Here is a 114,119-nt window from a genome sequence, read left to right on the forward strand (position 1 = left end):
TCACCATAAAGAGCACGATAGACCACCAGCAGCTCTTCGGTCTCGCTGTGGCGACTGGTGCCGATCACTTCGTACTGCGCGCCCTTGTAGTGGCGGTAGAGCCCCGGCACGGGACGATTTTCCGGCAGCGGCGGCATGGCAGGCAGGTCAGTCATGGCGTTTTCCTTGAGGGTGAAGCAAGAAGCGAAAAGCAGGCGTATCAGTCGGCAGCGTTCGGCGCATCAGCCACAGACGTGTCATCAGTGACAGGCGTGGCCTTGGCACCGCGGCGTGCGATGCGCGCCAGCGCGCGGGCAGCGGCGGTGAAGCCGAAGCTGCCAGTGACGAAGGTGGCCGCGCCGAAGCCGCCAGCGCAATCCAGGCGCGTGGCGCTGTCGCCGGGCTTGGTGGCACATACCTCGCCGTCGGCGCCGGGGTAGGTCAGTTGCTCGTCGGAATAGACGCACTCGACATCGAACCGGCGCTTCAGGTTGCGACTGAAATTGTAGTCGCGACGCAGTAGTGAGCGAACGCGCGCCAGCAGAGGGTCCTGCTCGGTGCGGGCGAGATCACCGATCTGGATGCGCGTCGGGTCGAGCTGGCCACCGGCGCCGCCCGTCACGGTCAGGCCCAGCTTGCGACGCTTGCACCAGGCGATCAGCGCCGTCTTGGCGGGCACGCTGTCGATGGCGTCGATGACGTGATCGAGGTCGTCGTGGATCAGCTCGGCGAGATTGTCCGGCGTGACGAAGGCCGAGATGGCGTGGATCTTCATCTGCGGCGCGATCAGCTGGCAGCGCTCGGCCAGCACCTCGACCTTGGGACGACCGATCTGGCCATCCAGCGCATGCAGCTGACGATTGACGTTGGAGACGCAGACATCATCGAGATCGATCAGCGTCATCTCGCCGATGCCGGAGCGAGCCAGTGCCTCGGCGCTCCAGCTGCCGACGCCGCCGACCCCGATCACCGCGATATGCGCGTGGCGGAAGTGGGCGAAGGCGCTGGCACCGTAAAGGCGGCGGATGCCACCGAAGCGGAAGTCGTAGTCGTCTTCTGCGGGGGCCTGACTGGCAGCGCCGGCCGCAAAGAAGCTCTCCAGCATCCGTTCGCTGGCGGAGGGCGTGCTGTCGTGAGTCGACGGCTCGCCTGAGGGCTTGCGGTCAGGGCTCTGTTTTTCAGGGCTCTGTTTTTCAGGGCTTTTGTTTCCAGAGCTTTTGTTTTCAGAGCTTTTATTGTCAGAGCTCTGCTGTTCTGGGCTCATGTCGGTCGAGTCCGGGGTGTCGGAAGAGGTGGTCATGCGCAGCTCGCGAATCTCGGGGGAACGGGTGGCAGTCGGCTGGGGCGCGCTCAGTCAGCCGGGTCGTCGGCGGATGCATCGAGCCAGTGTCTGGTCGGGCGCTCTGCCAGATGTTCAGCGTAGCGTTCGGGCAGATGGCCCAGCCAGCCGAAGCGCTCCATCAGTGCCGCGTAGGCGCCTTCTGGCGGACACGACAGGCTCAGCCAGCCGCCCTCGGGATGGGGGAGCTCGAGCCCGACAGCCGCCAGCAGCAGGCGGGGGCATTCCAGTGTCGTGGCGAAGTAGCGATTGTAGTTGCCCTTGCCATGCTTGGCGTCGCCGATGATCGGGTAGCCACGGCGTGACAGGTGACGGCGAATCTGATGGCGGCGGCCGGTCAGCGGACGGGCCTCGACCAGCGAGAAGCGTGACTGCGGATAGCGATCGATGGCAATGGGCAGCTCGACCTGTGCCAGGCGGCGCGTGTCGGTGATGGCTTCCTGCTCCGGCATCTCGGCCTTGGGCAGCTTGCCATCTTCCTTGCGCAGGCCGTAATCGAGGCGTTGCTGCTCGGGCGCGACGCCGCGCACTATCGCCAGATAGCGCTTGCTGACCTGCTGCTCCTCGAAGGCGGTGCTCAGCTTGCGCGCCGCCTGGGGCGAGAGCCCGAACACCATCAGCCCTGATGTGGGGCGATCGAGGCGATGCACGGGGAAGACATGCTGGCCGATCTGGTCGCGCAGACGCTGAAGCAGAAACTCGGTCTCGTGCTTGTCGATGGGGCTGCGGTGCACCAGCAGGCCCGATGGCTTGTGGACCACCACCAGCACCTCATCCTGGAACAGGATGTCGAGTGGCTCGGCGGGTTCAGTCAGCTCAGCAGGCTCAGCCGGCTCAGTCACCTCAGCAGACTTGGCCTCGAGAGGCGTGGGCGTGGCGTCCGCCATCGGCGCAGGTGTCTGAGGCGCCGTCGGCGCGTCGGAGTGCGGAGCATCAGGAGAAGAGGGCATGGGCATCACGGCAGCAGGAAGACGAAAGCCGACCATCGCAATGAGGGTCGGCGTGTATTGTCCGGCTTTCGCCGCTGGCTGTCATGTCCGGTGTGGCGTCGGGCGCGCGGATGCCTATGTCAGGGCCTGATCAGCAGGCCGGCGGCGAGCCACTGCACCAGCAGGTTGATCGCGACGCCCGGGGCTTGCTCTGCCCCCACCTGTGGCGTCAGCAGTTCACCGAGCCGGCCGAAGCTCAGGCCCTCTTCTCCGGCCGCGAGGATGGCGCCGAGAGCCAGGTCTTCCAGCGGCTCGAGAGAGCGATAGTGCACCTCGGGCGCGCCAGCGGTGGGCTGGCGCCAGACGATCCAGGGCGTGGGCGCGTCCGACTCGACCGGTGCGCGTGGTGGCTCATCGTTGTCGATGGCCTTCCAGATGGCCGGCGTATCGAAGTGGAACAAGAAGCGCTTGAGGGACGGGTGCGCTGCCAGGGGCAGCTCGGGCCACTCCTCGGGGGCCAGCGTCTGCAGGGTCTCGACACTCAGCGGGGTGCTGTCCACCACATCCAGCGCCAGCCCCAAAGCCCACTCGAAGGCGGCCATCTCGGTGACCAGGGAGCGCTCGGGTTCGCGCGCCGCGACGAAGGCCGGGAAATGCTGGCCTGCCCAGCGAATCGAATAATGACTCGGCGGGTGGGCCGCGAGGTAGTCACGACACAGCAGCCCGAAGGCGTCATCGCCGATCAGGGTGTGCACGGCCTCGAAATCCCCGCCGAAGACCTCGAAAAGCCGCAGCCGATAGGCCATCACGTAGATGTCGAGGCGCTCCTCGGCGCTGGCAAGCTGATCACTGATGACGGCCTCGGCCGCCGCGCTGCGGGTGTCAGGGCTCGGTGTCGCGAGGTAGGCGCCCGTGGTCTCCTGCAGTTGCATCATGGCGCTGCGGTCAGCATCGCCTGCGGGGCTCGCTTGCGTCATGAGCGCAGCCCTCCGTGGTCTGGCGTCTGATTCGCGCGCGTGGCATCCGCCAGCGGACGACCACTGCGGCGACGCAGCTCGGCGTACTCCTGCATCAACTCCGACCAGGGCGGGAAGTTGTCGTCACGCTCGATCATGGTGGCGACATCGCCGAAGCGCTCCCGCGCGGCGTCATACAGCGTCCACACGGCGCCCGGGACGGGCTGGTCGTGGGTGTCGATGCACAGCTCGCCGCCGGAGACTTCCTGCCGGATATGCCCGGCCAGATGGTGCTGCCAGACGCGTTCTGCCGGCATGGCGTCCAGATAGGTCAGCGGGTCGAAGCCATGATTGTGGCTTGAGACGATGACGTTATTCAGGTCGAGCAGGATCAGGCAGTCGGCACGGCGGCTGACCTCGGCCAGAAACTCCCATTCGCTCATCTCGTCAGGGCGCCAGGTCAGATAGCTGGAGACATTTTCCAGCAATAACTGACGGCCGAGCGCGTTCTGGACCTGATCGATGCGTTCGGCCAGATGGTCGATGGTGGCATCGGTATAGGGCAGCGGCAGCAGGTCGTGGAACTGATGCGCGCCGGTACGCGTCCAGCACAGGTGGTCGGAGACCCACAGCGGCTCGATGCGCTCGCACAAGGCGCGCAGCTCGCGCAGGTAACGGCTGTCGATGGGATGGCTGCCACCGATGGACAGCGAGACCCCATGCAAGGCGATGGGGTAGTGCTCGCGGACTCGCTCGAGGTGATGCAGTGGCTTGCCGCCGGCACTCAGACCACCGGTACTCAGGCCACCAGTTCTCAGGCCACCGGATTCGCTGGCGCCGTGGCCCATGTAGTTCTCGCTGATGGCCTCGAACCAGTCGATATCCGGCAGCGTCGTCAGAATCTCGTGATAGTACTCGGGGCGCAGGCCCAGCCCCTGACCAATGCCGGCGCTGGCGGGCGTGGGCAGGCGAGCGGTGACAGCTGTCGTCATGCGTGAGTCCTCTTCTGAACTAAGGCAGAGGGTGTGGAAAAGGGCGAGGCAGAGGGCGAGTCAGGAGAGCTGAAAGACACCCGCCAGGGTTCCCGGACAGAAAGAGAGCCAGAGCTAGACCCAGAATCAGGAACGGGAGGACGGTGTGCCGTCCTCCCGTCGGGAATTCGCCAGAGGCGCCTGCCAGGGCAGACGCCTCTGCGTGCCTGAGGATCAGCCCTCGACGACAGTACCACCTTCGCCGACACAGGATTCAGCGCTGGCAGTGTACGACCAACCCTGGCCCTTGCAGGCGTTGTGGCCCTTGCAGGCGCTGTTGGCGGTCGCGCATTCGGAGGTGCCCTTGCAGGAGTTGATGCCGGAGCACTTCACCGCATTGTCACCGGCGTGCACCGGCAGCGAGGTCAGGGCGGCAGTGGAGAACAGTGCGGCGGCAGCGGCGGCGAAGGTGGCAGCAGTAACGGTCTTCTTCATGGTCATGATGGCTTCCTATCGGGCAGGGCCCGTATTTTTTGAATTATGGATCAGGAACATCGTGGCACCCGCTTGCGTCAGACAGCTCGTTCAGGCGGGTCATGAAGTCATACGCCGTCAAAATAAAGTTGGATGCGGAAACGCCAAAAAAATCTGACATCATTGTTCACTATGCTTGGAAAGGCAGTCTTGCCGAATTAGTGAGCCTGCTTATGGTACGCTTTCGCCATCATCTGCCCGATTGCCGATATCCCTTCCTCTTGCTGGAGTTCCCCATGCCGGACCTACTTCGACGCCTGTGGCGCATACCGCGCTGGCGCTGGAGCATCGTGCTCGTTCTACTGTTGGGGGGCTGCAGTGCCGTCGCGATTCATCAGCTCGATGAGCGTTTCGGCCCCGCGTCACCGCGTGAGCGGGTGGTGTCACACGACAGTCTTGCCGGGCGTCAGTGGGAGGATGAGGTCAAGCCGGTGATCGAGACGCGCTGCGTGGTCTGTCATGGCTGCTACGACGCTCCCTGTCAGCTCAAGATGTCATCGGCCGCCGGGATCGATCGCGGCATGAATCCGGCGCCGGTCTACGATGGCACGCGCCTGCTGGCGGCCAATCTGACGCGCATGTTCGAGGACGCGGACACCACCGAGCAGTGGCGCAGCATGGACTTCTCGCCGGTGCTCAATGAGCGCTTCGACTCTCCGGCTGCCAATCTGGAGGGCAGTGTGCTGTTCCGTGCGCTCAGCCAGAAGCGCAAGGCGCCGCTGCCGGTGACGGAAGATGGCCTGCTGCCGGAAGACCGCTTCGACCTGTCGCTCAATCGCAGTCAGGTGTGTGCCCCCGTCGAGGGCTACGACAAGTTCGCCGAAGACCATCCTGACTGGGGCATGCCCTACGCCCTGCCACAGGTCAGCGATGAAGAGCACCGCACACTGGTGAACTGGCTGGCCAAGGGTGGCGCGATGACGGGCCCGGCACCGCTGCCCCAGGCGCTGATGCCGCACATCGAGCAGGCCGAGCGCTTCTTCAATGGCGATAGCCTCAAGCAGCGTCTGATGAATCGCTATATCTACGAGCACCTCTTCCTGAGTCATGTGTATTTCCCGGGCATCAAGGGCGCGGACGGACGGCCGGTCTTCTTCAAGCTGGTGCGTTCCAGCACCCCGCCGGGCGAGCCGATCAAGCGCATCTCCACGCGTCGCCCCTACGATGCCCCCTATGCCTCCTACACCGCCGATGAGCGCGCGAGCATGCCTCATGATGAGGCCGGGCGCCCGCGGGTCTATTACCGTCTGTGGCAGGAGCGCGCGACGATCCTGGCCAAGAATCATCTGCCCTATGCGCTCGATGATGCTCGCTTCAAGCGCTGGCAGGCGCTGTTCCTGACACCGGATTACCCGGTGGATGACCTGCCGGATTACGACCTCAAGACGGCCTCGAATCCTTTCCTGACCTTCGAGGCCATCCCGGCCGAGTCACGCTATCGCTTCATGCTGGATGAGTCGCAGAACACCATCATGGGCTTCATCAAGGGGCCGGTCTGTCGCGGGCAGGTCGCGGTGGATGTGATCAATGATCACTTCTGGGTCGGCTTCACTGACCCGAAGATGTTCAGTCACCCGGAAGTGGAACGCACCCTGGCCGAGGAAGGGAAGAATCTCAGCCTGCCCGCCGAGCAGAGCAGCAATGCGTTGCCGATCAGCTCCTGGGTCAAGTTCGAGAGCAAACAGACCGCCTATCTCAAGGCCAAGCAGCGCCTGATGTCCCAGGCCTATCTCGATGGCGATCTGCGCCTGGATGAGCGAGTGCTGTGGGACGGCAGCGGCTGGGCCGAGGGCCCCGGCCAGGGTCGCAACCCCAACGCGGCCCTGACCATCTATCGTCACTTCGACAATGCGGCGGTGATGAAGGGGCTGGTCGGTGGCGTGCCCAAGACGGGCTGGATCATCGATTACCCGATGCTGGAGCGCATCCACTATCTGCTGGTCGCCGGCTTCGATGTCTACGGCAATCTCGGCCATCAGCTGGTCACCCGTCTGTACATGGACTTCCTGCGCATGGAAGGCGAGAACAACCTGCTGGTGCTGTTGCCGGCAGGTGAGCGCCAGGCGGTGCATGACAGCTGGTATCGCGACGTCAGCCCCGGGCTTGTCGAGCTGCTGTTCAAGAAGCCGCCGCAGTTCGATGCGCCCAGTGGCATCGTCTGGACACCGCAGGAGCTGTCATCCCCGAACCAGGCGCGCCTTGGGCTGATGCGGCGCATGCAGGAGCGCCTCGCACCGGAGCTCGGTCATGAGCGCAGCCTGAGCAATGTCGAGGACGAGCACGTGCGACATGAGCTGCAGGCCCTAGCTGCGGTGCAGGGAGTCTCGGCCAGCCTGATGCCGGAGGTGACGATCGTCGCGCTGGAGGATGGCACTGATGACTCGCCGCGCCTTTACAGCGTGCTGCGCAATTCCGCCCACGCCAACATCACCAGCCTGTTCGATGAGGAGAAAAATCGCCGTCCTGAGGAAGACACTCTCGATGTCTTGCGTGGCGTGGCGGGCGATTACCCGAATGCCTTCTGGCGTCTGACGCCTGACACCCTGACGGGACTGGCAGAGCGGGTGGCGGCACTCGAGACCGAAGAGGACTATCGCGCCCTGCAGGCCGATATCGGGGTGCGCCGGACTGACCCGCGCTTCTGGGAGTTCTCCGACAGCGTGCTGCGCACCAACTATGCTGATCGCCCTGTCGAAGCGGGCCTGCTGGACTATAACCGCCTCGAGAACCGCTGATCGCCAGCGAAGGCCGAGACAAGGCCTATTGTCATGACTGTCTGGGCTGCCAGGACTGTCAGGGTTGTCAGGACGACTGACGACTGGCCTGACAGAAAGAAGAAGCCCGCCACGCAAATTGCGTGGCGGGCTTCTGTCTTGTGTGGTGCCGACATGGCGCCCTGGCGGTGGATCAGCGCAGTGTCGCTCAGCGTGATGTGCTGTCAGCAGGCGTCATCAGCGACCACCCTGACACTCGCCTTCGGCCAGTTCGATCAGGCCATCCAGATGCAGGATATGCACCTCGCGGGCACGAATGTCGACCAGCCCCTGGGTCTGGAAGCGGGTCAGGATACGGCTGATGGTTTCGACGGCCAGCCCCAGATAGTTGCCGATATCGGCGCGTGCCATCGAGAGGCGGAAGCTGTACGGCGAATAGCCACGGCGACGGAAGCGCTGTGACAGGTTGACCAGGAAGCTCGCCAGCCGCTCATCGGCTGTCTTGCGCGACAGCAGCATCATCATGCGGCGATCTTCGTGCAACTCCTTGCTCAGGCTCTTGAACAACTGGGTTCTCAGCTCCGGCATCTGCTCCGAGAGCGCATTGAGGCGATCGAAGGGAATCTCGCAGACGGTGGTGGTCTCCAGCGCCACCGCGGTGCCGGGATAGCAATTGCTGTCGATGGCATCGAGTCCGGCCAGCTCGCTGGGCAGGTAGAAGCCGGTCAGCTGCTCCATGCCGCTGTTTTCATTGGTGATCTGCTTGAGACTTCCGGAGCGCACCGTGAAGACGCAATCGAAGGCATCGCCCTGGGTGAAGAGCACTTCCCCTTTTCTGAGTGGCGCGCGACGGCGGATGATGGCGTCAAACTGGTCGATATCTTCCATGTTCAGTGCCAGTGGCAGGCACAGTGAACTCAGCGAACAGGTCTGGCAGCGGGCTTCATGGGCGCGCAAGCGGTGTGATGCCTGTGCATTGGCCGTCATGGTGACTCTCCTGAGGAATGTCACCGCTACCCCTGGGGCAGGGCAGCGGAGGGGTCTTTCGGGCGCAACGAATGGTGGGGCGGGGCCTTGTCGCCCGCCGCTACCCTGCTCAGCCGATGTGATTCGAGCGGCCAGAGTCTGAGCGCTCATCGGCTAATGCAGTGCAATTTCGTGACGCCATAATATTAGATTTTATTAATTCATTATCCTGCCCAACCCATGGGCGTTGCAAGGTGTGTGAACTTTAGGCCTGGTTGGCCCCGCGTGACCATACCGCGACGACCTGCCTCAGCCAGCTGCGCCGAGCAGCAGGATCAGTGCGGCGGCCAGCGTCGCCAGTGCCAGTATGCCCCAGGCACGTGGCGCTGGTGTATCAGGCTGACGTACGCCGTTGATGCGATGTTCCTGCATGGGGCCATCGCCTTCGCGCTCGTCGCTGTCAGCGCTTGCAGCGCGCGAAAGGCTGCCCAGTGCCAGCATGGCGAACAGCACCAGGCTGCCCAGCGTGAGGGCCAGCATCCAGAGATTCCAGAACAGGGGGAGTCCAGTTGTCTCCAGCAGATTCATGTCGTGTCTCCTGAGCGGTGTCCTGTCATGGGCCACGGCTGGCGATGTCGTTCGCGGGGGCGGCCTGCTGCAGGTAGGCGAGCAGCGCCGTGATTTCGGCAGTGCCACGCACGTCATTGGGGGCGGCGAGAATCTCGTCTTCCGCGTAGGGCACGCCCAGGCCCTGCAGGGCTCGCATGCGGGCCGCGATGCCTTCGCCGCTCAACGCCCGCTCGAACAGCCACGGGTAGGCGGGCATCGCTGAGCCCGGCACCTGACTGCGCGGGTCATTCAGATGCAGGCGCTGCCAGGCGTCGTCATGCTGCGCAGGCAGCTGGCTCAAATCCGTCCCCCAGCGCTCGACGCCCCACAGCGAAGGACGGTCGTAGTAGCGCGCCTGGGAGGTCGTCGCATAGCCGTGGCGCGCCGTGTCGCCCGGTAGATCGCGCACCATGCGCGTGTGGCACTGCTGACAGCCCTCGCGTTGGTAGATGCGCTGGCCCTCCAGCGCCAGGGCGCTCAGCGGTTTGAGGTCTTCGGGTGCGCTGGCGAGGCTGGGGTGAGCCCCGAGCGGCACCAGCTGGGCAAGGGCGCCGAGGCTCATGGTGAGCAGGCATAGTGCCGTCATCAGCCCGGCGTGACGTTCGAGCAGGACATGTCTCATGCGCAGTGCCCTCCCGAGGATGTGGCAGGGGGCATGGTAGAGGGGGACGCAGAGTGCATGGCAGGTTCTGATGATGCCTTGTGCGAGCCGGAGCTCAGGCGCTGGCGTTCGCTCTTTTGATCAGCCAGGGTGCGCGTCACGTTGAGGAGCATCAGCAGCAAGCCGAGCGCCCAGCAGGCGAGCCCGCCCAGCGAGATCATCATCGGCATGCGGGCCGCTTCCAGCACCTCGCTCAAGGTGTATAGCGGCCTGCCGTCATCTGCCAGCACATGCCACATGCTGCCTTGAAGCAGCGTGGTCGCCCAGCTGGCGGCAACGCACAGCAGGGTGCCGATGATGGCCAGCAGGGCGTGCGTCTTGAGCAGCGCGAGGGAGCGCATCGGGGGCAGCAGGTGATAGGCCATCACGATGGCGACTGTCGCGACCACCCCCAGGCTTGCTGCCGGCGATAGACTGTTGGTGGCACTGAAGGTCAGGGCGTTGAGTGTCGGCAATGACAGCAGGCTGTACTCAAGTACCGCCAGGGCGAAGCTGACCAGAGCTGCCGCCAGCAGGCAGTTAAGCGGATCACGACGCAATGAGTGCCAATCCTCCTTGAGTGTCATCAGGCCATTGAGGCTGAGTGCCAGCCCCGGCGCCAGCAGCAGGAGGCCCATCGCCATGCCCAGCGTCTGGCTCCAGGCCGGCAGGGCGCTCGCGAACAGCAGCGGAGCACCTCCCCATGTCACCAGCAGTACCAGCATCCAGAAGCTGGTGGCGGCCAGCCGATGCGAGTAGAGCGGCAGCCGCGAGCGGCTCGTCACCATGTGATGGAGCAAGGCAATGACGCCGAATGCGAACATGCCGCCGGGGAGTGGCCCTGCCTGCCAGAGCTGAATCAGTGCCTCGAGGCTGCCCGTGAAGAGCGGTATCGATTCCAGCAGGCCGATCGGCACGCTGAGCGAGATCAGCACATGCTGTATCAACACCAGCATCAGGCCGGCGATGAAGTACCAGCAGGCCACCGGCAGGCGGCGCAGCGTGCGCTGTTCCAGCATTGTGAAGAAGACCCACGCCACGGCCAGCCAGACGAGGGTCATCAGGAGATCGACGAGCCAGGGCGCTTCGGCCATGTATTGGCCCGAGGAGTAGCCTGCGACAATCGCCAGTGCGCCGAGCGCGACCACGGCCTGCCAGCCGAGGAAGGAGAAATGCATCAGCTTGAGCGTGAAGGGAGTCAGTGCGATATCCGGTATCGCCGTCTCGGCGTCCGTGCGTGATTCGCGTTGCAGGACGCTGTGCATGGCGATGGAGTAGCCGCCGGCGATCACTGCCGAGCCGCCCAGACCGAAGAGCAGCAGGTGGTGCTGCAAGGGAGCGAGGCGGCCGTAACTCAGCCAGGCCACTTCCGGCCCCAGCGATGGCCATAGCCAGATGAGGTTGAGCCCCACCGCCAGACAGAAGCTGAGCAGGCCCCAGATGACGGCTATGCGAGCGAAATCATGGCTTGCGTGATGATGGTGGTTCACGCGGGGATGGCAGGCCGAAGCCTCAAGAGCTGTACGCATATCACGACCTCGTCGGCAGTGGGCGAAAGCGCAGTGCTGGTGGTGGCGGTGCTGGAAGCGGCGCTGCGGGAGCGGCCAGGTCATCGACGCCCCTGTCAGGGCGGCAGGGCTGGCGCTGACCGATATCACGCGCGACCATGACCGACTGACAGGCCATCCCTCGCGCTGGAATGCAGCGTTTACCCCTCATCGGTTCCAGCGTTGTCTGGCGCGAGCCGTACGAGATCAACAGGAGAATTTCGCTTGCCCGCCGTCACTTCATCATCGGACGAAGATGCCAATGCGTCCAATACGGCTGAGGTTCCCAGCCCTTACGCCGAGGAAGGCTTTCGTGTCGCCAGCCTGGCCGATGTCGCCTCGGAGCTTGCTGCCCGCCAGACCATGTCCCACGACGCGCTGGCCGCGCGAGGGCCGTGGCGAGGCTGGTTGGCGGAACTGGGCCCGCTTGAGATCCATGGGCGACCGGGGCGTGCCCTGCTGTTGCATGCGCATGGTGCCGGCGCCGGGCGTGAGACCGACTTCCATCAACAGTTCGGCGCTGCCTGCCTGATGCAGGACATGGCGTGGCTGGCATTCGATTTCGGCTATCTCGTCAGGATGCGCTGTGAAGGCCGTCGCCGACCCCCGCCCCGGCTGCCCGGGCTGATCGAGGAGATGGCGTGCTGGTGTCAGGCGCTGATGGCGTGTGTGGCGGCCGTCGACTCCTTGCGATCACTGCCCTGGCTGGTCGGCGGCAAGTCGATGGGCAGTCGTGTGGCCTCCCATCTGCTGGTGGAGTTGACCCGGGTGGCGCATGCGCCGTTGCCGGTCGGGTGGTACGCGCTGGGCTATCCGTTTCATCCCACGGGCAAGCCCGACAAGTTGCGCATCGACCATCTGCCGGATATCCCGATGGCCGGTGTAATCTGTCAGGGCAGCCGCGATCCCTTCGGAACTCGCGAGGAAGTGACGGCATATCCGTTGCCGGAAAGCCTTACATTGCATTGGCTGACTGATGGCGAACATGATTTCAAGCCACGAAAAGCGAGTGGCGAGACGCGTGAAGGACTGATTTCGCGTGCGGCGCAGGCCTTGGCCAATCACCCGGCGCTGGGCGGAAAACGGCAGTGAATCGCCACCATGCGAGGGGCATTACCCTGGCCTTCGATGGCGACAGCGGCATGTCAGAATGATGACGCAACGCTGATGTTTACTGGCCTGCGGGCGATATGCAGTGGGAAAGTCCTGTCTTATCAATACTCTGTTGCGGACGATTGCTGAAATTGCGCGCAAAAAAAGTATTGACTCATGGGCCGGATTCCGTAGAATGCAGCGCCAACGAGACAGGGGTGGTTAGCTCAGTTGGTAGAGCACCAGCCTTACAAGCTGGGGGTCACTGGTTCGAACCCAGTACCACCCACCATTTGAAAAAAGTCATTGCTTTTCAAAGCGTTACTTGATTAAATGGCCTGGTTCGTTAGCAGAAGCAAGCGATTGTCGTGGACCGGTAGTTCAGTTGGTTAGAATGCCGGCCTGTCACGCCGGAGGTCGCGGGTTCGAGTCCCGTCCGGTCCGCCATTCTCGTTTGTCATGCGCCCGATGTTGAGTTGTTCTGAAGTGGACCGGTAGTTCAGTTGGTTAGAATGCCGGCCTGTCACGCCGGAGGTCGCGGGTTCGAGTCCCGTCCGGTCCGCCATCAGAATCGCGAGATATCACCGCTGCTTGCAGCAAAGATCGTTTGTGTTGGGTGATTAGCTCAGTTGGTTAGAGCACAAGCTTCACATGCTTGGGGTCACTGGTTCGAATCCAGTATCACCCACCAATGCGGACCGGTAGTTCAGTTGGTTAGAATGCCGGCCTGTCACGCCGGAGGTCGCGGGTTCGAGTCCCGTCCGGTCCGCCATTCGATCTCATAGAATTCGTGAAACCCGAGCTTTCGAGCTCGGGTTTTTACGTTTCTGGCTGTCGGAAAGTCTTCAGTACTGCTCCAGCCCCACTTGTCTCCCTGTCCTTGCCTCTTTCCTCTCTCTTATCTCTTCTCGACCTTGCCATGTTCCAAGCTTGTCGGCCTTCCCGGTGCATATCGCGGCACTTCGCTCTTTCCCGTTGATGGGTGTCCTGCGCGGTTGCTCACCTTTCTGATGTCATCACTGATGTCATTCGCAATGTGGCCTTTGGGAGTATTGAGCCCATGGCGCGATGCTCTACACTGGGATCACTCGTTTCATACGACCGTTTGCCATCTTTCATCAGCCGTTGATGTCCTGACAACCTGTTACTGATGACCATGGCTGAGTGAGTGTTGCTGATGAGAGTGGCGGCGGCGCGATATAACAATGATTGTCCGAGGTGCTCGAGACAGCCAAGGAGAGACCGCAATGACTGCCTATCCGAATATCTTCCGTCCGCTGACGTTGGGCCACATCACGCTCAAGAATCGTGTGCTGATGGGATCTATGCACACGGGGCTTGAGGAGACTCCCAATGGCTTCGCGCGCCTGGCGGCGTTCTACCGTGAGCGCGCGCGCCATGGGGTGGCGCTGATCGTCACGGGCGGTATCGCGCCGAACGCGGAAGGGGCTGTCATGCAGGGGGCCGCGAAGCTGACCACCCCGGAAGAGGCGGAGCACCATCGTGAGGTCACCGAGGCGGTGCACGCCGAGGATGGACGCATCTGTCTGCAGATTCTGCATGCGGGGCGTTATGCCTACTCGCCGGATCAGGTCGCGCCCTCGGCGATTCAGGCGCCGATCAACCCCTTCACGCCACGCGCGCTGAGCACCTCAGAGGTCAAGGAGCAGATCGCCGACTACGTGCGCTGCGCCAGCCTGGCCCGCGAGGCCGGCTATGACGGCGTCGAGGTGATGGGCTCGGAAGGCTATTTCATCAACCAGTTCATCTGTCGGCGCACCAATCAGCGCGAGGATGAGTATGGTGGCAGCTTCGAGAATCGCATCCGCCTGGCGGTGGAGATCGTCGCCGGTATCCGTGCCGCGCTGGGTGAGGACTTCCTGATCATCTATCGCCTCTCGATGCTGGATCTGGTCGATGAGGGCAGCACCTGGGAGGAAGTGGTCGCGCTCGGCAAGGCCATCGAGGCGGCAGGGGCGAGCCTGATCAATACCGGCATCGGCTGGCATGAGGCGCGTGTGCCGACCATCGTCACCAGCGTGCCGCGCGCTGTCTTCACGGGGCTGACCCAGCGCATGAAGCAGGAGCTCAGCCTGCCGCTGATCACCACCAATCGCATCAACATGCCCGAGGTTGCCGAGTCGGTGCTGGCCGAGGGCCATGCCGACATGGTGTCGATGGCGCGGCCGTTCCTGGCGGACCCGCAATGGGTCAGCAAGGCCCTGGCGGACGATGCTGCCATCATCAATACCTGCATCGCCTGCAATCAGGCGTGTCTCGATCACACCTTCCAGATGAAGCTGACCTCGTGCCTGGTCAATCCGCGCGCCTGTCATGAAACCGAGATGGTGATCGAGCCTGCGCGACATGAGCGCCGCGTGGCAGTGGTGGGTGCAGGGCCGGCGGGACTGTCTGCCGCCGTGACGGCGGCCGAGCGTGGTCACGAGGTGGTGCTGTTCGAGGCGCAGTCCGAGGTGGGTGGCCAGTTCAATTTCGCGCGTCGCATTCCCGGCAAGGAAGAGTTCGACGAGACACTGCGCTACTTCAAAGAGAAGCTGGTGCGTTGTGGGGTCGAGGTGCGTCTCAATACCCGCGCCACCGCCGAGATGCTGGCGGAATTCGATGCCGTGATTCTGGCCTCGGGGGTGAAGGCGCGGACGCCGGATATCGAGGGTGTCGAAGCCGGTATCGAGCGGGGGCAGGTGCTCAGCTATGCCGAGGCGATCAGTGCGCCGGAGCGGGTCGGGCGGCGCGTGGCGTTGATCGGAGCTGGCGGGATCGGCTTCGATGTCGCGGAGCTGATGACTCACGTCGAGCCGTCGCCCTCGCTGGATGGTGAGCTGTGGTGCGAAGAGTGGGGGGTGGATCTCTCGGTCAGCACGCCTGGCGGCCTCAAGGCACCCGTGGTGCCGCAGGCGCCTCGTGAGGTGTGGCTGCTGCAGCGCAAGACCTCCAAGCCCGGCAAGGGGCTGGGCAAGACCACTGGCTGGGTGCATCGCGCGACCCTCAAGCAGCGTGGCGTCAAGATGGTCGCCGGCTGTGAGTATCGCTCGATCGACAGCGAAGGCCTGACCGTCAGCCTCAATGGCGAAGAGCAGCATCTGGCGCTGGACAGCATCGTGCTGTGCGCCGGGCAGGATTCGGTGCTGGAACTCAAGGCGCCTCTGGAGGCGGCGGGGGTGGAGCTGCACATCATCGGTGGCGCCGACAAGGCGGCAGAGCTGGATGCCAAGCGCGCGATCGCGCAGGGCACCATGGCGGCCGCTGCCCTTTGAGTTGACCGCGATCACGCATGGGGATATTCAGCGTTGAGCTGAGCCTGACCACTGCCTAGACTGATGGAAGCCACCGCGGACGCCGTGCCTTTGCTGCATGTGCCTCCGTGGTGGCTTTGTCGTCTTCAGAGTTTGCCTCGGGCGCCGCGCCAGCGGCTCGATGCGCTCTGATCTCTGCCTTGCCGCCACGATGGGATCTGCTCATGTCACCGCACGCTGCCGCCTCACGCCATGCCACCGCTGAGGCTCTGATGCCGGACACCGAGGACAGTCCTTTGCCGCCACACAGGGAGGATGCTCGGGCTTCATCATCGCTGGCCGCCTCCCCGCCGGTAGCCGAGACACTGGACAGCCTGCTGGATCTCTTCACGCCCCCAGCGGTCGAGCGCCTGGCGTGGCCGCTGGCCGATGAGGCCGGTGTGATCGTCGAGTGCCTGCGCGCCGACACGCTGGACAGCGAGATTTCCGGCAACAAGGCCTGGAAGTTGCGCCTGCCGCTGGCCAGGGCGTTGAGCGAGAAGCGGGGCATCATCAGCTGTGGGGGTGGTTGGTCGAACCATCTGCATGCGCTGGCGGCGGCGGGGGCCAGATTGGGCATCGAGACACATGGCCTGGTGCGCGGGCATCCCGAAGCGCCGCTGACGCCCACGCTCGCCGATGCGCGCGACAATGGCATGCGCTTGAGTTTCGTCTCGCGAGCCGAGTACCGGCAGCGCGACCAGCCTGATTTTGCCAGGCGCCATGGCGAGGGGGTATGGATTCCCGAGGGTGGCGGTTGCGTGGAAGGCGTCGCCGGGCTGGCGCCGTTGGCCCAGGCGCTGGCCGAGCCGGTGCCGGGCGAATCTGCGCCGCAGCTGGTGCTGCTGGCCTGTGGCAGCGGCACGACGCTTGCCGGGGTGCTGAGTGCGCTGGGCGAGCGCGATGGGCTGCGGGTCATCGGGGTGCCGACCATGAATCATGGCGATCAGCTCTACCATCGGGTGCGTCGCCTGCTGGCGGAAAGTGGCGGCAGCCAGCAGAAGACGCCGGAGTGGGGCCTGTGGCTGGGGGCGCAGGCCGGCGGCTTTGCCAAGGCGCCTGACTGGTTGATCCAATTCATTCAGCGCTTCGAGGCCGAGACCGGCGTTGCGGTGGAGCCGGTCTACACCGCCAAGCTGTTCGCGGCGCTGGCGCACCATCTGGCCAATGGTCTGATCGCACGCGGTACGCGCATTCGCGTGCTGCACAGCGGGGGCTTGCAGGGGCGGCGAGGGTATCCGGCGTTGCAGGCCATCTGAGGGTGCTGGCGAGGCGAGTGTCATCTGGCTCGTCCCCTCCTGCGAGGCGCCATCCGGTGGCTTGCGTGCAGCCTTCACCTGCCACTGGCGGCGGCGTGCAGCGCTGTTATGATGGAGTTTCTGCAGCGGCTCCTGCCATCCGGGAGCCGTGTCTGTTTCACCGGACAGGGTGACCCCCTGTCCCGCTCTGGAAATTCCCATGACGACTGACGCCATTGCCCCGACCCCCGCTGCGACCTCTGCTGCCGATGAAGCGTGCACTTCACGCTTTCTGGCCAGTGACAACACGTCCGGTATCTGTCCCGAGGCGATGGCGTACATGATGCAGGCCAATCGTGATGACGATCTCGCCTACGGCAATGACCGCTGGACACAGCAGGTCACCGACAGCTTCCGTCAGCTGTTCGAGACCGAGTGCGAGGTGTTCTTCGTCTTCAATGGCACCGCCGCCAACTCCCTGTCGCTGGCCCACCTGTGCCAGTCCTACCACAGTGTCATCTGTCACGAACTGGCCCATATCGAGACCGATGAATGCGGTGGGCCGGAGTTCTTCTCCAACGGGTCCAAGTTGCTCAACGCGCCGGGCCCCGACGGCAAGCTGACGCCGGAAGGCATCGAGCAGCTGGTCACCAAGCGCAGCGATATCCACTATCCGCGTCCGCGCGTGATCTCCCTGACCCAGTGCACCGAGGTCGGCACCGTCTACAGCCTGGAAGAGCTGCAGGCGATTCGTGAAGTGGCGGACCGTCATGATCTGCAGATCCATATGGATGGCGCCCGTTTCGCCAATGCCTGCGCCGCGCTGAATGTCTCGCCGGCCGAGCTGACCTGGAAGGCGGGCGTGGACGTGCTGTGCTTCTCCGGCACCAAGAATGGTCTGGCCATGGGGGAGGCGGTGATCTTCTTCGATCGCAAGCTGGCACGCGATTTCGATTACCGCTGCAAGCAGGCCGGTCAGCTGGCCTCCAAGATGCGCTTCATCGCGGCGCCCTGGATGGGGTTGCTGGAAAATGATGTCTGGCTGAACAATGCCCGCCATGCTAACGGCATGGCGCAGTATCTGGCCGAGCGTCTCGAGGCGCTGGAGGGCATCGAGCTGCTGTTCCCCAGCGAGGCCAACAGCGTGTTTGCCAGCTTCCCCGAGCATGTGCTGGCGGCACTGCGTGAGCGTGGCTGGACCTTCTATACCTTCATCGGTGCGGGTGGCGCGCGCTTCGTCTGCTCCTGGAACACCACCACCGAGTTGCTCGACGCCCTGCTCAAGGATATTCGCGACGTGCTGTGAGTCTCTTGATTCAGGCAGTCCCGAAGGCGTGAGCGCCTCCCTCGAGATCCCCATCGCCCCGGCGGTGGGGATTTTTTTGTGGCCGGTTGTCCGGTCTTGTCAACGTCATGCGTGATTGAGGCAAGAGTCTGATCAGGTTGGTAGCCACTTCGTCGCCAGTCGTTGTTTTCATGGTCTTTATGGCGAATCAGGAGGCTTTATGAAGCGTGGCGGGGGTGGTCGGGAGTGAAGTGTGGGCGCGGCCATTCTTGCTCGACTGGCTGGCATGCAGTGTCGTCTGGGCGTGAGAGTGACTGGCGTCAACCGTCAGTCTGTTCCTATGCTCAAGGTGTGCTGCGGTGCAACATGGCATGAGTGAATCACCCGCGACAGCAGAAGCATTGGTCGAGTTTTCGCGTCTTTCGAAGCTTTCTTCAACGCGTTGTCAGGGACGTTCAGGCGCCATCGTAGTGTCTGCTGACCCACTGGCTGCCGTAGATCCTGCGGTGCTTGGCAGAACTGGCTCCGCCGGCGGAAAGTTCGTTGAATGCATTCATTCACTGTATTGGACACCAGCACCCTATATCGACCTATGCTGATAAACACGCCGAGGCAGTCGTCCTGCGTACGCTATCCAGGCTGAGCGGACGAACGAATCTTGCGGTCTTACCTGAGTGGGCCCGGCGATGGTCCCAGCGACTGATGTCGCGACAAGGAGGCTTCCATGAGCATCTTCGATCACGTGCAGAGCCGCTACGAGCGGATTCAGCAAGAAGAGATGAGTCTCCAGGAGTACCTGGAGTTGTGCCGGCAGGACACTACTGCCTACGCCAGCGCTGCCGAGCGCATGCTGGCGGCCATCGGTGAACCGGAGGTCATCGATACCGCCAAGGACCCCAGTCTTTCCCGTATCTTTTCCAACAAGCTGATCCGCCGTTATCCAAGCTTTGCCGAGTTCTATGGCATGGAAGAGGCTATCGAGCAGATCGTTTCCTACTTCCGGCATGCGGCGCAGGGACTGGAGGAGCGCAAGCAGATCCTGTATCTGCTCGGCCCGGTGGGCGGCGGCAAGTCGTCTCTGGCGGAGCGTCTCAAGCTGCTGATGGAGCAGATTCCCTTCTATGCCATCAAGGGCTCGCCGGTCTTCGAGTCTCCGCTGGGGCTGTTCTCGCCGGAGGAAGATGGCGAGCTGATCGAGAAGGAGTACGGCATTCCCCAGCGCTGCATGCGCAGTGCCATGTCGCCGTGGGCCGCCAAGCGCCTCAAGGAATATGGCGGCGATATCAGCAAGTTCCGCGTGGTCAAACTCTACCCCTCGCGCCTCAATCAGATCGGTATCTCCAAGACCGAGCCGGGCGATGACAACAACCAGGACATTTCCGCGCTGGTCGGCAAGGTCGATATCCGTCAGCTGGAGCTCTATGCCCAGGACGACCCGGATGCCTACAGCTTCTCCGGCGGGCTGTGCAAGGCCAACCAGGGGCTGATGGAATTCGTCGAGATGTTCAAGGCGCCGATCAAGGTGCTGCATCCGCTGCTGACCGCGACCCAGGAGGGCAATTACAACCCGACGGAAGGCATGGGTGCGATTCCCTTCGATGGCGTGGTGCTGGCGCACTCCAACGAGAGCGAGTGGCAGGCATTTCGCAACAACCGCAACAACGAGGCCTTCCTCGATCGCGTCTATATCGTCAAGGTCCCTTACTGCCTGCGTGCCTCCGAGGAGGTCAAGATCTACGCCAAGCTGCTGGAGCATTCGTCGCTGAACCAGGCGCCCTGTGCTCCGGATACGCTGCGCATGCTGTCCCAGTTCATCGTGCTGTCGCGTCTGCGTGAGCCGGAGAATTCCAGCGTCTACTCGAAGATGCGCATCTATGACGGCGAGAACCTCAAGGATACCGATCCGCGCGCCAAGTCGATCCAGGAATACCGCGACAGTGCCGGTGTCGACGAGGGGATGGATGGGCTCTCGACACGCTTTGCCTTCAAGATTCTCTCCAAGGTCTTCAACTTCGATGCCAGTGAGGTCGCGGCCAATCCGGTCCATCTGCTCTACGTGCTGGAGCAGCGCCTCGATCAGGAGCAGCTGCCCAAGGAAACCCACGAGCGCTACCTGCGCTATATCAAGGAATACCTGGCGCCCCGCTATGTCGATTTCATCGGCAAGGAGATCCAGACCGCCTATCTCGAGTCCTATTCCGAGTATGGGCAGAACATCTTCGATCGCTATGTGACCTATGCCGACTTCTGGATCCAGGAGCAGGAGTATCGCGATCCCGAGACCGGCGAACTGCTGGACCGTCAGTCACTCAACGAGGAGCTGGAGAAGATCGAGAAGCCCGCGGGCATCTCCAACCCGAAGGATTTCCGTCACGAGGTGGTCAACTTCGTGCTGCGCGCACGGGCGCAGAACAACGGTACCAACCCGAGCTGGCAGTCCTACGAGAAGCTGCGTGCGGTGATCGAGAAGAAGATGTTCGCCAATACCGAAGAGCTGCTGCCGGTCATCTCCTTCAATGCCAAGGCCTCGGCATCCGACCAGCGCAAGCACGAGGACTTCGTGGCGCGCATGGTGGATCGCGGCTACACCGAGAAGCAGGTGCGCCTGTTGTCCGAATGGTATCTGCGCGTACGCAAGTCGCAGTAAGCCCTGCCGACTGACGACAGGCCTGCCGGCGGGCACGATTGCCGCCGGCACTTGCCATCCGGCCATCCGCTGAGGGCGGGGCCGGCAAGGAGGGCGAATGAGTTATTTCATTGATCGACGCAGCAATGCACGCAACAAGAGTGCAGTGAATCGACAGCGCTTCATTCGGCGCTATCGCAGTCATATCAAGCGGGCGGTGGAGGATGCCGTCAATCGGCGCTCCATCACCGACATGGAGCGCGGCGAGGAAGTCTCCATTCCGACGCGTGACATTTCCGAGCCGGTCTTCCAGCACGGACAGGGCGGCAAGCGGCGTGTGATCAATCCCGGCAACAAGGAATTTGTCGAAGGGGACCGCATGCGCCGTCCCAGCGGCGGTGGTGGGGGAGGCGGCAGTGGCGAGGGCCAGGCCTCCAATCAGGGCGAGGGGGAAGACGACTTTGCCTTCACCCTGTCGCGTGAGGAATTTCTCGAGTTCGTCTTCGACGGGCTGGAACTGCCGCATCTGGAGCGCAAGCAGATCGCGGACATGGAAGAGGTGCGCCCGGTGCGCGCGGGGATCGCGCGTGACGGCACACCGGCACGTATCAACATCGTGCGCTCGATGCGTTCAGCACAGGCGCGGCGCATCGCGATGCGTTCCCCGATCAAGCGGGCGCTGAAGGAGGCTGTCGAAGCGCTGGAGCAGGAGGAGCGCAAGGACCCGGTGCTGCGCAACAAGGTGCGCATCAGTGAGCTCAAGGCGGAAATCGAGCGGCTCGAGGCGCGCCTCAAGGCGGTGCCGTTCCTCGATACCTATGATCTGCGCTACAACCACCTCATCAATCAGCCGATGCCGTCCAACAAGGCGGTGATGTTCTGCGTGATGGATGTCTCGGGGTCGATGACCCAGGCGCACAAGGACATCGGCAAGCGTTTCTTCCTGTTGCTGTATCTGTTCCTGGAGCGCAACTACGAGAAGGTCGAGCTGGTCTTCATCCGTCACCACACCGCTGCCAAGGAAGTCGACGAGGAGGAGTTCTTCTACTCCCGCGAGACCGGCGGCACCATCGTGTCCAGTGCCCTCACGCTGCTCGATGAGGTGATCGAATCGCGCTATCCGGCCGGTGAGTGGAATCTCTACGTGGCGCAGGCCTCGGATGGCGACAACTGGGACGACGATTCCACCAACTGTCGTGAACTGATGATCAAGAAGCTGATGCCGCGCCTGCAGTACTACGCCTATGTGGAGATCACGCCGCATGCCCATCAGGCGCTATGGGAGGAGTACGAGCGGGTCGAGGCGGAATTTCCGGAACGCTTTGCCATGCAGCAGATCGTCGAGGCAGGCGATATATATCCGGTATTCCGCGAGCTGTTCAAGCGCCGCATCAGCGCCTGATCACATCATGCGACGTGCCCGGCAGTCGCGCCGGGCCAGGAGGCCTCATGAGTCATGGTCTTGATGGCGGTCTTGATGACCGAATGAGCAAGCGCATCGATAGCCGGTTGGAAGACACCCAGCCGGCCAGCGGGTCGGATTGGACCTTCGAATTGCTCGAGCATTTCGAAAGCGAGATCGCGCGCATCGCCGCGCAGTACAAGCTGGATATCTACCCCAACCAGATCGAGGTGATCACGTCCGAGCAGATGATGGATGCCTACGCCAGCATCGGCATGCCGGTCGGCTACCATCACTGGTCGTTCGGCAAGCAGTTCCTGTCGGTGGAGCAGGCGTATCGGCGAGGGCAGATGGGGCTGGCCTATGAGCTGGTGATCAACTCCGACCCGTGCATCGCCTATCTGATGGAAGAGAACACCCTGATGATGCAGATTCTGGTCATGGCGCATGCCTGCTATGGCCACAACAGCTTCTTCAAGGGCAATTATCTGTTCCGCACCTGGACGGACGCCTCGGCGATCATCGACTACCTCGTCTTCGCGCGGAAATACGTGTCTGAGTGCGAGGAGCGTCACGGCGTGGACGCTGTCGAGCAGCTGCTCGACGCCTGCCATGCGCTGCAGAACTATGGCGTGGATCGCTACAAGCGTCCTTCAGCCATCTCGCCGGAGGAGGAGGTCCAGCGTCAGCAGGAGCGTGAGGCCTATCTGCAGGCCCAGGTGAATGCGCTGTGGACCACGATTCCCCAGGCGGGCGAAGAGGATGAGGTGGTCGATGAGGTCAATGACCCCCTCGGTCTGCATCGCCGCGGACGCTATCCGCCGGAGCCGCAGGAGAACCTGCTCTATTTCATCGAGAAGAATGCCCCGTTGCTGGAGCCCTGGCAGCGCGAGCTGGTGCGTATCGTGCGCAAGCTGGCGCAGTACTTCTACCCGCAGCGCCAGACGCAGGTGATGAACGAGGGCTGGGCATGTTTCTGGCACTACACCATCATGAATCAGCTCTACGATGAGGGGGTGATCGGCGAGGGCGTGATTCTCGAGTTCCTGCAGTCGCATACCTCGGTGGTGCAGCAGCCCGGCTTCGATCACCCGCACTACAACGGCATCAACCCCTATGCGCTGGGCTTCGCGATGTTCACCGATATCAAGCGTATCTGTGAGCACCCCGACGATGAGGATCGTGAGTGGTTCCCGGATATCGCCGGCAGCGATTGGTTGGAAACGGTGCACTTCGCGATGCGCAACTTCAAGGATGAGTCCTTCATCCAGCAATTCCTGTCGCCCAAGGTGATCCGGGATCTCAAGCTGTTCTCGCTGGTCGATGACGACAGCGATGAGCATCTCGTCATCGACGCCATTCACGACAGTCGTGGTTACAAGCGCATTCGTGAGGCGCTGTGCGTACAGTACGCACTGAGCCACCGTGAGCCGAATATCCAGGTGTGGGCCGCCAACATTCGCGGTGATCGCTCGCTGACCCTGCGCCATGTGCAGGATGATCGGCGCCCGCTGGCGCGCAGCGTCTACCCCGTGATGCGCTATCTGCATCAGCTGTGGGGCTTCCCTGTCCATCTGGAGTCGATGGAGAACGATGAGGTGGCAAGGCGCTACCAGTGGCCACTGCCGGAGGACGCCAATCCCGGCTGACAGGGCGTCAGGTGACGCTCATGGCGGATCGAGGGGGGCCGAGGGATGCCAGCCCTGACCGGCGCGCAATCGGCATAAGGCAGGCATGAAAAAACCGCCGTGAGGACACCCTCGCGGCGGTTTTCTTGTCTCAATCGGCTCTCGTGTTCATGCTCGTGTTCTCAGTCAGAGGGTTCCGGTTGCGCACCTCAGGCCGGGCGCTTGGTCCAGGACTGACACCAGCCCTTCGGCTCGACGCTATGGCTTGGGAAAAGCTGGCAGCCTTCGTTCTCGGGCTTGTAGAACATGCAGTTGGCGCAGTCCGAACCCGGCTTGAAGGCGGGGTGGTCCTTGGCTTCACTGGCGACTTCCACGTAGTTGAGCGCCTTGGCTTGCGGATTGGAGGTATCCAGTCGCGGCAGGTCGGCGGCAAGGGCGCGGGGTGAGAGTATGGCGGCGCCCAGCGGCAGGGCAGCGAGCCCCAGCAGGCTGTTGCGCATGAAGTTACGGCGGCTCTGATTGGCCATGGTCGGATTCCTTCTCATCAATGGAGCACAACCGTCGGGATGTGCTGCGGTCACGGCTCGCCTGTCAGGAGGCGCTTGCATGTCAGTCCTTGCAATGTCGCGGGTGCCACCGGTGCCTTGATGGGCACTCTGTGTGGCATTGCTGACCGCTTGCTGGCATTCATGGATGCAGGTGGCATGCCAGATGCTGAGCATGTGGTCAGGTTCTGCGCCATCGGTGTGCGGGCAGATTTGTCAGGAGGTCTCTGCTCGCCGATGGTGCATCAGCGGGTGCTACCTGCTTATTGTGGCTTGAGTTGGGGCAACCGTCAGCCTCGCTGGCAGAACTCTGCCATGATGGAATCGACGCAGGAACGTGAATGGTGTCGCTGTCGCCCGCGAGCCATGGCGAAATGATGGATGCATGCCTTGCCGAGGTAACTGCAACGACAAGAAGGAAATGGCGGGATGCTGGATGTGATGGACGATATTCGCTCGGCCGGCCGCAAGCTGTGGCGGGGCTTCGGGGTCAGCGTGGTGTTTGCACTGGTAGGGGGTGGGCTCTGGTGGTGGCAGGAGCGCGACTACCAGCAGTTCTACGTCTGGCAGGGCGTGCCGCAGGCGCGTGCACTGGATTGGAAGACGCTGGCGCGCGGCTTGCGCAGCGATGCTTATCTGGTGGGTTGGTCTGATCTGCGCGCCAACCCGTTGTGGGTGACATGGCGACTCGAGAATACTCAAGGGTCGCGGCTGGGGGAGCGTCCTGACGAGTTCGAGCGCGACTGGCGCTCTCTATGGCCCGTCACGCCGGATAGCTATCGCAACAGTGGCTACGACCGTGGGCACCTGGCGCCCAACTACGCCATCGGCAAGATCTACGGCGTCAAGGCGCAGCATCAGACCTTCCGCATGACGAATATCTCGCCACAGACACCCGCGCTCAACCGCAAGCTCTGGCAACGGCTGGAAGCCGCCATCATGGACAGCATCCTGCCGCGCGAAGGCGCGCTGTGGATCACGGCAGGACCGGTCTTCAGCGGCAGTATCGAGCGGCTGCCCAATCTGATCGAGATTCCCGATGCCTTCTACAAGATCATCATCTCGCCCGGCTCGGGTCGGCAGGCACCACGTGCGCTGGCATTTCTCTTTCCGCAGCAGGTGAGGGGCGATGAGCCGCTGGATCGTTTTCTGGTCAGCATCGATCGCATCGAGTCTCTGACAGGGCTGGATTTCTTCCATGAGCTCCCCGATGACTTCGAGCAGCGCCTCGAGGCGCAGGTCGCGCGCGATGGCTGGCAGGTCGACAGTTTCAGTCGAACGCCATCACGTTATTGAGCGCACAGCCAAGGCCCGACTGACAGGAACGTACTGAAGCAGTTCGGCGGACAGGTGCCGACTGAAGGGGTGCAGCTGAAAAGAGTTATCCACAATGCCAGGCGTAGTAATGGGTGTGGACAAGTTGCGCATGAGGAGGGCGGTATTTTCTTCGCGACATGCGAAAGACAACGCAGGGCGCTGTGGGTCTGAGCAAAACAAGAGGGTGAGTCAGTCAGGATATTGCGAGGGGGTATCGCGATGTGAGCAGCAGGCGCTGCGAGGATGCATCGGATATCAACTTGATGGTGCCCAGAAGAGGACTTGAACCTCCACGTCCATACGGACACTAGCACCTGAAGCTAGCGCGTCTACCAATTCCGCCATCTGGGCATCAAGTTGTGTGCTGAAGTCTCAAGAGCTGAGTCTTGCAGCTGAACGAGCATGAAATCCTTGGTAGTGGATGCCATGTTCCCTGTTCGAGTGCGCATCGTGGTGCCCAGAAGAGGACTTGAACCTCCACATCCTTACGGATACTAGCACCTGAAGCTAGCGCGTCTACCAATTCCGCCATCTGGGCGAAGCGCGATACAGGGGTCGTTCGTTGTGAGTCTGACGTCCGTGGTGCCCAGGAGAGGACTTGAACCTCCACATCCTTACGGATACTAGCACCTGAAGCTAGCGCGTCTACCAATTCCGCCACCTGGGCAGACATCAGAACTCGTTTCGGTCCGCAGACCCGGATCAGCAGTCAAGTTGTTGAAACTTAGATGCTTTACCCGTTTTCTGGTATCCATCTTAACGTGTGTCACGCCAACATGAAACCTGAAATTGGTGCCCAGAAGAGGACTTGAACCTCCACGTCCATACGGACACTAGCACCTGAAGCTAGCGCGTCTACCAATTCCGCCATCTGGGCAAGTGGTGCCGAATAATACGGATGTACTGTGGGAATGCAAGCTTTTTCTTTCATGCCCTGTTGAGCGAGCCGCAGAAAGTCTCTCTCGCTTGATGAGGACAGACAGAGGACAGAGAGAGAACAGACAGATGAAGCTCATCAATTGGCGAGCTTTCAGACTTGAGAGTCTGGCCTCGGGCCGCCATTGAGAGCACTGAATGGCCCCTCCGCCGTGATGAGTGGCGGGGAATGGTTGGGTCGGCCCAAGGGTAGAGGCTATAATGCGCGGATGAGAGACAACCTGTCATTCCGTGCCGCGATCGCTGCCCGTCTCGAATTCATCGTCAAGGAATCCTGATTAATGACCCAATGGACGCTCAGCGACGACCCGCACGCGGAACGCGAAGCCCATAAGTACGACAAGCCCATCCCCAGCCGAGAGTTCTTGCTCGACAAGCTGGAAGAGTATGGCAAGCCCATTACCCACGAGAACATGAGCCGCATGCTCGGTTTCGAGGACGAGGAGCAGCAGGAAGCTGTGCGCCGTCGCCTCAATGCCATGGAGCGTGATGGTCAGGTGCTGCGTAATCGTCGCGGTGCCTATGCCCTGATCGACAAGCTGGACCTGATCCGTGGCCGCGTCGTCGGTCACCGCGACGGCTTCGGCTTCCTGGCGCGCGAAGATGGCGTCAAGCCGGACCTCGCCGTGCCGCCGCGCCAGATGCGTCGCGTCTTCCATGGCGATCAGGTGCTGGCTCGCGTCAGCGGCCGTGATCGTCGTGGCCGTGACGAGATCACCATCGTCGAGGTGCTGGCGCGCAATACCCAGACCCTGGTCGGCATCTATCGTCAGTCCGAGCCGGACTTCGGTGTGCTGATTCCCGAGAACTCGCGCATCGCGCAGGAAGTCATCATCCCCAACCGCGTGGCCAATGGTGCCAAGGACGGTCAGGTGGTGTCCGTGCGCATCACTCAGCAGCCCGCCACCCGCGTGCAGCCGGTGGGTGAAGTGGTCGAGGTGCTCGGTGAGCGCATGGACCCGGGCATGGAAATCGATATTGCGATCCGTTCCCACGATATCCCCAGTGAATTCCCGCCGGAAGTCGAAGACCAGATCTCGACCATCTCCGCCGAGGTGCTGGAAGAAGACAAGAAGGGCCGTATCGACCTGCGCGAGACGCCGCTGGTCACCATCGATGGCGAAGACGCGAAGGACTTCGATGACGCCGTCTGTGCCTGGCAGGACGACAATGGCAACTGGAAGCTGCTGGTCGCCATCGCCGACGTCTCCCACTACGTGCGTGGCGGCAGCCCGCTGGATCAGGAAGGCTATGTGCGCGGCAACTCGGTGTATTTCCCGGGTCAGGTCGTGCCGATGCTGCCGGAACTGCTCTCCAACGGTCTGTGCTCGCTCAACCCGCATGTCGATCGTCTGACGCTGGTCTGTGAGCTGACCATCTCTGCCAGCAGTGGCGAGATGCTCGACTATCGCTTCTTCGAGGCCGTGATTCGCTCGCATGCTCGCCTGACCTACGAGAAGGTCGGCACCATGCTGACCGACCCGGAAAGTGAGGAAGGTCAGGCACTGTGCCAGCAGTACAACGAGCTGCTGCCGTCGCTGCACAACCTGCACGCGCTGTACGGCGTGCTGCGCAAGGCGCGTGACAAGCGTGGTGCCATTGATTTCGAGACCACCGAAACGCAGATCCTGTTCAACGATGAGCGCAAGATCGAGCAGATCGTGCCGCGTACCCGCAACGACGCGCACAAGCTGATCGAGGAATGCATGCTGGCGGCCAACGTCGCGACGGCACGCTTCCTGGATGAGCACGATCTCCCGGCCCTCTATCGTGTCCACAAGCAGCCGGCACCGGAGCGTCTGAACAACCTGCGCGCCTTCCTGGGTGAGCTGGGTCTGACGCTGGAAGGTGGCGACGAGCCGGCACCCAAGGACTTCCAGGCACTGCGTGCCTCGATCGCCGAGCGCCCGGACCTCGACATCATCCAGACCGTGATGCTGCGCAGCATGACCCAGGCGGTCTACTCGCCGCAGAACGAAGGTCACTTCGGTCTGGCCTACGATGCCTACGCGCACTTCACCTCGCCGATCCGTCGCTATCCGGATCTGCTGGTGCATCGTGCGATTCGTTCCGTCATCCGTGGCCCGCGCAAGACCGACACCGTGCTGCGCGCCGAAGATGCCGTGACCGAGCGCCCGACCAAGTGGTGCCCGTACACCTTCGAGCAGATGCTCGAGCTGGGTGAGCACTGCTCGATGACCGAGCGCCGCGCCGATGAGGCGACGCGTGACGTCAACGACTGGCTCAAGTGCGAGTTCATGAAGGACAAGGTCGGGGAAGTGCTGGAAGGCACCGTTGCGGCAGTCACCCAGTTCGGCCTGTTCGTGCGTCTGGATGCCTACTACGTCGAAGGCCTGCTGCACATCTCCTCGCTGCCGTCCGACTACTATCACTACGAGGCCGAGAAGCATCGCCTCAAGGGTGAGCGTGCCGGCGTCAGCTATGGTCTCGGCGATGGCGTCACCGTCCAGGTGGCCCGTGTCGACATGGATGAGCGCAAGATCGACTTCATGCTCAGCGACCCGACGCCGCGTCCCAAGCGCAAGCCGCGCAAGGCGCGTAGCAGCGAGGGCGACAAGCCGGCAGCCGGCAAGAGCGGTACCGCTGCCAGCAAGGAAGCCGCCGCCAAGGGGCGTCCCGGCAAGCGTGAGCGCGAACGCCTCAAGTCCCTGACCGAGGAAGTCAGTCAGGAAGGCAATGGCAACGCGGCTGCGGCCGAAAAGCCGGCAGGTGAGCGTCCGCCGCGCAAGCCGCGCGGTGAGCGCAATGATCGCTCGGGCCGTGGAGAGCAAAAGGCTGCCGCTGGCAATGAGCAGCAGCCCGCCGCCGAGGCGCCCGCTGCGGCGCGTCCGGCCGTGCCGAGTGGCCCGGAAGCCGCCGATAGCCCGTTCGCACCGGTCGCACCGATGGGTGCCGCAGGCAAGGACGATCCGTCGCGCAAGCGGGGTTCGCGCTCGCGCGGGCGTCGCGGTAACGGCCGTAGCTGATTTCGGCTCTGCTCCTCGCGCGTCACTGCATCAGCCCCGGCTCCGGTCGGGGCTGATGCGTTGGGCAGTCGTCAGGCTGCACGATTTCAAGGCTGTCGCGTCGGCGGCAGCTCAGTTTCCGTCAATGTGACAGGGCCCGTCGGGTCATCAGTCAGGAAGGCACAATGAGTCAGGACAAGGGGCGCAAGCCCGGCCGCGGCAAGCCCGCCGGCGAGCGTGCTAGCCACGCCAGAAGTGAGCATTCCCGAGGCGAGCGCAGCGGCGCTCAGCGTCATGAGCGTGGCGGGGCGCGCAAGGGTGGCGCTCGCGCCGCCGCGCCGAAGATTCCCGGTGGCCTGGAAGCCGTCTATGGCGTGCACGCCGTGGAAGCCTTGCTGGCACGTGACCGCGCTCCCAGCGAGCTGTGGGTGCAGGCGGGCGAGGCCGAGCTGCGCCTGAGCGATATCATCGAGCAGGCGCGTGCCGCCGGTTCGCGCGTCACCCTCAAGGGGCGCGAGGAGCTGGATGCACTGGCCGTCGGCGGTGGTGCCCATCAGGGGCTGGTCGCGCTGTGCGCGCCGCTGGCCACCGAGAACGAGACCGGCCTCAAGCTGCGTCTCGATGGCTGGTCCCACGAAGAAGCTCCGCTGTTTCTGGTGCTGGACTCCGTCACGGATCCGCACAACCTCGGTGCCTGCCTGCGCAGTGCCGATGCCGCGGGCGCCCATGGCGTCATCGTGCCCAAGGACAAGTCGGCCTCACTGAACGCGACCGTGCGCAAGGTGGCCTGTGGGGCAGCGGAAGTGGTGCCGGTCTATCAGGTCACCAACCTGGTCCGCACGCTGGACGCCATGAAGGAAGCCGGTGTCTGGGTGCTGGGCACGGCGGGCGAAGCCGAATCCATGGCCTTCGAAGCCGATTTCACCGGCCCGGTCGCCATCGTGATGGGTGCCGAGGGCAAGGGCATGCGTCGCCTGACCCGCGAGCATTGCGACGGCCTGATCAAGCTGCCGATGGCGGGCAGCGTCTCCAGCCTCAATGTCTCGGTTGCCGCGGGCATCTGCCTGTTCGAGGCGGTGCGTCAGCGCCGCGGCTGAGGCAATTGTCGGCAGGGGATAGTCAGGGGAGGGGCAGGGTAGAAGCAAGAGAGAGGCAAGAGAGAAGCGGTCGGCGGAACGGGGCTGGCTGTCTTTCACGGGCCGCTTGCCAAGCCCTTGACTCCTCTCTACAATACTGCGGTTCTGTGAAGTGCAGTCTGCAGTGAATGCGCGGCATGGGGGCACCTGTCCTCGCCCGCGCGCGTCTTTCGTGGCCTTCGGGTCTGAATGGCACAACCGTAGTAATCACTCCACTCCTTGCTTCCCGGCCCGAGACGCGCCGTGGGGGCTGTCAAACCGAAAGGAGCCAAGCCATGCGTCACTACGAGATCGTGTTCATGGTCCACCCGGACCAGAGCGAACAGGTTCCGGCCATGATCGAGCGTTACACCTCCATCGTGACCGAAGCCGGCGGTACTGTGCATCGTCTGGAAGATTGGGGTCGCCGTCACCTGGCCTACCCGATCAACAAGATCCACAAGGCCCACTACGTGCTGATGAACGTCGAAACTACCGGTGAGGTGGTTGAAGAACTCGAAACCATCTTCCGTTTCAACGACGCCGTCATCCGTAACCTGGTTGTGCGTTCAAAGGAAGCGGCCATCGAGCCGTCTCCGATGATGAAGCCGGCTGAAGAGAAGCGTCCGCGTCGCGAAGACAAGCGTGACGAATCCGAAGCTCAAGACGCTAACTGATACCGCACCCCCAGGAGGTCATTGCAATGGCACGTTTTTTCCGTCGTCGCAAGTTCTGCCGCTTCACCGCTGAAGGCGTGAAGCAGATCGACTACAAGGACATCGAAGTCCTGAAGTCTTACATCACCGAGACCGGCAAGATCGTCCCGAGCCGTATCACTGGCACCAAGGCACGCTACCAGCGTCAGCTGGCGACTGCCATCAAGCGTGCTCGCTACCTGGCTCTGCTGCCGTACAGCGACAGCCACCAGTAAGGCGACACCATGATGCTGGCACTGGCACGCTGGGCCATGCGCGGCCCCCTGCAATGCATCGCGATTGCATTGCTGACGGGAATCGTGCCCTGGTTCTTCTGGTTCAGTGCCGCCATCAGTGCGCTGGTCACGCTTCGGCGTGGCCTTGCGCCTGCCGCACCCGTAGTCATCGCCGCCGCCGTTCCGGCCGGTTGGTGGTGGGTACAAGGCGATCCGGTGCCTCTGGCAACCGTATTGCTGGTCACCCTGATGGCAACCCTGTTGCGCGCTCGCGTGCGATGGGGTGAGGCGCTGATAGGCGCCAGCCTGACGGCGGCACTGATGGTGCAGTCCGGGATATTCCTGCCACCAGGCGGAGCCGGTCCACTGCTTGAGAGCATTCGCAAGAATGCCCCTGAGCTTGACGCACGCTTGAACGACTTTGCCGCTCAAGGTGTGCCGACTGAACAGCTCGCAGGGCTGGTCATCGGTGGTATTACCGGGTTGGTGGTCCTGCTGGCCGCTACGGGCTGTCTGGCCCTGGCGCGCAGTTGGCAGTCCGGGCTCTACAATCCGGGTGGGTTTCGCAGCGAATTCCATGCCTTTCGGCTGAGTTTGCCCGAAATCCTGATACTGGCAGCCTGCGGGATCATTGGCGTACTGCTCAATGTGCCTGCAGTGCTCCTGCTGATCTGGATACCGCTGCTGGTGGCGGGCATTGCCCTGGTACATGGTTACATCGGGTTAAAGGGGATGAGCGGGTTATGGCTCGTCGGCGTCTATTTCATGATGCTGACCACCTGGCCCACGATTCTGATTTTGCTGCTGTTGGCGCTTGTGGACGTCTTTGCGGATTTTCGCGCACGTCTCGCCGGCAGTCATCGATAAGAGGTTTACGAGATGCAAGTCATTCTGCTCGACAAGATTGGCAAGCTGGGCAACCTGGGTGACCAGGTTTCCGTCAAGGCTGGCTTCGGTCGCAACTACCTGCTGCCGTACGGCCTGGCAGTTCCGGCCACTGCTGAAAACCAGGCAGCTTTCGAAGCTCAGCGCGCTGAGCTGGAAGCACAGGTTGCAGAGCGCAAGACCGAAGCTGAAGCGCGTGCCGCTCAGCTGAACGAAATCGAACTGTCCCTGGTCGCCAAAGCTGGCGAAGAAGGCAAGCTGTTCGGTTCCATCGGTCCGCGTGATCTGGCCGAAGCTATCGCCCAGTCTGGCATCGACATCGCCAAGAGCGAAGTCCGCATGCCGGAAGGCCCGCTGCGCAACACTGGCGAATACGACATCGTGCTGCAGCTGCACGCTGAAGTGACTGCCACTGTCCGTGTGGTCGTGGTCGGCGAGTAATCGCTGATTTGCAGTGGCTGGCCGGTGATCCGGTGTAGCGACTGCTGCGGTACCCAAGCCGCCTTTGCATCCTCGATGCGAAGGCGGTTTTTTCATGGGCGCGATTTGTCATCGGCGTGGCATTTGCCTGGTCGCCGGCGAGGCGATGACGCACAAAATCCGGTAGAATGCCTGCCCCCGTCAGGAAGAGGCTTCGGCGTGGGCGCGGCGGTTGGCAGGCTTGCGTCAATGCGTGAAACTAGAAGCCCCCACGGGCATGTCAGTCATCAGCAGGAGTCAGCCAGGCATGAGCGAGATTCAGGATCAGGATCGCGAGACGGCAGCGCTCAAGGTGCCGCCCAATTCGCTGGAGGCCGAGCAGTCGGTGCTTGGCGGCTTGATGCTGGACAACAGCGCCTGGGATACCGTCTCCGAGCGGCTGGTGGCCGACGACTTCTATCGCTATGAGCATCGTCTCATCTACAACGCCATGTCTCAGCTGGTCGGCGGCAGCCGCCCGCTGGATGTGGTGACGCTGTCCGAGCTGCTGGAAAGTCGTGACCAGCTCGAGTCGGTCGGCGGGCTGGCGACCCTCGCCGAGCTGGCGCGCAATACGCCCTCGGCCAGCAACATCAAGGCCTATGCCGACATCGTTCGCGAGCGCGCCACGCTGCGCAAGCTCATCCAGGCGGCCAACCAGATCGCCGAGAGCTCCTTCAGCCCGCAGGGCCGTGATGCCGATGAGCTGGTCAACGAGGCCGAGCGCCTGGTGTTCCAGATCAGCGAGTCGCGGCCCAAGAGCGGCGGCCCCAAGGGCATGAGTCAGCTGCTGACCGGCGCGGTGGACCGCATCGATGAGCTGTTCAATCTCAAGGGCCAGATGACGGGCCTGTCGACCGGCTTTCGCGATCTCGATGACATGACCTCCGGCCTGCAGCCGTCGGATCTGGTGATCATTGCCGGCCGTCCCTCGATGGGCAAGACCACCTTCGCCATGAACCTGGTCGAGCATGCCGTGGTCTCCGGCGACAAGCCGGTCGCCGTGTTCTCGATGGAGATGCCCGCCGAATCGCTGATGTTGCGCATGATCTCCTCGCTGGGCCGCATCGACCAGACCAAGGTGCGTACCGGCCAGCTGGAAGACGAGGACTGGCCGCGTCTGACCTCGGCGGTCAACCTGCTCAAGGACAAGCAGCTGTTCGTCGATGACACCGCGGCGCTGTCGCCCAACGAGATGCGCTCGCGCTGTCGACGCATGGCGCGTGAGCACGGCGGCATCGGCCTGATCATGATCGATTACCTTCAGCTGATGCAGGTGCCGGGGCTTTCCGAGAACCGTACCGCCGAGATCTCCGAGATCTCGCGCTCGCTGAAGGGCCTGGCCAAGGAATTCGCCTGCCCGGTCGTGGCGCTCTCGCAGCTGAACCGCTCGCTTGAGCAGCGCCCCAACAAGCGCCCGGTGATGTCGGATCTGCGTGAATCCGGCGCCATCGAGCAGGATGCCGATGTCATCGCCTTCGTCTACCGTGATGAGGTCTACAACAAGGACAATCCCGACAACAAGGGACTGGCCGAGCTGATCATCGGCAAGCAGCGTAACGGCCCCATCGGTACCGTTCACATGGCCTTCATCGGCAAGTACACCCGTTTCGAGGACCTGGCGCCCGACAGTTATGGCCAGGCCTTCGCTGAATAACGTGATGCGTACGCGCGTCAATCATGTACCCGGGCGGCGGCATCGCCGTTGCCTCGCAAGACCCGCACTGACGGGGAGGAGATAGCATGGCAGGTGGATTTGGGCGCGGACGCGCACGTACCCCCAAGCTGCAGGGCCGCGGCACGCTGGAGAGCCTGGAGCGTGAAGGGCCCTTCAAGGAATGGCTGGGCATGCCGGACCTCTACCGCTTCACGCTGGTCGTGGAAGGTGAGAGCTACAGCTACCAGACCGAAGACAGCGAAGTGCCGGTGGTGGCCGGTGATATGGTCGTCTTCCGCTACAAGGAGACCAAGGCGGGCAAGTGGATCGACCGCAACTCCCTCGGCAAGGCCATCGACCCCAACTCGCTGTAAGCGTCACCTTGGCGCTTGAGGACCACGCCATGCCGGCTGCCAGGCCGGCATGGCGTGATCCTGTTTTGATCGAGATAGGCGGTACGTCGAGATAGTCGACACATCGACTTAGTCGATCTGACGTCTGGCATCCCCTCTGCCGGATGAGGCGCCTGATGCGCCGCGTGGCACCTTTGTCATCCCCCTGTCATATCAGCATGTTCAGATTCTGACATGCTCCCATCCCCGTCCCTGCAAGCCGCTCATGGCCAGCCTGTCGTCGAATCCCGTCATGCACTGGAGGCGTTGCTGCGTCTGCGCCAGGTGAGCATGCATTTCCAGCCCATCGTGTCATCCAACGGCCGTGAGGTCTTCGCCTATGAGGCGCTGGCGCGCGGGAGTGCCGCAAGGCCACTGGCCTCACCGTTGACGATGTTCTCGGCGGCGCGCGAACACGGCCGCCTGGTGGAGCTCGACAGCCTGTGTCGCGAGCGTGCGCTCGAGCAGTGGTCGACGCTGGGCCTGACGGAGCGGCTGTTCATCAACGTGTCTCCCGACGTGTTGCTGGATGGCGCCCACTCGCCCGGCCTGACGCGTCGCCTGCTGCGGCGCTTCGGCCTGCGTCCGCATCAGGTGGTGATCGAGCTGACCGAGCAGACGCCGGGGCTGGATTCGGCGCTGATGCGGGAAGCCGTCAGCCATTATCAATCGATGGGCTTCGCCATCGCGCTGGATGATCTCGGAGAGGGCTATGCCAGCCTCAAGCTGTGGTCGTCGGTGCAGCCGGACTTCGTCAAGATCGACCGCCACTTCATCAGTGGTATCCATGCCGACCCGCTCAAGCGGCGCTTCGTGCGCTCGATCATCGATATCGCTCACGGCAGTGGCAGTCAGGTGATCGCCGAGGGCATCGAGCATGAGGCGGAAATGGAATGCGTGCGCCAGCTGGGGGCCGACTACCTGCAAGGCTGGTTGTTCGCGCCAGCCGTGGCCGACCCACTCGGCCAGCGCGCTGCGCTCGACCGGCATCTGCGCCATCTGAGTCGCAGGCTGCAGCAGCGCCCGCCGCCTGGCCGCAGTATCGGCAGCCTGGCGCGCGCCGTGACGCCAGTGCAGCAGGATGTCACCGTCAATGAGGTCGCCCAGCGTCTGCATGCCGAGCAGGAGGTGATGTCGCTGGCCGTGGTGGACGAGCAACAACGACCGGTGGGCCTGATCATCCGCCATCGCCTGCTGGGGCTGCTGAGCCAGCGCTTCGGGCCGGAGCTGCATGCGCGTCGTATGATCCATGAGGTCATGCAGAGCAGCCCGCTGCGCGTCGAGGCAGATGAGACGCTGGAGCGCGTTTCAGCCAAGGTGACCGGCCGCGAAGGCAGCGATCGCGATGAGGACTTCATCATCACGCGGGGCGGGCGCTATCAGGGGCTGGGGCGCACCCTGGATCTGCTGCGCATCATCACGGAGCTGCAGGTGGCGAGCGCCGAGGAGGCCAACCCACTGACGCGCCTGCCGGGCAACGGGCCGATCGAGCGTCAGTTGCTCGAGTGCGTGGCTGGCGCGGGCGCGGGCTTGGGCGAGGACTTGCGAGAGGACTTGCGAGAGGACTTGCGAGAGGACCGCAACGCGCGCTGTGCCGAGTGGGCCGCGATCTATCTGGATCTCGACAACTTCAAGCCCTTCAATGACCGTTTCGGCCACGCGCAGGGCGACCGCATGCTGCTGGCGCTGGCGACGGTATTGCGCGATGCGCTGCAGGAGGGTGACTTTCTCGGCCATGTCGGCGGCGATGATTTCGTGATGACGCTGTGCATGACCGAATCTCACCGGGCACTGCGCCTGACAGCGCTTGAGCAACGCCTGGCCGGCCTGCAGTCGGCATTCCAGCATGCGGTAGCCAGCCTGTATCCGGCCGATGTGCTGGCAGCGGGAGGCTTTCAGGGCCACGACCGCTTCGGCACCACGCGCTTCTTCCCGCTGACGCGACTGTCACTGGTAGCGCTGCATGGCCTTGCCGGGTGCGAGACGACCCGGATCGCCGCGCGCTGGAGCGAGCTCAAGAGCGAGGCCAAGGCGCGGGACTCCGGGCGGGTCATCGAGGCGTGTGCCTCACCAGTGCAGTGATCTTCGCCTGCGAGTCACTCAATCGTCATCCGCCTGCCCCATGAATGTCATCGCTGGCCATCAGTCTGGCGTGAAGCCTTGAAGTTCATCCTGAAGTGTCGGGCTGCTGGGATGACTGAGTCGCCCAGCCCCTGTTTTCACGGGCTATCCTTGTACCACGTCGTCGTCTTACGGCCTTACCATGCGCAGTCCCCTGGATGCGCAGGAGTCTTTACATGTCCAGAACCGCCAGCATCTTCACGCCGTCCGCCATCTTTACCAGCAATCTGCAATCCTTGATGGCCGAATACCCTGCACTGGAGGCACGCGTGATCAGTCATGCCGCCAGTCGTTTCTATCAGGTCCAGCTGGTGCTGGAAGCCGCCGGCGAGGAAGAGGAGGAGCGCAGTGAGCTGCTGATGAAGCGCGGCAAGCCGATGCTGTTCCGCTCGCTGGAGGATGTCTACAGCGAGCTCAAGCGGGGCGGGATGTCACGGGCGTGGCTGGTCTCGCAGGTCGCCAATGACGAGATGATCGGCCGCCCGCCGCAGTACCACCAGCCCTTGAGCTCACGTATCCCGTTGAGCTTCTGAGCCCGTGCCTCCTGGCTCAGGTGTGCTTTTGAGGCACCCAGCGGCCAATGCGCTCGCGATGGCGGGCGAAGAAGCGGTAACTCATGTCCATCAGCGGGCGCAGGCCCGGCAGCAGCGACAGGCGCACCAGGCGCCGATAGCCGAGTACCGCATAGAGTGCTCGGCTGGCATCCATGCCGACATACCACTCCCCGCGTGCGTCCTGCACATGCAGGCGTCCCATCATGGTCTCGAAACTCAAGCCCAGCGCCTGAGGCGAGAAATCTGATGCACGGATGTCCACCGTTCTGACCCGCTCCCGCCCGGGATGCCTGGCCAGCCAGGCGACCTCGCGCTGGCACAGGGGGCACTTGCCATCGTGGTAGAGCGTGACCGGTGCGCTGGCTTGCCAGATGCGACTCATGAGGATTCCTTGTCGGTCGTGAGACTGGAGGGTGCGGCGTAGTAACCGGCGCGATGGGCATCACTGCCATAGTCCGCGGCGCTGTCGAGGCGAGCCAGGAAGGCGTCGGCCTGTTGCAGCAGGGCTGCGCGCTTGTCGTCCTTCATGCGTCGCCAGCTGCCGTAGACCAGTGACATGCGCGGATTGCGTGACAACGCCTCGCGATGGCGCTCGATGAAGTGCCAGTAGAGGCTGTTGAAGGGGCAGGCATGCGGGCCGGTGACCTTCTTCGGCGAGTACTGGCACCTGTCGCAGTGATTGGACATGCGGTCGATGTACTTGCCCGAGGCACAGTAAGGCTTGGAGCCCATCAGGCCGCCATCGGCATGCAGTACCATGCCCAGCGTATTGGGCAGCTCGACCCACTCACAGGCGTCCACATAGACCGCCAGATACCAGTCGCATAGTGCCTCGGGCTTCACGCCACACAGCAGCGCGAAGTTGCCCGTGACCATCAGGCGACGAATATGGTGGGCGTAGGCATGCTCGCGGGTGCTGGCGATGGCCTGATCCAGACAGCGCATGCCGCTGTCCCCCGTCCAGTAGAATTCCGGCAGGTTGCGGCTGGCTTCCAGCCGGTTCTCGCGCTTGTAGCCGGGCATGCGCGTCCAGTAGATGCCGCGCACATATTCGCGCCAGCCGAGTATCTGACGAATGAATCCCTCCGCCGAATTGATCGGCACCTCGCCGCGCCGCCAGGCGGCGTCCACGGCGCTGCAGACCTCCTGTGGGCTCAAGAGGCCGATATTGAGCGCGGCAGACAGGCGTGAATGGAACAGGAAGGGGTCGCTGTCCTCGATGGCATCCTGATAGCGGCCGAAGTCCGCCAGGCAGTGATCGAGAAAATGCGCGAGGTCAGAGCGGGCTTGGGCGCGGGTGACGGCCCAGTTGAAGTTCTCGAGGCTGCCGAAGTGGCGTTCCTTGTCACTGGCCTGCTCCCCGAAGCGCGCCGCGACCAGCGCCAGTACCTCGCGGGTCGTCGCATCTTCGTGATGGGCATGCACCGGCGGCGGTGGGGCGTGGAAGTCGTCTGGAATCGGTTCGCGGTTGTCGTGGTCGTGGTTGAACTTGCCGCCGGCGGGTTCGCTGCCTTCCATCAGCAGGTCCGTGTCACGGCGTTGCTCGCGATAGAAGTACTCCATGCGCAGTTGCTTGCGGCCCTCGGCCCAGCCGGCGAAGGCTGCCGGCGTGGTGAAGAAGCGTGTGTCCTCGAGGACTTCCCAGCGCACGCTGCCGGCCTCGCGCCGCGCCAGAAAGTCGTCCAGCAGCCGCCACTCGCCGGGGCGGGTCACCAGCACGCCATCACACTGATACAGGGCGGCCAGACGCTCTGCCTCGCTGGCCAGACGCTGGAGGTTGTCCGGGTCCTTCAGTCGGCTTTCATGTACCTGCCAGCCACACTCCCTGAGTTCCTGGGCGTGATGGCGCATCGCGGCCAGCATCATCGCGATCTTGTGCGGGTGGTGCGGCACGTAGCGGCCTTCCTCCTCGACCTCGCAGAAGGCGATCACGCTGTCGGCGGGTGCCTGCTTGAGGCTTGCCAGCTCATGGCTGAGCTGGTCGCCGAGAATCAGCACCAGTGGCCGCGCGAAGTCATGACGCGTCGCCAGGCGCAGAGTAGCGGGAGTGGTATCGGGCACGAGGACTCCGGAGCGGTTGTGACAATAATTGTCTTAAAGCTATACAAATCGTGATGATAGTATAACTTCATCCCTCACGCACAGGGCGAGCTGGTAATATGGCTGCGCTATCGGTGAAGTTGGCTGCGCTGCGGTGAAAGTGGCTGCGCTGCCGCTTCACCTCTCTTCTTGCCCCTAGTCAGGAGTCCATCATCCATGAGTACCCCGCGTTTTGGCGTCATGCTGGTCAATCTCGGCACCCCCGATGCCCCGACCCCCAAGGCGGTGCGCCGTTACCTCGCGGAGTTTCTCGGTGATGTGCGCGTGATCGACCTGCCGCGTCTGCTCTGGCTGCCGATTCTGCATGGCCTGGTGTTGACGACGCGTCCCAAGAAGGTGGCCGAGGCCTACGCCTCGGTATGGACGGAAGACGGCTCGCCGCTGATGGCGATCGGCAAGCGTCAGCGCGCCGCGCTGGAAGCACGCCTGGCCGAGTCGCTGGGCGAGGACATTCCTGTCGAACTGGCGATGACCTACGGCAAGCCGACCATGGAAGAGGTGGGGCGCAAGCTCGCCAGCCGCGGTGCCGACCGCATGCTGATCCTGCCGCTCTATCCGCAGTTTTCGCGCACGACCACCGCCGCGGTCTTCGATCGCCTGGCGCGTGCACTCAAGCCGTGCCCGCACCTGCCGGAGCTGCGTTTCGTGCGCGACTATCATGACCACCCGGATTACATCGCGGCGCTGGCCACAAGCGTGCGTGAGCACTGGGAGAAGGAAGGCCGGCGCGGCAAGCGCCTGCTGATGAGCTATCACGGCATTCCCAAGCGCTATGCGACGGCAGGCGACCCCTACCCGACGCAATGCGAGCGCACCAGCCAGTTGCTGGCCGAGGCGCTGGGGCTTGGTGACGATGAGTGGGCGATGACCTATCAGTCACGCTTCGGCAAGGCCGAGTGGCTCAAGCCGTACACCGATGAAACGCTGAAGGCGTGGGGCGGTGAAGGGCTGGAAAGCGTCGATGTCATCTCGCCGGCCTTCGCGGCTGACTGTCTCGAGACGCTGGAAGAGCTGGAGGAAGAGAACCGCGGCTACTTCACCGAATCGGGTGGTGGCGACTTCCGCTACGTTCCGGCGCTCAATGATCGCAGTGACCATATCGATCTGCTCGAGGCGCTGTGTCGCCAGCATACTCAGGGCTGGTAACGAGCAGGCCCGTCATACTGCCATTGCCCGAGAAATGAAAACGCCCCACCAGTCATCACTGGTGGGGCGTTTTCATGTTGCTGGCCTGCTGTTCGTGAATCCGCTCCTGCGAATCAGCGCTCGTGAATCCGCCCTCGTGGCTTGGCCCCGCTTGATGAGGGCCTGTCCGGTGAGAGCCGAGAGCCGATCACGGCAGGCGGGATTCGCTGGCCTCGGCGTTGACCTCGTCCGGCTCCTCGGCGACTTCGAGTCGCTCCGGCACGTTGCGTGTGCGGCTGTCCGCCACCAGCTTCTGGTGCAGCGCCGCCTTTGACAGCAGGTGAGCGGTCACGGGGGCGGTGATGAACAGGAAGATGGACACCAGCATTTCCTGGAAGCTGAAATGGCCGGTGGTGGCGCGGAAGTAGATCATCGACGCCATCAGCACGCAGCCGACCCCCAGCGTGGTGGTCTTGCTGGGGCCGTGCAGGCGCATGTAGAAGTCCTTGAGGTGCGTCAGTCCCAGAGAGCCGATGAAGGCAAACAGGCCGCCGGCAACCAGGAAGAAGGCGATCACGCCTTCGAGGACAGGATAGAACCAGGTGGGCATGGGGAGTCTCCGCTCAGGTCATTCGATGATGTCGCCGCGCAGCAGGTACTTGCAGACTGCCACGGTGCTGACGAAACCGAGCATGGCGATCAACAGCGCCGCCTCGAAGTAGGACTTGCTGTTGAGCTGGATGCCGAACAGCACGATCAGGGCGATGGAGTTCACGTACATGGTGTCCACCGCCAGAATGCGGTCCGGCAGGTCCGGCCCGATGGCGAGCCGGAAGACGTTGAGCACCAGCGAGGCGGCGAACAGCGCGATGCTGATCCACAGGGCGATGTCTAGCATTCGAAGATCTCCTTGAGCGGACGCTCGTAGCGCTGGCGGATCTCGTCGATCAATTCCTGCTCATCCTCGACATCCAGCGCGTGGATGATCAGATGGCGACCATCCAGCGTCAGATAGGCCGAGACCGTGCCCGGCGTCAGCGTGATGGTGCTCGACAGCAGGGTGATCGGGAACTTCTCCTCAAGCTCCAGCGGATAGCGCACGAAGGCCGGGCGGAACTTGGCGCGCGGATTGAGGATCAGGTAGGACACCTGCAGGTTGGCGATGATGATGTCCATGATCACGCGCAGGAAGTAGCTGATCAGTCGCCAGGGCTTCTGGAGGTCGGGCTGCGGCTCCCAGAAGCGGTAGGTCAGGATGGGAATCGCGATGGCCAGCACTGCCCCGAGCAGGATCTGACCGGGCGCGACGCTGTTCTGCAGCATCAGCCAGACGATCAGCAGCAGCACCGACAACATCGGCGTGGGCAAGAGACGGGAACGAGGCTTGATCATGAGACATCTCCCTTCAGCGGCGGTGCGGTTTCCGGTGCCGCGTCCTTGCCGAGCAAGGATTCAAGATAGGGGGCCGGGTTGGACAGCTGCTCGGCGGTGGCCTTGGTCCAGTTCGCCAGCGGCCCCGCGAAGATGACCAGCATCAGCGCGGCCGAGATCAGCCCGCCAGTGGCGATGCCACGGGCTACGCCGATGCGCTCGCCGCTGGGCTCGGCCTTGCTGGTGCGCCAGAACACGCTGGAACCGGCGCGCGAGCAGGCGACCAGCGAGCACAGACCGGCCAGCAGCAGCAGCGGCCACAGCCAGATCTGCTGCTCCGGCGTCGCCGAGGCGAGAATCAGCGCCTTGCCGATGGCGCCCGAGAACGGTGGCAGCCCGGCGGCAGCGGCGGTGCCGATCAGGAAGAGGCCGCCCAGCAGGCCTGCCTGCAGCAGCGGGCGCGAGCGCACGATGCGTGCGCCGGCCTTGCCGCGTTGACCGGCGACCACGTCGACCAGCAGGAAGAGCCCGCCGGTGACCAGCGTCGAGTGGATCAGGTAGAACAGCAGCGCGCTGTCTGCCTCGATCGTGTTCATGCCCAGCGCCGTCAGCAGCGTGCCCACCGACACCATCACCAGATAGGCCACCAGGGTGCGCAGATCACGCGCCGAGAGCACGCCCAGCATCGCCACCACCAGGGTGGCGAGTCCCGCCCACCACAGCCAGTCACGACCGAGGTCCGCCAGTGCGCCGGCGTTGTCGGTGAAGATCAGCGAGTAGACGCGCAGGATGGAATAGATGCCGACCTTGGTCATGATCGCGAACAGCGCCGCCACCGGTGCCGAGGCCGCGGCATAGGCGCGTGGCAGCCAGAAGTACAGCGGCAGCATCGCCGCCTTGAGGCCGAACACCACCAGCAACAGCAGGCCGCCGGCTTCCATCAGGCCGGCCCGGCCCGGGTCCAGCGTAGTGACGATGACCGCCATGTCGGCCATGTTCAGGGTGCCGGTCACGCCATACAGGATACCCAGCGCGATCAGGAAGAACGCCGAGCCCATCAGGTTCAGCACCACATAGTGCAGCGCCGACAGCGTGCGTGCCTTGCTGCCGCCATGCAGCAGCAGGGCGTAGGAGGCGATCAACAGCACCTCGAAGAACACGAACAGGTTGAACAGGTCGCCGGTCAGGAAGGCGCCGTTGATGCCCATCAGCTGCAGCAGGAACAGACCATGGAAGTTGGAGCCGGTCTCATCGATGCCCGCCGTGGCGTACAGACAGGCCAGCAAGCCCAGCAGCGAGCTGAGCAGCACCATGGTCGCCGACAGGCGGTCCAGCACCAGCACGATCCCGAACGGCGGCTGCCAGTCGCCCAGCGCGTAGTAGCGGATGGTGCCATCACCGGCCTGCACCACCAGCGCGATGGCGATGGCCACCATCAATGCCTGGGCCACCAGGCTGACCGTGCGGCGCAGGGTCGGTGAGGTGGCGCGACTCAGCAGCAGGCCCGCCCCCACCAGCAGCGGCAGGACAATCGGAAGGACAATCAGGTGTTGCATCATCACTTGGTGTCCTCTTTCTCTTTCGAATCATCCAGGCGATTGCCGTTGACGTGGTCACTGCCCAGGTCGCCGCGCGCGCGCATCGCCAGAATGACCACGAAGGCCGTCATGGCGAAGCCGATCACGATGGCGGTCAGCACCAGCGCCTGAGGCAGCGGGTCAGCTGCTGGTGAGCCGGCACCGACCACGGCTGGATTGCCGTGCATCGCCAGGCCACCCATGGAGAACAGGAACAGGTTGACGGCGTAGGACAGCAGCGTCAGGCCGACCACGACGGGGAAGGTGCGGCCGCGCAGGGTGAGGTAGACACCGCAGGCGGCCAGCAGGCCGGTGGTAGTGGCGTAGAGGGCTTCCATCACATCTTCTCCTTGGTCGGGCGATGCGGAGTCGTCAGCTTGCCCAGATTGGCGAGAATCATCAGGGTCGCGCCGACCACGGTCAGGTAGACGCCGAGGTCGAACAGCAGCGCGGTGGCCAGCTCGATTTCCCCGATGACGGGCAGGGTGAAGTGGCCGAAGGAGGATGTCAGGAACGGATAGCCGAACACCCAGCTGCCGGCGCCGGTCAGGCCTGCGATCAACACCCCGGCCGCCGCGACGGGCTGATAGGGGAAGCGCAGCCAGCGCTGCGTCCAGTCCACGCCACGCGCGATGTAGAGCAGGATGATGGCGACCGCCGTCACCAGGCCGGCGATGAAGCCGCCGCCCGGCGCATTGTGGCCCCGCAGGAAGATGTAGACCGAGACCAGCAGAGCCAGCGGCAGCAATGTCTGGGAAACGGTGGCCAGGATCATCGGATGGCGATCCGGCGACCAGCCACGTCCATCCAGATCACTGGACGGCATGAACAGGCGTAGACGGTTGAGCAGCTTGAAGATCGCCAGACCCGCGATACCGAGAACGGTGATCTCACCCAGCGTATCGAAGCCACGGAAGTCGACCAGAATCACGTTGACCACGTTATGGCCACCGCCACCGGAGACCGCATTGGCCATGAAGAAGTCGGAGATCGACTCCACCGGGCGGGTCAGGATGGCGAAGTTGAGGCTCGCCACCACCACGCCGAAGGCACTGGCCAGCAGCACGTCGCGCATGATGCGGCGTGCGCTGGATTCCTTGGGCGTGCGCTGGGGCAGGAAGAACAGCGCCAGCATCAGCAGGATCATCGTCACCACCTCGACCGCCAGCTGGGTCAGTGCCAGGTCCGGTGCGGCGAAGCGCGCGAAGGCCAGCGAGGTCATCAGGCCGACCACGGACAGCATCAGCAGCGAGATCAGACGCTTGCGGTGGGTGATCGCGGTACCGAGGCCGGCCAGACCGGTGATCACGGCGCCGGTCAGCAGCATGCCATCGAAGGGCTGTTGCTCAAGCTCCCCACCCAGTTGCGGCACGGCCAGCAGCCCGATGCCGACGAACAGCAGCGCGGTCAGCAGCAGCCACAGCATGTAGCGCTGCAGCGAGCCATTCTCGAAGCTGTCCATGCTGCGTTCGGAAAGCTTGACGAGGCGTTGCACGTTGGCCTCGAACACCAGCAGGGCGTTGCGCGCGCGGAACTGGCGCTGGAAGGAATAGAGATGGTGGCGCAGGGCATAGACGGCGACGCCGCCCGCCAGCGCGATACCGCTCATCAGCAGCGGCAGATTGAAGCCGTGCCAGATGGCGAGGCTGAAGTCCGGTACCGGTCCGGCCAGCACGCTGGCGGAGGCACTGATCAGCAGGTCCTTGATCACCAGCGACGGCAGGATGCCGACCAGCAGACAGATCAGCACCAGCACCTCGATGGGCAGCTTCATGTAGCGCGGCGGCTCATGCGGAGTCTTGGGCAGATCCTTCGGCTCGCCATTGAAGAAGACGTCGTGGATGAAGCGCAGCGAGTAGGCCACCGACAGGATGCCACCGAGGGTCGCCAGCGCCGGAATCAGCCACGACAGGCCGCCCAGCAGCTGGGCATCGAGGCTCTCGGCGAAGAACATCTCCTTGGACAGGAAGCCGTTGAGCAGCGGCACACCGGCCATCGAGGCCGAGGCGACCATCGCCAGCACCGTGGTATGCGGCATGTAGCGATACAGCCCGTTGAGCTTGCGGATGTCACGCGTGCCGCACTCGTGATCGACGATGCCGGCGGCCATGAACAGCGAGGCCTTGAAGGTGGCGTGATTGATGATGTGCAGCAGGCCCGCGACGGCGGCCATCTGGCTGTTGAAGCCGAACAGCAGCGTGATCAGGCCCAGGTGACTGATGGTCGAGAAGGCCAGCACACCCTTGAGGTCCTGCTTCATCAGCGCGAACCAGGCGCCATACAGCAGGGTGGCCAGGCCGGTCAGGCTGACGATGTAGAACCACAGGTCTGTCCCCGCGAGCACCGGGTGCATGCGCGCCAGCAGGAAGACACCGGCCTTGACCATGGTGGCGGAGTGCAGGAAGGCGGACACCGGCGTCGGCGCCGACATCGCATGGGGCAGCCAGAACTGGAACGGGAACTGGGCCGACTTGGTGAAGGCGCCCAGCAGCACCAGCACCAGCGCGACCGGATAGAGCTCGTGGGAGCGGATCTGGTCCGCCGCGGCCAGCACGTCATCGAACTGGTAGCTGCCGACGATATGCCCGATGACCAGGATACCGGCCAGCAGTGCCAGCCCCCCGGCGCCGGTGACGGTCAGAGCCATGCGGGCGCCCTTGCGCGCCTCGCTCAGCTGGTACCAGTAACCGATCAGCAGGAAGGAGCTCAGGCTGGTCAGCTCCCAGAACACCCACATCAGCAGCAGGTTGTCTGCCATCACGATGCCGAGCATCGCGGTCATGAACAGCATCAGGAAGCTGTAGAGGCGTGCCAGCGAATCCTCGCCCGACAGGTAATAGCGGGAATAGAGAATGATCAGCAGGCCAATGCCGAGAATCAGCAGCACGAACAGCCCCGACAGACCATCGAAGCGCAGCGACAGGTTGAGTCCCAGCTCCGCGATCCAGGGCAGATGGAACTGGGGCACCATGCCCGAGAAGACGTCCCCAAGGTGGAAGACGGCGATACCGAGTGCTAGGGCAGGTGCCACCGCGGTCAGCCAGGCAAGGCGTGCACGGGGCAGATTTCTGGCCATCAAGGGCACCAGGGCACCGAGTAACGGCAATAGCACGATCAACAGCAGGGTCATGGAAGACTCGCTCCAGTCGTTGTTGTAGTACGTAGTCCGTCATTCGTGGGCAGCGCAGACACAGGCTCAGGGCCGGACTGCCAGCTTCGAGATCGGGAGGCGGAGTTTCGGCCACTGGGTGCCGACAGAATAGGCGAGCGCACTGCAGGTTGCCGCGATGAAGTGCCGGACACACGAGACTCTGTCAGGAAGACGTTCTCATGGGGCCATGCGAGACACGACATGCGTCACGCGGCAGCAAGGGTTGGCAGTGGCTGGCTCAGGCTGCACGGAGGATCTGGCGCGGGTTCAGCGCGTCAATCGCTCCGGGCATGACGTCACCGTCGCAAGGGGCGGATCCGTCAGGAAGGGGAGTCGCACGGCACGGGGTGCCAGCATCCAGGATGGGATGAGGTCCGCAGCGCGTCCCCGGCTGCCCGCAACGGGCAGACGGCGAATATGCCGGGTTGGTGCGGTCATGTCATGTCTTGCGAGCATGGCCGTATTCCTCCTGAAGCCCCTGGATGACAAGTGTGTGTTCGAGTGGAGACACTTGCGCGATCTTGTTGAAAACATTGATGGAACGTGACCTAACCTCTCGAATGTATCACGCACTTGCACCCCTCGCCAGCGCATGCCCGACCCGCCGGAACGCGACATGTACCGTGTGAAGTGTTGTACAAGATGTCGATTTTCTTGTACAAATATTGCACGCCATACGTTCCACGGAGTCATCATGCACGAGGTCGCCAGCATGAATTCGGGCAACGCACCGGAAACCTCTCTGGTGTGGTTGCGTCACGACCTGCGGCTGGAAGACAACCCGCTGTTCGCGCTGCCCCTGTCACGTCGCCCGCATCAGATGCTGGTGATGTATGTCTTCGACCGTCGCTGGCTGACGCCGAGCGACGGCTTGCCGCGCCTGGGACCAGCGCGTCTGCGCCTGCTGTGGCAGAGCCTGATGAATCTGCGTGGCATGCTGCTGCGCCGCGGCAGTGACCTGCTGGTGCGCGTCGGGGACCCCGTCGAGGAAGTGCTGACGCAGGTCGCCCGGCATGATGTCCAGTGTCTGGAGGTCAGTCTCGCCGCCGCGCCGGAAGACAGCCGCGCCCTGCAGCAGCTCTCACGGCGCCTGCCGGCCTCGACTCGGCTCCACTGCCATCCCTCTGACCAGATCGCCTTCGACAGCCAGCTGCTGGATGGCCCGCTGCTTGATCGCCTGCTGCCGGGCAGTCTCCCCCGCGAAGAGACGCCGCGCCTGCGTGTGGCGCATGCAGCGTCCAGTGTCGCAGACGAGCGTGCGACTCCCTCCAGTGATCTCACTCTGCGTGACACTCCCTCTGCTGACACAGGCGATCATGACGCCCTGGCGACCTGCGCCGCGCTTGCCTCGCAGGTGCTGCGGGCCAGTGGTGGCGATGACTCTGGCGTGGCCGACCTGATGCTGCCGCCTTGTGCTGTGTTGACGCCGACGCCCGGCACCTTGCAGGCCCGCCCTCAGCGCGAGGCTCTCTCTCAACGCGAGGCTCTGTCTCAGCGCGAGGCTTTGCCGACAGGGCTGAACGATGAGCAGTGGCGCGCGCTGTGCGAGGCGCAGTCACCCTTGCAGGGGCTGCCCTATTCCCTGCCGCCGTGGCCCGATTCTGCCTCGCGTGGCTTTCCGCCGCTGGATGCCATCTGTGGCTCAGCGCAAGCCTGGCAGCCGGCGACTACCAGGCTTGCGGAGCTGCAGGGTGGCGAGGAGCCAGCCCGCGCATACCTGTCGACCTTGCTGTGGGGCAAGGCCTGGGCGAAGGGAGATGCCGGCAAGGGCGATGACGACTCGATCGAAGGGGCGTCCTACCAGCGATCGCACTCTGTCGATGGCGAAGGCGCTGGTGTGCCGACGGGGCTGGCACCCCAGCGGGAGGCGGGGAAGACGCTGGACGATATGCAGCTGATGGCGCGTCCGGCGGATGCATGGCCACTGGCAGCATGGCTGGCGCTGGGTTGCATCAGTCCGCGCCGCATTCTGCAGGTGCTGGATGCCCGTCGCCGCGAGGCGGGTGATGAGGCGATCAATCAGCAGCTGCTGGCCATCGTGCTGCAGCGCGAGTGCTGGCAGCGCATGCTGCGTGACAAGGATGAGGAGGTTCGCGCGGCCTGGTATGGCGCTGCGTTGCGGGAAGACGCCGCAAATGACGCCGCCTTTGCGCGCTGGAGCGAAGGGCGAACCGGCGATGCCCGGGCCGACAAGGCCATGCAGGTGCTGGTACGTGAAGGCTGGTTGCCGTGGTCCGAGCGCAAGTATCTGGCCGGTGCCTGGCTGGAGGGCGGCGGCGATTGGCGGTTGGGCGCGCGCTGGTTCGAGCGTTGCCTGCTCGATTACGACGCCGCCATCCACTGGGGCGAATGGCGGCATCTGGCGGGCTTCGATGTGTGATCGGACGGTGTCGATATCACGCCAGTCGTCTAGGAAGATCCAGGCCCTGGCGGCACCTCATTTATGACCTGCTTGTATGACCTGCTACTTGTATGACCTGCCGCTCTTCAGCCCAGGCGTGCCAATAGCGCCGTGACGGCCGTCTCGACGCGCAGGATGCGCTCGCCCAGATGCACCCCTTCAAAGCCTGCCGCCATGAATTTCTCGACCTCATAGTCCACGAAGCCGCCTTCCGGGCCGATGGCCAGCATCACCGGCTCGCGGACGGCGCGTGGGCATTCATTCGGCATGCCCGGATGGGCGATGATGCCACGCGGAGGCGTGCCAGATGCTGGCGTCATCAGTGCCGGCAGGCGGTCTTCCACGAAGGGCTTGAACAGTTTCTCGTGGGTCACCGTCGGCATGATGGTGTCACGCGCCTGCTCCAGTCCCAGCACCAGATGCTGGCGAATCTTGTCTTCCTTGAGCTCCGGCGACTGCCAATAACTCTTCTCGACCCGTCGCGTATGCAGCAGGGTGATGTGCTTCACGCCCAATGCCGTGACGTGTTCCAGCGAGCGTGCCAGCATGCGCGGGCGCGGCAGCGCCAGCAGCAGATGCACGTCGAGTGGCGCCGGCGGCTGACGGTCCAGCGTCAGGCTGAATTCGGCGCTGTCCGCGTCCAGTCGCTCCAGGCGGCCACGGCCGATCAGGCCACCCTCCACCCCTAGCGTCATCTCGTCGCCGACGCTGGCACGATGCACCTCACGCAGATGGCGCAGGCGGCGTGGGTCCGTGACACGTGCGTGGTCCTGAGCGGTCAGGTCGTCAGCGCCGAGCAAAATCAGATTCATGGCAATACCGGGGCAGTGGAGGGCAGGATGCATTGCTTACAGACAGTGGGAAGCGGGCGTTATTCTAGCATGTCGTGCATGCTGACCCGACGGGGACAGCGTTGGCATGGCGTCAATGGCTGACGCGTGGAGACGCCTTTTCTTGCAGTCCCCCCCCTTGAGTGCACAATGAAGAAAAATCGACAGGAGCCTGACACGTGCGAGTGATCCGCAAATATGCCAATCGGCGCCTATACGACACCGAGCAGAGCCGCTACGTGACCCTGGAAGACCTGCGCAGCCTGGTGCTGGCGGAAGAAGTCTTCAAGGTCGAGGACGCCAAGAGCGGTGAGGACCTCACGCGCACCATCCTGCTGACCATCATCATCGAGCAGGAGCAGGGCGAGGGCGAGGCCGAGGTCTTCTCCAACGAGCTGCTGGAGCAGTTCATCCGCATCTACGCGATGGCCAAGCCGCTGCCGCTGGCCGGTTATCTGGAGCAGGGCACGCGTCTGATGATGGAGCAACAGCAGCGCATGCAGGAGCAGTGGTCCCAGGCCATGCGTCACTCGCCGATGGAAATGATGCGCGAGGTCGCCGAAGAGAACCTGCGCTTCTGGCAACAGGCCATGGGCGCTGGCATGGGCGCTGGCAAGAATGCCTCACGCTCACAGCCGAGTGATGCGGATGCGGCGCCTGATGAGTCGGACACGCCGCCGGACGATGAGCGACGCTGAGTGTGACGCCGTGTCAGATCCAGCTTTCACATAAATTCATCGTGATGTGAAAAGGGGCGCCCCGAGCAGGGCGCCTTTCTGCCATAATGCGCAGCCTGATATTTCCTCGGTAGCTCGCGCCATGCGGGTAGCCCTGATCCTCACTGGCTCATGAAGGTTGAAAAGATGAAGGTCCTGATCATCGGCGGCGGTGGCCGCGAACATGCGCTGGCCTGGAAGGCCGCCCAGTCATCCCGTGTCGAGGAGGTCTTCGTGGCGCCCGGCAATGCGGGTACGGCGCGCGAGTCCAAGCTGACCAATCTGGCGATTGCCGCTGACGATCTCGATGCGCTGGTCGCCTTCGCGCGTGACAACGCCATCGAGCTGACCATCGTCGGCCCGGAAGCGCCGCTGGTGATCGGCGTGGTCGATCGCTTCCGCGAGGCGGGACTCAAGTGCTTCGGCCCGACGGCCGGCGCCGCCCAGCTCGAAGGCTCCAAGGCCTTCACCAAGGACTTCCTGGCGCGTCATGCCATCCCGACCGGCGACTACGCGACCTTCGCGGAGGTCGATGCGGCGCTTGAGTACCTGGCGGCCCATCCGGCGCCCATCGTCATCAAGGCCGATGGCCTGGCGGCGGGCAAGGGCGTCGTGGTCGCGATGAGCGACGAGGAAGCCCGCGCCGCGGTGCGTGACATGCTCGAGGACAACGCCTTCGGCGATGCCGGCGCACGTGTGGTGATCGAGGAATTCCTCGACGGCGAGGAAGCCAGCTTCATCGTGATGGTCGACGGCGAGAACGTGCTGCCGATGGCCACCAGTCAGGATCACAAGCGCGTCGGCGAAGGCGATACCGGCCCCAACACCGGCGGCATGGGGGCCTACTCTCCGGCGCCGGTGGTGACCGCTGACGTTCACCAGCGCGTGATGGACGAGATCATCCTGCCCACCGTGCGTGGCATGGCGGCCGAAGGCCATCCTTACACCGGTTTCCTGTATGCCGGCCTGATGATCGATGCCCAGGGCGCGCCGAAGATCATCGAGTACAACTGCCGCTTCGGTGACCCGGAAACCCAGCCGATCATGGTGCGTCTGAAGTCCGATCTGGTCGCGCTGTGTCTGGCCGCCGAAGACGGGCGTCTCGACACCCAGACCTGCGAGTGGGATTCCCGCGCGGCGGTCGGCGTGGTGCTGGCAGCTGGCGGCTATCCGGCCAGCTACCGCAAGGGCGATGTCATCAGCGGCTTCGACGCTGCCGAAGCGACCGGCTGCAAGGTCTTCCATGCCGGCACCGCCGAGCAGGACGGCCAGGTCGTCACCAGCGGTGGTCGCGTGCTGTGCGTCACCGCACTGGGCGACAGCGTCGCGGCGGCCACCGAGCGTGCCTATGAAGGCGTCGATGCCATCAGCTGGCAGGACATGCTGGTGCGTCGCGACATCGCCTGGCGTGCCATCGCTCGCGAGCGCGGCGATAACTGAAAGCGCTGAGTCGCACGGGCCACCACCCCGCGACATGCCTGCTTCACGACAAGACCCGGCCCCAGGCCGGGTCTTGTCGTTGGGGCGCCTCTCGACGCCCTGAGCGCCTACGACCATCGTGTCGGGGTCTGGTCATGTCGGTGTCGGGCATGCGATAACCCTAGTCATCCTATATTCCTTCTTGAGGCTGACCGGCGTCGAAAGATGGCGTCGCTGTCCGCCCTGAACCCTTTTCCTGTCTCGCCGACAAGGAGTCTGCATGGACCGTATCCGGCTTGAATTTCCGGTTTCCCGCCTGGTACATCGCCACCCGATGACGATTCGGGTCAGCGACATCAACTATGGCCAGCACCTGGGCCACGACAGCGTGGTCAGCCTGGCGCACGAGGCGCGGGGCCAGGCCTGGCAGGCGTTGGGCTTCCCCGAGTGGAACATCGATGGGCTGATGAGCATCGTCGCGGATCTCGCCGTGCAGTATCAGGGCGAGGGCCGGCTGGGCGACGCCCTCATGGTGGAAACGGCCATCGACAGCGTGTCCGGCAAGGGGCTTGGTGTCCATCACCGCCTGCTGCGTGTCAGCGATGACGCGGTACTGGCGACGCTGCGCGTCGGGCTGGTGTTCGCTGGCGAGCAGGGGCTGGCGGAACCGAGCGCGCGCGCCAGTGCCGCCATCGAGCAGGCCGTCTCAGCCATGTCTTCCCGGGTAGCCAACTGATGTCGCGGGAATATCCGATCATCGCCGTGACGGGGTCTTCCGGCGCGGGCACCACCACCGTCATGCGCACCTTCGAGCGCATGTTCTCGCGTGAGGCGATTCATGCCGCCTACGTGGATGGGGATGCCTTTCACCGTTATACCCGTGACGAGCTGGTGCGCATGTTTCAGGAGGCGCCGGAGCGCAAGCGCGAGCTGTCTCACTTCGCCGTCGAGGCCAACCAGCTGGATCGTCTGGAAGCGCTGTTCGTCGAATATGGCGAGCAGGGCTCCGGCACGCATCGTCATTACATCCATGCCGAAGACAAGCGCATGATCGAGGCCGGCTACAAGGTCGGCACCTTCACCGAATGGCAGTCGCTGCCGGACTGTACGGACCTGCTGTTCTACGAGGGGCTGCATGGCGGGCTGGTGACGCCGGAGCATGACATCGCGCGTCATGTCGATCTGCTGATCGGGGTGGCACCGACCATGAATCTGGAGTGGATCCAGAAGATCGATCGCGACACCAAGCTGCGCGGGCACTCCCAGGAAGCGGTGGTGGACACCATCCTGAGCCGCATGGATGACTACGTGCGCTATATCCAGCCGCAGTTCTCACGCACGCACATCAATTTCCAGCGCGTGCCGACGGTGGATACCTCCAACCCCTTCGAGCCGCAGGATATCCCGACGGATGCCGAGTCGATGGTCGTCATCCACTTCCGCGACCCCGGCAGTGTCGACTTCCCGTTCTTGCTCGCGATGATCCAGGGCTCGTTCATGTCGCGTCCGCATACGCTGGTGGTGCCCGGCGCGCTGATGGCACTGGCCATCGAGCTGATCATCACGCCGCTGGTCAAGAGCCTGCTGGCACAGCGGCGGTTCCGCTGAGCGGGAGACGAGGGCGATATTCTCCCGTGATGGGACATGCGAAACACCACTGAAGGCTTCATCTTTTCTCGATACAGGAATCATTGAATGTCCCCGATAAAGGCCTTGTGTCTCTGCGGTTTCCTGCTGATGGCAGGCAATGCCTTTGCCGACAAGCCGGTCGATACGTCGTCTCTTTCGTATGACGCTCTGTTGAGCAGCTATGAGTACGACTTCAGCGTGAATCATTTTGCGTTCGACTCGCAGCGCCAGTCATTGAAAATGGCCTATATCTATCTGAAGCCATCCGCTGGCATGCCTGTCGTCACGCTCATGCATGGCAAGAACTTCAATGCTGACTACTGGACGCCAACGGCCAGGTATCTGCAGTCACTGGGTTATGGCGTGCTGATTCCGGATCAGATCGGGTTCGGGAAATCCTCCAAGCCGGTGGATTATCAATACTCGTTCGCTGCCTTGGCGAAGCACACACATGACTTGATGGACTCTCTCGAGATCAAGGATTCGATAGTGCTGGGACATTCCATGGGCGGCATGCTGGCGAGTCGTTTCGCGTTGATGTACCCGGATACGACGCAGGAATTGATACTGGTAAATCCGATCGGGCTCGAGAACTACCTCGAGTATGAGGTCTACAAGGACACCAACTTCTTCTACAGAAACGAGTTGGCCAAGACCCCGGAAAGTGTCAAACGCTATCAGCAGAAGAACTATTATGCAGGCGAATGGAACGCGGAATATTCCTCGCTCACTGACTTCATCACCGGCCAGATACAGGGGCCGGACAAGGACACCATGGCATGGGTCAATGCCAAGACCTACGACATGATCTTCACTCAGCCAGTGATCACTGAATTTGGTGACTTTACTGTCCCGGTCAAATTGATCATTGGTACACGTGACAGAACCGCACCTGGGCGCAACTGGAAAAAGGAAGGCGTGGAGCGGGAGCTGGGGCGCTATGACAAGTTGGGTAAGCACGCCGCAGCCTTGATCCCGGATTCCGAGTTGTTCGAGCTGGAGGGCCTGGGGCACCTGCCACAAGTGGAGGATTTCGAGCGCTTCAAGGTAGCCCTGAACAAAGCGCTCAAGATGGACTCATGAGTACTGATGTCGCCATGTGAATGCCTGCCCCAGTCCTGGGCCTGGCCCTGGTCGGCCCATGCTGGCGGCGCGCTGATGGCGCTGCCATCGAGCTGATCATCACGTCGCTGGTCAAGGGCCTGCTGGCGCAGCGGCGGTTTCGCTAGCGGGAGACATGAAGGGGGCTGGGCTCGGACTGGCTCAGTGCTTGCGGCCCTTGAGGCGTGGCAGGATGCCTTTCTTCCAGACGCGCAGGGTGCGATTCAGGCGGCCACTGCGGATCAGCAGGCGCGCCTCGCGGGTGCTCAGCGGCAGGCCGAGAGTGCGTTGCTTGAGCTTCAGCGAGTGACGCAGGTCGAAGCGGCGCATCATGCGCGCGAGGGTGGCTGTGCCCGGCAGGCGCGGCAGGCGGACGGCAGAGGTGAAGTCGATCAGGACCGGCACGCCATCGCGCAGCACGACGTTGGAGCCACGGATGTCGTTGTGGGCCATCTGACGCTGATGGAGTTGCTGCACGACGAGAATCAGCTGCTGACTGAGGTGGGCGTCCGTCACGTCATTCAGGGCGGCGTCACTCAGCAACGGCCCTGGGATGTATTCCATCGCCAGCGACAGCGGTGACAGGCGCGCCACGGCGCGGGGGGCGTGTGTCCAGTCGCCCAGAAGCTCGAGCATCTTCAGCTCATGGCGTACCAGCCAACGTGCCACCAATGCCGCCGGCGTGCCGGCATAGCGGCGGTAATCCTTGCAGACCACCGGCTGGCCATTGAGGTGCGTGATATAGACCTCGGCCTTGAGAAAGCCCTTGGCACGCTGCAGGAACTCGCCCGGGGCCTGCTCGCCGTCAACACGCGTGACCCTGGGCGCGGCACGCAGTGCCGCCCGCGCCTTCTCGGCGCGCGTAGGCTCAGTGCGATCATCGGCGGGGGCGCCGACAGTGGCCGGTCGTGTCTCGCCGTGAGCGCCAAGGCCGGCCTCCAGTTCGTGGTTGGCCTTGCGCAGGGAGGAATCTTGGCGAGTGAACACGGGCATGACGGGCGGCTTCTTGTTAGCGGGGTAACAATGATTATCCTACTGTTTTCCTCATTCGCCCACTGGCAGCGGTGAATCAGTCTGTTTCCCTAAAGGCGACATTGCCCTGTCCGCCAGCCGGTCCGCGTTTTCCTGCGTCTGCCCTTGGCCTGTTGCCCGGCTGGCGCTACGCTGGCAGGCCACGCTGCCGTGGGCAGCCCCACTTCAAGGGAGAAGGTGTCATGGACTGTCTGTTCTGCAAGATCATCAACCGCGAGATTCCCGCCGATATCGTCTATGAGGATGATGAGGTGCTGGCCTTCAATGACATCAATCCGCAGGCGCCGACCCATGTGTTGATCATCCCCAAGCAGCACATCGCCACGCTCAACGATATCGAGGAGCATCAGCTGGCTACGGTAGGGCGCCTGCAGTACACCGCCGCCAGACTGGCGAAGGACTACGGTTTTGCCGAGGGCGGTTATCGCGTGGTGATGAACTGCAATGAAGATGGCGGCCAGACGGTCTATCATATTCATATGCACCTGATGGGTGGTCGCCGCTTCACATGGCCGGCTGGCTGAGCCGGCATAGAGCAGGCGCCTGTACCGGCGGTTCGCGGGCAGGTAGCGGCTAGCGATAACAAGCGCGCGGCACACAGGCGCATACCGGCAATGTCGTGAAAACGGCATTGCCGGTTTTTCATTGGGGAAGCCACGGCGCAAGGTAGCCGGTCAGGCCTCGCCCGGCGACACTCTGCCCCTTACCGTCGCGGGCTGGCTTGCGTAAGATGGCCTCATTGCTCACGCCGTGCAGGAGTCTTCCCATGCCGCATTCCGATGCCATTTCGGCGCAACGTCATCACAGCCGTGCCGATCAGTTGATCCATCAGTTCGACACCGTATTGCGTACCCTGGTGCCACATGCCGCCCAGCCGTCGCGTCCCTCTCCGGCGGGCGACATCCATGACGAAGCGATCAGCGACGAAGAGCGTCAGCACGCCGCTGGCCTGATGCGCATCAATCACACCGGCGAGGTGTGTGCCCAGGCGCTCTATCAGGGTCAGGGCTTCACGGCGCGTCTGCCCGAAACGCGCACGCAGATGGAGCTGGCCGCCCAGGAAGAGATCGACCACCTGGCCTGGTGCGATGCACGACTCGTCGAGCTGGATGCCAATACCAGCCTGCTCAACCCGCTGTTCTACATGACGAGCTTCGCGCTCGGGGCGGCGGCGGGTGCCATCAACGACAAGGTCAGCCTCGGGTTCGTGGCCGCGACCGAAGAACTGGTCGGCGAGCACCTGTCGAAGCACCAGCAGACGCTGCCCGAGGGCGATCAGCGCTCACGTGCCGTGTTGCGCCAGATGGAAATCGACGAAGCCCATCATGAGCAGTGGGCGCTGGAAGCCGGTGGTCATCGCTTCCCGGGGCCGCTGAAGAGCGCCATGCGCCTGATGTCCAAGGTGATGACGGCCAGCGTCTATCGGGTGTGATGGTCAGGCGCCGGAGCCTGCCTTGGCAGCTTCAGGACGCTGCAACGCACAAAGGCCGCCCCATGGGGCGGCCTTTGTGTTTTGGGCGAACGTCGTGATGATCAATACGAGACGATCATTGCGAATCGGCCAATGTGAGACGCTCAGCGGTCTCTGGCGTCAGGGCTTATTCCTTGACCTGGTACTCACCGTCCAGCGTCTCGGTGCTGCTGCCGTCTTCACGCGTGGCATCACGCGAGTAGTTCTGGCGGCCACTGGCCTTGTCCTGGGCCTCCTGCATGCGCTGCTGCATCTCGCTCATGCGCTTTTTCATGCGACGGCGGATGAAGGGCAGCATGATGATGCCGAGTACCATCATCACCAGCGCCGCGAACAGGCTGAAGATCATGACCACGCCACCGATCAGCCAGGCGGCGACCAGCTTGAGGCCGGACAGGCCATTGGAGGGGCGTTGGTTGCCTGCATTGGCCTGCCATTGGCGAGCCTGGTTCCACAGAGTGTTGTGCTGTTGGCCTTGCATGTGTCTTCTCCACGATAGAGCCGGGCCGTCAGGCCGGGCGAGGATGACCCGATAGGTGAAAGTGGGTGGTCGGGGATATCGGGTCAGGAAACAGGGGTATTGCCCTCCCGGCGCAACGGGCATTCGTGCTCTGGGCCGGGGGATGGGTAAGTGGGGCTCGATGCGACGCACTTTTGCATGAGGCGCTTGATGGCATCGGGCGGCCGATTGACTCGTTCAGCATCGAAGTTGGCATCGTTGCCGTCAAGCGGCTTCGGCGTTGATCCAGCGCTGGATGTCGGGTTCAGTCCCTGAACCACTTCAAGGCACGGCGGCTGGTCAAGCGGGTCGATCAGTTCACGGCCGGTAATCCGGATTCATGGATACGCTGGCGGCGAGGTTGAAAGCGTTGCCCGGCAGCGGCATGTTCAATGTCATCCGTTGCGGCCTGCCTTGCGCATCGCGCCCGTGAATCTGGATGGCGTGCGCAGCGACTTCGACGCTCTGTACACTCTTGATGCCGTCGACAGCGGCAAAATTCAAGGTCTGGCGCATGCTGTCGCCATCGATGGCCTTGTCGCCGGGCGCGGAATCACTCTGACGCAGCGCTTCGCTGATGAATTCTCCATCGGCGAGATTGATGGCCAGTTCCATCTGCCACCCATTATGCCCCCAGCCCGTGAACTGAACATGATCGTCGCGGATATCCATCGTACTGAATTCCATCATGCCCTTGCGACTGGCGTGGATCATCATCTGCGTGAGCAGCTCTGGCGCGAGCCCTTGAGTAGTCGCGGCCTCAGAGTTATCTGTCGCAGGCTTTCCGGCTGTGCGGGTGGCAGCCGTGTCCAGCGTGCTATCCCCAGCATCATCGCCGAGCGTGGCGTGCGCCTTGCCGTCATCTGAGTGCTCGCTGGTCGAGGGCCCATTTGCAGAGAGCCCTGCGGTCGAGAGTTCTGCCGCCGACAGCTGATGGCGCACCGGCAGGTCCTCGATGCCATTGGCATAGGCGGGAGCCGAGCCCAGCATCAGGCCGAGCGCGCTGACGCCCAGGCCGTGTCGCCAGTGCTGGACTGCGCGGCTGGCGAGCCAGAAGCGCGACGGGGCGGCGCCTGCGGCCGAGGACGGCGACTGCCGGGATGCGGAGTCTGATTCACGAGCGGGAGCAATACGGGACGCGGCTGATGGGGACATGACACCCTCCTCAAGGATGGCTGGGCATGGCACTCACTGTGGGCCAGGCGACCTTGCGCGACGCTGAGACGTGAATTCATCTGAGGTTCATTGCCTCCTGTCAGTCTCTGCATCACAGGGTCAGTGGTTGCTCTCGGGTTGGTCCGCGTTGTTCCAACGCAGGTTTGATTGCACATTCCGTTGCTAGATTGAGCGCCATGCGCAAGCGCCCACCCCCGGCGCACACCAGCCCCGCCGTCATTCACGAGGTTCCTCTTCATGCAGACTCCCCACAAGGCTCAGCCAGACGCCCGTGCAGCGCGTGGCAGTCAATGGCGGCAACGCTATGTCTGGCTGTGCCTCGGGCTCGGGAGCCTGCTGGTCGGAGCACTGGCACTGCCGCCGCATGCGCTGTGTGACAGCGAGCGCTGGCGCAGCCTGCACGACGAAGTCGCCGCCGGACGTGTCATTTCGTTGTCCGAGCTGCTCGATAGCCTCGAGCGCGACTGGCTGGGGCAGGTGGTCGAGGTGGAACTCGAAGAGACGCATGGCGAGCTGATCTATGAGGTCGAGATGCTCGGGCCGCAGGGCCAGATGGCCAGATTCACCGTGCGTGCCTCGGATGGCAGCCTGCGTGAGGTGCGCGGCGTCAATCTGGATGCCATGCGTCGCGCTGGCAGCGGTTCCTTGTCTGAGCCTCTGACCAAGCCCCTGACCAGGCCCTTGCCCGAGACGGACGATGCGCCGCTCGTGACTGACGGCGCCAATGCCGAGGTCGAGAGTCAGTAGGACGAGGCAGGCAGTGGCCAGGCCAGGCAGTGCCAGCGCAGGCTGTGACAAGGGCGCCGAGGGTGCCTGGCGGCCCTGAGGAACGGTATGCTAGTGCCATTGTCCATTGCGCCACCGGTAGAACGCCGCTTGCGTCAGGAGCTCGAGAATCGATGAAGATATTGCTGGTTGAAGATGACATGCCGTTGGCCGAAGCGCTGATGGCGCGCCTGGGGGAAGCCGATGTATTGGTCGAGCATGCCACCACCGGGGGAGACGCCGACTTTTTGATCCAGACCGAGAGCTACGATGCCGTAGTGCTGGATCTCGGCCTGCCGGACGGCGATGGCACGCGCTGGCTGGCCCAGTGGCGGGAAGCCGGCATCGAGGTGCCGGTGCTGGTGCTGACCGCGCGCGAGCGCTGGTCTGACAAGGCCGCCGGCTTCTCTGCTGGCGCCGATGATTACGTCACCAAGCCCTTCGAGACCGCCGAGGTCATCTTCCGTCTGCGCGCCCTGGTACGTCGCTCACGCGGCCATGCCCACCCCGTGCTCAAGCTGGGCGATCTGGCCTGTGACACCCACGGCGGTACCGTCAGCCTGGCGGGGCGCCCCGTGTCGCTGACCGCCCAGGAAACGCGCCTGCTGATGCACCTGATGCACGCCGTGCCTGGCGTGGTCAGCCGTTCTGAACTGGTCGAGCATGTCTATGACCGCGACCACGAACCCGATTCCAATGTCATCGATGTGCAGATCAGCCGTCTGCGCCGCAAGCTGGGGGCCGAGCGCATCGAGACGCTGCGCGGGCGTGGCTATCGTCTGCGTGATCCGGACGCCGAGACACAGACGCCGGCGGATGGCAGCGACGCATGAAGCCACTGTCCGTCGGCCGCCGCTTGCTGGGCGGCTCGCTGGTCATTGCCTTGATCGTCATGCCTCTGACTGGACTCGGTCTGGCCTGGAGCTTCCGTGACGCCGTGACTACCGCCTTCGACCAGCGCCTGCTGTCGCTGTCGAAGGTGCTGATCGCCGCCATCCAGTTCGACCGCGAGAAGGGCCGCCCCGGCCTGACCCGCTCGCTGGGCGACCCACGCTTCGATCAGGCCTATTCGGGCTGGTACTGGCAGATTTCCGATCGCAACGGCAATGTGCTGACGTCGCGCTCGCTGTGGGACCAACGCCTGCCGCCGCTGGAAGACATGGACAAGGGCGTCATCATCAGCCGTGACCTCAAGGGCCCGCGCCATCAGGTGCTGCGCTCCCTCGAGCGCGATATCCGCCTGCCCGGCCGCAACCAGCCACTGCACGTGATGGTGGCGGCCAGCCGTAGCGAGGTCGACGCCGAGGTCGCGCGCTTCGAGTGGCTGCTGGCGGGTGCGCTGGTCGCGCTGGCATCGCTTTTGGTGTGCGGCTCTGCCGCGCAGATCAGCTGGGGGCTGGCGCCTCTGCGGCGCCTGCGGGCTCGCCTCAAGAAGGTCGCCGATGGCGAGGCGGAACGGCTGGAAGAGACCCGCCTGCCGCCGGAGTTGACCGAGCTGACCCGCGCCATCAATGCCGTGCTCGAGCGAGATCAGCGCTTGATCGAGCGTGGGCGTGCGGCGGCCGGCAATCTGGCGCATGCCCTCAAGACGCCGGTCAGCGTGCTCAAGGCGCAGTCCGAGCGCTTCGACGGCGAGGACCGTGCGCGGATCGACGCCGAGCTCAAGCGCATCGATGAAGCCGTGCGCCACCACCTGGCGCGTGCCAGTGCCGCCGGTGGCGCGCATCTCAGCGGGCGCATCAGCCTGCGTGAGGCGGCGGGGCCGGTCTTCGAGGGACTCGGGCGCTTGGCGAGCCGGCGTGGCATCACGCTCAGTCTGGCGCTGGAGGACGACGCCAGCGTGCGGGTCGACCCGCAGGATCTGCAGGAAATGGTCGGCAACCTGCTCGAGAACGCCTTGCAGTGGGCTCGTCAGCAGGTGCGCGTCAGCAGCGAGACCCGCGATGGCGGCGTGCTGTTGATCATCGAGGATGATGGCCCCGGCATGAATGAAGAAGAGGGTGCTGCCGCGCTGGGGCGTGGGGCGCGTCTTGATGAGGGACGCTCCGGTTCCGGTCTGGGACTGGCGATCGTCGATGATCTGATGGCGCTCTACGGGGGCGAGCTGGCACTGGAGCGCTCCAGCCTGGGCGGCCTGGCGGCACGCGTCTGGCTGCCGAGCTCCCCGCTGGTCGGGGCACAGCCGACGGAGTGACAGGGCGCCGCTTCGTTTATCGGCGGTCTTGTCTTGATAGCTAAGCGCTATCACAGCCATCCCGAGAGATGATTGGGCGCGGCCAGGACGACACCGTATTCTGACGGTGTCCGGCTGGCAGCCGGACGGGCTTCGTTTCTGAGTCTCGTCTGCCGCGCCCTGCGGTGATGACGAACTGGCGCTCCTTCGGGAGCGCTTTTTTTTGCCTGTCATTCGTCGCGCCATGCCTGATCGGCGATGCTCAAGGCGCCGATTGAACGCTGGCGGGGCTAACGGTCACGCTCAGGATCGCATAGGCTGTCAGAGAGTAAGCATCCGTTGCCGGGCGTCAGGAGGTGGTGATGAAGGACATGACAATGTGTGCTCAGCATGGCGATCTGGAGGGCCTGGCGCAGGCATTGGCCGCTCCCGATGCGCACGAGCGAGTCAATGACGTGGATTATCGCGGGCGCTCGCCATTGCTGGTCGCGGTGCAGGCCAATCAGCCGGAGGCGGTGGAGGCTCTGCTGGCCGCCGGCGCCGACTGCGAGCAGACCGATGCCCTGCACGACACGCCCCTGCTGGCCGCGGCCGCGCTCGGCTATGGCCGCTGTCTGAGCCGGCTGCTGGCGCATGGCGCCTCGGCGACGGTGCTCAATCGCTTCTCTTCCACTGCGCTGATGTCGGCCAGTGAGCGTGGTCATGCCGATATCTGCCGTCAGCTGCTCGAGGAGACCGATGTCGACGTCAATCACCAGAATACGCTCGGCTGGACGGCACTGATCGAGGCCGTGTTGCTGGGGGATGGCGGCGTTGACTATCAACGGGTCGTCGAGCAGCTGTTGGCCCACGGTGCCGACGTCAATCTGGCGGACGCCGAAGGTGTCACGCCGCTGGCGCATGCGCGCTGGCGCCAGTTCGAGGCGCTGAGCGAGAGGCTGGAAGCGGCCGGCGGACACGAGCAGGGCGTGGCCCATGACGTGAGCGACGACGTCCAGGCCCGTACCTCGACACCGCGTCGTGCATGATGGCACCGACCACAAGGAGGCATCGCATGGCGTTGACCTGGGGACTGATCATCATCGGCATCGCCTTGCTGCTGCTCGGTGGCTATCGCTGGCAGCAGGCGCAGTCCTTCGCCCGCAACAGCGCACAGGTGATGGGCGAGGTCATCAACCACGACCGCACGCTGCACGTCGAAGGGCGTGGCCCTATCCATCTGCCCAAGGGCGGCAGGCTCAGCGAGGATGAGGCCCTGGCGATGGCGGGCCTGCCGCCGGGCGGGCGCTTCAATATCGAGTCGATCCAGTATGCGCCCGTGGTGCGCTATCAGGATCAGCGTGATGGCTGGCACGAGATTATCTCGCCGCTGGCGGTGCCCTCGCCGACACCCGCCGTGGGGGAGAGCGTGGCGCTGGTCTATCGCCTCGACGCCCCGCATGAGGCCAGCCTGCCGGGAACGCGCGCCTGGCTGATCGGGGTGCCGTTGATTCTCGGCTTCGCACTGTGCGCCGTCGGCCTGCGTCTGCTGTTGCGGGGTGGTGGTGGATGAGTGATTCAGGGGGCGGCGCGACCCGCCGTTATGGTGTCGGCATGCTGGTGCTGTGCTGGGCGCTGATTCTCGCCATGCTGGTGTGGTGGTTTCAGGGCCAGCTTGATGAGCGCACCCGGCCCAATGCCTCGCTGGCTGGCCAGTCGCTGTCATCTGGCGAGCCACTGACGCTGTCGCGCAATCGCTCCGGGCACTTCGTGGCCCCCGGCACGATCAATGATCAGCCGGTCACCTTCCTGCTCGATACCGGCGCCACCTATGTCTCGGTGTCCGACGCGCTGGCCGAGCGCCTGCAGCTGCCACGCGGGCGGGATGCGCGCTTCACCACCGCCAATGGCGTCAGCCACGGCGCCCTGACCACACTGGATGCCGTCAGTCTGGCGGGACTCAGCCAGCGCGAGGTGCGCGGGGCCATCGTGCCGGGCATGCACGATGAGGTGGTGCTGCTGGGTATGAGTTTCCTGGGGGAGTTCGATATCAACATGCGCGGTCAGCAGATGACGCTGACGCCGGTGGATGGCGCTGGCGGCGTTCGATAACGCCAGTGGCTGACACAGATGGCTGACAGGGCTGGCAAAAAGGGCAGCTGACACTCCACCGCTCTGCCAGCAGGCCCCGCAAACGACAACGCCCCGCTCATGATCACCATGAGCGGGGCGTTTCACGTCTGGCGTGTCAGAGCAGGCGCTCAGTCTTTCCTGGGCGGCTCGACATGGCCACCGAAGCCGAAGCGCATCGCCGACAGCAGGCGGTTGGCGTAGGTGTTTTCCTTGCGCGAGCTGAAGCGCGAGAACAGCGCATTGGCCAGCACCGGCACCGCGACACCCTGTTCGACGGCGGCATCGACGGTCCAGCGGCCTTCGCCACTGTCGGAGACGGCACCGCTGTAGTGGTCCAGACGCTCGTCACCGGCCAGTGCCTGGGCGGTCAGGTCGAGCAGCCAGGAAGACACCACGCTGCCACGACGCCACACCTCGGCGATATCGGCCAGATTGAGGTCGAAGCGCTGATCTTCCGGCAGGGCGTCGGAGCCCTTGCTCTGCATCAGCTCGAAGCCCTCGGCGTAGGCCTGCATCAGGCCGTACTCGATGCCGTTGTGGACCATCTTCACGTAGTGACCGGCACCGACCGGACCGGCGTGGATGTAGCCGCGCTCGGCGCGCTCATCCGGGGCGTTGCGGCCCTTGGTGCGCTCGAGATCGCCATAGCCCGGGGCGAGGGTATCGAACAGCGGCTCGAGATGCTCGAACACGGCCTTCTCGGCGCCGATCATCATGCAGTAGCCGCGCTCCAGGCCCCACACGCCGCCGGAAGTGCCCACATCGACGTAGTTCAGGCCCTTCAGCTTGAGGGCCGTGGCACGGCGGATGTCGTCCTTGTAGAAGGTGTTGCCGCCATCGATGATGGTGTCGCCGGCTTCCATCAGCTCGGCAAGCGTGGCGATGGTCTGCTCGGTGATCTCGCCAGCCGGCAGCATGACCCAGACGGCGCGCGGCGCCTCGAGCTGCTGAACCAGTTCCACGAGGCTATCGACGTGCGTCGCACCGTCGGCGACCAGTGACTGGGCGATTGCCGCGTCACGATCATGGGCGACCACTTCGTGGCCATTGCGCATCAAGCGACGAGCGATATTGCCGCCCATGCGGCCGAGTCCGATGATACCGAGTTGCATGTTCGTTCCTTTCACGTGAAGCCGGGGAGAGTCGGGACGGCGCGAAGCCTACCCTGTGCGGGCGCTGGACGCAAAAACGGGCCATATCAATGACATGGCCCGTTGGGGTGCTCAGCAGAGGCAGGCGTCAGTCGCGTGCCTGTCTCTGGGAGAGGGAGTGATCAGCGATCAATCCCAGCTCAGGGCACCGCCGACCTGATATTCAGTGACGCGCGTCTCGAAGAAGTTCTTCTCCTTGCGCAGGTCGATGATCTCGGACATCCACGGGAACGGGTTCTTGGCGCCCGGGAACTGCTCCTTGAGGCCCAGCTGCGCGAGGCGACGGTTGCAGATGAAGTGGAGGTATTCCTCCATGATGGCCGCGTTCATGCCCAGTACGCCGCGCGGCATGGTGTCACGCGCGTATTCGATCTCGAGCTGGGTGCCTTCCAGAATCATCTGGGTGACTTCGTCCTGGAATTCGGCGGTCCACAGGTGCGGGTTCTCGACCTTGATCTGGTTGATCACGTCGATGCCGAAGTTCAGGTGCATGGACTCGTCACGCAGGATGTACTGGAACTGCTCGGCGACGCCAGTCATCTTGTTGCGACGACCCATGGACAGGATCTGGGAGAAGCCGCAGTAGAAGAAGATGCCTTCGGTGACGGCGTAGAAGCCGATCAGGTTGCGCAGGAATTCCTGGTCCGCTTCCGGTGTGCCGGTGTGGAAGTCGGCACGCGCCAGCGCCTGGGTGTGCTTGAGGCTCCAGGCGGACTTGCGCGCCACGGAGTCCACTTCACGGTACATGTTGAAGACTTCGCCTTCGTCCATGCCCAGTGACTCGATGCAGTACTGGTAGGCGTGGGTGTGGATCGCCTCTTCGAAGGCCTGACGCAGCAGGTACTGGCGGCACTCCGGGTTGGTGATGTTCTTGTAGACGGCCAGCACCAGGTTGTTGGCGACCAGCGAGTCGGCAGTGGAGAAGTAACCCAGCGAGCGCATCACGATCAGACGCTCGTCTTCGGTCAGGCCGTCCTGGCTCTTCCACAACGCGATGTCCGCGTTCATGTTCACTTCCTGCGGCATCCAGTGGTTCGCGGAGCCGTCGAGGTACTTCTGCCATGCCCAGTCGTACTTGAAGGGCACCAGCTGGTTGACGTCGGCGCGCGCATTGATCATGCGCTTCTCGTCGACCTGAATGCGCTGGGCACCCATTTCCAGTTCTTCCAGACCCTTGGCCACGTCGAGATCGTCCAGCGCCTGCTGGGCGCGGGCGATGCGCTCGGCATCGCTGATCGCGTAGCCTTCGCTGTTCTCGCTCGCGACGACAGCGTCAGCCGCCGGGGCAGCGGCGGGAGCTTCGGCCTGCGGCGCCGGTTTGGCCGTCGCCGGCTTCTCGGCAGCGGGGGCTTCGTCTTCGTGGAAATCGTCCCAGTTCAGCATGTTGCGTTCCTCGTGTTCGGTGATGGTCACGCGGGCAGTCAGCGTGACGAAAAGGCAGGGGCGGTGCGTTCTACGACGCGAGCGCCATCGAGTGGCGTGGCTCCCACAGGGAGTCAGGCCCGGGCTTGTTTCGAGGGAATGTCAGGAGGCAGTGATTGTTGGTGGCGGCACAAGACCGAGCGGGGCTCGGTCTTGTGGATTTGCCGCAATCCGCCTGCAAGGTGTGTCCTGGCAGGCGGTGAGTCAGCGTCAGCGGACTCGGGTCTGGCGCAATCTCTTACTGACAGGCCTCACAGCCCAACTCATCGATGTTGCTGGCGGAGGGGGCGCGCTGGCCGCTCTTGCCCTGCAGGAAGTCTTCGATGCCGCGCGGTTCCGGCTTGGCTTCCGGTGCCGGGGTAGGCGCGGGAGCAGGTGCCGGAGTCGGTGCATTGCCGACGGCGTTGTGCTTGCTGCGATCGACGGTGGATTTCTCCACGGCGGTCGCACCCAGAGCACGGAGGTAATAGGTGGTCTTGAGGCCGCGGAACCATGCCATGCGGTAGGTCACGTCCAGCTTCTTGCCGGACACGCCCTGGATGTACAGGTTCAGGGACTGGGCCTGATCGATCCACTTCTGACGACGCGAGGCGGCTTCGACGATCCACTTCGGCTCGACTTCGAAGGCGTTGGCGTACAGCGCCTTGAGGTCTTCCGGGATGCGCTCGATCGGCTGCACGCTGCCGTCGTAGTACTTGAGGTCGTTGATCATGACCTCGTCCCACAGGCCGCGCGCCTTGAGGTCGTTGACCATGTAGGCGTTGACCACGGTGAACTCGCCAGACAGGTTCGATTTGACGAACAGGTTCTGGTAGGTCGGTTCGATGGACTGCGAGACGCCACAGATGTTGGAGATCGTCGCGGTCGGCGCGATCGCCATCACGTTGGAGTTGCGCATGCCCTGGGTGCGGACCTTCTCGCGGATGTAGTCCCAGTCCTGAGTCTGGCTTTCATCCATCTCGATGTAGTCGGCGCCACGCTCGGTCTTGAGCTTCTCGATGGAATCGATCGGCAGGATGCCCTGACTCCACAGAGAGCCGTCGAAGCTTTCGTAACGACCACGCTCGGCGGCCAGATCACTGGAAGCTTCGATGGCGTGATAGCTGACGAGTTCCATGGATTCGTCGGCGAAGGTCACGGCTTCTTCGGAGGCATAGGCGATGGACTGCGCGTAGAGCGCATCCTGGAAGCCCATGATACCGAGGCCGACCGGGCGGTGACGCATGTTGGAGCGACGCGCCTGCGGAACGGCGTAGTAGTTGATGTCGATGACGTTATCGAGCATGCGCACGGCGGTACGCACTGACTTCTTGAGCTTGTCGCCATCCAGCTTGCCGTCGATGACGTGCTGCGCCAGGTTGATCGAGCCCAGGTTGCAGACCGCGATCTCGTCCTCGGAGGTGTTGAGGGTGATCTCGGTGCACAGGTTGGACGAGTGCACGACACCGGCGTGCTGCTGCGGGCTGCGCAGGTTGCACGGGTCCTTGAAGGTGATCCACGGGTGGCCGGTCTCGAACAGCATGGATAGCATCTTGCGCCACAGATCACGCGCCTTGACGCGCTTGAACAGCTTCAGCTGGCCCTGACGGGTCATCTCCTCGTACTGCTCGTAACGCGCCTGGAAGGCCGCGCCGTACAGGTCGTGGAGGTCCGGGCAGTCGGACGGCGAGAACAGGGTCCATTCGGTGTCATCGAAGACACGCTTCATGAAGAGATCCGGCACCCAGTTGGCGGTGTTCATGTCGTGGGTACGACGACGGTCATCACCGGTGTTCTTGCGCAGGTCGAGGAATTCCTCGACGTCCATGTGCCAGGTTTCCAGATAGGCACAGACGGCGCCCTTGCGCTTGCCACCCTGGTTGACGGCAACGGCAGTGTCGTTGACGACCTTCAGGAAGGGCACGACGCCCTGGGACTTGCCGTTTGTGCCCTTGATGTAGGAGCCCAGCGCACGTACCGGCGTCCAGTCATTGCCGAGACCACCCGCCCACTTGGAGAGCATGGCGTTGTCGCGGATGGCGCCGTAGATGCCATCGAGGGCGTCCGGCACGGTGGTCAGGTAGCAGCTGGACAGCTGGCTGCGACGGGTACCGGCGTTGAACAGCGTCGGCGTGGAAGCCATGTAGTCGAAGCTGGACAGCAGCTCGTAGAACTCGATGGCACGACCTTCGCGGTCTTCCTCGTTCAGGGACAGGCCCATGGCGACACGCATGAACATGACCTGCGGCAGCTCATAGCGCACGTCGTTCTGGTGCAGGAAGTAGCGGTCGTACAGGGTCTGCAGGCCGAGATAGGTGAACTGGTTGTCACGCGTGTGATCGATGGCCGCGCCGAGACGCTCCAGATCGAAGGTGGCCAGTTGCTCGTCCAGCTGCTCGAAGGCGATACCGCTCTCGATGTAGGCCTTGAAGGCGACCGGGTAGTGGTCCTTCATCTCGCCGAAGGTGGCCTCGTCAGCGACCTTGAGGAAGCTCAGGGCTTCGCGGCGCAGGTTGTCCTGCAGCAGGCGGGCGGTGACGTAGGTGTAGTTCGGGTCCTTCTCGACCAGCGTACGCGCGGTCATCATCAGCGCGGTGGACACGCCATCGACCGGCACGCCGTCGTACAGATTCTTCAGGGAGTCATCGACGATCTTCTGGGCATCGACGTTGGAAAGCTCGGCGCAGGCATCGAAGACGAGGGTCTCGATACGGCCAAGATCCAGCGGACGCACGCTGCCGTCGAGGTGCGTGACGTTGATGGTCGGGTGCGGCTTGGCGATCCCTTCGCTCTGGGCGCTGCGGGCACGAGCGTGCTCATCGCGGTACAGCACATAGGCACGGGCGACCTTGTGCTCGCCGGAACGCATCAGCGCCAGCTCGACTTGATCCTGGATATCTTCGATGTGCAGGGTGCCACCGTCAGGCATGCGACGCTGGAATGCGTCGGTGATCTGGCTGGTCAGCTGCTGAACCAGGTCGCGGATGCGCGAGCTGGACTCGACCTGATCGCCTTCCACGGCGATGAACGCCTTGGAGAGAGCGACGGAGATCTTGCTGGCGTCGAAGGCCGCAACATCGCCATTGCGCTTGATGACGCGCAGGCGCTGGGGGGCAGTCACGTCGACTGTCGCCTGATCGGTGCTGAAAGTGGAATCCATGACGCCTTCCTGAATCGTCTGAAGGTGAATCGTTGCCCGTTAGGGCTCGAGGGCAATTCGTATCGGGGCGCAGGCTGGAAATTCCTGCCTGCGCCCGGGGATATTCTGTCGTCGTCAGCCTTGTCGTCGGGAAACGCTATCAGGCTCAGGCGGGGCAATCGGCGCCCGGGCTGAGCCTGATAGCGTTCATGAGACACGGTTCCAGCAGCCTTGCGTGACTGCCTTCCCATACGCTGATTCATGCTTTCGGGGCTTGACAATCGTCGCCATGATCTATGGGTGTCGACGTCGCCAAAACCCTACATATGGGGTGTGAGCTGATTTTGGACACAAGATAGTGTTGTTTGGTGGGGCGTGCAAGTGGATAACTTGTGGGTAAGGTGTGGTTGAAAATCCGGCCTTGCCGCTGGGGGATGTCAAGAGTTCAGGTGTTAAATTTTCTGCGCTCCGTCAATGCAGATGGTGCCTGCGCTGCTGGCGCGTAAACGCCCAAATTGGCGTATCATTCGTGACAAATCACCCTGAAAAGGTTACGACGTGGCACAGGAAAGTAACTGCTTGTGAGCTGCTGGCCACGTTGACCCAACGATGCGGATGGAATGCCCTTGGATACCAATGCGCAAGAACATGTATTGATTGTTGAGGATGACGAGCGTCTGGCGACACTGACGCGCGAATACCTCGAAGCCAACAACTTCCGCGTGAGCGTGGAGAATGACGGCGCGCGGGCGGTGGACCTGATCATCAGTCTGCGCCCCGACATCGTGATTCTGGACCTGATGCTGCCGGGCGAGGATGGCCTGTCCATCTGTCGTCGCGTGCGGCCTCAGTTCGCCGGACCGATCCTGATGCTGACGGCGCGTACCGATGACATGGATCAGGTGCTGGGTCTGGAGATGGGCGCCGACGACTACGTGCCCAAGCCGGTGCAGCCGCGTGTATTGCTGGCACGCATGCGGGCCTTGCTGCGTCGCGCCGATGGCCCCGAAGTGGCCGCCGGAGAGACACGCCTGGTGTTCAATGATCTCGAGATCGACAACGCCACTCGTGAGGCGTGGTTGGCGCGCGAGCGCATCGAACTGACCAGTGCAGAGTTCGACCTGCTGTGGCTGCTGTCCTCGAATGCAGGGCGCGTGCTGACGCGCGAGGAAATCTTCTCTGCGCTGCGCGGCATCAAGTACGACGGCCAGGACCGCTCCATCGACGTGCGTGTCTCGCGCATCCGCCCCAAGATTGGCGATGACCCCAATCATCCCGAGCGGATCAAGACGGTGCGCAGCAAGGGATACCTGTTCGTCAAGGACCTCTAGACGATGCGCCGGGCTCTCTCCGACAGCATCTTCCTGCGTGTCTATGTCGCCTTGCTGGTGGCATTGGTGCTCACGCTGGGCATCGCGCTGGGCGGCTTTCAGCTGACCAACATGGTCCGGCTGGAGGCCTACCAGACGCGTCTGGGCGCGGCGCCGATGCGCCTGCTGGTGAGCCAGATCGCGGCCACGTCGGAGGCTGAGCGCGGAGCCTTCCTCAATCGGACCGCCCGGCTGCTGGATGGGCGGTTGTTGCTGGCGCCGGCGGCGGTCTTTGACCTCAGCTGGTGGGAGCAGCGCCGCCTTGAGGCCGGGCGGCCGCTGGTGCGGCCGCATGATGACGCCGGCTGGCAGCTGCTGATGGCGGTGCCGGGCGAAGAGAGAGTGCTGGAATTCCGGTTGCTGCATCTCGCGGAGCGGCAGTTGCGCGGGTTGATGGTGTCGCTGCATGACACCCTGCAGCCCATGAATGCCGAGCAACGCAGCGACTTGCTGGCCCAGCTGCAGCAGGCCTCCGGTCTGTCCTTCGCGCTGCTGCCGGACATTCCGCAGAATCTCGATGCGCAGCAGGCCAGTCGCCTGGAGGCCGGTCGGGTGGTGCTCAATGTGGCCAGTCATGGCCAGGCGATGGCGCTCTATACTCGTCTGGGGGACCGCGCCATGCTCAAGGTCGGGCCCATCCGCGGCTTCGAGACGACACCGCCGGCCTTGATCATCGCCATGATACTGGCGGTCATCAGTCTGCTGGGCGGCGTCATCTATCTGGTGGTGCGTTCACTGGAGGCGCGCCTGACGCGTCTGGAAAAGGCCGCGACCCGCATCGCGGGCGGCTATCTCGATACGCGGGTGCGCATCGAGTCCAATGACTTTCTCGGGCGTCTCGGCATGGCCTTCAATGGTATGGCCGAGCGGGTGCAGGGGTTGCTGGGCGCGCAGCAGGACATGATTCGGGCGGTCTCGCATGAATTGCGCACGCCGGTGGCGCGTATCCGCTTCGCGCTGCAGATGATCGAGGACATGGTCGATGATGATTTCGTCCAGCGTCAGATAAAGGGCGCAGACGGCGACATCGAGGAACTCGACAAGCTGATCGACGAGATCCTGACCTACGCACGCCTCAACAATGCCGCCGGTATCCAGCTGGACCTCGGCATGGTGGATTGCCGCGAGATCGCGGAGCAGGTCTGCGAGACGCTGGCGCCGCTGCATCCTGAGTTGCTGCTGAGCATCGAAGGCGAGGCGCTGGAGGTCGAGGCCGAGGCACGCTATCTGCAGCGGGCGCTGCAGAATCTGGTCTCCAATGCCTGCCGGCACGCGGACTCCCGTGTACTGGTGCGCATTACCAGCGACCCGCAGGTGGTCAGGCTCGATGTCGAGGACGATGGCCCCGGCATCAACGAGGAAGATCGCAAGAAGGTCTTCAAGCCCTTCGCGCGCCTGGACGATTCGCGTACGCGTGCCTCCGGCGGCTACGGGCTGGGGCTCTCCATCGTGCAGAAGATCCTGCATTCCCACGGCGGCAGCGTGGTGGTGGACAAGGGCAGGTCGCTCAAGGGCGCGCGCTTCAGCCTGTTGCTGCCACTGACCTCCAGCCAGCTGGAACGCAAGGCGCCTGTGCCCTTGCCGCCGGTCAAGCCGCCGTCACTCCAGGACGAGCACGCCACCTGATCACGACCGTTTGAGGAATCGGCCATGCGGCAATCTTCCTTGTCACTGCATCCTGACTTGATCGGCGCGTGGCGGCTCGAGCGTTTCTGGTATGCCTGGCCGGATGGACGCGAGCTGGAGCCGCTGGGCGAGTGCAAGGGCCAGCTGCATTACATGGCCAATGGCTATATGAGCGTGCAGCTGGTGTCCTGTGAGCGTCAGCCTCTGGGGATGGCGCCGACGGATGATCAGCTGGTCGCCGCCTTTCGTGAGGGCTTTGCCTACTGTGGGCGCTGGCAGTGGGACAGTGAGCGGGAGGAGGTCTGCCATCATCTGTCGCTGGCCACGATCGCCGATTGGGATGAAGTCACCCTTGTGCGGCGCGTCACGCTCGAGGGAGACCGCCTGCTGCTGGGGACCGATGCGCCGAATCTGCAGCTGCCCGAAGGGGGATTTCTGACCTGGCTGGAGTGGCATCGCTTGGCGACTGTGTGAAGTGATTGTCGAAAAGGCTTGACGTGATCATGGGTTAGCGTGCAATGTAGCCCCTGTTGGATAGCAAGACGCACCACTCAGTCGCCTGTGCTGCTCGGTAAATCGCCTTGAGCGCCCCGAGAAGCCTCGCTGATTTGATGCATGGTTTTGCTTTGCCCACGCTCTTCGGGTAATGCCCGTTATTTCAAACATGCTAATCAGAGAGGAATTTCTCATGGCTACAGGTACAGTTAAGTGGTTCAACGACGCTAAAGGTTTTGGTTTCATCGCTCCGGCTGACGGTGGTGACGATCTGTTCGTTCACTTCTCCGAAGTCCAGGCTGATGGCTTCAAGACCCTGCAGGACGGCCAGCAGGTCTCCTTCGACGTGACCCAGGGCCAGAAAGGCCTGCAGGCAGCCAACGTCAAGGCTATCGACTGATCATCACTCATTGCGGAATGCTTTCCGCTTGAGATGATAGATGTCAAGAACCGCCCCAGCTCATGCTGGGGCGGTTCTGTTTGTGCTGAAGAAAAAGTCTTGGACGCAAGCCGTAGTGATATGGTGTGAACAAGCATTGAACAGTACTAACAAGAAGCCCCACCACTCGATAGGCCGCAAGGCATCGAGTAGTGGGGCTTTCGTGTATCTATCCCTCGTAAGCACTGAGGCCCAGGTATCAGGCAGGCTTCACGCCACTCAGCACCTCGAATGATGTCTCACGGGCGGTACGCAGGAAGTCGTCCATCCACGGCGTGCCGAGCAGATCTTCTCTGACGGCGGCGTAAAGCGTCGCCCAGACACCGTCGCCCAGCGACAGGCCACGCACGTAATCGCGCGTCAGATACTCGGCCAGCGCCCAGTTGGGGAGCGCCGTGACGCCGCGGCCGCTGGCGACCAGCTGCATCATCATCACCGTCATCTCCGCGCTGCGGATCTCGCGCGGGCTCACGTTGGCCGGTTCGAGGAACTGGGTGAAGACGTCCAGGCGATCATGCTCGACCGGATAGATGATCAAGGTCTCGTCGCACAGGTCCTGCGGCTCCACATGGCCCTTGATGGCCAGTGCATGCTGGCGTGCCACGGCCAGCATGACCTCATAGCGGAACAGCGGAATGTACTGGATGCCGGTCATCTCCACCGGGTTGGCGGTGATGACCAGGTCCAGCTGCTCGCGGCCCAATGCCTGCAGGGGAGCGAAGCTGTGGCCCGAGGGGATATCGACTTCGATCTCCGGCCAGTGATCGCGGAAGCGATCCACCGTCGGCATCAGCCACTGAAAACAGCTATGGCACTCGATGGCCATGTGCAGCCGGCCCTGCTCGCTACCCGCCATGCGAGCAATGTCGCGCTCAGCCATGCGGAACTGAGGCAGTACCTGCTCTGCCAGCGACAACAGGCGCTGTCCGGCGCGGGTAAACTCCACGGGGCGCGTCTTGCGGATGAACAGCGGCGCGCCCAGGCGCTCCTCGAGGTCCTTCAGCTGATGGGACAGGGCGGACTGGGTGAGGTGGACACGCTCCGCGGCTTCGACCAGCGAGCCAGCATCACGCAGGGCCAGCAGGGTACGCAGATGGCGCAATTCAAGCATGATGAATGGTGCTCATGTTGAGAGGTTGAGTGAGAAAGGTGCATTGTGAACGGCAAGTTGAGACAGGCCAGTTGAGACAGGCAAGCCGAGAACGATAAGCCGAGAACGATAAGCCGAGAACGATAAGTTGAAATCCCTGGCACAAGCCGCGAGCGGGTCAATCACTCCCGCGAGACTGAATCAGTGGGGGAGTGGCAGCGGGATCTTCTCCCCGCCTGCTTGCCATCATGACGCGCGGCTGCCCGAGGGCGCTCATGACACTGTCTCATATTCATGGCGGTTCGCGTATCACTCGGGGCGCCGGAACACGAAGGGCGCCGGAGTCAGCCGTGCAGAGGGTGTCATGCAAGGCCGGCAGGGCACGCGCCTTTTACCCTCAGTGCATTCCCATCCCCACAAGCCTCACTGCGCTTGATAGACTTTGGCAGGGCGCGCCAGGAAGGCCGCCGTCTCCGCCTTGAAGTCCAGCCATGCCGCAGTGTCTCGTCGCGAAAGTGCTGCGCTGCATCTTGTCGTCCGACATGCCCAGGGAGGGTTCATCATGTCACGTCATTGCTGTCGTCTTTTTGCCATTTCCCGTGCGTTGCCCCATAGGTGGGCCGCGAGCCTCACGCCAGGGATAGTCGCTGCCGGTCGAGCGGGCTTGCGCATGTCGCCTCTGGCGGTGCCCCTGCTGCTGGCGGGATGTACCTCCCTGCCGTGGAGTCAGGATGCCACGACAGGGACGGATGCTGGCCAGCCGCCGCTGAAGGTGCCGGCCCCCGCGCAGGACCCGGGCCCCGTGGTGCATGAGGTGGCGAAGAAGCCTGCGCCGCCCAGTGCGGAATCGCTGGGCAAGGCCGCTGCGGTGACCTTGCCCTCCAGCTTTCTGCCACCGCCCCGGGCGAACGAGTATCAGGTGTGGCGCTGTACTCCGGCGCAGGATCTGCTGATGGCCTTCAGCGAAGGCGACGCCGAGGCATCGCATGACTGGTTGCGGCTGTGGTCACGGCGGCATGCCTATACCCTGGAGCGGGTCGTCAGTGCCTCGGGCGAGCGCTATCAGGCCAATACCGGTGCATCGCCGGCCGAGCAGGCATCTGGTGATGTGAAGGCGTTGCCCGGTGAAGAGGGGCTGGAGGTGTGGTTCAAGGGTTCCGAGGCGATGTTGCAGAATGCCCGCGGCAATCTGGAATGTGTGCAGGATGATCGGCGCGTGATTCATCCGACGACGCAGAAGCCGCTGTTGGTGGCGCAGGGCAATGAGCCCGGCTGGCAGGTCAGTCTCGACAGCGAGCACAACCTGCTGACGCTGACGGCCATGCAGGGCTTGCTCGACTCGCCGCACAAGGCGCAGGCATCCGAGCGCTCTGCAGAAACGGAGGCTGGTGCTCGCTCGTCAGGTGTCCAGGTGGTGAAGCTGCCTTATCGGGTCGCCCATGAGGCAAACGATAGCCGTGTGCTCAAGGCGCAACTCCCGGCTGACGGCAAGCAGGGCGAGCCATTGCAGCTGGTGGTCGCGCCGGGCGCCTGCTTCGATTCCATGCAGGGCGCGCCCTATCCACTGACGGCGACCTTGACGATTGCAGGGCAGAAATTGAAGGGCTGTGGCGAGGCGTTCCGTTATCAGTCGGCAGTCGAATAAGGGTGATGACTGACTAATTGTTCGCTTTTTTCGAATGATATGGGCGATTTAAGTCGCTTTTCGTGTGGAATGGTTCATTTATCATGCTGTGCATGCGGATCGGGTCGAACACCGTCGACAGGATCGCGCCTCACTTTCATGGAGACCCTCCACATGTCAAAAGCTTCGCTCAATGTCCTGCTGGTGTCTGCTTCCCTGTTCGCCGACAAGGGCAATTCACGTGCGCTGGCCGCATCCTTCGTCAGTGCGCTCGAGTCCTCCGGGCAGCCATTTCAGCTGACGCATCATGATCTGGTCGAGCGTGACCTGCCGCATCTCGATGGCGCGGAAATGCAGGCCTGGATGACGCCGGCGGATGAGCGTAGCGCCGAGCAACGCAAGCTCGCCGCACTTTCCGATGGTTTTCTGGCCGAGCTGAGAGCGGCAGACCTGCTGGTCGTTGCGGCACCGCTCTACAATCTGGGCCTGCCGACGCAGATGAAGGCGTGGTTCGACCGGGTGCTGCGCGCCGGCGAGACCTTCCGCTATACCGAGAAAGGGCCGGTGGGCCTGCTGGAAGGCAAGCAGGCGCTGGTACTGGCGGCGCGTGGCGGCATGTACGCGGGCACTGAAATGGATTCCCAGACACCACATCTGAAATCCATGCTCGGGCTGATGGGCATCACGGATCAGCACTTCGTGTATGCCGAAGGCCTCAGCATGGGCGATGAGCCCAGGGCCGCCTCGCTGGCCGAGGCCAAGGCTGCCATCGCCAATCAGGTGGAAGCCCTGCAGTTCAGCTGAGAAAAGTGAAAACACGAACGCCATCGCCGCCCTGACAAGGGCGGCGATGGCGTTCGTGTTTGTGCACAGCCAAAGAGAATCGCTGGCGCCGGTCAGTCGCTGGTGCAGATCAGTCGCGGGAGTCGAGCACTTCCAGCGCTCCCTTGAGGCGCGCATGCAGTTCTTCCAGCGGCGGCTGGGCGCCGCCTTGCGGCCAGCCCGCCGTCAACACCACGCCATCGGCACCATAGTCGCTGGCATCCACCGGCACATCGTAGCCGCTCAACCAGTGGCGAACATCGGCTTCATGGGCGAAGCCGACCTTCAGGCGCCTGGGCGTGCGCGGCGTGAAGGTCGTGGTGGGCAGGTGCTCGAGCGCCTCGAGCACCGCGCGGCTGTATGCGCGCGCCAGGCCGCCGGTGCCCAGCTTGATGCCGCCGAAGTAGCGGATCACCACGCAGGCCACCTGGCCGACGCCACTGCCTTCGAGCACCTGATACATCGGCCTGCCAGCAGTGCCGCCCGGCTCGCCATCATCGGAGAAGCCGATGGCATTCTGCTCATTGGGTGCCCCGGCGATGAACGCCGTGCAGTGATGGCGTGCGTTGGGGTGGGCGAGATGCGCCTGAGCCAGCAGCCGCGTCATGCCTTCTGGCGTCGGGGCATGGGCCAGCCAGGCGATGAAGCGGCTCTTCTCGATCTCGATGCTGTGTTCATGATGCGCCTCGGGCGCCAGTGCCGGTATCAGATAGGTCATGGCACCATCTTACCAAAGCGTCGCCCTCAGTGAGTGACGGCATTGCCGCGCACCACGCCCATCACCATGCCCAGCACTTCGATATCGGCATTCTTGAGATAGATGGGGGCCATGCTGTCGTTGGCCGGTTGCAGGCGCACGCCGGTCTTCTCGATATACAGCTTCTTCAGCGTCACTTCCTGCTGGTTGATCATCACCACGGCGGTCTCGCCATTCTCGGCGCTTTCGCTGCGTTCGATGATGATGATGTCGCCATCATGGATATTGCAGTTGATCATCGAATGGCCGCGCACGCGCAGGGCGTAGGTATTGCGGCGCACCATGCGCGTCGGCACGGCAACAGTACCGCAGTCGGCGATGGCTTCGATGGGCATGCCGGCCGTGATGTTGCCGAGCAGCGGGATATCCATCATGTCGCTGGCGGTGATTTCCTGCCAGGCCTGGTCATTGAGCGGCAGGTTGTGAAGACGCTGAAGGTAGTGCGGAGCGTGAAGACGTGACATGAGCTATCCCCTGATGCCGTGCGGTCGGCGCGGATGGTGCGTCGGCCTGCGGTGCAGCGTGGAGGGTCGTCAGGCTGAGTTCATCTGTCGCCTGCTAGGCTCCGCGAACATGCTGACAACGCGTTGAGCCGACCCGATCAGTCTGTGCCTGCACTCGGCAGGCGTGTGATGAAGGTACTGTATGGATACTGTTTTTGTATACAGTGCCTGCATCATAGCAAGCTCTCGCGAAGTGGCAAGAGGTGAGCGGATCGACCAGCGCCAATCCAGCGAAAGTGTGTCGTATGAATGTGCACCACATGTCGCTGATTTATTTCTCGAGTGCTTGACTGCCCGTCATGGCGGGGCTGCGAGGCCAGGTGATCGGCTGCTCGGTGGTCAGTGTCGACCTCAGCTCGTAGAATGGCTCGCAGTGACCCCGCAGGGTCTGCCCTTCATGTCGCACTCCGCGACGGCTCAGCCGCGAGAATCCGGGATGCCCAGCCTGCCTGCCAGCGATGAAGTCTGTAGCGCGCCGCCTCTGTTGGCGGTCGTGGCGCTCGGCTGTGAGCGTGATGAGCGCTGGCTGTTCGAGGGGCTGGATCTTTCGCTGCATGCGGGAGAGATCCTGCAGGTCGAGGGCCCCAATGGCAGTGGCAAGACGACCCTGCTCAAGATTCTGTCCGGTCAGTTCCATGACTACGAGGGCGAGGTGCTGTGGCGCGGCCAGCCCACCTCGCGGGTGCGTGACGACTTTCTGGGCTCACTGCTCTATCTGGGTCACCAGCCCGGCATCAAGGGCACCCTGACCGCATTGGAAAACCTTGCCTGGTATCAGGCGCTTGGCGGTCAGCCGCAGGCAAAGTCAGAGGCCCGCAGCGAGCTCGCCTGGGCGGCGCTGGACGCCGTGGGGCTGGCCGGTTTCGAGGATGTGCCTGCACAGCAGCTGTCCGCCGGTCAGCAGCGACGTATCGCGCTGGCGCGGCTGCATCTGACGCCACGCCGGCTGTGGGTGCTCGATGAGCCCTTCACCGCCATCGATCGCGACGGCGTTCAGGCGCTGGAGGCACTGCTGCTGGCTCACGCCCAGCGTGGGGGCAGCGTGGTGATGACGACTCATCATCGCTTCTCACAGGCCTCGCGCTTGCGCCGCCTGTGCTTGGGCGCGAAGGAAGGGGAGAAGGCCGAACAGGGTTCAGAGCAGGGCGTGGGCGGGAAAGACACAGCCTCGATACAAGGCGCCTCGGCATGAACCATGAGCTGCTGACGGCATTGCCCGAGGCCCCGCCCCCCAGTTCGCTGGCCGGGGCTTTCAAGGCGACCCTCGCGCGCGACCTGCGTCAGGCGCTGCGCCGACGCAGTGAGCTGATCAATCCTCTGGTGTTCTTCGCCCTGGTGATCACGCTGTTTCCGCTGGGCATCTCCCCGGACAAGGCGCTGCTGGCGACGCTGGCGCCGGGCCTGCTGTGGGTGGCGGCATTGCTGGCGACGCTGCTGTCACTGGATGGTCTGTTCCGGCAGGATCTGGAGGACGGCAGTCTCGAGCAACTGCTGCTGACGCCGCAGCCATTGCCGTTGCTGGTGCTGGCCAAGGTAGCGGGCCACTGGCTGCTGACCGGCCTGCCGCTGGCGCTGATGGCGCCCTTGCTGGGCGTGATGCTGGGGCTGCCGAGCGGCGCCTTTGGTGTGTTGATCGCCTCGCTGGCGCTGGGCAGCATGATTCTGTCATTGATCGGCGCGATCGGTGCGGCGCTCACGGTGGGGCTGCGGCGTGGCGGGGTGCTGCTCTCGCTGATCATCCTGCCGCTGTACATTCCGGTGCTGATCTTCGGTGCCGGCGCCGTACAGAGCGCCGTCAATGGCATGCCCAGCCTGGCCCATCTGGCCATTCTGGGCGCGATGCTGGCGCTGGCCTTGCTGCTGGCGCCGCTTGCCATCGCCGCCGGACTCAGGCTGAGCATCAATGGCTAGCCCGATCAAGAACTGCATGACGCTGCCCGAGCATTCTCGGGCTTTCGCAAGGCTCTTCATTGCCCCTGACAAGAGGCCCGTGTGACCGCCGACTCCGACTCTCCTCAAGCGCCTGCCCGCAAGGTTCGCCCCCGCAAGGGCGGGCTATGGCCGTGGTTGCATCGCATGGGCGCACCGGCGACCTTCTTCGCGGCCAGCCAGCGCTGGCTGCCGTGGCTCTGGGCCCTGGCCATCATCGCGCTGGTGGCCGGCAGTGTATGGGGGCTGGCCTTCGCGCCCGCCGACTACCAGCAGGGCAACAGCTTCCGCATCATCTATGTGCATGTGCCGGCGGCGATTCTCGCCCAGTCGTGCTTCATGCTGCTGGCGGTGTGCGCGCTTCTCTTCCTGGTGTGGAAGATCAAGCTGGCGGACATGGTCGCCACGGCCGCCGCGCCCGTCGGTGCCCTGATGACGGCGCTGGCACTGTTTTCCGGTTCGGTGTGGGGCATCCCCACCTGGGGCACCTGGTGGATCTGGGATGCCCGGCTGACCTCGATGCTGATCCAGCTGTTCCTGTACCTGGGCGTGATCGTGCTGCGTGGCTCCTTCGCCAGCCGTGACAGCGGTTCGCGTGCGGCCTCGATCCTGGCGCTGGTCGGCATGGTCAATATCCCGATCATCAAGTATTCGGTGGACTGGTGGAGCACACTGCATCAACCGGCCACCTTCACGCTCAGCGAAGCGCCGCCGATGCCGGCCAGCATGTGGATTCCCTTGCTGATGATGGTGATCGGCTTCTACGCCCTGTTCGGCGCGCTGGTGCTGATGCGCACGCGGGTCGAGGTGCTGAGGCGCGAGAGTCGCAAGCAGTGGGTGCGTGATCTGCTGAGTCCGTCTTCGCGTGCGCGCCCCGATGCTGCGGTGGTCGCGGTAGAAGGGGACAAGCCATGAACCTGCCGGGCATCGCCTTCTCGAGTGTCAGCGAGTTCTTCGCCATGGGCGGCCATGCACTGTATGTGTGGTCGGCCTGGGGGCTGACGGCGGCGTGTCTGGTGGGGCTGGTGATCGCCACGCGGCTGTCGCGTCGCGCGCTGGAGGCGGATATCCGTCGCCGCCTGCGCCGTGACGCTTCTCGTCATTCTTCGCACCCTGCTTCACACCGCGCTTCGCATCGTTCGTCACATCAGGCTTCGCGCCACAGCTCTCGTGATTGAACCTGTTTTCTGCCTCCCGCGGCGGTTGTCCCGCCGGCCGCGAGAGGCTTGACCGTCCCTTGCCCTGATCGAGCCCTGACCATGACTCCCAAACGCAAGCAGCGCCTGTATATCGTCACGGCCATCGTGCTGCTGGCCGCCCTCGCGGTGGGCCTGACCCTCTATGCCCTGCGCGCCAACATCAACGCCTTTTATACCCCGACGCAGATCGCCAGTGGCGAAGCGCCTCAGGGGCGGCAGATCCGTGCGGGCGGCATGGTGCGTGATGGCAGTGTCAGGCGCGACAACGAGACGCTGGATGCCATCTTCACCGTCACGGATTTCGATCATGACGTGACGGTGCATTATCAGGGCATCCTGCCGGACCTGTTCCGTGAAGGGCAGGGCGTGGTGGTGATGGGCACCTTCGATGGTGAGCATCTCGAGGCCAGCGAGGTGCTGGCCAAGCATGACGAGAAGTACATGCCGCCGGAAGTGACCGATGCACTCAAGGCCTCCGGGCGTGATGTGTCTGGTAACAGGACCGGGAACAAGACGGGCAACGAGACCGGCAATGCGGCTGACAACAAGACCAGCGACAGCAGCGCTGCCAAGGCCGCGCTCGATCCGCAGGAGACCCCGTGATGGTGACGCAACTGTTGCCGGAAATCGGCCACTTCGCGCTGATTCTGGGCGCCTGTCTGGCCTGTGTGCAGGCGGTCGTACCGCTGGCGGGGGCCAGTACGCGCCGTCCGCTGTGGATGAGCTTCGCCCAGCCGATGGCCTGGGGGCAGTTCCTGTTCGTGCTGATCGCCTATGCCTGCCTGACCGCAAGCTTCCTGCTGGATGATTTCAGCGTCGCCTACATCGCCAACAACTCCAACAGCCAGCTGCCGTGGTACTTCAAGTTCAGCGCCGTGTGGGGTAGTCATGAAGGCTCGGTACTGTTGTGGAGTCTGATACTGGCCGGCTGGGGCTTTGCCGTCTCGCTGGGCGCGCGCCATCTGCCGCGCGACATGCTGGCACGGGTGCTGGGCATCATGGGGCTGATCTCCACCGGCTTCATGGCCTTCGTGCTGCTGACCTCCAATCCCTTCGCGCGCCTGCTGCCGGACATGCCGGCTGACGGCACGGACCTCAATCCGCTGCTGCAGGACATCGGGCTGATCATCCACCCGCCGATGCTCTACATGGGCTACGTGGGCTTCTCGGTGGCGTTCGCGTTCGCGATGGCGGCACTGATGGGTGGGCGTCTCGATGCCGCCTGGGCACGCTGGGCGCGCCCCTGGACCAACATCGCCTGGGCCTTCCTCACCGTCGGCATCGCGCTGGGCAGCTGGTGGGCCTACTACGAGCTCGGCTGGGGCGGCTGGTGGTTCTGGGACCCGGTGGAGAACGCCTCCTTGATGCCGTGGTTGGTCGGTACCGCCCTGATCCACTCGCTGGCGGTCACCGAGAAGCGCGGCGCCTTCAAGAGCTGGACGGTGCTGCTGTCGATCTTCGCCTTCTCGCTGTCACTGCTGGGCACCTTCCTGGTGCGCTCCGGCGTGCTGACCTCGGTGCACGCCTTCGCCAGTGACCCCGACCGCGGACTGTTCATCCTTGTGCTGCTCGGCATCACCGTCGGTGGCTCGTTGCTGCTGTTCGCGCTGCGCGCACCGCGCGTGCGTTCGACGCTGGGCTTTCACTGGCTGTCACGGGATGCCTTCCTGCTGGTCAACAATCTCGTACTGCTGGTGATGATGGTCACCGTGCTGCTGGGCACCCTCTATCCGCTGGTGCTGGATTCGCTGGGGCTGGGCAAGATCTCGGTGGGCCCGCCGTACTTCAATGCGCTGTTCGTGCCGCTGACCACGCTGCTGTGTGCCTTCATGGGCCTCGGGCCAGCCTCGCGCTGGAAGCAGATGCCGGGCCGCGAGCTTACGCGTCGCTTGGCGCTGGCCGGCAGCGCGGCACTCGTCATCGGCGGCCTGCTGCCGCTGACGCTGGATATCGAGTGGAGCTTCTCGGTGGCGCTCGGACTGGTCATCGCGCTGTGGGTGGTGCTGCCGCTGCTGCGCGACCTGTGGGACAAGAGTGCCTCTAAGGCGGGTCGCTGGGCGGGGCTCAAGCGCCTCACACCCAGCTACTGGGGCATGCAGCTGGCGCATCTGGGGCTGGCGGTGACCATCGTCGGCGTGACGCTGGTCTCCAATACCGAGGTCGCCGAGAACGTGCGCATGGTGCAGGGCAAGGAAGTCAGCGTGGGCGGCTATCAGTTCCGCATGACAGAACTTGGCGAATATCGCGGCCCCAACTACCTGTCGGACCGCGCCACGGTGGAAGTCAGCCGAGATGGTGACCCCGTGACGACACTGCATCCCGAGAAGCGTCTGTTCCTGGCCAGCGGCATGCCGATGACCGAGACCGCGCTCGATGCCGGCTTCACGCGTGACCTCTACGTCGCCATGGGCGAGAAGCTGGATGACGACAGTTGGGCGGTACGCATCCAGGTCAAACCCTTCGTGCGCTGGCTGTGGCTGGGCGCCCTGTTGATGGGGGCGGGCGGCGTGATCGCCGTGCTGGATCGCCGTTATCGTCGCCGTGTCGAGGCCAGCACGGCCTCTGACACCCGCTCCCTCACCACACAGGAGGCTCGCCCATGAATGTTCGTCGTCTGGTGCTGTTCGTGCCGCTGGTGGTCGTGGTGGGGCTGGGCGCCTTCCTCTACCAGCGCCTCGATGATGACCCCTACGCACGGGACTCCGCGCTGCTGTCACGGCCCTTCCCCGAATTCTCGCTCAGCACCTTGAGTGATCCGCAGGCGCGCCTCGATGCTTCGCTGCTCAAGGGGCAGGTCAGCCTCGTCAACGTCTGGGGCGAGTGGTGCCCGACCTGCAAGCACGAGATGCCGCAGCTGCTGGATCTCGCCAGCCGCGGCGTACACATGGTCGGCGTCGACTACAAGGACACCCGCGCCAAGGGCCGCCAGTTCCTGGAGGAATTCGGCAACCCGTTCAGCGTCAATCTGTTCGACCCCGAGGGCTCGCTGGGCTTTGATCTCGGCGTCTATGGGGCACCGGAAACCTTCCTGGTCGATGCCGAGGGTATGATCCGCTATCACCACACCGGCTACATCCGCCCCGAAGATGTCCGCGACGTCATCCTGCCGACGCTGGAGCGCATTGCGGAGCCCGCGACTGATGCCGCCAGCATGCCCGATGAGGAGGCCAGCTCATGAAATCCGTGCTCAGGAGTTTCGCCATCCCGCTGGTGCAGGTGCTGGTGGTGCTGATGTTTCTTGCCTGGCTGTCAGCCGGCAAGGCGCAGGCTGCCATCGAGATGCATCAGTTCGACAACCCTGTGCTGCAGAAGCGCTACGACAGCCTGACCGCCGCGCTGCGCTGCCCCAAGTGTCAGAACCAGGCGATCGGTGACTCGGAGTCCCCCATCGCCGGTGACATGCGCCAGAACGTGGCGGACCTGCTCAAGGACGGCCGCAGCGACAGCGAGATCCAGAATTTCATGGTCGCGCGCTTCGGCGAGTATGTGCTCTACAACCCGCGCCTCGATGGGCGCACCTGGCTGCTGTGGGGCGGTCCGGCTGTCCTGATTCTGCTCGGCTTGCTGGTCGTGACCCTGATCGTGCGCGCCCGGCGGCGTGCGCGAGTGCGTGCGCTGGATGATGATGAGCAGGCGCGCCTGTCGGCGCTGCTCAAGACGCACCGGCAGACCAGCGATGAGCTTGAGGCTGCCAGTGATGGGCAGACGTCAGGCACTCAAGACAGCTCGCCGAACGCCAAGGAGCGCTCATGATCCTGTTATGGCTGGCGATTGCCGTGCTGTTGATTCCCGCCGGCTGGCTGCTGTTGCTGCCGTTGCGTCGGGCGCGTCGTGTGCATGCCGATCAGCAGGCGTTCGAGGACAACGACAGCCTCGGCGCCGAGAACGTGCGTGTCTATCGGCGCCGACTGGCCTCGCTGGAGCGCGGCCATGCGCGCGGTGAGCTGGATGACACGGCGCTGGCGGAAGGGCGGGTCGAGCTGGAACGCAGCCTGCTGGAAGATGCCGAATCCCTGAAGCGCTCTCCGCTCAAGGCGGCCAGCAGCGGCCGCGTGCTGGTGCCCGTGTTGCTGGTGGCGATGGTGGCGGGCTCGCTCTACTGGTATCAGCGCGAAGGCGCGAGCGGGGACCTGGCGCTGGCGCAGGCGATTGCCGCCACGCCGATCCATGATGCCGCCAGCTTCGAGGCGCGCATCGCCCGGCTGCGCGCCGAGACCGAGGCCCAGCCCGACAACGCCAAGGTGTGGATGGCGCTATTCCCGCTCTACCGCGATGCCGGACGTCTCGATGAGGCCATGCAGTCGCTCGAGACGTTGATCACGCTCGAAGGCCGCGTGCCTGCGCTGATCGCGCAGCTGGCGCAGCTCAAGTTCTTCGCCGCCCAGCGCACCCTGACCGAGGAGGTCCAGACGCTGGTCGATGAAGTGCTGGCGGCCGATCCGCGTCAGCCGACGGTACTCGGCCTGCTCGGGATCGAGGCCTTCGATCATGCCCGCTATCCAGAGGCCATCGATTACTGGCGCAAGGCGATTGCCGGCTTCGAGAATCCCGATGCCGCCAAGGCGCTGCGCGAAGGCATCAAGGCCGCACGCCAGCGCATGGCCAGTGCCGGTGATGTCGATGCCTCGGTCGCCCTGGCCAACTCGGTCGCGCCAGATCAAGGCGCGGCGGCTGATCAGGACAGCAAGGAGGGCGCTGCACGCCTGACGCTCAAGGTGTCACTGGACCCGGCGCTCAAGGCGCAGCTGGCGGCGCTGCCGGTCAGTGCCGAAGCGGCGACCCTGTTCATCGTGGCGCGTGATGGCGAAGGCAAGCTGCCGCCGCTGGCAGTGGTGCGCACCACCGCGGACAAGCTGCCGCTGACGCTCACTCTGTCGGACGACAACGCCATGGCCCCGATGGCGCGGCTCTCGATGGCCGAGCGCGTCACGCTCGTGGCGCGTATCTCCGCTTCCGGGCAGCCGACGGCCCAGCCGGGGGATCTCGAAGGCAAGCTCGAGAATGTCATCGTCACCCGCAGTGCTGACGCCGGCGGCGAGAAAGGCGCTGATGCGACACAGGCGCCGCTGGCACTGCGCATCGATCACCGCGTCACTCAGTAAGCCGCGATTGGCCCCTGGCCCGCGCGATGACGGCTTCGTTTGTCATTGCGCCGGTTGGGGCCATCGCTGCTTTTGGGTAGACTGCGCGCTGGTTTTTCGAAAATACCCTCGATGACCGGCTGTCTCGTCGTAAGGACATGTTTACCTTGCGGCGGTGCGGGCTCCTATCGAAAGGCCTGCGACGCCGCGGTATTTCAGGTTTTTCTGCGTCAGAGCTTCTTTCTCTAGAACTTATTTCTTCAGAAGTTATTTCTTCAGACCTTCTTTCTCCAGACTCAAGGACGCGCCAGGCGCAATGCGGCTCAAATCGATCAAGCTGGTCGGCTTCAAATCCTTCGTCGATCCGGTCACCGTGCCCTTCGACAGCAACATGACGGCGATTCTCGGCCCCAACGGCTGCGGGAAATCGAACGTCATCGATGCTGTGCGCTGGGTGATGGGCGAGTCCAGCGCCAAGAATCTGCGCGGCGAGTCGATGACGGATGTCATCTTCAATGGCTCCACCGGGCGCAAGCCGGTGGGGCAGGCCTCCATCGAGCTGACCTTCGACAATGCCGATGGCAGCCTCGGTGGCGCCTGGTCCGAGTATGCCGAGATCGCTGTCAAGCGTCTGGTGACGCGCGATGGCCAGTCCGGCTACTTCCTCAATGGCCAGAAATGTCGCCGGCGTGATATCGCCGACGTCTTCCTCGGCACCGGCCTCGGGCCGCGCTCCTACTCCATCATCGGTCAGGGCATGATCTCGCAGCTGATCGAGGCGCGCCCGGATGACCTGCGTAGTACCCTCGAGGAAGCCGCGGGCATCTCCAAGTACAAGGAGCGCCGCCGCGAGACCGAGAACCGCATGAAGCGCACCCAGGAGAACATGGAGCGCCTGGATGACCTGCGTGAGGAGCTCGACAAGCAGCTCGAGCGCCTCAAGCGTCAGGCCGAGGCCGCCAAGCGCTATCAGACCCTCAAACAGGACGAATATCGCCTCAAGGGCGAGCTGGCCGTGTTGCGTCGGCGGGGCCTGCGTGCGCAGCAGCGCGAGCAGCAGTCACGCGTCGCGGAGCTGGAAACCGGCGTCGAGCGCGAGATTCTTGGTCAGCGTCAGTGCGAGAGCCAGCTGGAAGAGCAGCGCTATCAGCACGACGAGCTGGCGGGAGAGCTGGAAACCCATCAGGCCGCTTTCTATGAGACCGGCGCCCAGATCGCGCGTCTCGAGCAGAGTCTTGAGCATGCCCGCACCCGTGAGCAGCAGCTGGCGGCGGATCTCGAGATGGCCAGGCGTGAGCTGAGCGACATCCAGCGCGTCGAGGGTGAGGACGGCGAGCGCCTCGAGATGATCGATGCGCGCCTGGAAGTTATCGCCCCGGAACTCGAGCTGGCCCGCGAGACCCTCGAAGGGCTCGAGCTGTCATTGGAGGAGGCCGAAGAGCGCCGCCAAGACAGCCAGAGCGAGTGGGAGCGCTTCAGTCAGGCCGACAACGAATCCCAGCGTGGCGCCGAGCGGGCCCAGAGCGAGATCCAGCAGCTCGAGAATGCCATCGCCGATGCCGAGCGCCAGCGCGAGCGCCGTCGCCAGCAGCTGGCGGAGCTGCCGGATGTCGCCGAGTTGCGTGAAGCCCGCGAGGAGCTGCGCGAGCAGCTCGATGAATTGTCGCTCAGCGGCGAATCGCTGGAGTCGCGTCGCGAGCAGGCCAGTGAAGCCCGTGAGCAGGCCCAGGCTGATCGTCTGGCGCTGGATGGAGAGCGCGATCAGCTGCGCCAGCGTCGCAACGTCTTGCAGGGCGAGAAGGCCTCGCTTGAGGCACTGATCGACGCGGCGCTGCGTGACGACGATGACAGCCTGGCGAGCCACCTGGAGCAGCATGGGCTCGCCGAGACCCCGGCGCTGGCCGAGGGGCTCGAGGTCGCCGAGGGCTGGGAATCGGCCAGTGCCTGGGTGCTGGGCCCCTTCCTCAAGGCGCGCCTGGCGGCGAGCGAGCCGTCGCGTCTGGCCACGCTGATGGATGAGCTGCCCGGCGGCGAGCTGTTGCTGGTCGATGGCACGCCGGCGTCCAGCGCGGCAGACCGACCCGCTGGCACCCTGGCGGCGCAGGTGAGTGGCGCGGATGCCTTGGCCGGCTGGCTGGCCAGCATCCACTGTGTCGAGTCGCAGGCAGCCGCCTGGGCCAGGCGTGATTCGCTGGCCGCGCACGAGAGCGTGCTGACCCCGGACGGCCTGTGGTTGGGGCAGGGCTGGAGCCGCCGTCAGGTGGCCGGTGAACGTGCCGATAGCGTCATCGCCCAGCGGGCGCGCCTCGAGCAGGTCGTGCTGGAACTCGAGTCACTGGATGAGCGTCTCGAGGAGATCGAGACGCGTCTGGCCGCAGCCGCCGAACAGATTGCCGGCGCCGAGCAGCAGCTCGAGCATCTGCGCGTCGAAGAGCGGGAGCTTGGCGAGCGCCAGCGTGAACTCAGTCTCAAGGAGGCCGGCATCGCCAGCCGCCTGGAGCATGTCGATGGCCGCGCTCGTGAGCTGGATGAGGAGCTCGAGCAGCTGGCGGAAACGCGCGAGAATCAGGCCCTGACGCTGGAGGAGGCGCGTGAGCGCTGGCAGCAGGCATTGGAGGCGGTCGAGAACAATGCCCAGTCGCGCGAGTCGCTGGAGCGTTCACGGCGCGAACATCAGGAGGCGCTGGCCGGGCTGCGTGCCCAGCTGGCGCCCGCGCGTGAGCAGGTCAACCGTCTCGACATGGAGCGTCAGCGCCTGACCACCGAGCGTGACGGCATGCAGGGCCAGCGCATGCGAGCCGTCGAGCAGCGCGAGAAGCTCGCCGAGCGCATCGAGATGCTCGAGGCCAGCCGCGAAGAAGCCTCACTGCCGCAGGAAGAAGAGCGCGAAAAGCTCGAGATGCTGCTCGAGACGCGTCTGTATCAGGAAACCAAGCTCAACGCCTGTCGTGACAAGACTCATGAATTGGTCGAACAGATGCGTCAGGCGGAACAGTCGCGTCAGACTCATGAGCGCAATCTCGAGGGGATTCGCCAGCGCCTCGAGGAAGGCCGCATGCAGGTGCAGGCGCTGACCCTCAAGGGCGATGCGCAGGACGAGCAACTGGTGGAACTGGGCTATGACGAGGCGGCGATCGCGCAGCTCGAGGACGAGCTGGACCCCAATGCCACCGAATCGGCCTGGAGCCACAACCTTGAGCAGATCGGCGAACGCATCAAGCGGCTGGGGGCCATCAACCTGGCGGCCATCGATGAATACGACCAGCAGGCCGAGCGTCGCAACTATCTGGAAGCCCAGCATGCCGAGCTGAGCGAAGCGCTGGAGACCCTCGAGCGCGCCATCCGCAAGATTGATCAGGAAACACGGGTGCGCTTCAAGGACACCTTCGACAAGGTCAATGCCGGAATCCAGGCGCTTTTCCCCAAGATCTTCGGGGGCGGAACCGCATGGTTGACGCTGACTGGTGATGATTTGCTGGAGACGGGAGTCGCGATCATGGCGCGGCCACCGGGCAAGAAAAACTCCACCATTCACCTGCTGTCAGGCGGCGAGAAGGCACTGACGGCACTGGCGCTGGTCTTCGCCATCTTCCAGCTCAATCCGGCCCCGTTCTGCATGCTCGATGAGGTGGATGCACCGCTGGATGATGCCAACGTCGGACGCTATGCAAGGCTGGTGAAGGAGATGTCGGAAAGCGTACAGTTCATCTATATCACCCATAACAAGATCGCCATGGAAGCGGCAGATCGGCTGATGGGTGTCACCATGCAGGAACCCGGCGTCTCGCGCCTTGTCTCTGTAGGGATAGAAGAAGCTGCCGTGCTTGCCGAAGCGTGAGGGAAAAGCCGTTCAGGAGGGCAAGGTCATCCTCCGGCGTGGTAGCCAGTGGCCGCCTTGGCGGCCTAGTTGGCAAGATCGTGTTGCATCTAGAGATCGAAAGCACTACGAGTTTGCGTCATAGTGTCAGTCAGGGATAATTGAAGGGCGATTGCGCAGGTCACCACCACAGGATTGACATTCGAAAAAATGTCCCCTTTTTCTGCAATCGCGCTATGCTGTTCACGTGCATGGTGCCCAAGCAAACAGGCTAATGACCCATGGAATTGAGAGAGTGGCTCATCTTGTTGGGGTTGGTGCTGGTCGCAATCATCGTCGTTGACGGTGTGCGCAGGCTCCAACGTCAACGTCGAGTACCCCGACTGGATCGAGCGGGTACAGAGGATTCCACCGACGATGCGGGCAATCCCGCGGTGGAAGAAGAGGAAGAACGTGACAACTGGGAGCTGCCGAACGGCGGCTACCGGGTGGTTGGCGATTCCGAGACGCATGCCGAGGCCGAGGAAGATGTCGTGCTCGACAATGCTCACGGCATCAAGGCCTCGCGGGTGACTCAGCCGAGTCGTCCGGTGCAGCCCATGGAGCGTCGTGAAGCGCCGGAGCGCAAGGGCTTCGGCGAGCGTGCGGCTGCCTTCGGTGCACGTGCCAGCCAGTCAATGCGCGACGTGACGGCCAGTCTGGGCGCACGGCGTGATGACGAGCACGAGCACGACGATGCGCATCGTGAGCCCGTGCTCGGCAGCGCCTCCAGTGAGCAGGCCGAGACGGCGCGCGAAGACGACTTCCATGAGAAGCCGGTGATCACCGCCGAGGACGACAGCATCAGCGTCTCCTCCACCCAGGCCGATGATCTCGAGCCGATGGCCGAGATCGAGGAAGGTCAGGATGCCAGCACTGAGGCGTCCTCCGCTGGCAAGCCGGCCGATGTCGCCGGCAGTGCTTCCCAGCGCCAGGAACCTTCACTGGAAGCGGCTGCCGATGCCACAGCGCCCGAGGATGATCGTCATCCGCTGGTGCTGCGTGCCGAACGCAATCAGGTCGATGACCAGCTCGCACGTGACACCCTGGCCGATGCCAGTGAAGTCATCATCATCTCGGTGATGGCGCGTGGCGATGAAGGCTTCAGCGGTGAAGACGTGCTGGGCATCTCGCTGGCCTGTGGTCTGCGTCATTCCGAGATGGGGCTGTTCCTGCGCCACGAGGAAGATGACGACGACAGCCCGCTGCAGTTCGCGATGGCCAACGTGGTCAAGCCGGGTATCTTCAAGCCGGCCGAGATGGTGGACAGCCAGCTGGATGGCGTCACCTTCCTGATGCCGCTGCCGGGCGCGGATGACACCTCTGCCGCCTTCGAGACCATGGTCGAGATCGCCATGCTGCTGGTGCGTCGTCTGGGCGGTGAGCTGAAAGACGAGAACCACAGCGTGATGACGGCCCAGACCATCGAGTTCAAGCGCCAGCAGGTGCATGAGTTCGAGCGTCGCAATCGTCTGCATCGCTACCAGGCCAACTGATCGACTCCCCAGCCATTCTCTGAGTCGACCAGTCATGCCAGAACGCCAACGGCGACCTTCGGGTCGCCGTTGGCGTTTGCGTATCCTGCCGGCCTCTTGCAGCCCCTGCCAGCCCCTGACTGTCGCCCGAAGTGCTTGAATGTGTGGCCTGTCGATCACATTGAGTACAATGGCAGCATCAGGGCGACCCCTCTGCCTGCAAGTCTTTGCAAGCTCTTGCAAGTGCGTCAGGTCGGAGGGTTCGCCACCCGTTTTCAGGTCGCTCAGCGCTGCCTTCTGGCAGTGCTGGCGAGCCACTGTTTCGAGTGAGTGTCATGTCAGCCCAGGATGATCTGTTTTCGGCGCCCGCCGATGATTCCAACGCCGCGAGCGCTTCCCGCTCCGCTGCACCGGCCGCAGTGGAAGGCGTGCCTGCCAAGGTGATGGAGGAGGTCGCGCAGCTGCATCGCGAGCTGCTCGAGGCCAGCCACCGCTATTACGTGCTGGATGATCCGACGCTGACTGATGCCGACTACGACACACGCCTGCGTCGCCTCGAGGCGCTGGAAGCCGAATATCCCCAGCTGATCACCTCGGAATCGCCCACCCAGCGTGTCGGAGCCGCGCCGGCCAGCGGGTTTGAAGAAGTGCAGCATGCGGTGCCGATGCTGTCGCTCAACAACGCCTTCGATGACGATGAGCTGCGTGCCTTCGTGCAACGTGCGGCGAAAACGCTGGAGCTGGGAGACGCCCAGGACGCGGGTGACGAGCTGAGCTTCTGCTGCGAGCCCAAGCTCGATGGCCTGGCCGTGTCGCTCATCTACGAGAATGGCGTGCTGGTGCAAGGCGTGACGCGCGGCGATGGCCGCACCGGCGAAGGCATCACCACCAATCTGCGCACCATCCGCTCGATCCCGCTCAAGCTGCGGGGCGATGATCTGCCGGAGCTGCTGGAAGTGCGCGGCGAGGTCTACATGAGCCACGCTGGTTTCGAGGCGCTGAACGCGCGCGGCCGCGACGAGGATGGCAAGGTGTTCGCCAACCCGCGCAATGCCGCCGCCGGCAGCCTGCGCCAGCTGGATTCCAATATCGCCGCCTCGCGTCCGCTGGAATTCTGCGCCTACCAGGTCGCGCGGGTGGATGATGCGCTGCTCGCCAGCGAGGCCGGCCAGAATCATTCCGGCCTGATGGCGCTGCTCAACGACTATGGCTTCCGCACCAGCCCGCAGCTTGAGGTGGTGCGCGGGGCCCAGGGCATCATCGACTACACCCGCCGCCTCGGTGAGCAGCGTGATGGCCTCGACCACGACATCGATGGCGCGGTCATCAAGCTCGATGCACTGCGCCTGCAGCGTGAACTGGGCTTCGTGGCGCGCGCGCCGCGCTGGGCCATCGCCTACAAGTACCCGGCGCAGGAACAGGAAACCACCCTGGAAGGCGTCGATTTTCAGGTCGGACGCACTGGCGCGCTGACACCGGTCGCCCGGCTGGCACCGGTGCAGGTCGCCGGCGTGGTGGTCTCCAACGCCACACTGCACAACATGGACGAGGTGGAACGTCTCGGCGTGCAGATCGGTGACAGCGTCATCATCCGCCGCGCCGGCGATGTCATCCCGCAGGTGGTGCGGGTCGCCAGCGAAGGCGCCAGCCGCGAAGCCATCGTGCTGCCGGACGGCTGCCCGGTGTGCGGCTCCGAGATCGAGCGCCTCGAAGGCGAGGTGGTGGCACGCTGCGCGGGCGGACTGATTTGCGCCGCGCAGCGCAAGGAAGCCCTCAAGCACTTCTCCAGCCGCAAGGCGCTGGATGTCGATGGCCTCGGTGAGAAGCTGATCGAGCAGCTGATCGAACGTGAGCTGGTCAAGACGCCGGCGGACCTGTTCCACCTGGAAGCTGCCACCCTGGCCGAGCTGCCGCGCATGGGCGAGAAGTCCGCCGCCAATCTGGTCGCCTCGCTGGACAAGAGCCGCAATACCACCTTGGCGCGCTTCATCTACGCCCTCGGCATCCGGGAAGTCGGGGAAGCCACCGCCGCGAATCTGGCCATGCACTTCGGCACGCTTGAAGCGCTGCGCGCAGCCGATCAGGCCGCGCTGGAGGCAGTGGAAGATGTCGGCCCCATCGTCGCCGCGCATATCCATACCTTCTTCCAGCAGCCGACCAACAACGAGACGCTGGATGCGTTGCTCGCCTGCGGCCTGAGCTGGGAAGAGGTCGAGATCGGTGAGCGCCCCCAGCCGCTGGCAGGCCAGACCTGGGTGCTGACCGGCAGTCTCGACAGCATGACGCGTGATGAAGGCAAGGCGCGCCTGCAGGCGCTGGGCGCCAAGGTGGCGGGCAGTGTCTCGAAGAAGACCGCCGGTGTGGTCGCCGGCGAGGCAGCGGGCAGCAAGCTCGAGAAAGCCATGCAGCTGGGCCTCACGGTGCTGGACGAAGAGACCTTCGTGAAGCGCCTGGCCGAATGGGAATCCGGTGCTGATGCACAGCAGGACAATCCGCAAGCCAATGTGCAAGACAGCGCGGGAGAGGATGCATGAGTACGGATACGCTGAACGATGCACCGCAGGCGGCGCCACGCCACCCTGATGAAGGACAGGAGCTACCCATGAGCCAGATGCCACTTGATCAGATGGACCCGCGGGACCGCTTCATCGAGGTGCCGCAGACCATGCTGCCCGCCGATACACGGCGCGCCCTGCTGGAAGCCTTCGTCACCCGCCAAGGCTATGACACCACCGATGTCGGTGAAGGCATGGCCGGTTGGGTCGCGGAGCTGGAAGGCCAGCTGTCACGCGGCAAGCTGCTGATCGTCCATGATATCGGCACCGAATCCACAGAGGTGATGACGCTGGAGCAATGGCAGTCCTTCGGTCGCCAGCTGGCGGACGACGAGGAAGAGGGCGACTGAGCCCAGCCAGCGGTCATGCTGTGTTGAGCATGCCCTGATCCTTACCCTGCCCCTGACCTCGGGGCTGGAAACGACAACGCCCCTGGCACAGGCCAGGGGCGTTGTCGTTCATGAAGCGCCAGTTGTTGCACCAGTTGGTGCGGTTAGTGGCGTCTGGCGATGCGCCGGATCATGCGAACCACATCGGCACGACCAGGCTCGAGATCAGCAGAATCAAGGCCCCGCCCAGGCGCGAGGAAATCTGCGCGAAGGGCATCAGCTGCATGCGATTGGCCGCCGAAAGCACGGCGACGTCACCCGTGCCGCCCATGTTGGCCATGCACAGGCCAGCGGTGATGGCCGACTCGATGGGATAGAAGCCGACCAGCTTGCCCACCAGACCCGCACCAAAGGCGGCGCCCGCGACGACACCGAACACGATCACCACGTAGGTGATGGTGATGGCATCGATCACCTGGCCCAGATCGGTATAGGCCACGCCGATGCCGAACAGCAGCGCGAAGGTCCAGTTGCCTGCCACGAACCGGAACCATTGGGCGGCGGCCTGATTGATGTTCTCCGGTACCAGGTTGGCGCACTTGAGCACGGCGACCGCGATGATCATCAGCGCGTAGGGGTGCAGCGGAATGACCTTGCCGAGAATCTGGCTGGCGACGAAGAAGCTCAGGGCAATCACCATGCCGATGCCCAGCTGGGACAGGTCAGGCGTGCTCTTCTCTTCGCGGACATTGACGCCCGGCATCATCTGGCCGCCACCGGTCAGTGACGGGAAGCGCTTGCCAAGCCCGTTGAGCAGCCCGGCAATGATGATGGCGAAGACATTGCCCAGGGCCAGTGCCGGCACCAGGATCGAGATATAGTAGCTGGCCGGTTGCCCCAGCAGCTGCTCGTAGATCTGGCTCATCGGCACGGCGCCGGCGCCCATGCCGCCGCCCATGATGGGCAGGGCGATGACCATGACGGCATCCTTGGGCGAGAAGCCCATGACCCAGCCGACCAGCATCGCGAAGAGCGCCGCGAACAGCACCGAGCACAGCAGTGGCAGCGCGAAGCGGGCCCCGACCTTAACCAGCACGCGGGAGTCCATGCCGAGAATGCTGCCGGTGATCAGCGCCGCGATGTAGAAGTTCAGAAAGCCACCGGCCTTCATGAACTCACTGACATTCGCCGTGACCTCCTGCGGCAGCCAGCCGCTGTAGACCAGCGCTGCGGCACCGAAGATGGCGAGAATGGCGCCGCCACCCAGATAGCTGTTGATGATCGGCAGGCGGTCGCCCAGAAAGCCCAGCAGCTCCCCGAGAATCATCATGACCAGCAGCGCGCCGATCATGCCGGCAGGCAGGGTGTCGGTGGCGATGGCGGCGACAAGAACCAGGAAGGACAGGGCGAAGATCGGCAGCGACATGCCGAAGATGCGCGTCTTCTGCCAGGGGGACTCTGCGGCAGGCGTGGCCGTGGCGGTCTGCGAGGAATGTGTCATGCATGCTCCTTGTCCTGCACTCTGTCGTTGCAGGACCTGTTGTCATGCCCGGACGCGTTGGCGTGGCATCGCGGGATCGTTTGGGACGGGGAAGGGACATCATGTTCGCGCACTGGATGCGCGTCACAGGGAGCTTACGGTGTGGCTCCCGAGGGCCAAGTTTTGCGAATTAAAGAAAGCCTTTTGAAACTTATGAAAGCGCCGGCTGCCGCTCGCCCATGCGCGGGGCCGAATGGCCATGCCACCAAGGGGGCACATGGCTTGTCCGGCGTGTTGCGGCATTCTCAACCCGGGCTGAGCGCGCTGACCTCATTGCTCGCCGCCGGCATGGTGATCGTCAGCCTGCTGGTCGCGGCCTGGCTCTTCAGTGCCCAGCTGGAGCGGACCCAGCGCGAGATCCAGGGCCAGCGCATTGCCGCTCTTGCCCAGCGTATCGCGCGTCTGCCCGAGGTGCGTTCTGCCCTGAGCGAGGCCAGCTCGCCGCAGGCTGCGCCTCCTGTCGCGGACAGCCGCCTGGCGGCACGCATTGAGCGACTGCGTCGGGAGAATGCCGTCGACTTCATCGTGGTGATGCGCCCGGATGGCCTGCGGCTCAGTCACCCGGACCCCGCACGCATCGGGCAGCCCTTCCAGGGTGGCGACGAACAGCGTGCGCTTGCCGGCGCCTCCTACCTCTCCGAATCCCGCGGCACGCTCGGCGAAAGCCTGCGCAGCTTCGTTCCGGTCATGGCGAATGCGTCCAGGGGCGGTGAGCGCGCCGTCGTCGGTGCGGTGGCCATCGGTATCACGCTGGATTCCCTGGGGCGGCGTCTGGCCGATGAGAAGCGTCAGCTGCTGCTCGGGCTGGGCGTACTGATGCTGTTCGGCACGCTGGGCGCACTGGGATTGGCGCACTATCTGCGCAGGCAGCTCAAGGGGCTGGAGCCGGCAGCCATCGCGCGTCTGGTGGAAGAGCACCAGGCGGTGCTGGCCAGCCTGGAAGAAGGCATCATCGTGGTCGACCCCGAGGGGCGGATCACGCTGGTGAATGCCGCGGCGCGCGAGTTGTTGGGGGCCTTGCCGACGCTGGGCGAGCGCCTTGATGACTGGCTGCCTGACACCGGCATGCGTGAGTGCCTTGTCGCGCGCCAGCCGGTGAGCGAGCAGGAAGAGGCCCGCTTGCGCCAGGTCACTCACGGCGGGCGGCGATTGCTGGTGCGTTGCCAGCGGGTGCATGATGGCGAGCTGCTGATGGGCGGCGTGCTGGTACTGCGCGAGCACGACCGCATGCAGCGCCTCGCCGAGGAGCTGACTGGCGTCCGCCGTCAGGCGGAGTCACTGCGTGCCGCGCGCCATGAGTTCCGCAACCGGCTGCATGTGCTGTCGGGCCTGACACAGATGCAGGACCTCGCCGGTCTGCGCGATTATCTGGCGTTGCTGGTGGAGCGGGAGTTGCCGGCGGATGCCGCGGCCGCCGAGCGCATCGCGGACCCTCTGCTGGCAGGTCTTCTGATCGGCAAGCACAGCGAGGCTCGCGAGCGTGGCATCACGCTGGCGGTCGAGCTGGAGATCGAGTGCCATCATGGCCGCTGCGCTGAGTGGGGAATGTCACAGGACGAGGGCGCTCAGGCCGAGTTTCCGGTGCTGGAGCGTAGCTTGAGTCATGATCTGGTCAGCGTGATCGGCAATCTGCTCGACAATGCCTTCGAAGCGCTGGAGGAGGTGGGCGCTGACGCTCACGCCCCGTCTGTGACCCTGGGGTTGATGCTGGAATCACTGGAGGCGTCGGCAGAGGCGCAGTTGTCGATCAGCGTGGCGGACAACGGCCCCGGCCTGCCGACGGAGCTGAGGCAGACGGCACGCATGGCGGGGGTGAGCAGTCATGGAGAAGGCCGCGGGCTGGGCCTGTCGCTGGTGCAGGAGATCGTGACCGTGCGTGAGGGCGAATGGCACCTCTATGCGCCCTCGGGCGGCGGTACCCTGGTCGAGCTGACCCTGCCTTGCCGACTGCTGACTGGCGCGGCGCCCTGATAGGGGGCCGCGCATCACGGGATGGCGTTGCGGCCGGAATTTGCACAACGAAGGAGCCAGAGCGCATGCGTGTGCTGATAGTCGAAGACGACCCCATGGTCATGCGTCTCAATGTCGAATACCTCAGTCGCATCGACGGCATGCGCTTGGTGGCCCAGTGCGAGGATGTCGCGACGGCACTCGACGTGCTGGCGCAGGAAGCGGTGGACCTGGTGCTGCTGGATGTCTATCTGCGCAGCCGCAGCGGGCTGGAAGTGTTGCGATGGCTGAGGCGCCACGCCGCCCCCGATATCCAGGTGATCCTGATCACCGCCGCCAGTGAGGCGGACACGGTGCGCAGCGCACATGCGCTCGGGGTGTGCGATTACCTGGTCAAACCCTTCAGCTTCGCCCGTTTTCAGCAGGCGTTGGCACTGGCGCGTCGCGGCCGCCAGCAGCTGGAGAGCCTAGAGGGTGAAGTCAGCCAGCAACAACTGGACCAGCTTTTCGGCGTGCAAGGGCTGGTCAGCGGCGCTGCGGGCGCGGTACCCGAGGGGCGCCTGCCCAAGGGCGTGACGGCGGCGTCACTTGCCCTGGTGGCCAGTGCCATCCAGGCGTTGCCGCGTGAGGAAGGCAGCTTCACCAGTGAGGCGTTGTTGCCTGCCACCGGCATGTCGCGGGTGACCATCCGCAAGTATCTGCGCCATCTCGCGGCCTGCGGCATGCTCAGTGAGGCCTTCCACTACGGTCAGATCGGCCGGCCATCCTTCACCTATCAGGTCATCGACCGTCAGGCCCTGTCCAGACAGTGCCGTCAGGCCTGAGTGATACCGACCTCTCAGCGCCGCTGGACGATATCGCGGATCAGACGGCGTCCCGGATGCAGGTGCTCGGCCAGTTCGCGTTCCAGCGGCAGCGGTTCGCCACACAGTTGCGAGGCGATCAGTTCGGCGCACAGCGGGGCGGTGGTGAAGCCGCGTGAGCCGTGTGCGGTGGAGAGCCACAGGCCGGGCAGGTGGGCGCCGCTCGACTGTGGCACGCGCTTTTTCGCATCGAAGGCCATGGCGGCGTAATCCTCACGCCATTGCGCGGCGTCCGGTGCCGGGCCGGCCAGCGGGCTCTTGTCCGGGCTGGCGGCGCGCCAGGCGACACGTCCCTGCCAGTCATCGTCTTCCAGCCTGACGCCACGCGCCTGCTCCCAGGCGGTGACGAAGGCGGGCAGGGCACTGCGCAGCTCCGCGACATTGGCGGCGTGGTCCGTCTCGCGGACTGCATCATCCTCATCGCGCGGGGCGAAGGTCGCGCCGAAGCTGAGCGTCACGCTGCCATCGGCGTGGCGCTGATAGGGCGAGACATAGCCACCGGCGCAGACCACGCTGTCGAGCGCGGGCAGGTGCGCGGCGTGTTCCGGCGCTACCGTGATCTCGCTGACCTGGCCGCGAATCGGCTGCAGTGGCAGGTGTGCGAGCGGCTCGGGCAGGTGAGTCTGCTCCCCCAGCGCGACGATCAGCTGATCGACTTCCATGCTGGTGCCGTCGCTGGTCTGCAGCTGCCAGCGTGGCGCGCCGTTGCCTGTCCCTGCGTCTTCCTCTCTGCCTTCCCCAGCCCCCAGCGACTGAATGGCCTCGATGCGCGCCTGCAGGAAGCGGATGCCCGGGGTGGTGGCGAGACGCTGGCAGAGTGCGTTGGGGCGCACCCAGCCGGCGACCGGATAGAAGAGGCCGTCGAAGGCGATCTCGCTGCCGGCGATCCGGCTGGCCTCGATGGCGCTGACATGCGTGAGCAGCGCCTCGGGCAGCGGGTGATTGCCGAGGAAACGCTGCTGGCGCTTGCGCTCACGCTCGCTGGTGGCCAGCTGCAGCACGCCGCTGGCGGACCACAGGGTCTGCTCGGGGTCGAGGCTTGCCAGCCAGCGCCGGCTGTACTGCAGCGCGGCCAGCTGGAAGCGACTGGCGGGATTGGTCTCGGCGGCCAGCTTGACGTAGAGCGCGCCCTGGCGATTGCCGGAGGCGCGCGCGCCGGGGGCTTCGGCATCGATCAGCGTGACCTGCACGCCGCGCCGTGCCAGCGCCTCGGCGCAGCTGGTGCCGGCGATACCAGCGCCGAGTACCGCGACATGCGTCTCGCGAGCGATCGGCGCGGGCTGCGGGGGCTGAGTCCAGGGCTGCTCACGACGCAGCGGGTGAAGGGCGCCACGCACCGCGTGCTCCCTCATGGGGGCATGACCGGATGCGGGTGAGGCATCAAGTCCCATCAGTTTGGCGCGCGCGGCGGCGGTCGGCTCGTCCAGCTCGCCGCAGATCATCTCGCGTTTCATGCCGTGGCCGGGCACCTTGCGCCACGCGAAGCCTGCCGCGCGCAGGCCACGCCGCACGAAGCCCGCGGCGGTGAAGGTGGCGAAGGTCGCCGTGGGGCGCGAGACACCCGCCATGGCCGCGAACAGCTCGGGTGACCACATCTGTGGGTTCTTCGACGGCGAGAAGCCATCGAGGAACCAGGCATCCACGCCACCTTCCAGGCGCGACAGGCGCTCCACCGCATCGCCGAAGTGCAGGTCCAGGGTAATGCGCTCATCCAGCCACAGGCGGTGCACGCCGAGGACGGCAGCGGGCCATTGAGCGACCAGTGGTTTCGCCAGTGAGGCGAGATCCGGCCAGGCGGACAGTGCCCGCTCGAGGTCCGCGGCGCGCATCGGGTGCTTTTCCACCGAGACGACATGCAGGCGCGCCTCGGCGGGCGCCGTCGCCAGGAAGCGCTGGGCGGCGCACAGGATGTTGAGGCCGGTGCCGAAGCCGGTCTCGCCGATCACGAAGGGGCGCGCTTCCCGCCAGTCACGGAAACGCTCGCTCAGACGATTGCTGTCGAGGAAGACGTGCACGGTCTCGGCGCGGCCATCGTGGATCGAGAAGTACACATCGCCGTAATCGGTGGCCTGTGGCGCGGTGTCGTCCCACTCGAGCTGCGCCTCCTCCAGTGCCGCCAGTGGCGCCAGTGGTACGTCCGGCACCACGCCGGGCGCCGTGACCGGCTCGATCGCGCTCGGTGGCGTCGTGGCAGGCTTGCGTGCCGCGGTGGCCGGGGCTTGCTGCGGCGAAGTCTGGCGGGCTGACGAGGCGGTCTGATCAGTCAGCTCCTGCTCAGAAGCTGACTGGCCGGGTGCGGGCTGGCGGGGGGAGGAGGGGCGATCGTTCACGGGCATTCCTGGCAGGAGGTCGAGCGGGAGAGCAGCACAGCGAGGCAGCGGCAGAGCAAGGCCTGCAACGCAGACGACGGACAGCCAGGCTGTCCGTCGTCTGTGAGAAACCGCCGGTCAGATGACCGGTCGGGCGCCGGGCTAGGGCAGGGTCTGCTTGAAGGGCTTCACTTCGGCGCTTTCATAGACACCGGCGATGACGAAGGGATCGGCATCGGCCCACTTCTGGGCGTCTTCGAGGGAATCGAACTCGGCGATGATGACGCTGCCGCTGAAGCCGGCTTCGCCCGGTGCTTCGCTGTCGATGGCCGGGTTGGGGCCGGCGATGACCAGACGACCGGCGGCATGCAGCGCTTCCAGACGTGCCAGATGCGGCGGGCGCGCCGCCATGCGCGCTTCGAGGCTACCTTCGACGTCCTGACAGACAATGGAGTAGAGCATCACGAATCATCCTTTTGAGAATTGGTCGAGGAAGCGTTCTCTTCCTGAGGGGCCTGCACCATGTGACGGGACAGGTAGACGCCCTGAACGATGACGAACAGCAGTGTCAGACCGAGCATGCCGAACAGCTTGAAATCGACCCAGATGTCTTCCGAATAGTGACTGAAGACGTAGATGTTGAGGCCGCCCATGGCGAGGAAGAATACCACCCAGGCCAGATTGAGGCGGTGCCAGATGGGGCGTGGCAGCTGAATCGCCTTTTCCATCATGCGCTCCACCAGCGGCTTGCCGCCGAACAGCGGTGACAGCAGGAAGGCGACGGCAAACAGCCAGTTGACCACGGTGGGCTTCCACTGGATGAAGGAGCTGTTGCCGAACAGCACGGTCGCGCCACCCAGCACGACGACCAGCGCCAGGGTGACCAGCTGCATCTTCTCGACGCGCTTGTGGCGCCAGTAGATGTACAGCACCTGCGCGAGGGTCGCGGGAATCAACACGGCGGTAGCCATGATCATGTCGCCAGTCATCTTGTAGACGGCGAAGAAGATCACGATCGGCAGAAAGTCGAGCAACATCTTCATGGGTAATGCGCACTCCTGAACACGACGACGCAGCCGTCGGGAAGGCAAGGGCCTGTGCGAGTGGTATCCTGTCTGACACCAGCGGCGCGCCCCTGCCTGCATGTGCTCATTCTGCCGCCATTGCTGCCTGCTGACAAAGCCCCTGTGTGTCCGGGCGCGCAACGCAGCCAATACTGCCCGACGTCTGGCCCGCTGGATCGCCTGCATCTCAGGCATCGCGTGGCACAGACGTTCATCCCGAGAGGTTCCCCGTGTCCGACGTTCTGTCCGACTCTTCGCCGATTTCCGCATCCCGCAAGCCGATCGAGTTTCGCCCGCTGCCGGAGCGCTTCGATTCCGATATCGAGGTGCCGGACATCGACCTGCACATGCATTCCACCGCCTCCGATGGCGGCATGGCACCGACAGAGCTGGTGGCGCTGGCCGCGCGGCGCGGTCTGTCACGCATGTCTCTGACTGATCACGACAGCATGGAAGGCATCTTCGAGGCCCAGCAGGCCGCCCGCGCCGAGGGAATCTCGTTGCTGCCCGGCTGTGAGCTGTCGGTCCGCTGGCGCAACCAGACCATCCACATCGTGGCGTTGATGCCCGAGGGCGCCGGCGATGCGCTGAGTGCCGGTCTCAAGCAGCAGCACGAGGCGCGTGAACGCCGCAGCCACGAGATCGCCACGCGCATGGAAAAGCTCGGGCTCGAGAATGCCTTCGAGCGCGCCCGGGAACAGGCCACGCTGAGTGGCTCAGGCGATCGCCCGCTGTCACGCCCGGATTTCGCCCGCGCGCTGGTCGAGGCCGGGATTGCACGCAACCTGCAGGACGCCTTCAAGCGACACCTGGGCGCAGGCCAGAAAGGCGACGTCAAGGCGCACTGGCCGGAGATGGAAGAGGCGGTGGGCTGGGTGCGTGCCGATGGCGGCATCGCCGTGATGGCGCACCCGATGCGCTACAAGCTGACGCGTACCAAGCGTGGCGAGCTGCTGCGTGACTTCATTGCCGCCGGTGGCGAAGGCGCGGAGCTGGTCAGCGGCTTCCAGAATATCGATCGCGCGCGTGACCTGGCGCGTCAGCTCGATGAGCTGGGCCTCTACGCCTCCGTCGGCAGTGACTTCCACTTCCCCGGCGGCCCGCTGGCGCCCGGCAGCATGAGTCCGCCGCCCCGCACCAAGGTGCCGCCCGTGTGGTGTCATCCGCGCATCGCGCCCTTTTTTGCGGCCGACGCTGCCTCCATGTGATATCAAGAGATCACCGTGACGCCAGCCCGCCTGCCGGGCTGGCGCCCAGACGCAAGGAGCACCGCATGGGACAGTTCTTCCAGATTCATCCCGAAAATCCCCAGAAACGCCTCATCGATCAGGCCGTCGCCATCATCCAGCAGGGTGGCGTGATTGCCTATCCGACCGACTCCGGCTACGCGCTGGGCTGTCATCTGGGCGAGAAGAAGGCCATCGAGCGCATCAAGCGCCTGCGTCAGCTGGACGACAAGCACAACTTTACCCTGGTGTGTTCTGACCTCTCGGAAATCGGCACCTACGCCAAGGTCGACAACGCCATCTTCCGCCTGCTCAAGAGTCACACGCCGGGCGCCTATACCTTCATTCTGCAGGCGACTTCCGAAGTGCCGCGCCTGCTGCTGCACCCCAAGCGTCGCTCCATCGGCGTGCGCGTGCCGGACCACGCCATCACCCACGCCCTGCTGGAAACCCATCGCGAACCGCTGATGAGCGTGACGCTGATTCCGCCGGGTGAGGAGCTGCCGATGACGGACGCCGAAGAGATTCGCGAACGCTTCGGACACGCGCTGGATCTGGTCATCGACGGCGGCGCCTGCAGCTTCGAGACCACCAGTGTGGTGGACCTGCGCGAGCTGCCGCCGGTGATCGTGCGCGAAGGGCGCGGCGATATCTCGAGCTTCACGGAGTGATCGCGACAGCGTAGCGCTTCACGGCGCTGACATCGCCTTGCCATACGAAGACGCCCCCGGACCTTGCGGTCGCGGGGGCGTTGTCATTTCTGAGGCGTTGTCATTTCCGAGGAGTGGTCGTGTGCTGAGTGATTCTCGGCTTCGTCAGCTGCGGTCGCGGTCGGGAGGCCCGCTCTCGGGAGGCCCGCTATCGGGAGGCCCGTTATCGGGAGGTTCTGGCTGATCCCCCGATGGCGTCTCAGCGTCAGGCGCAGATTCGGACTCCGGCTCTGGATCAGGTTCTGGCGCTGTCTCCGGTTCTGGCTCGCGCGGGTCGCGGGTGTCCTCGTCCAGCCAGGTGCCGCAGAACTTGCAGTACTTGGCGTTGCGATCATGGCCTTCACGACCACAGCCCGGGCAGGCTTCGTCGCTGGTCTGCTGCATGCGCAGGCCGTTGAGGACCTCGGCCGAGAACACCCCGGTGGGCACGGCGAGAATCGAGTAGCCGAGAATCATCATCAGCGCCGAGATGAACTGCCCCAGCGGCGTGATGGGCGCGATGTCGCCATAACCCACCGTCGTCAGCGTCACCACGCCCCAGTAGAGCGCCTTGGGAATGGAGGTGAAGCCGGCCTCGGGCGGCTCGATCAGATAGATCAGAGCGCCGAACACCGTGACGATGCTGAGCACGGTGATGAAGAACAGCAGGATCTTGCGCCGACTGCGCGTCATGGCCTCGACCAGCATGCGGCCCTCGCCGACGAAGGCCATCAGGCGCAACACGCGGAACAGGCGCAGCACACGCAGTACGCGCACCACCAGCAGGGCCTGGGCGCCCGGAATCAGCAGCGACAGCCAGGTGGGGGCGATCGACAGCAGATCGAGCACGCCGTAGAAGCCCTTGGCCCAGGTGCCGGGATGCTTCAGGCAGTAGAGGCGGACGGCATATTCCAGCGTGAAGATGATCGTGAAGCCCCACTCCATGATGCGGAACAGCTCGCCGTATTGCGCATTCAGCGAGGGCACGCTGTCGAGCATCACCACGGCGACACTGGCGAAGATCATCAGGATCAGGCCGATATCGAAGGCCTTGGCCGCCTTGGTATCGGATTCGAAGATCCAATGGAACAGCCGCGCGCGCAGGCGGCCCGTCGCGGGCTCGTAGTCGCTGGGGTGCGAGGGTGTCGCTGGGGGGCTTTGCGGCGTGCTGCCATATTCATTGGCAGGGCCCTGGCGTTCAGGCATGCAGGCTTCCTTGACGGGCGTGACGACGCCGGATGAATGTCAGGGCGTATCGGGGATGTCTCAGTGTGTGACCTTCAGTGACTGCCCGGCCGTTGTCCATCAGCCAGTGGTCTAGCGCCTGGTGGCTGGGCAGTCAGTGTCGTGCTGAAGTTCAGCCGCGCAGCGTCGCGAGCAGTGACAGGCTGTGCTGGCCGAACTCACGAGTCGCCCAGTCCTGTGAGGCGTCGCCGTCGCTGCTTTCCAGCGCCTCGACCAGCGCCACCGCATGGATATGGCCGGGATGCTGGCTGGCGGCCAGCCGCGATGCGAGGGCCGACAGGGCGGCCAGCGCATGCGCGTGCCACTTGAGGTCGTCTTTCGCCTGACGGTCGGCGTGGGCATCGAGCGCATCGATGGCGGCGGACAGCAGCGCGCGGGGGTCAGCGGTATCCAGCGTCTTCTCATGCCATTCGCCATCCCGCAGCGCCGCACCGCGCTTGGCCTTGCTGGCATCCGCCGGGCGCAGTGCCAGGCGACTGGCCAGTGAATCCGCCAGCTGCCAGAGCACGCCTTCTCTCACCTCGGGGGCGAGTTCTTCGCCGCCGGTCAGCTCGAGCTCGATTTCCTGGATGGCCACTTCGCGACCACTGGCCTTCACCGCGCCCAGGTCCAGCGCCATCTCGACGCCGACGGTGACCTGCTCGTCGCCCACATTCGCGTCGCTGTGTGTCGCCTTGACGTCGATCTGCCAGGCATGACGCTCGAAATCGGTACTGAAGCTGGGCGCGAGTGCACTCAGCAGCTGCTCGCGGGCGCCGTCTTCCAGCGCCTGCAGGGGCGGCAGGTCACGCAGGCCGTCGAGGTCGAGGCCGGTCTGGCCCTCGGGCAGCTCCCACTCCCATTCGCCGCGTGAATGCAGTCCGCCATGGCTCTCGCCGCTGGTCTTGAGCGTCTGGCGCAGGGCGCCCGTGCTGTCGGCATCCTCACCGCTCTGGCGCAGACGCAGCGCCATGCGCGCGCGCTCCAGCGCATGCTCGGGGGTGTCGAAGTAGGTGTTGGCCAGCCAGCGCCGCCTGGGGGCGACCGTTGCCAGTTCTGCAATGCTCTTCAGTGTCTCCAGAATGGCATCGCGATCAATGACGGGTTGAGACAGTGCCAGTTTGAGTTCGATTTCCTGCGCCATGATGGGCACTCCCTGTACGGATGAAAGAAGACAGATGCTGACGGATGAGGATGACAGCGGCGCCAGGACCGCAGAGCCTCCGGCAAGCGTGGTGCATGGAGGTGAAGGCCCATGTGCCTCATGCTCGCGCCTGGCCCGCGGCAAGGCAAGCACGGGGAGGGCGGAAGGGCATGCGGGATATCGGCCTGTCGGCAGAATCACACTTATATGACAGCATGATGACATTGAAGTGACAGCAATTGCCTGTCGTCACGTCCTTGGTTATATTACGAACAGTGGATAAAGCCAGCGACCACGGGTCCTGCCGCTACATGACAATCTCTCTTCTGGAATCCTTCGTGTTCCCCCGAACTGCCGCTGTTGTTGCGTAAATGACAACAGCATGGCGGTATCATGACGTTACGATGAAAGTTATGTGATCGTCACAAAGGCTTTGCTACACTCCGCGCGTCAATCCTTAACGCCGACGGCCACTATGGTAACGACCAACCCTTTCTCTTCGATGTTCGGGCGCTCGCCTTTCAAGGCGCTGCACACCCACATCATCAAGACCGACGAGTGCGCCCAGCACTTGCTGACCTTCTTCGACGCCTGCGAGCAGGGTGATTGGGAGCAGGCAGCCAGCATTCGCAAGACCATCAGTGGTCTGGAGCGTGAAGCGGACGAGTTGAAGACGCAGCTGCGTCTCAACCTGCCCAACTCGCTGTTCCTGCCGGTCTCGCGCTCCGACCTTCTCGAGCTGATCCATGTCCAGGATTCCATCGCGAATGTCACCAAGGACATCGCCGGGATCATGCTGGGTCGTCATATGCAGATACCCACCGCACTGGTGCCCGCCATGCGTGAGTATCTCAAGACTGCGGTCGAATCGGTCTGCCAGGCGCGTCGTGCGTTGGGTGAACTGGAAGACCTCGTCGAGTCCGGTTTCGGGCGCAACATGAGCGAGCTGGTCGACAAGCTGATCAACGAGCTGCATGAGCTCGAGAAGCAGTCCGACGAACAGCAGATCGCCATCCGCCAGACCCTGTTCTCGCTGGAAGCCAGTCTCCCGCCCGTCGATGTGATCTTCCTCTACAAGATCATCGATTGGGTCGGCGATGTGGCTGACCAAGCGGAAAAGGTCGGTACCCGACTGCAGATCCTGATGGCGCGCTGAGCGCCATCAGGACGTCCTGCCATCTGTCCAAGAGTCTTCTATGTCCATCATTGCTCAATACGGCGATGTGCTCGTCATTCTTGCCTGTCTGTTCGGTTTCTTCATGGCATGGGGTGTGGGTGCGAATGACGTCGCCAATGCCATGGGAACCTCGGTAGGTTCCAAGGCGATCACCATCAAGCAGGCGATCATCATCGCCGTGATCTTCGAATTCCTCGGTGCCTGGCTTGCCGGTGGTGAGGTGACTGACACCATCCGCAAGGGCATCATCGACCCGTCACTGCTGATCGAGAATCCGCAGTTCCTGGTCTACGGCATGCTGGCCTCGCTGCTGGCCGCCGGTATCTGGCTGTTGATCGCTTCCATGAAGGGCTGGCCGGTCTCGACCACCCACTCCATCGTCGGCGCCATCGTCGGCTTCTCCGCTGCGGGTCTGGGCGTGGATGCCGTCGAATGGTCCAAGGTCGGTCAGATCGCAGCCTCCTGGCTGGTCTCGCCGCTGCTGGCGGGCTCCATCGCCTTCGTGCTGTTCAAGTCCGTGCAGACGCTGATCTTCGACAACGAAGACCCGTTCGCGGCCGCCAAGCGCTACGTGCCGATGTACATGTTCCTGGTCGGCTTCATCATCTCGATGGTGACCATGGTCAAGGGCCTCAAGCATGTCGGCCTGCACCTGAGCTTCGAATCCAGCCTGCTGCTGGCCGTCGTCATCGGTGCCATCGTGATGGGTATCGGCGTGCTGATGGAGCGCAAGGTCGCGCGTTCACGCCTCAAGGAGAAGAATCGCGCCACCGGTGACGACTTCGACTTCAGCGGCGTCGAGAAGGTCTTCGGCCTGCTGATGATGTTCACCGCCTGTGCGATGGCCTTCGCCCACGGCTCCAACGACGTGGCCAATGCGGTCGGTCCGCTGGCGGCCATCATCAGCGTCGTCGACTCTGCCGGTCAGATCGGCGCCAAGGCGAGCATGCCGTGGTGGGTCCTCGTGCTGGGTGGCGGCGGTATCGTCGTCGGCCTGGTCACCTATGGTCGTCGCGTCATCGCCACCGTCGGTACCGGCATCACCGAGCTGACGCCGTCACGCGGCTTCGCGGCCACGCTGGCCGCCGCCTCGACCGTCGTGCTGGCCTCCGGCACCGGCCTGCCGATCTCCACCACCCACACCCTCGTCGGTGCGGTGCTGGGGGTAGGTCTGGCACGCGGCATGGCAGCGCTCAACCTGCGTGTCATCGGCACCATCGTGATGTCCTGGCTGATCACTCTGCCGGCCGGCGCGATCCTGTCGATTCTGTTCTTCTTCATGTTCAAGGGCATGTTCGGCTAAGCCGACGCATGATCCAGAGCTGAATTGGAAAAACGAGAAAGGCGACCTTCGGGTCGCCTTTCTCGTGTCTGATACATGGTTGTTAGGGGGCACCGCTCGCCGTGCAGGCTGCGGCGCTGATATGATGATTCATGGGCATGCCTGACATGCCATTTTCCCTCTCTCCTGCCCGGAGCTGGCTCTTGAACACGCGTTTCCCCTTCGCGGACTGGTTTCGCAACTCCTCTCCCTATATCAATGCCCATCGTGGCCGCACCTTCGTCATTCTGATCGAGGGCGATGCCCTGTCCTCGTCACGACGAGCGCAGTTGATACAGGATCTGGCGTTGCTGCATACCCTCGGCGTGAAGCTGGTGGTGGTGTTCGGGGTGCGCCCGCAGGTGGCTGAGGCGTTGCAGGCTGCCGGTATCGAGGCGGACCGCCATCAGGGCCGCTGGGTAGTGACGCGCGAGATTCTCGGCCATCTGGAGCAGCAGGTCGCCACGCTGCGTCTGCGTCTTGAGGCGAGTCTGTCCCAGGGGCTGCCCAATACGCCGCTGCATGGCGTGGAGCTCTCCGCCGTCTCCGGCAATCTGGTGATGGCCAAGCCGCTGGGCGTGCGTCATGGCGTCGACTTCCTGCATGGTGGCGAGGTGCGCCGCGTGCGCAGCGAGGCGATCCAGGGGCTGCTCTCGCAGCAGGCCATCGTCGTGCTGCCGCCGCTGGGCTATTCCAGCACCGGCGAGGTGTTCGATCTGGACGCTGCTGAGGTCGCCGAACACGCCGCCGTGGCGCTGGCCGCTGACAAGCTGATCCTGCTTGGCGAAGGGGAGGGCCTGTTCGGCGAAGACGGCGAGCTGCTGCGTCAGCTCAATCCGGAGGAAGCCGCGCTGATGGCGCCGCCCCGCGATGACGACAGTGAGCTGTCGCGCCACCTGGCTGCTGCCTGTGGCGCCGCACGGCGCGGCGTCGGGCGCACTCACCTATTGAGCTGGCGCGACCGTGACGCCCTGCTGGGCGAGCTGTTCACCCGTGACGGCATCGGCACCATGATCACGCGTCAGGGCTATGAGCAGCTGCGCAAGGCGCGGCTCGAGGATGTCGGTGGCCTGCTGGCACTGCTGGGGCCGCTGGAGCAGCGTGGCATTCTGGTGGCCCGCTCGCGGGAGCGCCTCGAACACGAGATCGACGACTATGTGGTGCTGGAGCGCGATGGCATGGTCATCGGGTGTGCGGCGCTGCATCTCAGCCGTGACGCCGCCATGGGCGAACTGGCCTGCGTGGCCGTGCATGATGACTATCGTCGTGGACAGCGCGGCGAGCAGCTGCTGGCCGAGATCGAGCTGCGCGCGCGTCGCGCCGGCGTCGAGCGTCTGTATGCGCTGACGACCCATACCGTCCACTGGTTCATCGAGCACGGTTTCGTGTCGGCTGGCCTGCAAGACCTGCCGCCCATGCGTCGCGAGGCCTACAACTCGGCGCGCAACTCCAAGGTATTGCTCAAGTCGCTCTAGTCACACCTCACTTGCCTGCCAGTGTGAATCGCTCAGAGAACACCCGCTGATGACCCCCTCGATGAGGGCTGATCAGTGGGTGTTCTTGCATAGGTGTCGCAGTTTTCCCTCACCCCTTGCGGGATTGTCTTGCAAAGGAGACGTTTCAAGGTGTTGATTCAGAAGGGAAAAATAGCATGCCCCATATATGTGTTGGCAAATCGCGACGAATCGGCCAGTAAAACACGACTCTGTGTGCCGCCCTGGGCAACATTGGCATGCCTGTCGCCGTGATCGTCATTTCAAGTCATTGTTTTGTAATGTGTTTTCGCGTTTATGGCACGCCTTTGGCAGTAGGTACCGTGAGCAAGAGATATGAGGCGCATCACCGGCCCCTTTCTCTGGCCTTCCAGCGATGACGGTACTCACTACCCTGTGCGCTCCGTGATCGCTGACAGGTCAAGCGTCTGCTCCACGCGATGTGTGACTTCAGGTTGCGATGAGACAGGTACGGCCCCTGGTGGGCATGGACAGTATCTTGAGGGCAAGGACGCCCGGGCAAGGATGCCCGAAACCGATGCGGTAGCCGGAGAGATTGGCTGCCGTCATCCCCGAATTGACGATCGAGGCGGGCAAGTCGGCAAGCCATCCGACTCGATCATCCACATTGCGATGTGTTGCCCCCTGCTTCACATCCGATAGGGAGCGCGGACGCTGTCCGGCGTGAACGTCAACTGACCTGGAACGACCACCAGGTGACGTTCTTTTCTCCCGGGACTGACAGGCAGACCACCTGTCAGACCCGCCAATCACGTGGTGCCTCTGGTCTCCAGGTACCAGAGGCACCACGTGATGACTGACCCTTCAGTTCCCTGCGTACTTGGGGCCGGCTATGCCGGCCCTCTTTTTTTGTGCGTCTAGCGCTGAATGGCCAACAATTTCATGCGAAACGTTGCCAATGGGGCGGTTTGTCTCGTGGCGGCGTAATGATTTGAATAAGAGTCATATTTATTAACGAACTGGCAACCGCGATGGACGCTGGTGAACTCTGGTATTCTAGGAAGACGTGATTCGATGATGACCACCCCTTTCTTGCATAGAGTTCTTTCCATGGCCTCCACAGTGTCACGACGCTGGCGTCCCCGCTCGCTGCCGCAGCTGGTTCTGATGGCATTTCTGGTGGTGATGCTGCCGATTGCCGTGCTCATGTTTCAAGCAGGGCAGGCGCTGTCGGAGTTGTCGGAACTGGCGGATGTCAGTGCCCGCCAGGCCGTCGACCAGACCCGCCGCGCCCGCACGCTGACCAATCTCGCCGTCGAGATGGAGCGTAGCGCCCGCCAGTACGCCGTGCTGGAAAATCCTGATCTGATGAAGATCTACGCCGACAAGGCCAACAGCTTCCGCACCTTGCTGGATGAGCAGGCGCGCCTGTTGGGCGAGGGGGACCCCCGCGTCAGCGAGTTGAAGGCGACGCTGTCACAGCTCGAGCGCATGCCCGAGATGAGCGTCGACCAGGTCAGTCGCCATCTGGAAGACTTCGGGCCCTTCTCGATCCAGGCCAGCGGCCTGCTCAACTCCACGCGTGAACTCGTCGATGCGCGTATCGAAGGCATCCGCGCCCGCGCCTCCCAGGTCAAGAATCAGCTGTGGTGGCAGACCGCCGCGCTGGTCTCCATCAGTCTGCTGTTGATGCTGTTCTTCACCTGGCTGATCATCCGTCCCATCCGGCAGCTGGAGCGCCGCATCAATGGCCTGGGCAGCGGCACCGACAGCGAGCGACCCATCGTCATCAAGGGGCCGGCGGAGCTGGTGCAGCTGGGCGAGCGTCTCAACTGGCTGTCGACGCGCCTGGATGAGCTCGAGGAGCAGAAGCAGCAGTTCCTGCGTCACATGTCGCATGAGCTCAAGACCCCGCTGGCCAGCATCCGTGAAGGCACCGGCCTGCTGATCGACGAGGTCGCTGGGCCGCTGAGCCCGCACCAGACCGAGATTCTTGGCCTGCTGGATGACTCCAGCAAGGAATTGCAGAAGCTGATCGAGCAACTCCTCGACTACAATCTGCTGCAGCACAATCAGGGCCTGGAACAGAGCCGCTTCGATGTGCATGAAGTGTTCAAGGAAGTGCTGGCAAAACATCGCCTGGCACTGGAAAAGAAGGGCATGCGCGTGCATCTTCCGCCTGCCAGCCTCAGTTGGGAGGCGGACAGGCCGCGTACCGGGCGTATTCTCGACAACCTGATCTCCAATGCCATCGCCTATGGCGAAGACAGCGGTGACCTGTGGTTGAGAGCCCGCAAGGAGCGTCGCAAGCTGATCATCGAAGTCGCCAACAGCGGTGAACCCATCGCCGCCCAGGACCGTGACCACCTGTTCAAGCCCTTCTATCAGGGCGCGGTGAAGCGCAAGGGCCCGCTCAAGGGCTCCGGCATCGGTCTCTCGGTCGCCGCTGACAGCGCCCGCGCCCAATTTGGTCAATTGGCGCTGGTGGATGACCCCAAGGCGGATGTCTGCTTCCGGCTGACATTGCCGACACCGAGTCGCTCGCTGACGTCAGGGGAAGGCAGCGAGCATGAACCGCAGGCAGACAGGGATGCCGCCGGAGCGGATCAACAGTCCACACCACATGAAATGGCGTCATTGAACGCCATCAAGCACGCAAGGAACTGAAGTGATGAAGGGTCAACGACTACTGATGCGCCTGGCTGCAGGCGTGTTGCTCAGTACGCTTAGCGCCTGTGGCGCCCTGACCAATATCACCATGCCGGGCAGCGAGCCGGAAGTGGTCAGCCCGAGTGTGCGGGAGAACTGCTACGGCGCCGGCGACCTGCCGGACTTCACCGGCGAGGACTGCCTGCTGGATGAATGGGTCGCCTTCGCGCTGCAGGCCCAGCGTGGCAACAGCGGCTGGCGTGAAAGCACCCTGTTGCAGCTGGAAGGCAACCGCCACGACCGTCGCCTCGCGCGTGCCATCGTGCTCAGCTGGGGCGATGAATCGGACTGGGAGCTGGCCTCCGACCTCTACAAGGCGGACCTGCCCACCGCC

At 63.9% G+C, this 114,119-nt stretch carries 98 protein-coding genes and 9 tRNA genes (2 of these 107 running past the window's edge); 68 read left to right on the forward strand and 39 right to left on the reverse strand.

Annotation, left to right across the window (positions count from 1 at the left end; translation table 11 throughout):
- The 6 genes from QD280_RS10525 to QD280_RS10550 all read right to left on the reverse strand — a co-directional run.
- Positions 1–155, reverse strand: the 5' portion of a protein-coding gene (locus QD280_RS10525; protein ID WP_225996526.1) for a DUF1653 domain-containing protein. It extends 103 nt beyond the left edge of the window; 155 of the gene's 258 nt are visible here — the first part of the coding sequence; its start codon is at positions 153–155; its stop codon lies beyond the left edge, outside the window.
- Between the two features lie 44 nt (positions 156–199).
- Positions 200–1,084 (reverse strand): tRNA cyclic N6-threonylcarbamoyladenosine(37) synthase TcdA, encoded by an 885-nt coding sequence (gene tcdA / locus QD280_RS10530; RefSeq protein WP_279839187.1) that lies wholly within the window; start codon positions 1,082–1,084, stop codon positions 200–202.
- Between the two features lie 245 nt (positions 1,085–1,329).
- Positions 1,330–2,268 carry a pseudouridine synthase gene (locus QD280_RS10535; RefSeq protein WP_279839188.1) on the reverse strand — a complete coding sequence of 313 codons (939 nt, stop codon included), beginning with the start codon at positions 2,266–2,268 and terminating at the stop codon, positions 1,330–1,332.
- 119 nt (positions 2,269–2,387) lie between these two features.
- Positions 2,388–3,224: a DNA-binding domain-containing protein gene (locus tag QD280_RS10540; RefSeq protein WP_279839189.1), complete on the reverse strand. Its 837-nt coding sequence runs from the start codon at positions 3,222–3,224 to the stop codon at positions 2,388–2,390.
- A complete protein-coding gene (locus QD280_RS10545; protein WP_279839190.1) occupies positions 3,221–4,195 on the reverse strand; it encodes a DUF692 domain-containing protein in 975 nt (324 codons plus the stop codon). Before QD280_RS10545 ends, QD280_RS10540 begins: the two co-directional genes overlap by 4 nt.
- Before the next feature lie 213 nt (positions 4,196–4,408).
- A complete protein-coding gene (locus QD280_RS10550) occupies positions 4,409–4,675 on the reverse strand; it encodes a hypothetical protein (protein ID WP_197738697.1) in 267 nt (88 codons plus the stop codon).
- 269 nt (positions 4,676–4,944) lie between these two features.
- Here QD280_RS10550 and QD280_RS10555 point away from each other — a divergent pair, with 269 nt between their 5' ends.
- Positions 4,945–7,443, forward strand: coding sequence for a fatty acid cis/trans isomerase (locus QD280_RS10555; RefSeq protein WP_279839192.1), 2,499 nt, complete (start codon positions 4,945–4,947; stop codon positions 7,441–7,443).
- 216 nt (positions 7,444–7,659) lie between these two features.
- On the opposite strand, the gene fnr is transcribed toward QD280_RS10555, so the two are convergent.
- The 4 genes from fnr to QD280_RS10575 all read right to left on the reverse strand — a co-directional run bounded on the left by fnr (position 7,660) and on the right by QD280_RS10575 (position 11,166).
- Entirely contained in the window at positions 7,660–8,409 is a 750-nt protein-coding gene (fnr, locus tag QD280_RS10560; protein ID WP_043333190.1) for a fumarate/nitrate reduction transcriptional regulator Fnr, read from the reverse strand.
- Between the two features lie 288 nt (positions 8,410–8,697).
- Complete coding sequence (locus tag QD280_RS10565; RefSeq protein WP_279839193.1) at positions 8,698–8,976, reverse strand: hypothetical protein; 279 nt, start codon at positions 8,974–8,976, stop codon at positions 8,698–8,700.
- A gap of 25 nt (positions 8,977–9,001) precedes the next feature.
- Complete coding sequence (locus tag QD280_RS10570; RefSeq protein ID WP_279839194.1) at positions 9,002–9,619, reverse strand: cbb3-type cytochrome c oxidase subunit II; 618 nt, start codon at positions 9,617–9,619, stop codon at positions 9,002–9,004.
- Positions 9,616–11,166, reverse strand: a complete 1,551-nt coding sequence (locus QD280_RS10575; RefSeq protein WP_279839195.1) for a cbb3-type cytochrome c oxidase subunit I — start codon at positions 11,164–11,166, stop codon at positions 9,616–9,618. Before QD280_RS10575 ends, QD280_RS10570 begins: the two co-directional genes overlap by 4 nt.
- A 243-nt stretch (positions 11,167–11,409) precedes the next feature.
- Here QD280_RS10575 and QD280_RS10580 point away from each other — a divergent pair, with 243 nt between their 5' ends.
- The 12 genes from QD280_RS10580 to QD280_RS10635 all read left to right on the forward strand — a co-directional run bounded on the left by QD280_RS10580 (position 11,410) and on the right by QD280_RS10635 (position 23,769).
- Complete coding sequence (locus QD280_RS10580; RefSeq protein ID WP_279839196.1) at positions 11,410–12,276, forward strand: alpha/beta family hydrolase; 867 nt, start codon at positions 11,410–11,412, stop codon at positions 12,274–12,276.
- 216 nt (positions 12,277–12,492) lie between these two features.
- A tRNA-Val gene (locus tag QD280_RS10585) sits at positions 12,493–12,568 on the forward strand.
- Between the two features lie 78 nt (positions 12,569–12,646).
- Positions 12,647–12,723: transfer RNA gene (locus tag QD280_RS10590), tRNA-Asp, on the forward strand.
- Positions 12,724–12,764: 41 nt separating this feature from the next.
- A tRNA-Asp gene (locus tag QD280_RS10595) sits at positions 12,765–12,841 on the forward strand.
- A gap of 49 nt (positions 12,842–12,890) precedes the next feature.
- Positions 12,891–12,967, forward strand: a tRNA-Val gene (locus tag QD280_RS10600).
- 4 nt (positions 12,968–12,971) lie between these two features.
- Positions 12,972–13,048: transfer RNA gene (locus tag QD280_RS10605), tRNA-Asp, on the forward strand.
- Positions 13,049–13,523: 475 nt separating this feature from the next.
- Positions 13,524–15,551 carry an NADPH-dependent 2,4-dienoyl-CoA reductase gene (locus QD280_RS10610; protein WP_279839197.1) on the forward strand — a complete coding sequence of 676 codons (2,028 nt, stop codon included), beginning with the start codon at positions 13,524–13,526 and terminating at the stop codon, positions 15,549–15,551.
- Between the two features lie 203 nt (positions 15,552–15,754).
- Entirely contained in the window at positions 15,755–16,828 is a 1,074-nt protein-coding gene (locus QD280_RS10615) for a pyridoxal-phosphate dependent enzyme (RefSeq protein ID WP_192838647.1), read from the forward strand.
- A 199-nt stretch (positions 16,829–17,027) separates the two neighbouring features.
- Entirely contained in the window at positions 17,028–18,113 is a 1,086-nt protein-coding gene (locus QD280_RS10620) for a low specificity L-threonine aldolase (RefSeq protein ID WP_131431206.1), read from the forward strand.
- Between the two features lie 703 nt (positions 18,114–18,816).
- On the forward strand, positions 18,817–20,739 hold the full coding sequence (locus QD280_RS10625; RefSeq protein ID WP_043334761.1) for a PrkA family serine protein kinase: 1,923 nt from the start codon (positions 18,817–18,819) through the stop codon (positions 20,737–20,739).
- A 97-nt stretch (positions 20,740–20,836) separates the two neighbouring features.
- A complete protein-coding gene (locus QD280_RS10630; RefSeq protein WP_043334759.1) occupies positions 20,837–22,120 on the forward strand; it encodes a YeaH/YhbH family protein in 1,284 nt (427 codons plus the stop codon).
- Positions 22,121–22,203: 83 nt separating this feature from the next.
- On the forward strand, positions 22,204–23,769 hold the full coding sequence (locus QD280_RS10635; RefSeq protein WP_279834554.1) for a SpoVR family protein: 1,566 nt from the start codon (positions 22,204–22,206) through the stop codon (positions 23,767–23,769).
- A gap of 188 nt (positions 23,770–23,957) precedes the next feature.
- Here QD280_RS10635 and QD280_RS10640 read toward each other — a convergent pair whose 3' ends face one another.
- On the reverse strand, positions 23,958–24,275 hold the full coding sequence (locus tag QD280_RS10640; RefSeq protein ID WP_043334757.1) for a high-potential iron-sulfur protein: 318 nt from the start codon (positions 24,273–24,275) through the stop codon (positions 23,958–23,960).
- 447 nt (positions 24,276–24,722) lie between these two features.
- On the opposite strand from QD280_RS10640, the gene QD280_RS10645 reads away from it, so the two are divergent.
- Complete coding sequence (locus QD280_RS10645; protein ID WP_279834231.1) at positions 24,723–25,589, forward strand: DNA/RNA non-specific endonuclease; 867 nt, start codon at positions 24,723–24,725, stop codon at positions 25,587–25,589.
- 285 nt (positions 25,590–25,874) lie between these two features.
- On the opposite strand, the gene QD280_RS10650 is transcribed toward QD280_RS10645, so the two are convergent.
- The 4 genes from QD280_RS10650 to QD280_RS10665 form a co-directional block, all read right to left on the reverse strand.
- Positions 25,875–25,961: transfer RNA gene (locus QD280_RS10650), tRNA-Leu, on the reverse strand.
- A 100-nt stretch (positions 25,962–26,061) separates the two neighbouring features.
- Positions 26,062–26,148, reverse strand: a tRNA-Leu gene (locus tag QD280_RS10655).
- A 42-nt stretch (positions 26,149–26,190) separates the two neighbouring features.
- Positions 26,191–26,277 (reverse strand) — tRNA-Leu (locus tag QD280_RS10660).
- 123 nt (positions 26,278–26,400) lie between these two features.
- Positions 26,401–26,487: transfer RNA gene (locus QD280_RS10665), tRNA-Leu, on the reverse strand.
- 340 nt (positions 26,488–26,827) lie between these two features.
- Between QD280_RS10665 and rnr the strand changes: the two genes are divergently transcribed.
- The 10 genes from rnr to QD280_RS10715 all read left to right on the forward strand — a co-directional run bounded on the left by rnr (position 26,828) and on the right by QD280_RS10715 (position 37,605).
- Positions 26,828–29,533, forward strand: a complete 2,706-nt coding sequence (rnr, locus tag QD280_RS10670; protein WP_279839198.1) for a ribonuclease R — start codon at positions 26,828–26,830, stop codon at positions 29,531–29,533.
- A gap of 164 nt (positions 29,534–29,697) precedes the next feature.
- Positions 29,698–30,609, forward strand: a complete 912-nt coding sequence (rlmB, locus tag QD280_RS10675; protein ID WP_347881966.1) for a 23S rRNA (guanosine(2251)-2'-O)-methyltransferase RlmB — start codon at positions 29,698–29,700, stop codon at positions 30,607–30,609.
- A 314-nt stretch (positions 30,610–30,923) separates the two neighbouring features.
- Positions 30,924–31,304, forward strand: coding sequence for a 30S ribosomal protein S6 (gene rpsF / locus QD280_RS10680; RefSeq protein ID WP_043334756.1), 381 nt, complete (start codon positions 30,924–30,926; stop codon positions 31,302–31,304).
- A gap of 26 nt (positions 31,305–31,330) precedes the next feature.
- Positions 31,331–31,558, forward strand: a complete 228-nt coding sequence (rpsR, locus tag QD280_RS10685; protein ID WP_024952281.1) for a 30S ribosomal protein S18 — start codon at positions 31,331–31,333, stop codon at positions 31,556–31,558.
- 12 nt (positions 31,559–31,570) lie between these two features.
- On the forward strand, positions 31,571–32,425 hold the full coding sequence (locus QD280_RS10690; protein WP_043334783.1) for a hypothetical protein: 855 nt from the start codon (positions 31,571–31,573) through the stop codon (positions 32,423–32,425).
- A gap of 12 nt (positions 32,426–32,437) precedes the next feature.
- Entirely contained in the window at positions 32,438–32,884 is a 447-nt protein-coding gene (gene rplI / locus QD280_RS10695) for a 50S ribosomal protein L9 (RefSeq protein WP_043334754.1), read from the forward strand.
- 286 nt (positions 32,885–33,170) lie between these two features.
- Positions 33,171–34,559, forward strand: coding sequence for a replicative DNA helicase (gene dnaB, locus QD280_RS10700; RefSeq protein ID WP_165873876.1), 1,389 nt, complete (start codon positions 33,171–33,173; stop codon positions 34,557–34,559).
- An 86-nt stretch (positions 34,560–34,645) separates the two neighbouring features.
- Positions 34,646–34,933 carry a hypothetical protein gene (locus tag QD280_RS10705; protein WP_043334752.1) on the forward strand — a complete coding sequence of 96 codons (288 nt, stop codon included), beginning with the start codon at positions 34,646–34,648 and terminating at the stop codon, positions 34,931–34,933.
- Positions 34,934–35,146: 213 nt separating this feature from the next.
- On the forward strand, positions 35,147–37,033 hold the full coding sequence (locus QD280_RS10710) for an EAL and GGDEF domain-containing protein (RefSeq protein ID WP_279839199.1): 1,887 nt from the start codon (positions 35,147–35,149) through the stop codon (positions 37,031–37,033).
- 215 nt (positions 37,034–37,248) lie between these two features.
- Positions 37,249–37,605 (forward strand): DUF6482 family protein, encoded by a 357-nt coding sequence (locus tag QD280_RS10715; protein WP_225347494.1) that lies wholly within the window; start codon positions 37,249–37,251, stop codon positions 37,603–37,605.
- 16 nt (positions 37,606–37,621) lie between these two features.
- Here QD280_RS10715 and QD280_RS10720 read toward each other — a convergent pair whose 3' ends face one another.
- Together QD280_RS10720 and QD280_RS10725 are read right to left on the reverse strand one after the other, a co-directional pair.
- Positions 37,622–38,008 carry a DUF393 domain-containing protein gene (locus QD280_RS10720; protein WP_279839200.1) on the reverse strand — a complete coding sequence of 129 codons (387 nt, stop codon included), beginning with the start codon at positions 38,006–38,008 and terminating at the stop codon, positions 37,622–37,624.
- Positions 38,005–39,687 carry a cryptochrome/photolyase family protein gene (locus QD280_RS10725; RefSeq protein WP_279839202.1) on the reverse strand — a complete coding sequence of 561 codons (1,683 nt, stop codon included), beginning with the start codon at positions 39,685–39,687 and terminating at the stop codon, positions 38,005–38,007. The genes QD280_RS10720 and QD280_RS10725 overlap by 4 nt, the downstream gene beginning before the upstream one ends.
- Before the next feature lie 195 nt (positions 39,688–39,882).
- On the opposite strand from QD280_RS10725, the gene hemH reads away from it, so the two are divergent.
- Positions 39,883–40,872, forward strand: a complete 990-nt coding sequence (hemH, locus tag QD280_RS10730; protein WP_279839204.1) for a ferrochelatase — start codon at positions 39,883–39,885, stop codon at positions 40,870–40,872.
- 187 nt (positions 40,873–41,059) lie between these two features.
- Here hemH and QD280_RS10735 read toward each other — a convergent pair whose 3' ends face one another.
- The 6 genes from QD280_RS10735 to QD280_RS10760 are packed head-to-tail and all read right to left on the reverse strand — an operon-like array spanning position 41,060 to position 46,929.
- On the reverse strand, positions 41,060–41,461 hold the full coding sequence (locus tag QD280_RS10735; protein ID WP_054555276.1) for a Na+/H+ antiporter subunit G: 402 nt from the start codon (positions 41,459–41,461) through the stop codon (positions 41,060–41,062).
- Positions 41,462–41,479: 18 nt separating this feature from the next.
- Positions 41,480–41,749: a K+/H+ antiporter subunit F gene (locus tag QD280_RS10740; RefSeq protein ID WP_043334744.1), complete on the reverse strand. Its 270-nt coding sequence runs from the start codon at positions 41,747–41,749 to the stop codon at positions 41,480–41,482.
- A complete protein-coding gene (locus QD280_RS10745; protein ID WP_043334742.1) occupies positions 41,743–42,243 on the reverse strand; it encodes a Na+/H+ antiporter subunit E in 501 nt (166 codons plus the stop codon). The genes QD280_RS10740 and QD280_RS10745 overlap by 7 nt, the downstream gene beginning before the upstream one ends.
- Positions 42,240–43,781, reverse strand: coding sequence for a monovalent cation/H+ antiporter subunit D (locus QD280_RS10750; protein WP_279839205.1), 1,542 nt, complete (start codon positions 43,779–43,781; stop codon positions 42,240–42,242). The genes QD280_RS10745 and QD280_RS10750 overlap by 4 nt, the downstream gene beginning before the upstream one ends.
- Positions 43,781–44,137: a Na+/H+ antiporter subunit C gene (locus tag QD280_RS10755; RefSeq protein ID WP_043334740.1), complete on the reverse strand. Its 357-nt coding sequence runs from the start codon at positions 44,135–44,137 to the stop codon at positions 43,781–43,783. The genes QD280_RS10750 and QD280_RS10755 overlap by 1 nt, the downstream gene beginning before the upstream one ends.
- Positions 44,137–46,929 (reverse strand): monovalent cation/H+ antiporter subunit A, encoded by a 2,793-nt coding sequence (locus tag QD280_RS10760; RefSeq protein ID WP_279839206.1) that lies wholly within the window; start codon positions 46,927–46,929, stop codon positions 44,137–44,139. Before QD280_RS10760 ends, QD280_RS10755 begins: the two co-directional genes overlap by 1 nt.
- Before the next feature lie 715 nt (positions 46,930–47,644).
- On the opposite strand from QD280_RS10760, the gene QD280_RS10765 reads away from it, so the two are divergent.
- Positions 47,645–49,330 (forward strand): deoxyribodipyrimidine photo-lyase, encoded by a 1,686-nt coding sequence (locus QD280_RS10765; protein ID WP_279839207.1) that lies wholly within the window; start codon positions 47,645–47,647, stop codon positions 49,328–49,330.
- Positions 49,331–49,437: 107 nt separating this feature from the next.
- Here QD280_RS10765 and QD280_RS10770 read toward each other — a convergent pair whose 3' ends face one another.
- Positions 49,438–50,163 carry a 16S rRNA (uracil(1498)-N(3))-methyltransferase gene (locus QD280_RS10770; protein WP_279839210.1) on the reverse strand — a complete coding sequence of 242 codons (726 nt, stop codon included), beginning with the start codon at positions 50,161–50,163 and terminating at the stop codon, positions 49,438–49,440.
- 197 nt (positions 50,164–50,360) lie between these two features.
- On the opposite strand from QD280_RS10770, the gene phaR reads away from it, so the two are divergent.
- From phaR to QD280_RS10800, 6 genes are all read left to right on the forward strand, one after another.
- On the forward strand, positions 50,361–50,879 hold the full coding sequence (gene phaR / locus QD280_RS10775; RefSeq protein WP_043334733.1) for a polyhydroxyalkanoate synthesis repressor PhaR: 519 nt from the start codon (positions 50,361–50,363) through the stop codon (positions 50,877–50,879).
- 165 nt (positions 50,880–51,044) lie between these two features.
- Positions 51,045–52,337, forward strand: a complete 1,293-nt coding sequence (purD, locus tag QD280_RS10780) for a phosphoribosylamine--glycine ligase (RefSeq protein ID WP_279835261.1) — start codon at positions 51,045–51,047, stop codon at positions 52,335–52,337.
- A gap of 259 nt (positions 52,338–52,596) precedes the next feature.
- The gene (locus QD280_RS10785; RefSeq protein WP_192838638.1) at positions 52,597–53,052 is read left to right on the forward strand and encodes an acyl-CoA thioesterase; all 456 of its coding nucleotides are present in this window, start codon (positions 52,597–52,599) and stop codon (positions 53,050–53,052) included.
- Positions 53,052–53,924, forward strand: a complete 873-nt coding sequence (locus QD280_RS10790; RefSeq protein WP_043334728.1) for a phosphoribulokinase — start codon at positions 53,052–53,054, stop codon at positions 53,922–53,924. Before QD280_RS10785 ends, QD280_RS10790 begins: the two co-directional genes overlap by 1 nt.
- An 87-nt stretch (positions 53,925–54,011) precedes the next feature.
- On the forward strand, positions 54,012–55,028 hold the full coding sequence (locus tag QD280_RS10795) for an alpha/beta hydrolase (protein WP_279839211.1): 1,017 nt from the start codon (positions 54,012–54,014) through the stop codon (positions 55,026–55,028).
- 20 nt (positions 55,029–55,048) lie between these two features.
- Positions 55,049–55,174, forward strand: coding sequence for a hypothetical protein (locus QD280_RS10800; protein ID WP_264158082.1), 126 nt, complete (start codon positions 55,049–55,051; stop codon positions 55,172–55,174).
- Between the two features lie 34 nt (positions 55,175–55,208).
- Here the strand turns inward: QD280_RS10800 and QD280_RS10805 are convergent, their stop codons facing one another.
- The gene (locus QD280_RS10805) at positions 55,209–56,039 is read right to left on the reverse strand and encodes a hypothetical protein (protein WP_279839212.1); all 831 of its coding nucleotides are present in this window, start codon (positions 56,037–56,039) and stop codon (positions 55,209–55,211) included.
- Between the two features lie 221 nt (positions 56,040–56,260).
- On the opposite strand from QD280_RS10805, the gene QD280_RS10810 reads away from it, so the two are divergent.
- Together QD280_RS10810 and coq7 are read left to right on the forward strand one after the other, a co-directional pair.
- A complete protein-coding gene (locus QD280_RS10810) occupies positions 56,261–56,602 on the forward strand; it encodes a histidine triad nucleotide-binding protein (RefSeq protein ID WP_043334727.1) in 342 nt (113 codons plus the stop codon).
- A 260-nt stretch (positions 56,603–56,862) separates the two neighbouring features.
- Positions 56,863–57,510: a 2-polyprenyl-3-methyl-6-methoxy-1,4-benzoquinone monooxygenase gene (gene coq7 / locus QD280_RS10815; protein WP_043334772.1), complete on the forward strand. Its 648-nt coding sequence runs from the start codon at positions 56,863–56,865 to the stop codon at positions 57,508–57,510.
- A gap of 166 nt (positions 57,511–57,676) precedes the next feature.
- Here coq7 and QD280_RS10820 read toward each other — a convergent pair whose 3' ends face one another.
- Positions 57,677–58,030: a hypothetical protein gene (locus QD280_RS10820; RefSeq protein ID WP_052384715.1), complete on the reverse strand. Its 354-nt coding sequence runs from the start codon at positions 58,028–58,030 to the stop codon at positions 57,677–57,679.
- A gap of 336 nt (positions 58,031–58,366) precedes the next feature.
- A complete protein-coding gene (locus QD280_RS10825; RefSeq protein ID WP_279839216.1) occupies positions 58,367–59,203 on the reverse strand; it encodes a hypothetical protein in 837 nt (278 codons plus the stop codon).
- Between the two features lie 258 nt (positions 59,204–59,461).
- Between QD280_RS10825 and QD280_RS10830 the strand changes: the two genes are divergently transcribed.
- The 6 genes from QD280_RS10830 (at position 59,462) to QD280_RS10855 (ending at position 64,253) form a co-directional block, all read left to right on the forward strand.
- Positions 59,462–59,971: a hypothetical protein gene (locus QD280_RS10830; protein WP_064503321.1), complete on the forward strand. Its 510-nt coding sequence runs from the start codon at positions 59,462–59,464 to the stop codon at positions 59,969–59,971.
- A 152-nt stretch (positions 59,972–60,123) separates the two neighbouring features.
- Positions 60,124–60,822 carry a response regulator transcription factor gene (locus QD280_RS10835; RefSeq protein WP_043334723.1) on the forward strand — a complete coding sequence of 233 codons (699 nt, stop codon included), beginning with the start codon at positions 60,124–60,126 and terminating at the stop codon, positions 60,820–60,822.
- On the forward strand, positions 60,819–62,183 hold the full coding sequence (locus tag QD280_RS10840) for a HAMP domain-containing sensor histidine kinase (RefSeq protein WP_131431216.1): 1,365 nt from the start codon (positions 60,819–60,821) through the stop codon (positions 62,181–62,183). Before QD280_RS10835 ends, QD280_RS10840 begins: the two co-directional genes overlap by 4 nt.
- A gap of 341 nt (positions 62,184–62,524) precedes the next feature.
- The gene (locus QD280_RS10845) at positions 62,525–63,190 is read left to right on the forward strand and encodes an ankyrin repeat domain-containing protein (RefSeq protein ID WP_052384714.1); all 666 of its coding nucleotides are present in this window, start codon (positions 62,525–62,527) and stop codon (positions 63,188–63,190) included.
- Positions 63,191–63,216: 26 nt separating this feature from the next.
- Positions 63,217–63,714: a hypothetical protein gene (locus tag QD280_RS10850; protein ID WP_192838632.1), complete on the forward strand. Its 498-nt coding sequence runs from the start codon at positions 63,217–63,219 to the stop codon at positions 63,712–63,714.
- Positions 63,711–64,253, forward strand: a complete 543-nt coding sequence (locus QD280_RS10855) for a retropepsin-like aspartic protease (RefSeq protein WP_279839217.1) — start codon at positions 63,711–63,713, stop codon at positions 64,251–64,253. The genes QD280_RS10850 and QD280_RS10855 overlap by 4 nt, the downstream gene beginning before the upstream one ends.
- Positions 64,254–64,402: 149 nt before the next feature.
- Here QD280_RS10855 and gnd read toward each other — a convergent pair whose 3' ends face one another.
- From gnd to QD280_RS10870, 3 genes are all read right to left on the reverse strand, one after another.
- Complete coding sequence (gene gnd, locus QD280_RS10860; protein ID WP_043334711.1) at positions 64,403–65,386, reverse strand: phosphogluconate dehydrogenase (NAD(+)-dependent, decarboxylating); 984 nt, start codon at positions 65,384–65,386, stop codon at positions 64,403–64,405.
- Between the two features lie 168 nt (positions 65,387–65,554).
- The gene (locus tag QD280_RS10865) at positions 65,555–66,808 is read right to left on the reverse strand and encodes a ribonucleotide-diphosphate reductase subunit beta (protein ID WP_043334709.1); all 1,254 of its coding nucleotides are present in this window, start codon (positions 66,806–66,808) and stop codon (positions 65,555–65,557) included.
- Positions 66,809–67,085: 277 nt separating this feature from the next.
- The gene (locus QD280_RS10870) at positions 67,086–69,986 is read right to left on the reverse strand and encodes a ribonucleoside-diphosphate reductase subunit alpha (protein WP_054555290.1); all 2,901 of its coding nucleotides are present in this window, start codon (positions 69,984–69,986) and stop codon (positions 67,086–67,088) included.
- A 599-nt stretch (positions 69,987–70,585) separates the two neighbouring features.
- Here QD280_RS10870 and QD280_RS10875 point away from each other — a divergent pair.
- The 4 genes from QD280_RS10875 (at position 70,586) to QD280_RS10890 (ending at position 73,856) form a co-directional block, all read left to right on the forward strand.
- Entirely contained in the window at positions 70,586–71,296 is a 711-nt protein-coding gene (locus QD280_RS10875) for a response regulator (RefSeq protein ID WP_043334706.1), read from the forward strand.
- A 3-nt stretch (positions 71,297–71,299) separates the two neighbouring features.
- A complete protein-coding gene (locus tag QD280_RS10880) occupies positions 71,300–72,961 on the forward strand; it encodes an ATP-binding protein (protein ID WP_279839218.1) in 1,662 nt (553 codons plus the stop codon).
- A 24-nt stretch (positions 72,962–72,985) separates the two neighbouring features.
- A complete protein-coding gene (locus QD280_RS10885) occupies positions 72,986–73,435 on the forward strand; it encodes a lipocalin-like domain-containing protein (protein WP_054555292.1) in 450 nt (149 codons plus the stop codon).
- Between the two features lie 214 nt (positions 73,436–73,649).
- Entirely contained in the window at positions 73,650–73,856 is a 207-nt protein-coding gene (locus QD280_RS10890) for a cold-shock protein (RefSeq protein WP_043333698.1), read from the forward strand.
- A gap of 238 nt (positions 73,857–74,094) precedes the next feature.
- On the opposite strand, the gene QD280_RS10895 is transcribed toward QD280_RS10890, so the two are convergent.
- The gene (locus QD280_RS10895; protein ID WP_054555293.1) at positions 74,095–75,006 is read right to left on the reverse strand and encodes a LysR family transcriptional regulator; all 912 of its coding nucleotides are present in this window, start codon (positions 75,004–75,006) and stop codon (positions 74,095–74,097) included.
- 649 nt (positions 75,007–75,655) lie between these two features.
- Here QD280_RS10895 and QD280_RS10900 point away from each other — a divergent pair.
- A complete protein-coding gene (locus QD280_RS10900; protein ID WP_279839219.1) occupies positions 75,656–76,630 on the forward strand; it encodes an MliC family protein in 975 nt (324 codons plus the stop codon).
- A 153-nt stretch (positions 76,631–76,783) separates the two neighbouring features.
- Complete coding sequence (locus tag QD280_RS10905; RefSeq protein ID WP_279839220.1) at positions 76,784–77,413, forward strand: NAD(P)H-dependent oxidoreductase; 630 nt, start codon at positions 76,784–76,786, stop codon at positions 77,411–77,413.
- 109 nt (positions 77,414–77,522) lie between these two features.
- On the opposite strand, the gene QD280_RS10910 is transcribed toward QD280_RS10905, so the two are convergent.
- Both QD280_RS10910 and QD280_RS10915 read right to left on the reverse strand, forming a co-directional pair.
- Positions 77,523–78,149 (reverse strand): YigZ family protein, encoded by a 627-nt coding sequence (locus tag QD280_RS10910; protein WP_043333702.1) that lies wholly within the window; start codon positions 78,147–78,149, stop codon positions 77,523–77,525.
- 26 nt (positions 78,150–78,175) lie between these two features.
- Positions 78,176–78,652, reverse strand: a complete 477-nt coding sequence (locus QD280_RS10915) for a LexA family transcriptional regulator (protein ID WP_043333703.1) — start codon at positions 78,650–78,652, stop codon at positions 78,176–78,178.
- 475 nt (positions 78,653–79,127) lie between these two features.
- Here QD280_RS10915 and ccmA point away from each other — a divergent pair, with 475 nt between their 5' ends.
- The 13 genes from ccmA to QD280_RS10980 all read left to right on the forward strand — a co-directional run bounded on the left by ccmA (position 79,128) and on the right by QD280_RS10980 (position 95,136).
- Positions 79,128–79,883: a cytochrome c biogenesis heme-transporting ATPase CcmA gene (ccmA, locus tag QD280_RS10920; RefSeq protein ID WP_279839221.1), complete on the forward strand. Its 756-nt coding sequence runs from the start codon at positions 79,128–79,130 to the stop codon at positions 79,881–79,883.
- On the forward strand, positions 79,880–80,602 hold the full coding sequence (gene ccmB, locus QD280_RS10925; RefSeq protein ID WP_279839223.1) for a heme exporter protein CcmB: 723 nt from the start codon (positions 79,880–79,882) through the stop codon (positions 80,600–80,602). Before ccmA ends, ccmB begins: the two co-directional genes overlap by 4 nt.
- Before the next feature lie 165 nt (positions 80,603–80,767).
- On the forward strand, positions 80,768–81,535 hold the full coding sequence (locus tag QD280_RS10930) for a heme ABC transporter permease (protein ID WP_213113760.1): 768 nt from the start codon (positions 80,768–80,770) through the stop codon (positions 81,533–81,535).
- Positions 81,532–81,798, forward strand: a complete 267-nt coding sequence (gene ccmD, locus QD280_RS10935; RefSeq protein ID WP_217485884.1) for a heme exporter protein CcmD — start codon at positions 81,532–81,534, stop codon at positions 81,796–81,798. The genes QD280_RS10930 and ccmD overlap by 4 nt, the downstream gene beginning before the upstream one ends.
- Before the next feature lie 81 nt (positions 81,799–81,879).
- A complete protein-coding gene (gene ccmE / locus QD280_RS10940) occupies positions 81,880–82,422 on the forward strand; it encodes a cytochrome c maturation protein CcmE (RefSeq protein ID WP_279839227.1) in 543 nt (180 codons plus the stop codon).
- Positions 82,422–84,422: a heme lyase CcmF/NrfE family subunit gene (locus tag QD280_RS10945; RefSeq protein WP_279839280.1), complete on the forward strand. Its 2,001-nt coding sequence runs from the start codon at positions 82,422–82,424 to the stop codon at positions 84,420–84,422. The genes ccmE and QD280_RS10945 overlap by 1 nt, the downstream gene beginning before the upstream one ends.
- The gene (locus QD280_RS10950; protein ID WP_279839228.1) at positions 84,419–84,997 is read left to right on the forward strand and encodes a DsbE family thiol:disulfide interchange protein; all 579 of its coding nucleotides are present in this window, start codon (positions 84,419–84,421) and stop codon (positions 84,995–84,997) included. Before QD280_RS10945 ends, QD280_RS10950 begins: the two co-directional genes overlap by 4 nt.
- A complete protein-coding gene (locus QD280_RS10955; RefSeq protein ID WP_347881967.1) occupies positions 84,994–85,572 on the forward strand; it encodes a cytochrome c-type biogenesis protein in 579 nt (192 codons plus the stop codon). The genes QD280_RS10950 and QD280_RS10955 overlap by 4 nt, the downstream gene beginning before the upstream one ends.
- A complete protein-coding gene (gene ccmI, locus QD280_RS10960) occupies positions 85,569–86,921 on the forward strand; it encodes a c-type cytochrome biogenesis protein CcmI (protein WP_279839229.1) in 1,353 nt (450 codons plus the stop codon). The genes QD280_RS10955 and ccmI overlap by 4 nt, the downstream gene beginning before the upstream one ends.
- Positions 86,922–87,216: 295 nt before the next feature.
- The gene (gene smc, locus QD280_RS10965; protein ID WP_279839230.1) at positions 87,217–90,738 is read left to right on the forward strand and encodes a chromosome segregation protein SMC; all 3,522 of its coding nucleotides are present in this window, start codon (positions 87,217–87,219) and stop codon (positions 90,736–90,738) included.
- A gap of 413 nt (positions 90,739–91,151) precedes the next feature.
- On the forward strand, positions 91,152–92,252 hold the full coding sequence (locus tag QD280_RS10970; protein WP_279839231.1) for a cell division protein ZipA C-terminal FtsZ-binding domain-containing protein: 1,101 nt from the start codon (positions 91,152–91,154) through the stop codon (positions 92,250–92,252).
- 422 nt (positions 92,253–92,674) lie between these two features.
- Positions 92,675–94,765, forward strand: coding sequence for an NAD-dependent DNA ligase LigA (ligA, locus tag QD280_RS10975; protein WP_279839283.1), 2,091 nt, complete (start codon positions 92,675–92,677; stop codon positions 94,763–94,765).
- Positions 94,766–94,857: 92 nt separating this feature from the next.
- A complete protein-coding gene (locus QD280_RS10980) occupies positions 94,858–95,136 on the forward strand; it encodes a YheU family protein (RefSeq protein WP_043333752.1) in 279 nt (92 codons plus the stop codon).
- A gap of 169 nt (positions 95,137–95,305) precedes the next feature.
- Here the strand turns inward: QD280_RS10980 and QD280_RS10985 are convergent, their stop codons facing one another.
- Positions 95,306–96,616 (reverse strand): 2-hydroxycarboxylate transporter family protein, encoded by a 1,311-nt coding sequence (locus tag QD280_RS10985; RefSeq protein WP_043333707.1) that lies wholly within the window; start codon positions 96,614–96,616, stop codon positions 95,306–95,308.
- A gap of 192 nt (positions 96,617–96,808) precedes the next feature.
- On the opposite strand from QD280_RS10985, the gene QD280_RS10990 reads away from it, so the two are divergent.
- Together QD280_RS10990 and QD280_RS10995 are read left to right on the forward strand one after the other, a co-directional pair.
- Entirely contained in the window at positions 96,809–98,626 is a 1,818-nt protein-coding gene (locus tag QD280_RS10990; RefSeq protein ID WP_279839285.1) for a sensor histidine kinase, read from the forward strand.
- Between the two features lie 65 nt (positions 98,627–98,691).
- A complete protein-coding gene (locus QD280_RS10995) occupies positions 98,692–99,429 on the forward strand; it encodes a response regulator (protein WP_175089931.1) in 738 nt (245 codons plus the stop codon).
- Positions 99,430–99,443: 14 nt separating this feature from the next.
- Here the strand turns inward: QD280_RS10995 and mnmC are convergent, their stop codons facing one another.
- The 3 genes from mnmC to QD280_RS11010 all read right to left on the reverse strand — a co-directional run bounded on the left by mnmC (position 99,444) and on the right by QD280_RS11010 (position 102,820).
- Positions 99,444–101,798 (reverse strand): bifunctional tRNA (5-methylaminomethyl-2-thiouridine)(34)-methyltransferase MnmD/FAD-dependent 5-carboxymethylaminomethyl-2-thiouridine(34) oxidoreductase MnmC, encoded by a 2,355-nt coding sequence (gene mnmC, locus QD280_RS11000; protein ID WP_347881968.1) that lies wholly within the window; start codon positions 101,796–101,798, stop codon positions 99,444–99,446.
- Positions 101,799–101,939: 141 nt separating this feature from the next.
- Positions 101,940–102,239 (reverse strand): YciI family protein, encoded by a 300-nt coding sequence (locus tag QD280_RS11005; RefSeq protein ID WP_043333710.1) that lies wholly within the window; start codon positions 102,237–102,239, stop codon positions 101,940–101,942.
- Entirely contained in the window at positions 102,239–102,820 is a 582-nt protein-coding gene (locus tag QD280_RS11010; RefSeq protein ID WP_043333711.1) for a septation protein A, read from the reverse strand. The genes QD280_RS11005 and QD280_RS11010 overlap by 1 nt, the downstream gene beginning before the upstream one ends.
- Before the next feature lie 368 nt (positions 102,821–103,188).
- On the opposite strand from QD280_RS11010, the gene QD280_RS11015 reads away from it, so the two are divergent.
- Both QD280_RS11015 and QD280_RS11020 read left to right on the forward strand, forming a co-directional pair.
- Positions 103,189–104,049: a PHP domain-containing protein gene (locus tag QD280_RS11015; RefSeq protein WP_131432877.1), complete on the forward strand. Its 861-nt coding sequence runs from the start codon at positions 103,189–103,191 to the stop codon at positions 104,047–104,049.
- A 65-nt stretch (positions 104,050–104,114) separates the two neighbouring features.
- The gene (locus tag QD280_RS11020) at positions 104,115–104,738 is read left to right on the forward strand and encodes an L-threonylcarbamoyladenylate synthase (protein WP_054555307.1); all 624 of its coding nucleotides are present in this window, start codon (positions 104,115–104,117) and stop codon (positions 104,736–104,738) included.
- A 144-nt stretch (positions 104,739–104,882) separates the two neighbouring features.
- Here QD280_RS11020 and QD280_RS11025 read toward each other — a convergent pair whose 3' ends face one another.
- On the reverse strand, positions 104,883–105,962 hold the full coding sequence (locus QD280_RS11025; RefSeq protein ID WP_279839234.1) for an ion transporter: 1,080 nt from the start codon (positions 105,960–105,962) through the stop codon (positions 104,883–104,885).
- A 151-nt stretch (positions 105,963–106,113) separates the two neighbouring features.
- Positions 106,114–107,124: a CYTH domain-containing protein gene (locus tag QD280_RS11030; protein ID WP_279839235.1), complete on the reverse strand. Its 1,011-nt coding sequence runs from the start codon at positions 107,122–107,124 to the stop codon at positions 106,114–106,116.
- Between the two features lie 475 nt (positions 107,125–107,599).
- Here QD280_RS11030 and QD280_RS11035 point away from each other — a divergent pair, with 475 nt between their 5' ends.
- The 5 genes from QD280_RS11035 to QD280_RS11055 form a co-directional block, all read left to right on the forward strand.
- Positions 107,600–108,280 carry a TIGR00153 family protein gene (locus tag QD280_RS11035; RefSeq protein ID WP_043333713.1) on the forward strand — a complete coding sequence of 227 codons (681 nt, stop codon included), beginning with the start codon at positions 107,600–107,602 and terminating at the stop codon, positions 108,278–108,280.
- A gap of 40 nt (positions 108,281–108,320) precedes the next feature.
- Positions 108,321–109,604, forward strand: coding sequence for an inorganic phosphate transporter (locus tag QD280_RS11040; protein WP_279839237.1), 1,284 nt, complete (start codon positions 108,321–108,323; stop codon positions 109,602–109,604).
- Between the two features lie 182 nt (positions 109,605–109,786).
- Complete coding sequence (gene argA, locus QD280_RS11045; RefSeq protein ID WP_279839238.1) at positions 109,787–111,097, forward strand: amino-acid N-acetyltransferase; 1,311 nt, start codon at positions 109,787–109,789, stop codon at positions 111,095–111,097.
- Positions 111,098–112,186: 1,089 nt separating this feature from the next.
- Positions 112,187–113,743 carry a HAMP domain-containing sensor histidine kinase gene (locus QD280_RS11050; RefSeq protein WP_054555310.1) on the forward strand — a complete coding sequence of 519 codons (1,557 nt, stop codon included), beginning with the start codon at positions 112,187–112,189 and terminating at the stop codon, positions 113,741–113,743.
- 4 nt (positions 113,744–113,747) lie between these two features.
- A protein-coding gene (locus QD280_RS11055; protein ID WP_279839240.1) for a hypothetical protein crosses the window boundary here: on the forward strand, positions 113,748–114,119 show its 5' portion. 195 nt of this gene lie beyond the right edge of the window; 372 of the gene's 567 nt are visible here — the first part of the coding sequence; it begins with the start codon at positions 113,748–113,750; the stop codon falls past the right edge of the window.

The sequence above is a fragment of the Cobetia sp. 1AS1 genome (assembly GCF_029846435.1).
Lineage (GTDB): Bacteria > Pseudomonadota > Gammaproteobacteria > Pseudomonadales > Halomonadaceae > Cobetia > Cobetia amphilecti.

Excerpts from the sequence above, each read along its gene's own strand:
- tcdA (WP_279839187.1), bottom strand. The coding sequence starts at position 1,084 with ATGCTGGAGAGCTTCTTTGCGGCCGGCGCTGCCAGTCAGGCCCCCGCA.
- QD280_RS10535 (WP_279839188.1), bottom strand. The coding sequence starts at position 2,268 with ATGCCCTCTTCTCCTGATGCTCCGCACTCCGACGCGCCGACGGCGCCT.
- QD280_RS10540 (WP_279839189.1), bottom strand. The coding sequence starts at position 3,224 with ATGACGCAAGCGAGCCCCGCAGGCGATGCTGACCGCAGCGCCATGATG.
- QD280_RS10545 (WP_279839190.1), bottom strand. The coding sequence starts at position 4,195 with ATGACGACAGCTGTCACCGCTCGCCTGCCCACGCCCGCCAGCGCCGGC.
- QD280_RS10550 (WP_197738697.1), bottom strand. The coding sequence starts at position 4,675 with ATGACCATGAAGAAGACCGTTACTGCTGCCACCTTCGCCGCCGCTGCC.
- QD280_RS10555 (WP_279839192.1), top strand. The coding sequence starts at position 4,945 with ATGCCGGACCTACTTCGACGCCTGTGGCGCATACCGCGCTGGCGCTGG.
- fnr (WP_043333190.1), bottom strand. The coding sequence starts at position 8,409 with ATGACGGCCAATGCACAGGCATCACACCGCTTGCGCGCCCATGAAGCC.
- QD280_RS10565 (WP_279839193.1), bottom strand. The coding sequence starts at position 8,976 with ATGAATCTGCTGGAGACAACTGGACTCCCCCTGTTCTGGAATCTCTGG.
- QD280_RS10570 (WP_279839194.1), bottom strand. The coding sequence starts at position 9,619 with ATGAGACATGTCCTGCTCGAACGTCACGCCGGGCTGATGACGGCACTA.
- QD280_RS10575 (WP_279839195.1), bottom strand. The coding sequence starts at position 11,166 with ATGCGTACAGCTCTTGAGGCTTCGGCCTGCCATCCCCGCGTGAACCAC.
- QD280_RS10610 (WP_279839197.1), top strand. The coding sequence starts at position 13,524 with ATGACTGCCTATCCGAATATCTTCCGTCCGCTGACGTTGGGCCACATC.
- QD280_RS10615 (WP_192838647.1), top strand. The coding sequence starts at position 15,755 with ATGTCACCGCACGCTGCCGCCTCACGCCATGCCACCGCTGAGGCTCTG.
- QD280_RS10620 (WP_131431206.1), top strand. The coding sequence starts at position 17,028 with ATGACGACTGACGCCATTGCCCCGACCCCCGCTGCGACCTCTGCTGCC.
- QD280_RS10625 (WP_043334761.1), top strand. The coding sequence starts at position 18,817 with ATGAGCATCTTCGATCACGTGCAGAGCCGCTACGAGCGGATTCAGCAA.
- QD280_RS10630 (WP_043334759.1), top strand. The coding sequence starts at position 20,837 with ATGAGTTATTTCATTGATCGACGCAGCAATGCACGCAACAAGAGTGCA.
- QD280_RS10635 (WP_279834554.1), top strand. The coding sequence starts at position 22,204 with ATGAGCAAGCGCATCGATAGCCGGTTGGAAGACACCCAGCCGGCCAGC.
- QD280_RS10640 (WP_043334757.1), bottom strand. The coding sequence starts at position 24,275 with ATGGCCAATCAGAGCCGCCGTAACTTCATGCGCAACAGCCTGCTGGGG.
- QD280_RS10645 (WP_279834231.1), top strand. The coding sequence starts at position 24,723 with ATGCTGGATGTGATGGACGATATTCGCTCGGCCGGCCGCAAGCTGTGG.
- rnr (WP_279839198.1), top strand. The coding sequence starts at position 26,828 with ATGACCCAATGGACGCTCAGCGACGACCCGCACGCGGAACGCGAAGCC.
- rlmB (WP_347881966.1), top strand. The coding sequence starts at position 29,698 with ATGAGTCAGGACAAGGGGCGCAAGCCCGGCCGCGGCAAGCCCGCCGGC.
- rpsF (WP_043334756.1), top strand. The coding sequence starts at position 30,924 with ATGCGTCACTACGAGATCGTGTTCATGGTCCACCCGGACCAGAGCGAA.
- rpsR (WP_024952281.1), top strand. The coding sequence starts at position 31,331 with ATGGCACGTTTTTTCCGTCGTCGCAAGTTCTGCCGCTTCACCGCTGAA.
- QD280_RS10690 (WP_043334783.1), top strand. The coding sequence starts at position 31,571 with ATGCTGGCACTGGCACGCTGGGCCATGCGCGGCCCCCTGCAATGCATC.
- rplI (WP_043334754.1), top strand. The coding sequence starts at position 32,438 with ATGCAAGTCATTCTGCTCGACAAGATTGGCAAGCTGGGCAACCTGGGT.
- dnaB (WP_165873876.1), top strand. The coding sequence starts at position 33,171 with ATGAGCGAGATTCAGGATCAGGATCGCGAGACGGCAGCGCTCAAGGTG.
- QD280_RS10705 (WP_043334752.1), top strand. The coding sequence starts at position 34,646 with ATGGCAGGTGGATTTGGGCGCGGACGCGCACGTACCCCCAAGCTGCAG.
- QD280_RS10710 (WP_279839199.1), top strand. The coding sequence starts at position 35,147 with ATGCTCCCATCCCCGTCCCTGCAAGCCGCTCATGGCCAGCCTGTCGTC.
- QD280_RS10715 (WP_225347494.1), top strand. The coding sequence starts at position 37,249 with ATGTCCAGAACCGCCAGCATCTTCACGCCGTCCGCCATCTTTACCAGC.
- QD280_RS10720 (WP_279839200.1), bottom strand. The coding sequence starts at position 38,008 with ATGAGTCGCATCTGGCAAGCCAGCGCACCGGTCACGCTCTACCACGAT.
- hemH (WP_279839204.1), top strand. The coding sequence starts at position 39,883 with ATGAGTACCCCGCGTTTTGGCGTCATGCTGGTCAATCTCGGCACCCCC.
- QD280_RS10735 (WP_054555276.1), bottom strand. The coding sequence starts at position 41,461 with ATGCCCACCTGGTTCTATCCTGTCCTCGAAGGCGTGATCGCCTTCTTC.
- QD280_RS10740 (WP_043334744.1), bottom strand. The coding sequence starts at position 41,749 with ATGCTAGACATCGCCCTGTGGATCAGCATCGCGCTGTTCGCCGCCTCG.
- QD280_RS10745 (WP_043334742.1), bottom strand. The coding sequence starts at position 42,243 with ATGATCAAGCCTCGTTCCCGTCTCTTGCCCACGCCGATGTTGTCGGTG.
- QD280_RS10750 (WP_279839205.1), bottom strand. The coding sequence starts at position 43,781 with ATGATGCAACACCTGATTGTCCTTCCGATTGTCCTGCCGCTGCTGGTG.
- QD280_RS10755 (WP_043334740.1), bottom strand. The coding sequence starts at position 44,137 with ATGGAAGCCCTCTACGCCACTACCACCGGCCTGCTGGCCGCCTGCGGT.
- QD280_RS10760 (WP_279839206.1), bottom strand. The coding sequence starts at position 46,929 with ATGACCCTGCTGTTGATCGTGCTATTGCCGTTACTCGGTGCCCTGGTG.
- QD280_RS10765 (WP_279839207.1), top strand. The coding sequence starts at position 47,645 with ATGCACGAGGTCGCCAGCATGAATTCGGGCAACGCACCGGAAACCTCT.
- QD280_RS10770 (WP_279839210.1), bottom strand. The coding sequence starts at position 50,163 with ATGAATCTGATTTTGCTCGGCGCTGACGACCTGACCGCTCAGGACCAC.
- purD (WP_279835261.1), top strand. The coding sequence starts at position 51,045 with ATGAAGGTCCTGATCATCGGCGGCGGTGGCCGCGAACATGCGCTGGCC.
- QD280_RS10785 (WP_192838638.1), top strand. The coding sequence starts at position 52,597 with ATGGACCGTATCCGGCTTGAATTTCCGGTTTCCCGCCTGGTACATCGC.
- QD280_RS10790 (WP_043334728.1), top strand. The coding sequence starts at position 53,052 with ATGTCGCGGGAATATCCGATCATCGCCGTGACGGGGTCTTCCGGCGCG.
- QD280_RS10795 (WP_279839211.1), top strand. The coding sequence starts at position 54,012 with ATGTCCCCGATAAAGGCCTTGTGTCTCTGCGGTTTCCTGCTGATGGCA.
- QD280_RS10800 (WP_264158082.1), top strand. The coding sequence starts at position 55,049 with ATGCCTGCCCCAGTCCTGGGCCTGGCCCTGGTCGGCCCATGCTGGCGG.
- QD280_RS10805 (WP_279839212.1), bottom strand. The coding sequence starts at position 56,039 with ATGCCCGTGTTCACTCGCCAAGATTCCTCCCTGCGCAAGGCCAACCAC.
- QD280_RS10810 (WP_043334727.1), top strand. The coding sequence starts at position 56,261 with ATGGACTGTCTGTTCTGCAAGATCATCAACCGCGAGATTCCCGCCGAT.
- QD280_RS10820 (WP_052384715.1), bottom strand. The coding sequence starts at position 58,030 with ATGCAAGGCCAACAGCACAACACTCTGTGGAACCAGGCTCGCCAATGG.
- QD280_RS10825 (WP_279839216.1), bottom strand. The coding sequence starts at position 59,203 with ATGTCCCCATCAGCCGCGTCCCGTATTGCTCCCGCTCGTGAATCAGAC.
- QD280_RS10830 (WP_064503321.1), top strand. The coding sequence starts at position 59,462 with ATGCAGACTCCCCACAAGGCTCAGCCAGACGCCCGTGCAGCGCGTGGC.
- QD280_RS10835 (WP_043334723.1), top strand. The coding sequence starts at position 60,124 with ATGAAGATATTGCTGGTTGAAGATGACATGCCGTTGGCCGAAGCGCTG.
- QD280_RS10840 (WP_131431216.1), top strand. The coding sequence starts at position 60,819 with ATGAAGCCACTGTCCGTCGGCCGCCGCTTGCTGGGCGGCTCGCTGGTC.
- QD280_RS10845 (WP_052384714.1), top strand. The coding sequence starts at position 62,525 with ATGAAGGACATGACAATGTGTGCTCAGCATGGCGATCTGGAGGGCCTG.
- QD280_RS10850 (WP_192838632.1), top strand. The coding sequence starts at position 63,217 with ATGGCGTTGACCTGGGGACTGATCATCATCGGCATCGCCTTGCTGCTG.
- QD280_RS10855 (WP_279839217.1), top strand. The coding sequence starts at position 63,711 with ATGAGTGATTCAGGGGGCGGCGCGACCCGCCGTTATGGTGTCGGCATG.
- gnd (WP_043334711.1), bottom strand. The coding sequence starts at position 65,386 with ATGCAACTCGGTATCATCGGACTCGGCCGCATGGGCGGCAATATCGCT.
- QD280_RS10865 (WP_043334709.1), bottom strand. The coding sequence starts at position 66,808 with ATGCTGAACTGGGACGATTTCCACGAAGACGAAGCCCCCGCTGCCGAG.
- QD280_RS10870 (WP_054555290.1), bottom strand. The coding sequence starts at position 69,986 with ATGGATTCCACTTTCAGCACCGATCAGGCGACAGTCGACGTGACTGCC.
- QD280_RS10875 (WP_043334706.1), top strand. The coding sequence starts at position 70,586 with ATGCCCTTGGATACCAATGCGCAAGAACATGTATTGATTGTTGAGGAT.
- QD280_RS10880 (WP_279839218.1), top strand. The coding sequence starts at position 71,300 with ATGCGCCGGGCTCTCTCCGACAGCATCTTCCTGCGTGTCTATGTCGCC.
- QD280_RS10885 (WP_054555292.1), top strand. The coding sequence starts at position 72,986 with ATGCGGCAATCTTCCTTGTCACTGCATCCTGACTTGATCGGCGCGTGG.
- QD280_RS10890 (WP_043333698.1), top strand. The coding sequence starts at position 73,650 with ATGGCTACAGGTACAGTTAAGTGGTTCAACGACGCTAAAGGTTTTGGT.
- QD280_RS10895 (WP_054555293.1), bottom strand. The coding sequence starts at position 75,006 with ATGCTTGAATTGCGCCATCTGCGTACCCTGCTGGCCCTGCGTGATGCT.
- QD280_RS10900 (WP_279839219.1), top strand. The coding sequence starts at position 75,656 with ATGTCGCCTCTGGCGGTGCCCCTGCTGCTGGCGGGATGTACCTCCCTG.
- QD280_RS10905 (WP_279839220.1), top strand. The coding sequence starts at position 76,784 with ATGTCAAAAGCTTCGCTCAATGTCCTGCTGGTGTCTGCTTCCCTGTTC.
- QD280_RS10910 (WP_043333702.1), bottom strand. The coding sequence starts at position 78,149 with ATGACCTATCTGATACCGGCACTGGCGCCCGAGGCGCATCATGAACAC.
- QD280_RS10915 (WP_043333703.1), bottom strand. The coding sequence starts at position 78,652 with ATGTCACGTCTTCACGCTCCGCACTACCTTCAGCGTCTTCACAACCTG.
- ccmA (WP_279839221.1), top strand. The coding sequence starts at position 79,128 with ATGCCCAGCCTGCCTGCCAGCGATGAAGTCTGTAGCGCGCCGCCTCTG.
- ccmB (WP_279839223.1), top strand. The coding sequence starts at position 79,880 with ATGAACCATGAGCTGCTGACGGCATTGCCCGAGGCCCCGCCCCCCAGT.
- QD280_RS10930 (WP_213113760.1), top strand. The coding sequence starts at position 80,768 with ATGGGCGCACCGGCGACCTTCTTCGCGGCCAGCCAGCGCTGGCTGCCG.
- ccmD (WP_217485884.1), top strand. The coding sequence starts at position 81,532 with ATGAACCTGCCGGGCATCGCCTTCTCGAGTGTCAGCGAGTTCTTCGCC.
- ccmE (WP_279839227.1), top strand. The coding sequence starts at position 81,880 with ATGACTCCCAAACGCAAGCAGCGCCTGTATATCGTCACGGCCATCGTG.
- QD280_RS10945 (WP_279839280.1), top strand. The coding sequence starts at position 82,422 with ATGGTGACGCAACTGTTGCCGGAAATCGGCCACTTCGCGCTGATTCTG.
- QD280_RS10950 (WP_279839228.1), top strand. The coding sequence starts at position 84,419 with ATGAATGTTCGTCGTCTGGTGCTGTTCGTGCCGCTGGTGGTCGTGGTG.
- QD280_RS10955 (WP_347881967.1), top strand. The coding sequence starts at position 84,994 with ATGAAATCCGTGCTCAGGAGTTTCGCCATCCCGCTGGTGCAGGTGCTG.
- ccmI (WP_279839229.1), top strand. The coding sequence starts at position 85,569 with ATGATCCTGTTATGGCTGGCGATTGCCGTGCTGTTGATTCCCGCCGGC.
- smc (WP_279839230.1), top strand. The coding sequence starts at position 87,217 with ATGCGGCTCAAATCGATCAAGCTGGTCGGCTTCAAATCCTTCGTCGAT.
- ligA (WP_279839283.1), top strand. The coding sequence starts at position 92,675 with ATGGAGGAGGTCGCGCAGCTGCATCGCGAGCTGCTCGAGGCCAGCCAC.
- QD280_RS10980 (WP_043333752.1), top strand. The coding sequence starts at position 94,858 with ATGGACCCGCGGGACCGCTTCATCGAGGTGCCGCAGACCATGCTGCCC.
- QD280_RS10985 (WP_043333707.1), bottom strand. The coding sequence starts at position 96,616 with ATGACACATTCCTCGCAGACCGCCACGGCCACGCCTGCCGCAGAGTCC.
- QD280_RS10990 (WP_279839285.1), top strand. The coding sequence starts at position 96,809 with ATGAAAGCGCCGGCTGCCGCTCGCCCATGCGCGGGGCCGAATGGCCAT.
- QD280_RS10995 (WP_175089931.1), top strand. The coding sequence starts at position 98,692 with ATGCGTGTGCTGATAGTCGAAGACGACCCCATGGTCATGCGTCTCAAT.
- QD280_RS11005 (WP_043333710.1), bottom strand. The coding sequence starts at position 102,239 with ATGCTCTACTCCATTGTCTGTCAGGACGTCGAAGGTAGCCTCGAAGCG.
- QD280_RS11010 (WP_043333711.1), bottom strand. The coding sequence starts at position 102,820 with ATGAAGATGTTGCTCGACTTTCTGCCGATCGTGATCTTCTTCGCCGTC.
- QD280_RS11015 (WP_131432877.1), top strand. The coding sequence starts at position 103,189 with ATGCATTCCACCGCCTCCGATGGCGGCATGGCACCGACAGAGCTGGTG.
- QD280_RS11020 (WP_054555307.1), top strand. The coding sequence starts at position 104,115 with ATGGGACAGTTCTTCCAGATTCATCCCGAAAATCCCCAGAAACGCCTC.
- QD280_RS11025 (WP_279839234.1), bottom strand. The coding sequence starts at position 105,962 with ATGCCTGAACGCCAGGGCCCTGCCAATGAATATGGCAGCACGCCGCAA.
- QD280_RS11030 (WP_279839235.1), bottom strand. The coding sequence starts at position 107,124 with ATGGCGCAGGAAATCGAACTCAAACTGGCACTGTCTCAACCCGTCATT.
- QD280_RS11035 (WP_043333713.1), top strand. The coding sequence starts at position 107,600 with ATGGTAACGACCAACCCTTTCTCTTCGATGTTCGGGCGCTCGCCTTTC.
- QD280_RS11040 (WP_279839237.1), top strand. The coding sequence starts at position 108,321 with ATGTCCATCATTGCTCAATACGGCGATGTGCTCGTCATTCTTGCCTGT.
- QD280_RS11050 (WP_054555310.1), top strand. The coding sequence starts at position 112,187 with ATGGCCTCCACAGTGTCACGACGCTGGCGTCCCCGCTCGCTGCCGCAG.